The organism is Planosporangium spinosum (assembly GCF_049999945.1).
In the GTDB taxonomy this organism is placed as follows: Bacteria; Actinomycetota; Actinomycetes; order Mycobacteriales; family Micromonosporaceae; genus Planosporangium; species Planosporangium spinosum.
In genome coordinates this window covers 1-115,343 of record NZ_JBLYUB010000013.1, presented here as the reverse complement: position 1 = coordinate 115,343, position 115,343 = coordinate 1, and the positions used below count along the sequence as shown (strand labels likewise).

At 71.3% G+C, this 115,343-nt stretch carries 99 protein-coding genes, 1 tRNA gene and 3 pseudogenes (1 of these 103 running past the window's edge); 31 read left to right on the top strand and 72 right to left on the bottom strand.

Features of this window, described 5'->3' with window-relative positions; translation table 11 throughout:
* From yajC to pgsA, 14 genes and pseudogenes are all read right to left on the bottom strand, one after another.
* On the bottom strand, nt 1–108 hold the 5' end (the start) of the coding sequence (gene yajC, locus ACNTMW_RS18620; protein WP_426634929.1) for a preprotein translocase subunit YajC. The gene continues 237 nt to the left of window position 1, outside the view; 108 of the gene's 345 nt are visible here — the first part of the coding sequence; its start codon is at nt 106–108; its stop codon lies beyond the left edge, outside the window.
* Between the two features lie 233 nt (nt 109–341).
* The gene (gene ruvB / locus ACNTMW_RS18615; RefSeq protein WP_426634928.1) at nt 342–1,376 is read right to left on the bottom strand and encodes a Holliday junction branch migration DNA helicase RuvB; all 1,035 of its coding nucleotides are present in this window, start codon (nt 1,374–1,376) and stop codon (nt 342–344) included.
* Nucleotides 1,373–1,972, bottom strand: coding sequence for a Holliday junction branch migration protein RuvA (ruvA, locus tag ACNTMW_RS18610; RefSeq protein ID WP_426634927.1), 600 nt, complete (start codon nt 1,970–1,972; stop codon nt 1,373–1,375). Before ruvA ends, ruvB begins: the two co-directional genes overlap by 4 nt.
* 83 nt (nt 1,973–2,055) lie before the next feature.
* Nucleotides 2,056–2,589 (bottom strand): annotated as a pseudogene (ruvC, locus tag ACNTMW_RS18605) (crossover junction endodeoxyribonuclease RuvC); the annotation flags it as partial.
* A 191-nt stretch (nt 2,590–2,780) separates the two neighbouring features.
* A complete protein-coding gene (locus tag ACNTMW_RS18600) occupies nt 2,781–3,404 on the bottom strand; it encodes a TetR/AcrR family transcriptional regulator (RefSeq protein ID WP_426634926.1) in 624 nt (207 codons plus the stop codon).
* Between the two features lie 18 nt (nt 3,405–3,422).
* Nucleotides 3,423–4,997, bottom strand: a complete 1,575-nt coding sequence (locus ACNTMW_RS18595; RefSeq protein WP_426634925.1) for an MFS transporter — start codon at nt 4,995–4,997, stop codon at nt 3,423–3,425.
* Between the two features lie 185 nt (nt 4,998–5,182).
* Nucleotides 5,183–6,217 (bottom strand): aminotransferase class V-fold PLP-dependent enzyme, encoded by a 1,035-nt coding sequence (locus ACNTMW_RS18590; protein ID WP_426634924.1) that lies wholly within the window; start codon nt 6,215–6,217, stop codon nt 5,183–5,185.
* A gap of 120 nt (nt 6,218–6,337) precedes the next feature.
* Nucleotides 6,338–7,090 (bottom strand): YebC/PmpR family DNA-binding transcriptional regulator, encoded by a 753-nt coding sequence (locus ACNTMW_RS18585; RefSeq protein ID WP_426634923.1) that lies wholly within the window; start codon nt 7,088–7,090, stop codon nt 6,338–6,340.
* Nucleotides 7,090–7,698 carry a pyridoxal 5'-phosphate synthase glutaminase subunit PdxT gene (pdxT, locus tag ACNTMW_RS18580; RefSeq protein ID WP_426634922.1) on the bottom strand — a complete coding sequence of 203 codons (609 nt, stop codon included), beginning with the start codon at nt 7,696–7,698 and terminating at the stop codon, nt 7,090–7,092. The genes ACNTMW_RS18585 and pdxT overlap by 1 nt, the downstream gene beginning before the upstream one ends.
* Before the next feature lie 124 nt (nt 7,699–7,822).
* Nucleotides 7,823–8,743 (bottom strand): pyridoxal 5'-phosphate synthase lyase subunit PdxS, encoded by a 921-nt coding sequence (pdxS, locus tag ACNTMW_RS18575; RefSeq protein WP_426634921.1) that lies wholly within the window; start codon nt 8,741–8,743, stop codon nt 7,823–7,825.
* Nucleotides 8,744–9,041: 298 nt separating this feature from the next.
* Nucleotides 9,042–9,554 carry a hypothetical protein gene (locus tag ACNTMW_RS18570; protein ID WP_426634920.1) on the bottom strand — a complete coding sequence of 171 codons (513 nt, stop codon included), beginning with the start codon at nt 9,552–9,554 and terminating at the stop codon, nt 9,042–9,044.
* Nucleotides 9,555–9,577: 23 nt separating this feature from the next.
* A complete protein-coding gene (locus ACNTMW_RS18565; RefSeq protein ID WP_426634919.1) occupies nt 9,578–10,723 on the bottom strand; it encodes a glycosyltransferase family 4 protein in 1,146 nt (381 codons plus the stop codon).
* A gap of 15 nt (nt 10,724–10,738) precedes the next feature.
* Nucleotides 10,739–11,716 carry a phosphatidylinositol mannoside acyltransferase gene (locus ACNTMW_RS18560; protein ID WP_426634918.1) on the bottom strand — a complete coding sequence of 326 codons (978 nt, stop codon included), beginning with the start codon at nt 11,714–11,716 and terminating at the stop codon, nt 10,739–10,741.
* A 124-nt stretch (nt 11,717–11,840) separates the two neighbouring features.
* Nucleotides 11,841–12,452: a phosphatidylinositol phosphate synthase gene (gene pgsA / locus ACNTMW_RS18555; RefSeq protein ID WP_426634917.1), complete on the bottom strand. Its 612-nt coding sequence runs from the start codon at nt 12,450–12,452 to the stop codon at nt 11,841–11,843.
* Between the two features lie 192 nt (nt 12,453–12,644).
* On the opposite strand from pgsA, the gene ACNTMW_RS18550 reads away from it, so the two are divergent.
* Complete coding sequence (locus tag ACNTMW_RS18550) at nt 12,645–14,801, top strand: elongation factor G-like protein EF-G2 (protein WP_426634916.1); 2,157 nt, start codon at nt 12,645–12,647, stop codon at nt 14,799–14,801.
* Between the two features lie 106 nt (nt 14,802–14,907).
* Here ACNTMW_RS18550 and ACNTMW_RS18545 read toward each other — a convergent pair whose 3' ends face one another.
* The 4 genes from ACNTMW_RS18545 to thrS all read right to left on the bottom strand — a co-directional run bounded on the left by ACNTMW_RS18545 (nt 14,908) and on the right by thrS (nt 19,786).
* Nucleotides 14,908–15,717: a polysaccharide deacetylase family protein gene (locus ACNTMW_RS18545; RefSeq protein ID WP_426634915.1), complete on the bottom strand. Its 810-nt coding sequence runs from the start codon at nt 15,715–15,717 to the stop codon at nt 14,908–14,910.
* Between the two features lie 266 nt (nt 15,718–15,983).
* A complete protein-coding gene (locus tag ACNTMW_RS18540; protein ID WP_426635005.1) occupies nt 15,984–16,484 on the bottom strand; it encodes an HIT family protein in 501 nt (166 codons plus the stop codon).
* 153 nt (nt 16,485–16,637) lie between these two features.
* Nucleotides 16,638–17,693 (bottom strand): pectinesterase family protein, encoded by a 1,056-nt coding sequence (locus ACNTMW_RS18535; RefSeq protein WP_426634914.1) that lies wholly within the window; start codon nt 17,691–17,693, stop codon nt 16,638–16,640.
* Between the two features lie 95 nt (nt 17,694–17,788).
* The gene (gene thrS, locus ACNTMW_RS18530; RefSeq protein ID WP_426634913.1) at nt 17,789–19,786 is read right to left on the bottom strand and encodes a threonine--tRNA ligase; all 1,998 of its coding nucleotides are present in this window, start codon (nt 19,784–19,786) and stop codon (nt 17,789–17,791) included.
* Between the two features lie 120 nt (nt 19,787–19,906).
* On the opposite strand from thrS, the gene ACNTMW_RS18525 reads away from it, so the two are divergent.
* The gene (locus tag ACNTMW_RS18525; protein WP_426634912.1) at nt 19,907–21,925 is read left to right on the top strand and encodes a diguanylate cyclase domain-containing protein; all 2,019 of its coding nucleotides are present in this window, start codon (nt 19,907–19,909) and stop codon (nt 21,923–21,925) included.
* Nucleotides 21,926–21,956: 31 nt separating this feature from the next.
* Here ACNTMW_RS18525 and ACNTMW_RS18520 read toward each other — a convergent pair whose 3' ends face one another.
* Both ACNTMW_RS18520 and ACNTMW_RS18515 read right to left on the bottom strand, forming a co-directional pair.
* Nucleotides 21,957–24,536: a VIT domain-containing protein gene (locus ACNTMW_RS18520; protein WP_426634911.1), complete on the bottom strand. Its 2,580-nt coding sequence runs from the start codon at nt 24,534–24,536 to the stop codon at nt 21,957–21,959.
* Between the two features lie 9 nt (nt 24,537–24,545).
* Nucleotides 24,546–25,232, bottom strand: coding sequence for a MerR family transcriptional regulator (locus ACNTMW_RS18515; RefSeq protein ID WP_426634910.1), 687 nt, complete (start codon nt 25,230–25,232; stop codon nt 24,546–24,548).
* Nucleotides 25,233–25,371: 139 nt separating this feature from the next.
* Here ACNTMW_RS18515 and ACNTMW_RS18510 point away from each other — a divergent pair, with 139 nt between their 5' ends.
* The gene (locus ACNTMW_RS18510) at nt 25,372–26,502 is read left to right on the top strand and encodes a LolA family protein (RefSeq protein ID WP_426634909.1); all 1,131 of its coding nucleotides are present in this window, start codon (nt 25,372–25,374) and stop codon (nt 26,500–26,502) included.
* A 132-nt stretch (nt 26,503–26,634) separates the two neighbouring features.
* On the opposite strand, the gene ACNTMW_RS18505 is transcribed toward ACNTMW_RS18510, so the two are convergent.
* Both ACNTMW_RS18505 and ACNTMW_RS18500 read right to left on the bottom strand, forming a co-directional pair.
* Entirely contained in the window at nt 26,635–27,969 is a 1,335-nt protein-coding gene (locus ACNTMW_RS18505; RefSeq protein WP_426635004.1) for a sensor histidine kinase, read from the bottom strand.
* A gap of 53 nt (nt 27,970–28,022) precedes the next feature.
* Complete coding sequence (locus ACNTMW_RS18500) at nt 28,023–28,682, bottom strand: response regulator transcription factor (RefSeq protein WP_426634908.1); 660 nt, start codon at nt 28,680–28,682, stop codon at nt 28,023–28,025.
* 161 nt (nt 28,683–28,843) lie between these two features.
* Here ACNTMW_RS18500 and ACNTMW_RS18495 point away from each other — a divergent pair, with 161 nt between their 5' ends.
* The 3 genes from ACNTMW_RS18495 to ACNTMW_RS18485 are packed head-to-tail and all read left to right on the top strand — an operon-like array spanning nt 28,844 to nt 32,161.
* Nucleotides 28,844–30,277 carry a LolA family protein gene (locus ACNTMW_RS18495; protein WP_426634907.1) on the top strand — a complete coding sequence of 478 codons (1,434 nt, stop codon included), beginning with the start codon at nt 28,844–28,846 and terminating at the stop codon, nt 30,275–30,277.
* Nucleotides 30,274–31,263, top strand: coding sequence for an ABC transporter ATP-binding protein (locus tag ACNTMW_RS18490; RefSeq protein WP_426634906.1), 990 nt, complete (start codon nt 30,274–30,276; stop codon nt 31,261–31,263). The genes ACNTMW_RS18495 and ACNTMW_RS18490 overlap by 4 nt, the downstream gene beginning before the upstream one ends.
* Nucleotides 31,250–32,161 (top strand): ABC transporter permease, encoded by a 912-nt coding sequence (locus ACNTMW_RS18485; protein WP_426634905.1) that lies wholly within the window; start codon nt 31,250–31,252, stop codon nt 32,159–32,161. Before ACNTMW_RS18490 ends, ACNTMW_RS18485 begins: the two co-directional genes overlap by 14 nt.
* Nucleotides 32,162–32,226: 65 nt before the next feature.
* On the opposite strand, the gene ACNTMW_RS18480 is transcribed toward ACNTMW_RS18485, so the two are convergent.
* Nucleotides 32,227–33,219 carry an MHYT domain-containing protein gene (locus ACNTMW_RS18480; RefSeq protein ID WP_426634904.1) on the bottom strand — a complete coding sequence of 331 codons (993 nt, stop codon included), beginning with the start codon at nt 33,217–33,219 and terminating at the stop codon, nt 32,227–32,229.
* A 321-nt stretch (nt 33,220–33,540) separates the two neighbouring features.
* Between ACNTMW_RS18480 and ACNTMW_RS18475 the strand changes: the two genes are divergently transcribed.
* Nucleotides 33,541–34,002 (top strand): SRPBCC family protein, encoded by a 462-nt coding sequence (locus ACNTMW_RS18475; protein WP_426634903.1) that lies wholly within the window; start codon nt 33,541–33,543, stop codon nt 34,000–34,002.
* On the opposite strand, the gene ACNTMW_RS18470 is transcribed toward ACNTMW_RS18475, so the two are convergent.
* From ACNTMW_RS18470 to ACNTMW_RS18460, 3 genes are all read right to left on the bottom strand, one after another.
* Nucleotides 33,936–35,702: a CocE/NonD family hydrolase gene (locus tag ACNTMW_RS18470; protein WP_426634902.1), complete on the bottom strand. Its 1,767-nt coding sequence runs from the start codon at nt 35,700–35,702 to the stop codon at nt 33,936–33,938. The two genes, ACNTMW_RS18475 and ACNTMW_RS18470, sit on opposite strands and share 67 nt — an antisense overlap.
* Nucleotides 35,703–35,753: 51 nt before the next feature.
* Entirely contained in the window at nt 35,754–36,563 is an 810-nt protein-coding gene (locus ACNTMW_RS18465; protein ID WP_426634901.1) for an SDR family oxidoreductase, read from the bottom strand.
* Between the two features lie 140 nt (nt 36,564–36,703).
* On the bottom strand, nt 36,704–37,135 hold the full coding sequence (locus ACNTMW_RS18460) for an SsgA family sporulation/cell division regulator (RefSeq protein WP_426634900.1): 432 nt from the start codon (nt 37,133–37,135) through the stop codon (nt 36,704–36,706).
* Between the two features lie 279 nt (nt 37,136–37,414).
* Here ACNTMW_RS18460 and ACNTMW_RS18455 point away from each other — a divergent pair, with 279 nt between their 5' ends.
* On the top strand, nt 37,415–37,882 hold the full coding sequence (locus tag ACNTMW_RS18455) for a TIGR02611 family protein (RefSeq protein WP_426634899.1): 468 nt from the start codon (nt 37,415–37,417) through the stop codon (nt 37,880–37,882).
* A 94-nt stretch (nt 37,883–37,976) separates the two neighbouring features.
* A tRNA-Val gene (locus ACNTMW_RS18450) sits at nt 37,977–38,051 on the top strand.
* A gap of 172 nt (nt 38,052–38,223) precedes the next feature.
* Here the strand turns inward: ACNTMW_RS18450 and ACNTMW_RS18445 are convergent.
* The 6 genes and pseudogenes from ACNTMW_RS18445 to ACNTMW_RS18420 all read right to left on the bottom strand — a co-directional run bounded on the left by ACNTMW_RS18445 (nt 38,224) and on the right by ACNTMW_RS18420 (nt 44,283).
* Entirely contained in the window at nt 38,224–39,375 is a 1,152-nt protein-coding gene (locus ACNTMW_RS18445) for a tyrosine-type recombinase/integrase (RefSeq protein WP_426634898.1), read from the bottom strand.
* Nucleotides 39,363–39,782 carry a helix-turn-helix domain-containing protein gene (locus ACNTMW_RS18440; protein ID WP_426634897.1) on the bottom strand — a complete coding sequence of 140 codons (420 nt, stop codon included), beginning with the start codon at nt 39,780–39,782 and terminating at the stop codon, nt 39,363–39,365. Before ACNTMW_RS18440 ends, ACNTMW_RS18445 begins: the two co-directional genes overlap by 13 nt.
* A 143-nt stretch (nt 39,783–39,925) precedes the next feature.
* Nucleotides 39,926–40,267, bottom strand: coding sequence for a transposase (locus ACNTMW_RS18435; RefSeq protein WP_426634896.1), 342 nt, complete (start codon nt 40,265–40,267; stop codon nt 39,926–39,928).
* A 142-nt stretch (nt 40,268–40,409) separates the two neighbouring features.
* A pseudogene (locus tag ACNTMW_RS18430) lies at nt 40,410–40,529 on the bottom strand (transposase family protein); the annotation flags it as partial.
* Nucleotides 40,530–40,921: 392 nt separating this feature from the next.
* On the bottom strand, nt 40,922–42,571 hold the full coding sequence (locus ACNTMW_RS18425) for a UvrD-helicase domain-containing protein (RefSeq protein ID WP_426634895.1): 1,650 nt from the start codon (nt 42,569–42,571) through the stop codon (nt 40,922–40,924).
* Entirely contained in the window at nt 42,568–44,283 is a 1,716-nt protein-coding gene (locus ACNTMW_RS18420; RefSeq protein WP_426634894.1) for an OLD family protein, read from the bottom strand. The genes ACNTMW_RS18425 and ACNTMW_RS18420 overlap by 4 nt, the downstream gene beginning before the upstream one ends.
* A 441-nt stretch (nt 44,284–44,724) precedes the next feature.
* Between ACNTMW_RS18420 and ACNTMW_RS18415 the strand changes: the two genes are divergently transcribed.
* Nucleotides 44,725–46,536, top strand: a complete 1,812-nt coding sequence (locus ACNTMW_RS18415; protein ID WP_426634893.1) for a hypothetical protein — start codon at nt 44,725–44,727, stop codon at nt 46,534–46,536.
* Nucleotides 46,537–46,587: 51 nt separating this feature from the next.
* Here the strand turns inward: ACNTMW_RS18415 and ACNTMW_RS18410 are convergent, their stop codons facing one another.
* Nucleotides 46,588–47,070, bottom strand: coding sequence for a hypothetical protein (locus ACNTMW_RS18410; protein WP_426634892.1), 483 nt, complete (start codon nt 47,068–47,070; stop codon nt 46,588–46,590).
* Nucleotides 47,071–47,147: 77 nt separating this feature from the next.
* On the bottom strand, nt 47,148–47,837 hold the full coding sequence (locus ACNTMW_RS18405) for an IS6 family transposase (RefSeq protein ID WP_426635003.1): 690 nt from the start codon (nt 47,835–47,837) through the stop codon (nt 47,148–47,150).
* A 503-nt stretch (nt 47,838–48,340) separates the two neighbouring features.
* Between ACNTMW_RS18405 and ACNTMW_RS18400 the strand changes: the two genes are divergently transcribed.
* From ACNTMW_RS18400 to ACNTMW_RS18350, 11 genes are all read left to right on the top strand, one after another.
* Complete coding sequence (locus tag ACNTMW_RS18400) at nt 48,341–49,585, top strand: hypothetical protein (RefSeq protein ID WP_426634891.1); 1,245 nt, start codon at nt 48,341–48,343, stop codon at nt 49,583–49,585.
* Nucleotides 49,582–51,042, top strand: coding sequence for a hypothetical protein (locus ACNTMW_RS18395; protein WP_426634890.1), 1,461 nt, complete (start codon nt 49,582–49,584; stop codon nt 51,040–51,042). The genes ACNTMW_RS18400 and ACNTMW_RS18395 overlap by 4 nt, the downstream gene beginning before the upstream one ends.
* Entirely contained in the window at nt 51,039–52,928 is a 1,890-nt protein-coding gene (locus ACNTMW_RS18390) for a DEAD/DEAH box helicase (RefSeq protein ID WP_426634889.1), read from the top strand. Before ACNTMW_RS18395 ends, ACNTMW_RS18390 begins: the two co-directional genes overlap by 4 nt.
* A gap of 6 nt (nt 52,929–52,934) precedes the next feature.
* On the top strand, nt 52,935–53,882 hold the full coding sequence (locus ACNTMW_RS18385; protein ID WP_426634888.1) for a protein NO VEIN domain-containing protein: 948 nt from the start codon (nt 52,935–52,937) through the stop codon (nt 53,880–53,882).
* Between the two features lie 138 nt (nt 53,883–54,020).
* On the top strand, nt 54,021–56,063 hold the full coding sequence (locus ACNTMW_RS18380; RefSeq protein ID WP_426634887.1) for a hypothetical protein: 2,043 nt from the start codon (nt 54,021–54,023) through the stop codon (nt 56,061–56,063).
* Nucleotides 56,064–56,201: 138 nt separating this feature from the next.
* The gene (locus ACNTMW_RS18375; RefSeq protein ID WP_426634886.1) at nt 56,202–56,708 is read left to right on the top strand and encodes a helix-turn-helix domain-containing protein; all 507 of its coding nucleotides are present in this window, start codon (nt 56,202–56,204) and stop codon (nt 56,706–56,708) included.
* On the top strand, nt 56,693–57,592 hold the full coding sequence (locus ACNTMW_RS18370; RefSeq protein WP_426634885.1) for an integrase core domain-containing protein: 900 nt from the start codon (nt 56,693–56,695) through the stop codon (nt 57,590–57,592). Before ACNTMW_RS18375 ends, ACNTMW_RS18370 begins: the two co-directional genes overlap by 16 nt.
* A gap of 260 nt (nt 57,593–57,852) precedes the next feature.
* Nucleotides 57,853–59,775, top strand: coding sequence for an Hsp70 family protein (locus ACNTMW_RS18365; RefSeq protein WP_426634884.1), 1,923 nt, complete (start codon nt 57,853–57,855; stop codon nt 59,773–59,775).
* A 220-nt stretch (nt 59,776–59,995) separates the two neighbouring features.
* On the top strand, nt 59,996–62,203 hold the full coding sequence (locus ACNTMW_RS18360) for an AfsR/SARP family transcriptional regulator (RefSeq protein ID WP_426634883.1): 2,208 nt from the start codon (nt 59,996–59,998) through the stop codon (nt 62,201–62,203).
* A gap of 363 nt (nt 62,204–62,566) precedes the next feature.
* Nucleotides 62,567–65,818, top strand: a complete 3,252-nt coding sequence (locus ACNTMW_RS18355) for a BTAD domain-containing putative transcriptional regulator (RefSeq protein WP_426634882.1) — start codon at nt 62,567–62,569, stop codon at nt 65,816–65,818.
* Entirely contained in the window at nt 65,815–66,756 is a 942-nt protein-coding gene (locus ACNTMW_RS18350) for a DUF2637 domain-containing protein (protein WP_426634881.1), read from the top strand. Before ACNTMW_RS18355 ends, ACNTMW_RS18350 begins: the two co-directional genes overlap by 4 nt.
* Before the next feature lie 266 nt (nt 66,757–67,022).
* Here ACNTMW_RS18350 and ACNTMW_RS18345 read toward each other — a convergent pair.
* The 4 genes from ACNTMW_RS18345 to ACNTMW_RS18330 all read right to left on the bottom strand — a co-directional run bounded on the left by ACNTMW_RS18345 (nt 67,023) and on the right by ACNTMW_RS18330 (nt 69,538).
* Nucleotides 67,023–67,834, bottom strand: a protein-coding gene (locus ACNTMW_RS18345) for an IS5 family transposase (protein WP_426635002.1) whose coding sequence is annotated in 2 segments (ribosomal slippage) — nt 67,023–67,507 and nt 67,507–67,834 — 813 coding nt in all. Because the reading frame shifts where the segments join, the coding sequence is not laid out codon by codon here.
* Nucleotides 67,835–67,855: 21 nt separating this feature from the next.
* Nucleotides 67,856–68,128 carry a hypothetical protein gene (locus ACNTMW_RS18340; RefSeq protein WP_426634880.1) on the bottom strand — a complete coding sequence of 91 codons (273 nt, stop codon included), beginning with the start codon at nt 68,126–68,128 and terminating at the stop codon, nt 67,856–67,858.
* A gap of 22 nt (nt 68,129–68,150) precedes the next feature.
* A complete protein-coding gene (locus tag ACNTMW_RS18335) occupies nt 68,151–68,540 on the bottom strand; it encodes a transposase (protein ID WP_426634879.1) in 390 nt (129 codons plus the stop codon).
* 50 nt (nt 68,541–68,590) lie between these two features.
* A complete protein-coding gene (locus ACNTMW_RS18330; RefSeq protein WP_426634878.1) occupies nt 68,591–69,538 on the bottom strand; it encodes a hypothetical protein in 948 nt (315 codons plus the stop codon).
* 342 nt (nt 69,539–69,880) lie between these two features.
* Between ACNTMW_RS18330 and ACNTMW_RS18325 the strand changes: the two genes are divergently transcribed.
* Complete coding sequence (locus ACNTMW_RS18325; protein ID WP_426634877.1) at nt 69,881–71,887, top strand: LPXTG cell wall anchor domain-containing protein; 2,007 nt, start codon at nt 69,881–69,883, stop codon at nt 71,885–71,887.
* Between the two features lie 293 nt (nt 71,888–72,180).
* Here ACNTMW_RS18325 and ACNTMW_RS18320 read toward each other — a convergent pair whose 3' ends face one another.
* Entirely contained in the window at nt 72,181–72,345 is a 165-nt protein-coding gene (locus tag ACNTMW_RS18320; RefSeq protein WP_426634876.1) for a hypothetical protein, read from the bottom strand.
* A gap of 493 nt (nt 72,346–72,838) precedes the next feature.
* Between ACNTMW_RS18320 and ACNTMW_RS18315 the strand changes: the two genes are divergently transcribed.
* On the top strand, nt 72,839–73,183 hold the full coding sequence (locus ACNTMW_RS18315) for a hypothetical protein (protein ID WP_426634875.1): 345 nt from the start codon (nt 72,839–72,841) through the stop codon (nt 73,181–73,183).
* Nucleotides 73,184–73,311: 128 nt separating this feature from the next.
* Entirely contained in the window at nt 73,312–73,842 is a 531-nt protein-coding gene (locus ACNTMW_RS18310) for a hypothetical protein (protein ID WP_426634874.1), read from the top strand.
* Between the two features lie 37 nt (nt 73,843–73,879).
* Here the strand turns inward: ACNTMW_RS18310 and ACNTMW_RS18305 are convergent, their stop codons facing one another.
* From ACNTMW_RS18305 to ACNTMW_RS18255, 11 genes and pseudogenes are all read right to left on the bottom strand, one after another.
* Entirely contained in the window at nt 73,880–75,484 is a 1,605-nt protein-coding gene (locus tag ACNTMW_RS18305) for a vWA domain-containing protein (RefSeq protein ID WP_426634873.1), read from the bottom strand.
* A 17-nt stretch (nt 75,485–75,501) separates the two neighbouring features.
* Nucleotides 75,502–76,638 (bottom strand): AAA family ATPase, encoded by a 1,137-nt coding sequence (locus tag ACNTMW_RS18300; protein ID WP_426634871.1) that lies wholly within the window; start codon nt 76,636–76,638, stop codon nt 75,502–75,504.
* Nucleotides 76,639–76,917: 279 nt separating this feature from the next.
* On the bottom strand, nt 76,918–77,313 hold the full coding sequence (locus ACNTMW_RS18295; protein ID WP_426634870.1) for a hypothetical protein: 396 nt from the start codon (nt 77,311–77,313) through the stop codon (nt 76,918–76,920).
* A gap of 24 nt (nt 77,314–77,337) precedes the next feature.
* On the bottom strand, nt 77,338–77,649 hold the full coding sequence (locus tag ACNTMW_RS18290; protein ID WP_426634869.1) for a hypothetical protein: 312 nt from the start codon (nt 77,647–77,649) through the stop codon (nt 77,338–77,340).
* 563 nt (nt 77,650–78,212) lie between these two features.
* A pseudogene (locus tag ACNTMW_RS18285) lies at nt 78,213–79,301 on the bottom strand (DUF4314 domain-containing protein); the annotation flags it as partial.
* 80 nt (nt 79,302–79,381) lie between these two features.
* Entirely contained in the window at nt 79,382–80,035 is a 654-nt protein-coding gene (locus ACNTMW_RS18280; protein ID WP_426634868.1) for a hypothetical protein, read from the bottom strand.
* Between the two features lie 1,432 nt (nt 80,036–81,467).
* Nucleotides 81,468–82,538: a M23 family metallopeptidase gene (locus ACNTMW_RS18275; RefSeq protein ID WP_426634867.1), complete on the bottom strand. Its 1,071-nt coding sequence runs from the start codon at nt 82,536–82,538 to the stop codon at nt 81,468–81,470.
* A 185-nt stretch (nt 82,539–82,723) separates the two neighbouring features.
* A complete protein-coding gene (locus ACNTMW_RS18270) occupies nt 82,724–82,993 on the bottom strand; it encodes a hypothetical protein (protein WP_426634866.1) in 270 nt (89 codons plus the stop codon).
* 164 nt (nt 82,994–83,157) lie between these two features.
* Nucleotides 83,158–83,586 (bottom strand): hypothetical protein, encoded by a 429-nt coding sequence (locus ACNTMW_RS18265; RefSeq protein WP_426634865.1) that lies wholly within the window; start codon nt 83,584–83,586, stop codon nt 83,158–83,160.
* A gap of 196 nt (nt 83,587–83,782) precedes the next feature.
* The gene (locus tag ACNTMW_RS18260; RefSeq protein WP_426634864.1) at nt 83,783–84,430 is read right to left on the bottom strand and encodes a GGDEF domain-containing protein; all 648 of its coding nucleotides are present in this window, start codon (nt 84,428–84,430) and stop codon (nt 83,783–83,785) included.
* 93 nt (nt 84,431–84,523) lie between these two features.
* Nucleotides 84,524–85,519: a MarR family transcriptional regulator gene (locus ACNTMW_RS18255; RefSeq protein WP_426634863.1), complete on the bottom strand. Its 996-nt coding sequence runs from the start codon at nt 85,517–85,519 to the stop codon at nt 84,524–84,526.
* A gap of 350 nt (nt 85,520–85,869) precedes the next feature.
* Between ACNTMW_RS18255 and ACNTMW_RS18250 the strand changes: the two genes are divergently transcribed.
* Entirely contained in the window at nt 85,870–86,256 is a 387-nt protein-coding gene (locus tag ACNTMW_RS18250; protein ID WP_426634862.1) for a hypothetical protein, read from the top strand.
* A gap of 62 nt (nt 86,257–86,318) precedes the next feature.
* Here ACNTMW_RS18250 and ACNTMW_RS18245 read toward each other — a convergent pair whose 3' ends face one another.
* The 3 genes from ACNTMW_RS18245 to ACNTMW_RS18235 all read right to left on the bottom strand — a co-directional run bounded on the left by ACNTMW_RS18245 (nt 86,319) and on the right by ACNTMW_RS18235 (nt 87,739).
* A complete protein-coding gene (locus ACNTMW_RS18245) occupies nt 86,319–86,747 on the bottom strand; it encodes a hypothetical protein (RefSeq protein ID WP_426634861.1) in 429 nt (142 codons plus the stop codon).
* Between the two features lie 417 nt (nt 86,748–87,164).
* Nucleotides 87,165–87,470, bottom strand: a complete 306-nt coding sequence (locus tag ACNTMW_RS18240) for a hypothetical protein (protein ID WP_426634860.1) — start codon at nt 87,468–87,470, stop codon at nt 87,165–87,167.
* A complete protein-coding gene (locus ACNTMW_RS18235; RefSeq protein WP_426634859.1) occupies nt 87,467–87,739 on the bottom strand; it encodes a hypothetical protein in 273 nt (90 codons plus the stop codon). Before ACNTMW_RS18235 ends, ACNTMW_RS18240 begins: the two co-directional genes overlap by 4 nt.
* A gap of 439 nt (nt 87,740–88,178) precedes the next feature.
* Between ACNTMW_RS18235 and ACNTMW_RS18230 the strand changes: the two genes are divergently transcribed.
* Nucleotides 88,179–88,685 (top strand): NUDIX hydrolase, encoded by a 507-nt coding sequence (locus ACNTMW_RS18230; RefSeq protein ID WP_426634858.1) that lies wholly within the window; start codon nt 88,179–88,181, stop codon nt 88,683–88,685.
* Nucleotides 88,686–88,688: 3 nt separating this feature from the next.
* Here ACNTMW_RS18230 and ACNTMW_RS18225 read toward each other — a convergent pair whose 3' ends face one another.
* The 13 genes from ACNTMW_RS18225 to ACNTMW_RS18165 all read right to left on the bottom strand — a co-directional run bounded on the left by ACNTMW_RS18225 (nt 88,689) and on the right by ACNTMW_RS18165 (nt 103,518).
* Nucleotides 88,689–89,588, bottom strand: coding sequence for a phosphotransferase family protein (locus tag ACNTMW_RS18225; RefSeq protein WP_426634857.1), 900 nt, complete (start codon nt 89,586–89,588; stop codon nt 88,689–88,691).
* Between the two features lie 356 nt (nt 89,589–89,944).
* Complete coding sequence (locus tag ACNTMW_RS18220; RefSeq protein ID WP_426634856.1) at nt 89,945–90,301, bottom strand: histone-like nucleoid-structuring protein Lsr2; 357 nt, start codon at nt 90,299–90,301, stop codon at nt 89,945–89,947.
* A gap of 171 nt (nt 90,302–90,472) precedes the next feature.
* Entirely contained in the window at nt 90,473–90,844 is a 372-nt protein-coding gene (locus ACNTMW_RS18215; RefSeq protein ID WP_426634855.1) for a hypothetical protein, read from the bottom strand.
* Nucleotides 90,841–91,662: a hypothetical protein gene (locus ACNTMW_RS18210; protein ID WP_426634854.1), complete on the bottom strand. Its 822-nt coding sequence runs from the start codon at nt 91,660–91,662 to the stop codon at nt 90,841–90,843. Before ACNTMW_RS18210 ends, ACNTMW_RS18215 begins: the two co-directional genes overlap by 4 nt.
* A 430-nt stretch (nt 91,663–92,092) precedes the next feature.
* Complete coding sequence (locus ACNTMW_RS18205; RefSeq protein WP_426634853.1) at nt 92,093–92,800, bottom strand: hypothetical protein; 708 nt, start codon at nt 92,798–92,800, stop codon at nt 92,093–92,095.
* 465 nt (nt 92,801–93,265) lie between these two features.
* Nucleotides 93,266–94,195 (bottom strand): replication-relaxation family protein, encoded by a 930-nt coding sequence (locus ACNTMW_RS18200; protein ID WP_426634852.1) that lies wholly within the window; start codon nt 94,193–94,195, stop codon nt 93,266–93,268.
* Nucleotides 94,196–94,435: 240 nt separating this feature from the next.
* A complete protein-coding gene (locus tag ACNTMW_RS18195; protein ID WP_426634851.1) occupies nt 94,436–96,955 on the bottom strand; it encodes a helicase HerA domain-containing protein in 2,520 nt (839 codons plus the stop codon).
* On the bottom strand, nt 96,952–98,712 hold the full coding sequence (locus tag ACNTMW_RS18190) for a VirB4 family type IV secretion system protein (RefSeq protein ID WP_426635001.1): 1,761 nt from the start codon (nt 98,710–98,712) through the stop codon (nt 96,952–96,954). Before ACNTMW_RS18190 ends, ACNTMW_RS18195 begins: the two co-directional genes overlap by 4 nt.
* 79 nt (nt 98,713–98,791) lie before the next feature.
* A complete protein-coding gene (locus tag ACNTMW_RS18185; protein WP_426634850.1) occupies nt 98,792–99,724 on the bottom strand; it encodes a PrgI family protein in 933 nt (310 codons plus the stop codon).
* Nucleotides 99,721–100,632 (bottom strand): TrbL/VirB6 family protein, encoded by a 912-nt coding sequence (locus ACNTMW_RS18180; protein WP_426634849.1) that lies wholly within the window; start codon nt 100,630–100,632, stop codon nt 99,721–99,723. The genes ACNTMW_RS18185 and ACNTMW_RS18180 overlap by 4 nt, the downstream gene beginning before the upstream one ends.
* Nucleotides 100,633–100,638: 6 nt before the next feature.
* Complete coding sequence (locus ACNTMW_RS18175; protein WP_426634848.1) at nt 100,639–101,040, bottom strand: pilin; 402 nt, start codon at nt 101,038–101,040, stop codon at nt 100,639–100,641.
* Nucleotides 101,041–101,866: 826 nt separating this feature from the next.
* Entirely contained in the window at nt 101,867–102,397 is a 531-nt protein-coding gene (locus ACNTMW_RS18170) for a hypothetical protein (protein WP_426634847.1), read from the bottom strand.
* A gap of 233 nt (nt 102,398–102,630) precedes the next feature.
* Nucleotides 102,631–103,518: a hypothetical protein gene (locus tag ACNTMW_RS18165; RefSeq protein WP_426634846.1), complete on the bottom strand. Its 888-nt coding sequence runs from the start codon at nt 103,516–103,518 to the stop codon at nt 102,631–102,633.
* A gap of 430 nt (nt 103,519–103,948) precedes the next feature.
* Between ACNTMW_RS18165 and ACNTMW_RS18160 the strand changes: the two genes are divergently transcribed.
* Together ACNTMW_RS18160 and ACNTMW_RS18155 are read left to right on the top strand one after the other, a co-directional pair.
* Complete coding sequence (locus ACNTMW_RS18160) at nt 103,949–104,143, top strand: hypothetical protein (protein WP_426634845.1); 195 nt, start codon at nt 103,949–103,951, stop codon at nt 104,141–104,143.
* A gap of 230 nt (nt 104,144–104,373) precedes the next feature.
* Complete coding sequence (locus ACNTMW_RS18155) at nt 104,374–105,330, top strand: hypothetical protein (protein ID WP_426634843.1); 957 nt, start codon at nt 104,374–104,376, stop codon at nt 105,328–105,330.
* Here the strand turns inward: ACNTMW_RS18155 and ACNTMW_RS18150 are convergent.
* The 3 genes from ACNTMW_RS18150 to ACNTMW_RS18140 form a co-directional block, all read right to left on the bottom strand.
* Nucleotides 105,267–106,790, bottom strand: a complete 1,524-nt coding sequence (locus tag ACNTMW_RS18150) for an integrase (protein ID WP_426634842.1) — start codon at nt 106,788–106,790, stop codon at nt 105,267–105,269. The two genes, ACNTMW_RS18155 and ACNTMW_RS18150, sit on opposite strands and share 64 nt — an antisense overlap.
* Before the next feature lie 165 nt (nt 106,791–106,955).
* Nucleotides 106,956–107,282: a helix-turn-helix domain-containing protein gene (locus ACNTMW_RS18145; protein ID WP_426634841.1), complete on the bottom strand. Its 327-nt coding sequence runs from the start codon at nt 107,280–107,282 to the stop codon at nt 106,956–106,958.
* Entirely contained in the window at nt 107,283–108,380 is a 1,098-nt protein-coding gene (locus ACNTMW_RS18140; RefSeq protein WP_426634840.1) for a tyrosine-type recombinase/integrase, read from the bottom strand.
* Nucleotides 108,381–108,633: 253 nt separating this feature from the next.
* Here ACNTMW_RS18140 and ACNTMW_RS18135 point away from each other — a divergent pair, with 253 nt between their 5' ends.
* The 3 genes from ACNTMW_RS18135 (at nt 108,634) to ACNTMW_RS18125 (ending at nt 110,928) form a co-directional block, all read left to right on the top strand.
* Nucleotides 108,634–109,581 carry a TRM11 family SAM-dependent methyltransferase gene (locus tag ACNTMW_RS18135; RefSeq protein WP_426635000.1) on the top strand — a complete coding sequence of 316 codons (948 nt, stop codon included), beginning with the start codon at nt 108,634–108,636 and terminating at the stop codon, nt 109,579–109,581.
* A gap of 104 nt (nt 109,582–109,685) precedes the next feature.
* Nucleotides 109,686–109,979, top strand: coding sequence for a hypothetical protein (locus tag ACNTMW_RS18130; RefSeq protein ID WP_426634839.1), 294 nt, complete (start codon nt 109,686–109,688; stop codon nt 109,977–109,979).
* 361 nt (nt 109,980–110,340) lie between these two features.
* Nucleotides 110,341–110,928, top strand: coding sequence for a hypothetical protein (locus tag ACNTMW_RS18125; protein WP_426634838.1), 588 nt, complete (start codon nt 110,341–110,343; stop codon nt 110,926–110,928).
* Between the two features lie 768 nt (nt 110,929–111,696).
* On the opposite strand, the gene ACNTMW_RS18120 is transcribed toward ACNTMW_RS18125, so the two are convergent.
* The 3 genes from ACNTMW_RS18120 to ACNTMW_RS18110 are packed head-to-tail and all read right to left on the bottom strand — an operon-like array spanning nt 111,697 to nt 114,779.
* Nucleotides 111,697–112,371 (bottom strand): GOLPH3/VPS74 family protein, encoded by a 675-nt coding sequence (locus ACNTMW_RS18120; protein WP_426634837.1) that lies wholly within the window; start codon nt 112,369–112,371, stop codon nt 111,697–111,699.
* A 6-nt stretch (nt 112,372–112,377) separates the two neighbouring features.
* Nucleotides 112,378–113,385 (bottom strand): acetamidase/formamidase family protein, encoded by a 1,008-nt coding sequence (locus ACNTMW_RS18115; protein WP_426634836.1) that lies wholly within the window; start codon nt 113,383–113,385, stop codon nt 112,378–112,380.
* The gene (locus ACNTMW_RS18110) at nt 113,382–114,779 is read right to left on the bottom strand and encodes an APC family permease (RefSeq protein ID WP_426634835.1); all 1,398 of its coding nucleotides are present in this window, start codon (nt 114,777–114,779) and stop codon (nt 113,382–113,384) included. The genes ACNTMW_RS18115 and ACNTMW_RS18110 overlap by 4 nt, the downstream gene beginning before the upstream one ends.
* Nucleotides 114,780–115,343 lie beyond the last annotated feature (564 nt).

Below are 115,343 nucleotides of genomic sequence, written 5' to 3'. Positions count from 1 at the left end.
GCGCTGCTGCGGTCGGATGATCAAAAAGTAGGCGGCCAGGATGAACAGCGCCAACAGGATCCACATCCCGAGGGAGCTGCCGCCCTGGTTCGTCGCGGCGAGGGGCACGGTTGCTGCCTTCCAATCGGCTCATTTCGGGCGACAAGCCGCCCGACACGAGGTAATGCGTCCAGTACGGACCGCGGCGAGTCTAGTCGGTGTGTGCCATACCACTGGACCCGGCATCGATCACGGTCCGGTCACGGCCACACCGAAAGTCGGGTCCGGACTCGGGCACCCGAGGGACCGGGCTCCGGCCACGGCCCGGACGCCGGTACGGCCACGGCCCGGCCCACGAAGTACTAAACGCTGAACAAGTCCGGTGTAGTCCCCGCCGTTCCCGGCGGCGGCGTGCGGCCCAGGTGGTGCCAGGCCCCGGCGGTGGCGACCCGGCCGCGCGGGGTACGTGCGATCAGGCCTTCCCGCAGCAGGAACGGCTCGCACACCTCCTCAACGGTATCCGGTTGTTCACCGACCGCCACGGCAAGCGTCGATAGACCGACCGGCCCGCCGCCGAACGACAGCACGAGCGCCTTGAGCACCGCCCGGTCCAGCCGGTCGAGCCCCCGCTCGTCGACGTCGTACACGCGCAGCGCCGCCCGCGCGGCATCCCCGGTCACCACCCCGTCGCCGCGGACCTCCGCGTAGTCGCGCACCCGGCGCAGCAGCCGGTTGGCGATCCGGGGGGTGCCCCGCGACCGGCCGGCCACCTCGGCCGCCCCGTCGTCGGTGATCGGCACCCCGAGGATCCGCGCCGAACGGCGCACGATGCGCTCCAGCTCCGCCGGCTCGTAGAACTCCAGATGCCCCACGAACCCGAACCGGTCGCGCATCGGCCCGGTCAGCAGGCCCGCCCGGGTGGTCGCCCCGACCAGCGTGAACGGCTCCAGGTCGATCGGGATCGCGGTCGCCCCCGGCCCCTTGCCGACCACCACGTCGACCCGGAAGTCCTCCATCGCGCTGTAGAGCAGCTCCTCGGCCGGCCGGGCCATCCGGTGGATCTCGTCGATGAACAGCACGTCGCCGGGGCCGATGCTGGTCAGCACGGCCGCGAGGTCGCCGGCCCGCTCGATCGCCGGACCGCTGGTGATCCGCAGCCCCACCCCCAGCTCGGCGGCCACGATCATCGCCATCGTGGTCTTGCCCAGCCCCGGCGAGCCGGACAGCAGGATGTGGTCGGGCGGGCTGCCCCGGCGCAGGGCGCTGCGCAGCAGCAGCTCGAGCTGCTCGCGTACCCGGTCCTGGCCGACCAGCTCGTCCAGGCTGCGGGGGCGCACACTCGACTCGGCCTCCCGCTCCTCCGGCGAGGCGTACGCGGAGGTGAGCGAATCGGTCACCGGGTCCGCCCGAGCATCCGGATCGCCTGCTTGAGCAGCTCAGGAACGGGCGGGATCTGCTGGCCGTCGAGGCTGTCGGCCAGGGCCGCGACCGCCTGGTCGGCCTGCCCGGCCGTCCAGCCCAGGCCGACGAGCGCCTGCCGTACCTGGTCGGCCCAGGCCGCGCCGGCCACCGGCAGCGCACCCTCGCCGGGGATCAGGCCGACCTTGTCGCGCAGCTCCAGTACCAGCCGCTCGGCGCCCTTCTTGCCGATGCCCGGCACCCGGGTGAGGGTGGCCGTGTCGCCGCCGGCGATGGCCCGGCGCACGGTGTCGGGCGAGTGGACGGCAAGAACGGCCTGGGCCAGCCGCGGCCCGACCCCGCTGGCCGTCTGCAACAGCTCGAACAGTTCCCGCGCGTCGTCGTCGGCGAATCCGTACAGGGTGAGCGAGTCCTCCCGGACGACCAGCGTGGTGGCCAGCCGGGCCTCGGCACCGACCCGCAGCGTCGCGAGGGTGTTGGGGGTGCACGACACCGCCAGGCCGACGCCGCCCACCTCGATCACGGCGCCGTCCGGACCGACCGCGGCCACCCGGCCATGGACACTGGCGATCACAGTTGACCTCCCTCGACCAGCCCGGACCGGTTCGCCGCGCCCGCCGGCCGACTCCCGGTCCGGTTCACCGTACCGATCGCCCGGTTACCCGAACCCGTCCGGCTTCCTGACCCACCCGCCGCCGCGGCGGCCAACTTGGCCCGGATACCGCCGCGCCAGACGTGGCAGATCGCGAGCGCGAGGGCGTCGGCGGCGTCGGCCGGCCGGGGTGGGGCGTCGAGCCGCAGGATCCGGGTCACCATCGCGGTGACCTGCGCCTTGTCCGCGGTACCGGACCCGCTCACGGCAGCCTTCACCTCACTCGGCGTATAGGTCTGCACCGGCAGCCCGGCCCGCGCGCCGGCGAGGATGGCCACGGCGCTGGCCTGGGCGGTACCCATGACGGTGCGGACGTTGTGCTGGCTGAACACGCGCTCGACGGCCACAGCGTCCGGGCGGTGCCGTGCGACCAGCCCGGCGAGCGCCATGTCGAGGTTGAGCAGGCGGTCGGCCAGGTCGGTGTCGGGGTCGCTGCGCACGACCGTGTAGTCGACGAGGGTGCAGGCACGCCCCGGCACGCCCTCGACCACGCCGACTCCGCAGCGGGTCAGCCCCGGATCGATGCCGAGCACGCGCACACAGTCCTCCCGCGCCAACGCCGTACGTTTGTTCGACACCCTACCCGCGCGGACCCGCCGCGCCAGGTGCGACACGGGCGAACCCACCGCCTCAAGATCCGTGCAATGCCGCACACCGTGCGGCTTCGGGACGCCCGGAGGCCGCAATGTCGCACACATTGCGCGGATCTTGGGTGGGGTGCCGGGGACGGTCAGCGGGCGTTCGGGCCGGCGATGCCGCGCAGCACCGCGTCGACGACGCGGGTCGCCAGGTCCTCGTCGGGAGGTTCGGCGTCAGGGCGCATCATCGAGTGCACCAGCACCGGTCCGGCCAGCAGGTTGAGCGCCAACTCGACGTCGAGATCGGGGCGCAGCTCCCCGGTCCGCATGCCGCGCCGCAGCACCTCACGCATCATCTGCCGGCGCGGCTCGACGACCTCCCGGTAGCAGCCCTGCAGGGTACTGCTGCGCTGGACCTCCGACAGCAGGCAGGACATGATCTTTACGGCGCGGTCATCCTTCTGCTGGCTGACCCGGGCCAGCAGGGCGACCAGGTCGTCGCGGACCGACTCGCCCCGGACGGCGGGCACCGGGCCCTTCATCGACGCGACCGCCTCGACGATCACCGCTTCCTTGTTGGGCCAGCGCCGGTAGATGGTCGCCTTGCCGACGCCGGCCCGGGCCGCGATCGCCTCGACCGAGATGGCCTCGGCGGAGTGACCCTCGACGAACAGGTCGAGGACCGCAGCGATGATCGCTTCGTCGGCGCGGGCACTGCGCGGCCGACCGGGGGCCCTGCGGTCGGAGTCGGCCGGCGCCGTGCCTGCGGTGCTCATGCCCGCCATTGTCCGCGATCAGACCACTTCGGCCAACTCCCGGTCCTCGGGTGTCTCGTCAGCCACCAGCGGCGCCGGCCCGGCGCCGTGCCGGGGCAGCCAGACGAACACGACCACCAGCCCGGCCAGCGCGATCACCGCCGCACCGACCGCCGAGTAGTGCATGGCGTGCACGAACGCGTCGTTGACATGGTCGACCAGGGTACGGCCGGCGGCACCGAGCCGGGCGGCCACGGCGTACCCGCCGCTGACCGACTCCTGCGCCGCGTCCCGGGCGGGCACCGGCAACCGCGTCACGTGCGGCGCCATGCCGCTGCGGTACGTGGCCGACAGCACCGAGCCGAGGACCGCGACACCGAGGGCCCCGCCGACCTGGCGGATGGTGTTACCGACCGCGGAGCCGACACCCGCCTTCTCCCGCGGCAGGCTCGCCATGATCGACTCGGTCGCCGGCGGCATCACGTTGGCCATCCCGACGCCCTGCACGAATGCCAGCGCCGCGATCACCCAGGCCGGCGTGTCGACGGCCACGAACCCGAACGCGCCGAGCCCCGCCATGGTCAGCGCGGTACCGCCCACCATCACGGCCCGGGAACCGTAGCGGCGCACGAGCGCGGCGCTGCGCGGGGCGAAGACCAGCTGCGCCACGGCGAACGGGACCATCAGCAGGCCCGACTCCAGTGGGCTGTAACCGCGTACCAGCTGCAGGTAGAACGCGGTGAAGAACATCGAACCCATCGCCGCGAAGAAGACCAGGCCGACCGACGCCACGGCGGCCGAGAAGCGCGGGTTGGCGAACAGCCGCACGTCCAGCGACGGGTACGGGATGCGCCGCTCGTACGCCACGAAGGCCGCCAGGATCGCCACGCCCACCAGGATCGGACCCCAGGCCTGCGGCCGGCCGAAGCCGTGATCACCCCCGTTGACCACGCCATAGACCAGTGCCACCAGACCCGCGATCGACAGCAGCACGCCGACCACGTCCACCCGGCCGGGCTTCGGGTCGCGCGACTCCGGCACGATCAGCAGCGCGGCGACGACGCCGGCGGCCACGATCGGCACATTGATCAGGAAGACCGAGCCCCACCAGTACCGCTCGAGCAGCAGGCCGCCGACGACCGGACCGATCGCCACGGCCAGGCCGACCGCGCCGGCCCACACGCCGATGGCGCGCGCCCGCTCCCGCGGGTCGAACACGTTGGAGATGATCGACAGGGTCGCCGGCAGCACGGCGGCTCCACCGATGCCCATGAGTGCCCGGGCGGCGATCAGCTGGGCCGGATCCTGCGCGTACGCGGAGACCAGCGACGCCAACCCGAACAGGACGAGGCCGACGAGCAGGGTGGCGCGCCGGCCGTACCGGTCGCCGAGCACGCCGGCGGTGAACAGCAGGCCCGCGAAGACCAGGGTGTACGAGTTGATCGCCCACTCCAACTCGCTCTGGGTGGCACCCAGGCCGTGGACCGGGTCAGCGATGGTGCGCAGCGCGACGTTGAGCACGGTGTTGTCGAGTACGACCACGAGCAGGCTGACGACCAGTACGCCGAGGATCGTCCATCGGCGTGGATGGCCGGTTTGGGACTCGATGTCCATGAATCCTTCCCCGTTTCAATACGGAACAGTCTCGTATTCGAACCTCACACTAGTCACGCGAGATGCGATACGGAACAGTCTCGTATCTGATGTGGCCGTCGACACACCGCGAACGGGTTCGCCGGACCCGCAGCCGGCGGGCGGGTGTCGGCCTTCCGGCCCGGCGTCAGCCCTCCGGCCCGGCGTCAGGCCCCCGTCAGGGCGTCCAGCGCCAGATCGACGTCGGCCTCCGTGGAGTAGACGTGGAAGGACGCCCGGACCCGGCCGGCGCGGACCGCCGCCCGGACCCCGGCGCGCGCCAGCCGCTGCTCGGCGCCCGGGACGTCCACGGTCACGATCGCGCTGTCGCCCGGCGGCCGGCCCAGCCCGGCAAGGAACCGGTTGGCCAGCGCCACGTTGTGCGCGCCGATCGTGGCGACACCGATCCCCTCGACCAGTTCCAGCGCCGGGGCAGCGCCGACGTAGGAGAACCAGGCCGGCGAGATGTCGAAGCGCCGTGCCGAGGACGCCAGCCGCATCTGCGGCCCGTAATAGGAGCCGGGCACGTCCTCGCCGGCGAACCAGCCGGCCGCGTACGGCGTCAGGCGGCCGGCCAGCGCCGGCGACAGGTACGCGAACGCCGAACCGCGCGGCGCCATCAGCCACTTGTACGCGGCGACGACCACCGCGTCGGCCCGGCCGGCGTCGAACGGCAACCAGCCGCAGGCCTGGCTGGCGTCGACGACGACGAGCGCACCGTGAGCCCGGGCGGCGGCGACCACCGCGTCGTAGTCGGCGACCGCGCCGGTGGCCGACTGCACGAGGCTGAACGCGACCAGGTCGGTACGGGCGTCGACGCTGTCAGCGAGCCGGTCGGCCGGCACGGTGCGGACCTCGACGCCGGGCGAGACCATCCACGGGAACAGATTCGAGGTGAACTCGATCTCCGGGACCACCACCCGGGTACCGGCGGGCAGCGCGGCGGCGATCGGCGACAGCAACTGCGATGCCGCACTGCCGATCGCCACGTCGTCGGGGTGCACGCCGACGAGCCGGGCGAAGGCGGCCCGGGCCGCAACGGTCGTCTCGCCCCAGGCATCCCAGGAGGCGCGGCCGACCCGCCAGTCGTCGAGCGCGGCCCGTACCGCCTCGAAGGCCGGCCGGGGCGGCAGGCCGTAACTGGCGGTGTTGAGCCAACCCGGCTCGGGATCCCACAGTTTCTGCGCCGACCAGACATCCACGATTCGACGCTATGGGGACACGCAACAGATTTACGACCCCACACGCGTGATCACCGAGAGTTTGCGGGTCTTAACCCCGCAGACTCTCGGTGATCACGAAAGAGAGGCGGAAGGGGAGGGTCAGCCGACCGCCGCCATCACGTCGTCGGAGACGTCAAAGTTGGCGTACACGTTCTGCACGTCGTCGCAGTCCTCGATCGCGTCGATGAGCTTGAAGACCTTGCGCGCACCCTCCTCGTCGAGCGGCACGGTCACGCTCGGCACGAAGGACGACTCGGCCGACTCGTACTCGATGCCGGCCGACTGCAGCGCGTTGCGTACGTCCAGCAGGACGCTCGGCTCGGAGACCACCTCGAAGGACTCACCCAGGTCGTTGACCTCCTCCGCGCCCGCGTCCAGCACGGCCAGCAGCAGGTCGTCCTCGGTCAGCCCGTCGGTCTTGGGCACGATGACGACGCCCTTGCGGGAGAACATGTACGACACGCTGCCGGCGTCGGCGAGGTTGCCGCCGTTGCGGGTCAACGCGGTGCGCACCTCGGTCGACGCCCGATTCTTGTTGTCGGTCAGGCACTCGATCAGGATGGCGACGCCGTTCGGGCCGTACCCCTCGTACATCGCGGTCTGCCAGTCGGCGCCGCCGGCGACCAGGCCCGCGCCCCGCTTGACGGCGTTGTTGATGTTGTCGTTGGGTACGGAGTTCTTCTTCGCCTTCTGGATGGCGTCGAAGAGGGTGGGGTTGCCGGCCGGGTCACCACCGCCGGTACGGGCCGCCACCTCGACGTTCTTGATGAGCCGGGCGAACAGCTTGCCGCGCTTGGCGTCGATGACCGCTTTCTTGTGCTTGGTCGTCGCCCACTTTGAGTGGCCGGACATTACCCCTCCGTCGTCTCTGCCGCCCGCGCCATCTCCACGAAGTACCGGTGGACCCGAAGGTCCCCGGTCAACTCCGGGTGGAAGGCGGTCGCGAGCAGGTTCCGCTGCCGAACCGCGACAATCCTACCGGCGGCCGGCCCTTCCGTGACCCGCCCCAGCACTTCGACCTCGTCGCCGACCGATTCGACCCATGGTGCCCGGATGAAAACCGCATGGAAAGGTCCGCCGTCGATGCCCTCGATCGCGACCGGCCGCTCGAACGAGTCGACCTGCCGACCGAACGCGTTGCGCCGGACGGCCATGTCGATGCCGCCCAGGGTCTGCTGGTCGGGCCGGCCGTCCAGGACCTCCGTGGCCAGCATGATCATGCCGGCACAGGAGCCGTAGACCGGCATGCCGCCGGCCACCCGCTTGCGCAGCGGCTCGAGGACGCCGAAGTCGACGGCGAGCTTGCTCATCGCGGTCGACTCCCCGCCCGGGATGACGAGCGCGTCGACCGAGTCCAGCTCGTCGGGGCGGCGTACCGGCCGGGCGACCACGTCGCACTCCGCCAACGCGTGCAGGTGCTCGCGGACGTCGCCCTGGAGGGCGAGAACACCGATGATCACAGTTCCCCCTCAACCATGCGATCGTGGACACTCGTCGACCGGTCTGGCCCGCCCAGCGAAGCGCGCGGGCCAGACCGGTCGCCGCCCACGGGCGGCCCAGGTGTCCGGGATCGAGAAAACGTGCTTACCAGCCGCGCTCGGCGAGGCGGTGCGGGACCGGAATGTCATCGACGTTGATGCCGACCATCGCCTCACCGAGGCCGCGCGACACCTTCGCGAGGACGTCGGGGTCGTCGTAGAACGTGGTCGCCTTGACGATCGCCGCCGCCCGCTGCGCCGGGTTGCCGGACTTGAAGATGCCCGAGCCCACGAACACACCCTCGGCGCCGAGCTGCATCATCATCGCGGCGTCCGCCGGGGTGGCGATGCCGCCCGCGGTGAACAGCACGACCGGTAGCTTGCCGGTCGCCGCCACCTCGCGCACCAGCTCGTACGGCGCCTGCAGTTCCTTGGCCGCCACATACAGCTCGTCCTCGGGCAGCGAGGTCAGCCGCCGGATCTCCTGCCGGATCTTGCGCATGTGGGTGGTGGCGTTGGACACGTCGCCGGTGCCCGCCTCACCCTTCGACCGGATCATCGCCGCGCCCTCGGTGATGCGGCGCAGCGCCTCACCCAGGTTGGTGGCGCCGCACACGAAGGGGACGGTGAACGCCCACTTGTCGATGTGGTTGGCGTAGTCGGCCGGGGTGAGCACCTCCGACTCGTCGATGTAGTCGACGCCCAGCGCCTGCAGCACCTGCGCCTCGACGAAGTGGCCGATGCGGGCCTTCGCCATCACCGGGATCGACACCGCGTTGATGATGCCGTCGATCATGTCGGGGTCACTCATGCGCGACACGCCGCCCTGCGCCCGGATGTCGGCCGGCACGCGCTCCAGCGCCATGACCGCCACGGCACCGGAGTCCTCGGCGATCTTCGCCTGCTCCGGTGTGACGACATCCATGATCACGCCGCCCTTGAGCATCTCGGCCATACCGCGCTTGACCCGGGCGGTTCCGGTCACGGGCGCGTCGCTACTGGTGGGCGCGGAGGTCTGTTCGGACACGGCGGTACGGACTCCTTGCAGGAGGGGAAAGATCTTTGCCTAATCGTACGCCGGGCGCACCGCACCTCCCGACGGCCAATTCGCAGGTCGCGGCCTGCTGTGACGCGGCTGACTCCGAATCGCCGACGGGACGGGGTCGCCGACGGGCGCAGGGCCGCGGCGCACACGGGGCCGCGGCGCACACGGGGCCGCGGCAGCCTCCCCAAGATCCGCACAGTGTGGGCGACCTTGCGGTCTCCGAGACCGCGGAGACCGCAAGGTTCGCGACATTGCGCGGATCTTGGGGAGGCGGGGGCCGTCAGGCCTGGACGGCCGGCGGGGTCACCCTCGTCGCCGGCGTCGACTCCAGCGTCGGGTCGTCGACGTCGAAGTACGCCGGCCTGGGATGCTTGCGGGCCAGGCGCAGGGCGCGTATCAGCGGGCGGCGCCGGACGGCGAGCGCGTCGCGCACCACGTCGTTGTGCACCTGCCGGGCCAGCGCCACCCGACGACTGACCGCGACAAGATCCGTGAACGCCACCGTCTCGGACTCGATGACGACCTCACGCAACTGGCGGGTCAGGTCGTTCTCGGCCACCTCGCGCTCGTCGGGACGGGCATCGAGGGCAATGCGGGCGGCGTACATCAGATCGGGCATCTGTGCCGCCTCGGCCACCCCCGCCGCGGCCACGGCCCGGCGCACCAGGTGGGCATCGAGCGCCGCGTACGCGGCGGCCGCCCGGCCGTGCAGCCGATCCACCCGCGCCGCCGTCCACGTGAGATAGGTGGCAACAAGCATCACGACAGCCACGACGGCGACGACCCACCACATGCCGCGAATCGTAATGCCCGTCCCTAGAGAAAGGGGTCCACCGTTTCGTCTATGACAATTCCCGCGGTGGCTTCGATGGCGGTCGTGTAGACCTCCAGGACACGGGCGGCCACGACCGGCCAGTCGTACCCCGCGACCACCTCGGCGGCCCGGGTGACCAGCGCGTCCCGGGTGGCCGGGTCGTCGAGCAGGCGGCCGAGCAGTTCGGCCAGTGCCTTGCCGTCCCCATTGGGGAACAGCGCACCGGCCCGGCCGTTGTCCAGAACCCGACGGAAGGCGTCCAGGTCACTGGCGGCCACCGCGGTCCCGGCGGCCATCGCCTCGGTCAGGATCATGCCGAACGACTCTCCCCCGGTGTTCGGCGCCACGTACACATCGACGCTTCGCAGCATGCGGGCCTTCTCGTCGTCGGAGACCATGCCCAGAAACACGATCCGCTCACGTACCTCGGCGGGCAGATCCGCGACCACGTCGTCGGGCTCGCCCCGACCGGCGACCAGCAGCCGCAGCCCCGGGCGCACCGGCGCGAGCAGTGCGAACGCGTCGCGCAGCACCGAGAAGCCCTTGCGCGGCTCGGTGTAGCGGCCCAGGAACCCGATCGCACCCCCCGGTCCGGGCCAGCCCGGCAGGGGCGCTGCCGCGGTGAACCGGGCGACGTCCACTCCGTTGGGGATCTCCCACGCGCTGTTGCCCAGGTGCTCCACCTGCACCTTGCGGGCCAGTTCGCTGACCGCGATCCGGCCGGTGATCTTCTCCGAGACCAACTGGAGCACGCCCTGGGCCGCGGCCATGGCGCGAGACCGGGTCATGGCCGTGTGGAAGGTGGCCACGACCGGCCCGCGGGCCGCCAGTACCGCCAGCATCGACAGGCTCGGCGTGAACGGCTCGTGCACGTGCAGGACGTCGAACCGGCCGGCGGTCAGCCAGCGGCGCACCCGGGCGGCCGACAGCGGCCCGAACGTCAGCCGCGCCACCGACCCGTTGTACGGCACGGGCACCGCCCGGCCGGCCGAGACCACGTACGGCGGCAGTTGCGCGTCCTCGTCGGCCGGCCCCAGCACGCTGACCTCGTGGCCGAGCCGGATGAGGGCCTCGGCGAGGTCCCGGACGTGGTTCTGCACGCCACCGGGTACGTCGAAGGAGTACGGGCAGACGATGCCGATGCGCACGCCCTCCTCCCTCCTCTATGCCCGACCCGGACCACTACCGGCCGAGCCGATAGGCGAGGCCGGGCCACCGCTCGAGCCGTCAGGCGAGCGCGAACCGCTACCGGCCGAGCCGTCAGGCGAGAGCGAACCCCACATGCGTTGCAACATGTGCCAGTCCTCAGGATGCTCCGCGATGCCTCTGGCCAGGCCATCGGCCACCCGCTGGGTGAGCTCGCGGACCCGCCGGTCGAGCGGCCCGGGCGGAGGCGGCGGGATCGGCTCGGACAGGCGGGCGCAGGCCCGGTCGGCGTCGAACCACATCGTGACGGTGTACAGCGGCGCGCCGGTACGCAGCGCGAGCAGCGCCGGGCCGGGCGGCATCCGGGTCCGGGCGCCGAAGAACTCCACCTCCACGCCCCGGGCGGACAGATCCCGGTCGGCCAGCAGCGGCACGATCGCACCGGCGCGTACCCGCTCCTCCAGCACGTCGATGGCCGGTCGCTCGCCACCGGTCAGCGGGAGGATCTCCATGCCGAGGTCGCGGCGGAAGGCCAGGAAGCGCTCGTAGAGGCTCTCCGGCTTGAGCCGCTCGGCGACCGTGGTGATCGGCCAGCCCTTGGCGGCGACCCACGCCCCGGCCAGGTCGTAGTTTCCGGCGTGCGGCAGCGCCACGATCACGCCGCGTCCGGCGGCGACGGCATCGGCGAGGACCTCCTCGCCGTCGAGGTGGAACGCGCGCAGGATGTCGTCGCGGCCGAGCGCCGGCAGCCGGAACGCCTCCTGCCAGTACCGGGCGTACGAGCGCATGCCGGCGCGGACCAGGGCGTCGAGCTCGGCGTCGGACACCTGCGGGCCGACCACCCGGCGCAGGTTGCCGGCCAGCCGCGTCACCCCCCGGCCGCGCCGACGGGTGGCCAGGTCGGCACCGGCGGCGAAGACCGGCCACGTGGCGCCCGCGGGCAGCGCGCGGACCAGTCGCCAGCCGGCCGCGTACCCCGCTTCGGCGAGGTTCATGACGTGACCTCGCTCCGCTCGGTCACACCGTGATCCTCAACGGTGCCGAGCTCCGTGGTTCGCTCGCCACGCGCTGCGCGCGGTCTGGCTCGCGCGGCTGCGCGAGACGACCCGTACCACCCGCTCATGACGCCCGAGCCTGCCGGTAGACGTGCGTCATCCGCTGCGCCACGGTGATCACCGAGAGCACGGCGAGCAGCCACAGGGCGACGTCCAGCGCGAACGGGATCTTCAGCCCCCAGGCCAGCCCGCCCACGCCGATGATGAGCAGCCGCTCGGTCCGCTCCGCGATACCGACGTTGGCGTCGAAGCCCAGCCCTTCGGCGCGGGCCTTCACGTACGACACGATCTGTCCGCTGACCAGGCAGACCAGCGCCGCGGCGAGGGTGGCGTACAGGTCCTGGGTGGCCAGCCAGTACGCCAGTGAAGCGAAGATCGCGCCGTCGGCGATCCGGTCCATCGTCGAGTCCAGCAGGGCACCGAAGCGGCTGGTGGTGCCGCGGGCGCGGGCCATCGCCCCGTCGAGCATGTCGGTCAGCGCGCACGCCGCGATCACGAAGGCCGCGATCACGAGGTGACCACGGGCGGCGAGCCCCACCGAAGCGGCCACCACGCCGACCGTGCCGACGACGGTCACCACGTTCGGCGAGACACCGGCATGCAGCAGCGCGCGGGCCACCGGGTCGACGACGCGGAGGAGGCTCGCTTTGGTAACGACACTGAGGATCTTCGCCATGGCGCTCTCACCATATCGGCGCCTGCGCCAACTCGGCAGACCGCCACCCCGTGACCGGCGGATACCGCCACCCCGCCGTACCCCTGCCGGGGTTGTGCGGGCATGGTTTCGGGTGTGGGATCAATGAAGAGGCCCTCGACGTGAGCTGAATCACAAGGAAACTGACGGTTGCCCGCTGACGGGAGGCGCGTGATGGCACAGAGGAGCCAGGAGAAAGGGGTCACCGGCCCGGCGCCGGTGGTGGAAGAGCCCGGGAGGGTCCGCAACGTGGTGCTCGTCGGGCACTCCGGTGCGGGCAAGACGACCCTGGTCGAGGCGCTGCTGGCAGCGACCGGCACGATCAACCGGGCGGGGTCGGTCACCGACGGGACCACGGTCTGCGACCACGACCCCGCTGCGGTCAAGCAGCAACGGTCGGTGGCGCTCGCCTGCGCCCCGCTCATGCACGACGGCATCAAGATAAATCTGTTGGACACGCCCGGCTACGCCGACTTCGTCGGTGAGCTGCGGGCCGGCCTGCGGGCCGCCGACGCGGCCCTGTTCGTGGTACCGGCTGCCGACGGCATGGACGCCGCCACGGCGACGCTGTGGGAGGAGTGCGCCGCGGTCGGCATGCCCCGCGCCGTGGCCGTGACCCGACTGGACCACCAGCGCGCCGACTTCGACGAGACCGTCGCGCTCTGCCAGCGGGTGTTCGGCGACAACGTGATGCCGCTCTACCTGCCGATGCTCGGCGACGACGGACACAGCGTCGCGGGGCTGATGGGGCTGATCACCCAGCGCGTCTTCGACTACTCCGCCGGCTACCCGCCGGCCGTGCGCGAGCCGGACGCCGAGCACCTGCCGGCGATCGAGGAGTACCGCAACGCGCTGCTCGAAGGCATCATCGCCGAGAGCGAGGACGAGACCCTCATGGACCGGTACCTGTCCGGCGAGGAGATCGAAACCTCGGTCATCATCGACGACCTGGAGAAGGCGGTCGCCCGTGGCCACTTCTACCCGGTCGTCCCGGTCTGCTCGGAGACCGCCCTCGGCCTGGACGCGCTGCTGGAGGTCCTCACCAAGGGCTTCCCGTCGCCGCTGGAACACCCCCTGCCGACGGTCGCCGGGGTTGACGGCTCCCCGCGCGAGCCGCTGACCTGCGACGCGGCCGGCCCGCTCGTGGCCGAGGTGGTCAAGACCACCATCGATCCGTACGTGGGTCGGGTGTCCCTGGTGCGGGTGTTCTCCGGCACGCTGACCGCCGACCAGTCGGTGCACATCGCCGGGCACGGCATGAGCGAGCGCGGCCACCCCGACCACGACGCCGACGAGCGGTTCACCCACCTGTACTCGCCGCTCGGCTCCACGTTGCGCGAGGTGCCGAGCGCTATCGCCGGTGACATCGTGGCGGTGACCAAGTCGACGAGCGCGGAGACCGGCGACACCATCTCGGCCAAGGACAACCCGCTGCTGATGGAGCCGTGGGTGATGCCCGAGCCGCTGCTGCCCGTCGCGATCGTCGCCAAGTCCCGCTCCGACGAGGACGCCCTGGCCAAGAACCTCGGCCGGCTGGTCGCCGGTGACCCGACGATGCGGCTGGAGCGCAACCCCGAGACCCACCAGCTCGTGCTGTGGTGCATGGGCGAGGCGCACGCCGACGTGGTGCTCGACCGGTTGCGCACCGGCGGGGTCGAGTTGGAGACCGAGCCGGTACGGGTGGCGCTGCGCGAGACATTCGGCGCGACCGGCCGGGGCCACGGCCGCCACGTCAAGCAGTCCGGTGGCCACGGCCAGTACGCGGTCTGCGACATCGACGTGGAGCCGCTGCCGCGCGGAGCCGGGTTCGAGTTCGTCGACAAGGTCGTCGGCGGGGCGGTGCCGAACAACTACATCCCGAGCGTGGAGAAGGGTGTGCGGGCCCAGATGGAGCGCGGGCTCGCGGCCGGGTACCCGGTCGTGGACCTGCGGGTGACGCTGTTCGACGGCAAGGCGCACTCGGTCGACTCCTCCGACGCGGCGTTCCAGACCGCCGGCGCGCTGGCGCTGCGGGACGCCGCCGACACGAGCCAGGTCATCCTGCTGGAGCCGGTCGACAACGTCACGATCTGGGTGCCCGACCAGTTCGTCGGCGCGGTGATGAGCGATCTGTCCGGCCGCCGCGGCCGGGTCCTGGGGACCGAGACCGACACCGGCCGGTCGGTGGTACGGGCCGAGGTGCCCGCGACCGAGCTGCTCCGCTACGCGGTGGAGCTGCGGTCGATGACCTCCGGCGCGGGTACGTTCAAACGCTCCTTCGCCCGGTACGAGCCGATGCCGACCCACCTGGCCGAGCAGGTGAAGAAGGAGGCCACCGCCCGGCACGGCTGAGGCCCGAACCGCCGTTCGGCACGGCTGCCGTTCGGCACGGCTGCGACCGGCCCCGCCGTCCGGTACGGCCGAGGCCGGGCAGCAACGTCGCTCCGGAAGCCGGTCGTCAGGTGTGCGCCTGCGGCACCTCGGCCGGCTTCCCCGTCGCCATCAGCTCGGGGACGGTGACGAACCGGAACCCGCGGGCCCGCAAACCGGTGATCATCTCGCCGAGGTGGCGGAGCGAGACCAGACGGTTACTGGTGCCGACGTCGTGGGCGAGCACGATCGAGCCCGGCCGGACGTGATCGACGATGTCGGCCACCTGGGCCGCCGGGTTGGACCGGTACATCGCCTCGTGCATCGTGTGCGACCAGAGCACCAGGTCGTAGCCGAGCGAGGCCGCCGCCAGCAGGGTCGACCCGCCGAGGTGCCCGTACGGCGGGCGCATCAGGTTGATCTCCCTGCCGGTGACGGCGCGGATCATGTCGTGGGTACGGGTCAGCTCCCGGCGCACCCCGGCCAGGTCGAGCCGGGCGAGGTCGGGGTGCGACCACGAGTGGTTGCCGATCTCGTGCCGGTCGAGCCTGCCGCGGACCACCTCGCGATGCGCGTCGAGGTTGCGGCCGACCATGAAGAAGGTCGCCGGCACCCGGTACTCGTCCAGGGTGTCGAGCACCATCCTGGTCCAGTCCGGAGCCGGACCGTCATCGAAGGTGAACGCCACCACCGGCTCGTCGGTCTGCACGTAGTACGTGACCGACGTGCCCGGATGCCGCACGGCGGCCAGCTTGTCGGCGGCCGGTGCGTACCCTCCGTCGAGCGGTAGCCGGTCGGGCCCCAGCCAACCCTTCACCCGCGTGGCCGCGGCACCCACCACGGCTCCGCCACCCACCAGCAGACCGCCCCGCAGAATGCCGCGTCTGGTCACCCTCATCCGTCACTCCCCCGCTCCGCCCGGAGTATAGGTCCGGACAACAACTGAAGATCATCACATAACGGACATAGAGCGCGTGTCATCCAACCAGCCGGATGTCACACCGGGGTCGGTGACCGGGGCGCGGGCCGGCCCGACGGACGGTCGGGACGCGGGCCGGCCGGCCCCGGTCGTCGGACGGCGGGTCATGTCAGGAGCCGGTCAGACGGCGGGTCACATCGGGAGGCGGTCAGACGGCGGTGACGGCGGAGGCGATCAGACAGCGGTCACGAGGCGGGCGGGTACTCCGCCTCCACCCGCGGCCACCACTCGGCGAACAGCCGCCGGGTGTCCCCGAGCAACTGCGGAAGCACCTTCGTACGCCCGATCACCGGCATGAAGTTGGTGTCGCCACCCCACCGGGGCACCACGTGCTGGTGCAGGTGGGCGGCGATACCGGCGCCGGCCACCGCGCCCTGGTTCATGCCCAGGTTGAACCCGTGGGCACCGCTGACCCGGCGCACCACCCGCATGGCGGTCTGGGTGAAGCGGGCCAGCTCGACCGTCTCCGTCTCGTCCAGGTCGGTGTAGTCGGCGACGTGCCGGTACGGGCAGATCATCAGGTGTCCCGGGTTGTACGGGTACAGGTTGAGCACCGCGAACACGGTCTTGCCCCGGGCGACGACCAGCCCGTCGGCGTCCTCCCGCCCCGGTGCCCGGCAGAACGGGCAGCCGGACGGCTGGTCGTAGTTGTCGTCGCGCCGGTCGTCGTCCTTGATGTAGGCCATCCGGTGCGGCGTCCACAGCCGGTCCAACTCGTCGGGCACGCCCGCTGTCACCTGTACAACCTCCCGCCGTCCCGGCTGGGCGCCGCGTAGCGGCCCGCCGACCCCGCGATCGTACCGGCATCTGACCAGGCACCACGGGCGCGGGGAGGGCGTTCAGGACACCGGGTTCCAGCCGTCGCCGCCGGCCAGGTAGCGCTGCGGCGTGTAGTTCGGGGCCTGCGCGTCGGACAGTTGTGGCCGGTTGGCGTTGGCGCCGGCCCCGGCGCCCGTGTTGTGGTACTCGCTGAACCGGGCGTCCCGCCAGGAGAATCCAGACATGTCGGTCCATGGCGCGCTCTTGATGTGGGCGCCGAGGGCGGAGTCGCGTACGAGCACCTGGCCGATCGCGTTCGGATCGCCGCTCGGGTGCCAGGGCCGCCCGAGGTAGCCGGTCTGGGCGGGCGCGTTGCTGGTGAACGTGCACTGGCTGAACAGGAAGCCGTACGGGTTGGTGTTGGCCGTGGCCGCCGCGGTGACGTACCCGTTGTTGGACGTCGATCCGCGAGACAGCGACTTGATCGTGCAGCGGTCGAAGACCGCGGTGCCCCGGCCGAAGATGAAGTCCACGTCCCCCTCGACGTAGCAGGAGCGGAAGTAGGCCCGGGCCACCGTGCCTGCGCTGGCCGACCACGCGAGCAGCGTGTCCTGGTTGCCGAGGAACCGCACGTTGTCGAAGACCGCCCGGTCGGCCTGGGTGTTGACGGCGACCGCCTGCTGACTGGCGATCTCCGGATGGGCTGCCTCGTTGAAGGTGTTGGCGAAGGTCACGTTCCTCGCCCCGAAGTCGTGCCCGGAGATGGTCACCGATGCGCTGCCCGAGGTGCCGTAGGTGCCGCCGCCGGGCTTCGCGGTGCCGCTGGCGTTGTCGTACTCGATCACCACGTCGGCCGCGTTGCCGGTGGAGCCGACCAGCATCACGTACGGCTTGTTCGACGGGATGTTGACGATCTCGTGGTAGGTGCCGGGCTTGATGGTGATGGTGAACCGGCTGCCATTACCTGCCGGTACCGCGTCGACCGCCGCCTGGACGGTGCGGTAGGTGCCGGTGCCGTCCCTGGCGACGGTGACCGAGGTGGCCGCCGCCGCCGGGCCGGCACCGGCCACGGCGAGCGTCGTGGCGCCGAGGAGGGCCGCGGCGCCGACTGCGGGGACGATCCGGTTCCGGTGCACGGTGCCCTCCCGTGAACGAGGGGAAGCAGCGAGGAAAGCGTTTTCCACGCACCGTACGGGGACGTCCCAACAATGTCAAGGTTGTCGATGTATTGCTACGCCGCGCTCGGCCCGGCGTTCGTGCGCGAGCGCACCACCTCGACGACGTGCGCGACCGCCTCCTCGATCGGCACGCCGTTGCGCTGCGAGCCGTCGCGGTACCGGAAGGACACCGTCCCGCCGGACACGTCGTCGTCGCCGGCGATGGCCATGAACGGGATCTTCTGCTGCTGGGCGTTGCGGATCTTCTTCTGCATCCGCTCGTCGGAGTCGTCGACGTCGACCCGGATCCCCTCCCGGCGCAGCCGATCGGCGAAGTCACGCAGGTATCCGACGTGGTCGGACCGGATCGGGATCCCGATCACCTGCACCGGCGCCAGCCAGGCCGGGAACGCGCCCGCGTAGTGCTCGGTCAGCACGCCGAAGAACCGCTCGATCGAGCCGAACAGCGCCCGGTGGATCATGACCGGCCGCTGCCGGGTGCCGTCCGGCGCCTGGTACTCCAGTTCGAACCGCTCAGGCAGGTTGAAGTCGAGCTGGATGGTCGACATCTGCCAGGTGCGGCCGATGGCGTCCCGGGCCTGCACCGAGATCTTCGGCCCGTAGAACGCCGCGCCACCCGGGTCGGGCACCAGCTCGAGCCCGGACTCGGTGGCGACCCGGCGCAGGGTCTCGGTCGCGACCTCCCACACCTCGTCCGAACCGACGTACTTGTCCGGGTTCTTGGTTGACAGCTCCAGGTAGAAGTCGGTCAGCCCGTAGTCCTTCAGCAGATCCAGCACGAACTGCAGCAGCGAGGCCAGCTCGCTCTCGACCTGCTCCGGGGTGCAGAAGATGTGCGCGTCGTCCTGGGTCATGCCCCGGACCCGGGTCAGGCCGTGCACCACGCCGGACTTCTCGTACCGGTACACGGTGCCGAACTCGAACATGCGCAGCGGCAGCTCGCGGTAGGACCGCCCGCGCGACCGGAAGATCAGGTCGTGCATCGGGCAGTTCATCGGCTTGAGGTAGTAGTTCGCGCCCTCGACCTCCATGGGCGGGAACATGCCGTCGGCGTACCAGTCCAGGTGACCGGAGACCTCGTACAGGTGGCCCTTGGTGATGTGCGGGGTGTTGACGAACGAGTACCCGGCCTCCTCGTGCCGCCGCCGGGAGTAGTTCTCCATCTCCCGCCGGATGATGCCGCCCTTCGGGTGGAACACCGGCAGCCCCGAGCCCAGCTCGTCCGGGAAGGAGAACAGGTCGAGGTCGACGCCGAGCTTGCGGTGGTCACGGCGGGCGGCCTCCTCCAGCATCCGGAGGTAGTCCTTGAGCTGGTCGCGGGTCGGCCACGCGGTGCCATAGACGCGCTGCAGCTGCGGGTTCTTCTCCGACCCGCGCCAGTACGCCGCGCCGCTGCGCATCAGCTTGAACGCGCCGATCAGCCGGGTCGACGGCAGGTGCGGCCCCCGGCACAGGTCGCCCCAGCAGCGCTCGCCGGTCTTAGGGTCGACATTGTCGTAGATGGTCAGCTCGCCGCCGCCGACCTCCATCACCTCGGACGCATCCACGTCGCCCTTGATGTCGACCAACTCCAGCTTGTACGGCTCATCCGCCAGTTCGGCCTTGGCCTGTTCGAGGGAGTCGAAGCGCCGGCGCCGGAACCGCTGGCCGGACTTGACGATCTCCTGCATCCGCTTCTCGAGCTTGTCGAGATCCTCGGGGTTGAACGGGCGGGTGACGTCGAAGTCGTAGTAGAAGCCGTTCTCGATGGGCGGGCCGATGCCGAGCTTGGCCTCCGGGAACACGTCCTGGACCGCCTGCGCGAGCACGTGCGCGGTCGAGTGGCGCAGCACGTTCAGCCCGTCGGGGGACGACATCGCCACCGGCTCCACGGTGGTGTCGGCCTCGGGCACCCAGTCAAGGTCGCGGAGCCGGCCCTCGGGGTCACGGACCACCACGATCGCGTGGGGGCCCGCCGCGGGTAGGCCGGCCGCGGCCACCGCGTCGGTGGCCGTCGTACCCGCCGGCACGAGGACGGGCTCGGTAACGGCGGCGGTACGAGGTGCGGACACGGCTCACTCCCTGAAGGTCATGCGGTTACCCGACGATGCTATCCGCCGCACCGACGCCGACCGCGCGCATCTCCTCAGGACCACACCGGCGCTGCCGATAATGACGGCCGGAGGGCGGCCATGGACTCGATACGGCAGACGTCCGGCGTGACGATACGCGCCATCCTCCGGCATGTCCGCGCCACCGGCGGACCGGAGGCCGTCGCCCGTACGCTGGCGCTGGCCGGCGCGACCGAAGACCCGGAAAGCTACGACGACGCGCGGCGCTGGTGGTCGTGGGATTTCAAGATCCGGTTGTTCGAGTCGGCGGCGACCGCCCTCAACGACCCCGACGTCGCCCGCAAGGTCGGGCTGACCATCCTCGAGCACACCGTCGGCACCCCGTTGATCCTCGCGCTGTCCGTGGTCGGCGGCCCGACCCAGCTGATGCGCCTGATCTCCACCGCCAACGTCCGGTTCTCCACCTGTGCGGACATGTCCGCGGTACGGGTCCGGCGCGGCGCGGCGACCATCCGCTACCAGCTCCGCCCGCAGTTCCGGCCACACCGCCACGACTGCGAGTACAACCAGGGCCTGCTCACCCAGGTCCCGACCGCCTTCGGATACCCGTTGGGCGTCGTCACCCACCGCGAGTGCCAGGTACGCGGGGCCGAGGCCTGCGTGTACGAGGTGCGCTGGCGCCAGGGCGGCCTGTTCGCCGGCCGCCGCGCCGCCAGCAACCAGCTGCGGGGCACGATGCTCGACCAACTCGCCCAATTGCAGCACACGGTGTCCGAACTGGTAACCGCCCAGACACCGGACCGGATCCTGGCCACGGTCGCCGAGCGGGCCGGGTTCGCCGTCGGCGCCCACGCGTTCCTGCTCGTCGCGCAGCCGTCGGCCGACCAGCCGGTCCAGGTGCACGGCTTCGGGCTGCCGCAGGCGGAGATCGACCGGCTGACCGCCGACGGCGGCCGGGTACCGCCCGGCGCCGACCGGCTGATCGCCGAGATCGCCTCGCCGACCCGGCGCTACGGCCACCTGGTCGCGTTCAGCGACGCTTTCCTGGACGCGGAGCGGACCCTGCTCGACTCGTACGCCAACCTCGCCGCGGTCACGCTCGACGCGCTGACCGCGGTCGAGGCGGCCGCCGAGCGGGAGCGCACCGCCGAGAGCCTGCTGGGCCTGGCGCGGGCACTCACCCATGCCCGCAACCCCGCCGACGTCGCCCGGGTCACGACCGAGGCCGCACACGCCGTTCTGCACGCCGACCAGGCGGCGATGCTGCTGATGGACGCCGCCGGCGGGCTGCACGTGGCCGGCCACGTCGGCTGGCGGTCGGAGTTCCACGACACGATCGAGGGACTCGCCCTGGAGGCCGAGCAGAGTCCGGGGCTGTTCGAGATGCGCCGCGGCCATCCCGACGCCACCACGATCTACGACCACACCAGCACCGACCCGCTGATCCGGCGGATCCTGGCCGGCGGTGGCATGGACGTGCTCGCCGTCGTCGGCATCGCCCTGCCGGATCGCCTGTACGGGCTGCTCGTGGCCGGTTTCATCGGCCCGCACGGCGCCGCGCGGGCCCAGCGGTTCGCCGCCCGCATGCCGGGCGTGGCCAACCAGGCCGCCACCGTCCTGCGTACCTGTGAACTGCTCGACCAGACCTGGCGGCTGGCACACCTGGACGCGCTGACCGGCCTGCCCAACCGCCGGGCGTTCATGGCCGAACTGGCCGCCGCGGTGCGCGCCGGCTCCGGCGCGCTGCTCTTCATCGACCTTGACGGGTTCAAGGGGATCAACGACTCGCTCGGCCACGCCGCCGGTGACGACCTGCTGGCCGCGGTCGCGGGCCGGCTACAGGGGTGCAGTCGCTCCGGCGACCTGGTCGCGCGGCTGGGCGGCGACGAGTTCGTGGTGCTGGCCCGCCCGGTGGACGGCGAGCCGGAGATGCGCCGCATCGCGCAGCGCATCCGCGAGGCGTTCACCGAGCCGGTCGCGGTGTCCGGCGGTACCGTCCGGGTCCGCCTCAGCGTCGACGGCACCCGCTATACGGCGGGCGAGTCGGCGGAGGACGTGCTGAACCGGGCGGACAGCGCGATGTACCGGGTGAAGCGGGCGCGGCGGCCGGTGTCGGACGCCTACCGCGCGGCGGGCTGAGCCGCCGCCCGGTACCACGTCCAGCGGTGCGTCACCGCTTCCAGAAGTCGCGGCGCCGGTCGGGCTCGGCCGCCGCGGCCTGCGGGTCGGCCGCCGTCGCCTGCGGACCGGCCGCCGCGAACGCGTCCAGTACCCGCAGTGCCTCGGCCCACCGCGCCTCCAGCTCGCCGCCGGGCTGCGCCAGTTCGTCGGCGAGCCGCCGCAGCGGCGCGTACACCTCTTCGGCCACCCCGATCCCGGCGAGGTGACCGACCAGCGCTGTGAGCCGGCTGGCCAGGTCGGCGAGGAGTTCGCGCCGCTCGTACCCGGGCAGCCCGGCGGACCCGCGTAGCCGGCGCGCCTCGACCACGGCGACCTCGCGGACCGCGCGGACCTGCGGCCGCGCGCCGGCCCCGACCCCGGTCGCCCCGGCGGCCACCGCCCCCGTTGCCGCACCGACCACCGCGTCGGCTGCCGCCCCCACCGCTCCGGTGACCCGGGCCGCCGCCGACTGGACCGCGCCGCGCAGGCCGCCGGGGGCGGCCGGCGCCGGACCGCGCTCCGGCGCTCCGGCCGCCGTCAGGAACCCCCGGCCCGGCCCCGAGCCGCCCATCGCCATCAGGCGCATCGCCGGGGCGGGCGCCCGGTCGGGCAGTTCCCAGCCCGACGGCGGCTCCACCGGCTGGACCACGCGGTGCGGCTCGCCGCCCTCGGTCACCACCCGGGTGTCGACGGCCACGTACGCGGTGAACCGGCACAGCACGCCGAAGCGCAGCGAGGTGTCGACCGCGGCGCGCTCCACGTCGGCGCCGCCGGAGCCGGCCGCGTACCGGTCCTCCAGGTCGCGCAGCCGTGCCCGGGCCCACAGCGCGGCGAGCGCCGGGGCGTCCGCCTGCCGCGCGGCCACCGTGGTCCGCCACGGCCGGCCGTCTCGGGTACGCCCGGTGACGGTGAGCGAACCGGCCGCCGGACCCCGGTACCGGCCGGAGACGACCAGCGGCACCCCCGGATAGAGCGCGGGCAACCGGGCCGGGGTACGGGTGTCGTCGACGAGCGTGAGCCCGTCCGCGGTGACCGTCAGGTCGGTCACCAGCGGCGCCCCGATACGCCGGTGGATGTGCTCCATCGCCTCGTCGAGCCGGTCCTCGCTCTCGACCAGTTCGCACCGGCCCCCGCCGAGGGCGGCCAGCCGGCCCAGGAACCCGGCGTTGACCGCGCGGTCGACGCCGACGGTGTGGATGCGGACCCGGCCGGGGCTGATCTCGCGCAGGATCTGGTCCTCGTTGCCGACCTGACCGTCGGTCACGAGGACGAGCACGGCGTCGCGCGGCGAGTCGGCGTCGCGCGGCGAGTCGGCGTCGCGCGGCGAGTCGGCAGACAGCATCGCCACCGCCTGGCGCAGCGGCGCCAGCAGTTCGGTGCCGCCGCGGGCGTCCGCCCGGGCGAGGTGCTCGACGGCCCGGTACCGGTGACGGTCGGTGGCCTCGACCAGGCCGGGTGGCAGGTCGGCCGGGTACCCGATCTCGTGGTCGAAGGTGATGACGGCGAAACGGTCGCCGGCGGTGAGCGTGTCGACGATGCGGGCGGCGGCCCGGCGGGCGGCGACCATCTTCCAGCCGCGCATGCTCCCGGACCGGTCCAGCAGCAGGACCACGTCCCGGCCCCGGGGCGAGCCGCCGTCCCGCGGCGGCAGGACGGTCAGCTGGTACGTGCCCTCGACGGTGCCGGGCGGCGTGTCGGGCGTGTCGGGCGCGTTGCGCGTGTCGGGCGTGTCGGCTGAGGTACGCGTGTCGGGCGTGTCGGCCGCGTCCGGGGCGCAGACCAGCGTGGCGGTCTCCTCGGCGGCCCCGTACGCCAGGCGCAGCACGAAGTCCCGGTCGGCCCGCTCCCCCGGCCGGAGGCTGACCCGATCGCCCTCGGTCACCACGGCGTGCAGACTGGAGCGCACCTCGCCCAGCGGCAGGCCGGCGGGGTCGATGTCGACGTCGAGCGACAGCCGCAGCGGGTTGGGAAAGCCCGGCAGCAGCACCGGCGGCGTGATGCGGGAGGCGTCGGGCACCGCGTCGGTGTCGAGGGCGTACCCGTCGCCGACGCTCGGCCCCGGCAACGGCGCGCCGGGAACGTACCGCGGCGCCACGACCAATGGGAACCGGAACGTCGCCGCGCCGTCCTCGTACGGCAGGGAAGTGACCATGGCCAATGCGACGCTGACCCGTTCGCCGGGCAGGATGTTGCCGACCCGCACGGTGAACACGTCGGGCCGCTCCTGCTCGGTGATCGAGGCCCGGTGACCGGACGCGACGGCCCGGTCGTACCGCTCGCGGGCCTCCCCGCGCTCGCGCAGCTCGGCCGCCACGACCCGGCCGTCCGCGGTCATCGTCATGCCGGTGACGGCGGCCCGGTCGGGAAGCGGGAACACGTACGTCGCCTCCAACGCGACGTCGTGGGCGTTGACGAACTCGCTGGTGAGCTGGACCCGGCCGACCAGACCGGTGACCTGTGCCCGGACCTCGAGCCGGTCCAGCGGCAGGTTGCCGCGCTCGGTACGCAGGGCGCCGAGCCCGGCGTCGGAGACCGGCGCGGCGACCCGGGCCGCCTCGGCCGGGCTCATCGGGGTGACGGAGAGGGTCATGGCGCGCTCCTAGGGGTGCGGTTGTCGCAGTAGGCCGCGGTCGGCGAGCAGGTCGAGCAAGGGTTGTGCGGCAGCGGCGATCGCGGCGAGGTCGTGGGGTCCCGGGTGGACCGGCAGAAGCAGCACCACCCCGCCGCCCAGTGGCACTCCGGCCAGGGTGGCTGCCGCGCCGTCGGGCGCACTCGGGCCGGCGTCGACCACCGGGGCGGCGTCGACAACCGGCGGAACAGCGTCAACGACCGGGGCGGCGTCGACAACCGGCGGAACAGCGTCAACGACCGGGGCGGCGTCGACAGTCTGCGCAGCGGCGTCGGCAGCCGGCGTAGCGGTCCAGAAACGGGCCCGCCGGGGTGCCGCCGGTGGCGCGGCGGCACCGTCCCTGAACAGGTCCTCGGGTACCCGGGCGATGGCGGCGAGGGTGTCGTCGGTGGCTCCGGCCAGCTCGGCCTGGATCCGCGCGAGCGAGTGCCCCTCGGCCTGCCGACGTTTGACGGCGACGAGCTGGAGCAGGTGTCGCTGCCCGTACAGCGCGTGCCGCCCGCGCATCGCGGCGGGACGGTCGACGAGACCGGTCGTTGCGTACCACCGCACGGCGCGGCGGTCGGGCACGTCGCGGACCCGGCCGTTGGGCGCCCCCGGGTACTCCGCCGCCAACGCGGCGCGGACCCGGTCCAGCAACTCGTCGAGCGTCCACACCCGTCCACCATGACACTGTCATCGTGACAGTGTCAATGTTTCCGAGGTCGCCCCTGCGGTACCGCCCAGGCCCGCTCCCGCGCGTCTCAGCCGGCTCTCAGCAGTCGGCCGGCAGCATCAGGGGACAGGAGGTGCAACCATGTCGATCACTTTGTCCAGACCGGCGCTGCGTTGGGCAGTTCCGGTCGCCGTACTCGCGGCCGTGATCGGTGGCGGCGCAGCGGCGCGCACCCTCACGGCCTCAGCCGATCCCAGCCTGCCGCCGAGGACCGCGGCGCAGCTACTCGTGGACCTGCAGACCGCCCGGCTCGACGGCGGCTCGGGCACGATCGTGCAACAGGCCGACCTCGGCCTGCCGGCCCTGCCCGGTCTCGGTGGTCAGGACGGGAAGGGCAGCACCGACCTGCTGTCACTGGCCAGCGGGTCGCACACCATGCGGGTCTGGTACGCCGGGCCCGACCGGGCCCGGGTGGCGCTGATCGGCACTCTCGGCGAGTCCGACGTCATCCGCGACGGGCGGGACGTCTGGACGTGGGACAGCCAGCGCAACACCGCCAACCACGCGGTACTCCCCGCCGCCGACGGCGCCGCTCCGCACCCGGCAGTCAGCCCCACCAACCTGCCCCGGACACCGCAGGAGGCCGCGGACGCCGCACTGGCCGCGATCGACCCGACCACCAAGGTCACCGCGAGCGGCTCGGCGCGGGTCGCCGGCCGGGCGGCGTACGAACTGGTCCTCGTCCCGCGCGACACCGGCTCGCTGATCGGCCGCGTCACCCTCGCCATCGACGCCGAACGGCACGTGCCCCTGCGGGTGGCGGTCTACCCCGCCGGTTCGGACAGCACGGCGTTCAAAGTCGAGTTCACCCAGGTCAGCTTCACCCGTCCGGACGCGGCACAGTTCCGCTTCACCCCGCCGCCCGGCGCGCGGGTGACCGAGCAGACCGCGACCGAACCGGCGCGCGAACCGTCCGGCGCAGCCCGGCAGCCGACCGGGGCGCCGGGGCAGCCGACCGTCGTCGGCACGGGCTGGACGAGCGTGCTCGTGGCCGCGCTGCCGGCGGACACGGCGAAGGCGCTGTCCCCGACCGGGCAGGGCGACCGCGGCGGTACCGGCTTCTCCCTCGCCAGCCTGCCCAGGGTCAGCGGCGCCTGGGGCAGCGGGCGCCTCCTCACCGGCCGACTGTTCAGCGTACTGATCACCGACGATGGCCGGCTCCTGGCCGGCGCGGTACGCCCCGAGCAGCTCTACGCGGCGGCGACCCGGTAGGTCCCGGAACGGCGCCCCGCCACCCGCACGGCACGGGTGGCGGGGCGCCCTCCCCCACGCCCACACGGGCATCGCTTCGGAATGTCGGGCGGCGAGTTCCCACAGCCGCCGCTTCCCGCAGCCGCCGCGCACTCAACGGGAGACAGCTTCTGACGGCAGTACCGGTAGCCGTACCCGGGCCCGTACCCCCGGCTTGGCGTCGGCGAGGGTGACGGTCCCGCCGTGCCGGCGTACCAGTTCCTGCACGATGGCCAGGCCGAGCCCGGCGCCGCCGGCGTCGCGGGCGCGGGCGTCGTCGAGCCGGGTGAACCGTTCGAAGACGCGTTCCCGGTCGGCGGGCGCGATGCCGGGGCCGTCGTCGATCACGGTGAACCCACCCGGTACGACGGCCAGCGTCACCCGGGACGTGGCGTGCCGGACGCCGTTGTCGACCAGGTTGCGGACCACATGCCCCAGCGCCTGCGGATCACCGGCGACCCACTGTGGCGGCCCGCCGGCCACCGCCACCGGCACCCGCGCCGTGTCGTACTGCGCGGCGGTCTCCCGCAGCAGCGCTCCCAGTTCGACGGGCTCGGTACGGGCCGGCCGCGGCGCGTCGTCGGCGCGCGCCAGCAGCAGCAGGTCGTCCACGAGCCGGGTGAGCCGTTCGATGTCGACCAGCAGGTCGTCGACGCGTGCCGGGTCGCCGATGCGCTGGGCCACCTCCAGCTCGGTCCGCATGTTCGCCAGCGGGCTGCGCAGCTCGTGCGCGGCGTCGGCGACGAACGCGCGTTGGCGGGCCCGGGCCCGGGCCAGCCGGTCGAGCATGTCGTTGAGGGTCACCGCGAGCCGGTGGATCTCGTCGTGCGAGTCGGGTACCGGCAGCCGGTCGGCGGCGGGGCCGGACCCGTCGCCGCTGTCCCCACCGGTGATCTGCTCCGCACCGGCCCGCAGCTCCTCCACCGGGCGCAGCGCGGCGCCGACGACCCGCCAGGCGAACAGCGCCAGGACGGCGATGAGCAGCGGGTACGTGATGAGCAGCGCGGTGCGGACCACGTCGACGCTCTGGCGCGCGGCCGCCACCGGCCGGGCCACGATCACCGACTGCGGGTCGTCGGGCGGGCCGGCCGGCACCACCACGACCCGCAACCGGCCGTCCATGCCGGCGCGGGCGCCGTCGACGTACCGGCCGTTACCCGACGACCGCGCATCGGCGAGTTCCTCCGGGCGGAGCAGCGGTACCAGCCGGTCGGCGCCGATGGACGCCGACCGTACCCGGTGCCTGGAGTCGACGACCTGCACGATCTGGTCGCCGGAGACCGGTACCTGCTGCGGCAGTTCCCGGACGTTGACCAGGTCGGCCACGCCGCGGGCGGTGCTGAACGCGTCGGCGTCGACGCTGCGCTGCAGGGCGTACTCGAGCGCGGCGACCAGCACGATCCCGCCGAGTGCGAACCCGACGGCGAGACCGCCCGCGCCGATGATCAGGAGCCGGGCGCGCAGGCTCAGCCGGTTCCAGAACGTCAGCCACGAGCGCGGCCTCAAGCGTGTACCACCCGGTACCCGGCCCCGCGGACCGTCTCGACCACGTCGCGGCCGACCTTACGGCGCAGGTATCCGATATAGACCTCGACGACGTTCGGTGCGCTGTCGGCGCCGGCGTCCCAGACGTGGTCGAGCAGCTCGACCTTGGACACCACCCGGCCGGCCCGGCGCATCAGGTACTCCAGCAGCGCGTACTCGCGCGTGGTCAGCACGATCTCGGAACCGCCGCGGCGGACCTGCCGGGCGGCCGGGTCGAGGACGAGGTCCCCGACGGTGAGCACGGTCGGCCGCGCCGGAGCGCCCCGGCGCAGCAGCGCGCGCAGCCGCGCCAGCAGTACGACGTACGAGAAGGGCTTGGTGAGGTAGTCGTCGGCACCGCAGTCCAGCCCGTCGGCCTGGTCGTACTCTCCGTCCTTGGCCGACAGCATCAGCACCGGGAGCCAGTTGCGCTCGGCGCGCAGCACCCGGACGAGCTGGTAGCCCGACAGGCCGGGCAGCATCACGTCGAGGATCATCGCGTCGTACTCGCCGTGCCGGGCGAGTTCCAGACCGTGCGGACCGTCGGCCGCGACGTCGACGGCGAAGCCCTCCGCCGCGAGACCCCGTTGCAGCGCGTTGGCCAGGCGCGCTTCGTCTTCCACGACGAGTACCCGCATCGCCTCAGGGTGTCATGTCGCCACCAGGCGGCTCGCAACGGCTCTCAGTCAGCTCTCAGCGGACTCCAAGGTGTCTTCTCAGCCGGCGCTCAGCGCCGTCCCGCGGTCTCAGCGATCTCTCAGCGAATTCCGAGCAGCATGGGCCGTAGGAGGTGTAACTGATGTCGATCTTCACGTCCCGACCGGTACTGCGCTGGGGGGTTCCGGTTGCCGTGCTCGTGGCGTTGATCGGTGGTGGTGCGTCCGCCGGTACCCTCGCCGCTTCCGCCGCCACTCCCAGCAGCCCGCCCGGACCCACGCCGGCGCAGCTCCTGACCGATCTCCAGAACGCCCGCAACCAGCCGGTCTCCGGCACGGTCGTCGAACGCGCCGACCTCGGCCTACCGGCGATCGCGACCGGAGGCGGCAACGGTTCGAACCTGCGGTCGCTGCTCAGCGGCTCGCACACGCTGCGGGTCTGGTACGCCGGACCCACCAGGACGCGGGTGGCCGTGATCAGCACGCTGGGCGAAACCGACGTGATCCGCAACGGTCGTGACATGTGGGTGTGGGACAGCCAGAAGAACACCGTGACGCACTCGACGCTTTACGGCCACGGGCAGCAGGGCGGGGCCGGGGCGACTGCGTCGCCGGGCGCCACCCAGACGCCCACCCCGACGTCGACGCCGGCGCCGACCCAGACGCCCGGTCCGGGCACCCCGACCACCATGGGCGGCGTCAACCTCGACAAGACCAAGACACCGAAGCCCACCCATACCGCCTCGGCATCCACCACCATGGGCGGCGTCAACCTCGACAAGACCAAGACGCCGAAGCCCACCCACACCGCCACGGCATCCGCCACCGCGCTCGGCGCCGCGCTGCTCCAGACGCCGAGCCCGACCGGGCCCGGCACCGGAGGCACGATGCCGTCCGAGAGCACCATGCCGTCCGAGAGCACCATGCCGTCCGAGAGCACGATGCCGTCCGAGACCGCCACTCCCGTGCCGCCGCAGGAGATCTCCAACCGGATCGTCGCCAAGCTCGAGCCGTACACGGTCCTTACCACCAGGAGCGGCGTCAAGGTCGCCGGCCGGACGACCGACGAACTACTCATGACGCCGCGCGACACCAGGTCGCTGGTGGCCCGGGTGACGCTGGCCCTGGACGCCCAGCGGCACGTGCCACTGCGGATGCAGGTCTTCGCCCGTGACTACACCAACCCGGCTCTGGAGATGGCGTTCACCCAGGTCAACTTCGCCCAGCCGAACCCGGCGCAGTTCAACTTCACCCCGCCGCCCGGCGCGACGGTGCGGGAGGCCCAGCCCCGCCAGCACCCGCAGCAGACACAGCAGCCGATGGTCATCGGCAAGGGCTGGACGAGCGTGGTCGTCTCGAAACTGCCGCCGCAGGCGATGCAGCAGCCGCAGCCGAGCCCGAGCGGCAGGGGCGGCTGGTCGATCCAGAACCTGCCCGCGGTCAGCGGCACCTGGGGCAGCGGTCACCTGCTGACCAGCCGGCTGTTCAGTGTGCTGTTCACCGACGACGGCCGGATGCTGGCCGGCGCGGTACCGCCGCAGATGCTCTACGCCGCGGCACAGGCAGGTAGCAGGTGAGCGCCGCGTCGGCGGCGACCGCCACGACAATCATCGGGGGACCCGGCCGGCCGGCCGGGTCCCCGGCGGTCGAGTCGAGCGGGCTGACCAAGCGGTTCCGGCGGCAGGTCGCCGTCGACGGCGTCGACCTGGCCGTGCCCCGCGGCGCGATCTACGGCTTCCTCGGCCCCAACGGCTCGGGCAAGACCACGACGATCCGGATGCTGCTCGGCCTGATCCGGCCCACCGCGGGTTCGCACCGGCTGCTCGGGCAGCCGATGCCGCAGGCGTGGGCGCGGGTACTGCCCCGGGTCGGCGCGCTCGTCGAGGGACCGGCCTTCCACCCGTACCTGTCCGGCCGGGCCAACCTGCGGCGACTGGACGCCGCCGACCGCACCGCCGACCCGCGTACTGCCCGGCGCCGCGTCGACGCCGCCCTCGACCGGGTGGGGCTGCTCGCCGCGGCGACCAAGCGCTACCGGGTGTACTCGCTGGGCATGCGTCAGCGGCTGGCGCTCGCAAGTGCCCTGCTCGCCCCGCGCGATCTGCTCATCCTCGATGAGCCGACCAACGGGCTGGACCCGCAGGGCACCCGCGAGGTCCGCACCCTGATCACCCAGCTGGCCGCCGAGGGCACGACGGTCCTGCTCTCCACGCACCTGCTCAGCGAGGTGGAGCAGATCTGCACCCATGTCGGGGTCATGCACCTGGGCCGCCTCGTCGCCCAGGCGCCACTGGCCGAACTGCGCGCCGGTACGGTCCCGCGAGTACGGGTGGAGACCGCCCGGCCCGACGACGCCGCCCGGGTACTGCGGGAGCTCGGCCTGCCCGGGGTGGACACCGCCGCCGGCACGGCCACGGCGCTCCTCGGCCGGGACGAGCCGGAGCAGGTGGTCGCCGCACTGGTGCGCCGGGACGTTCCGGTACGCGGGTTCGCCGTGGTCGCTCCGGACCTGGAGGAGCTGTTCGTGTCCCTGACCGGGGAGGGCTTCGATGTCAGTGGCTGAACCATTTACGACCGGATCGCCGGAGCGCCCACCGGCCCCGCCGGTCGCCTCGGCGGCGCCGGAGACGGCCGCCCGTACCCGGCCGGTGAGCAGCCGGCTGCTGCGGTCGGAGCTGTGGCTGATCTTCGGCCGGCGCCGTAACTGGGCCGGCCTGGCGGTGCTCGCGGCGGTACCGACCCTGATCGCGATCGCGGTCAAGGTCTCGCCGCCGGGCGGTGGCGGGGGCGGGCCGAACTTCTTCGCCTCCATCACCAGCAACGGCCTGTTCGTGGCGCTCGCCGCGCTGACCGTGGAGCTGCCGCTGTTCCTGCCGCTAGCCGTGGCGGCGATCTCGGCCGACGCGATCGCCGGCGAGGCCAACCTGGGTACGCTGCGGTACCTGCTCACCGTCCCGGTCGGCCGGACCCGGATGCTGGTGGTCAAGTACGCCGCGATCGTGATCTTCGCCGTGGCCGCGACCGTGCTGGTGGCCGCGGTCGGCGCGATACTGGGTCTGGTGCTGTTCGGCGGTGGCCCGGTGACGACGCTGTCGGGTACCCAGGTGCCGTTCGCCCCGGCTGTGCTGCGGCTGCTCGGCGTGTGCGGCTACATCGCGGTCGGGCTGTCGGCGCTCGGGGCGATCGGGCTGTTCGTGTCGACGCTGACCGAGCAGCCGATCGGGGCCACCGTAGCGATCGTGACCGTCAACGTGCTGAGCTTCATCCTGGACTCGATTCCCCAGGTGGACTGGCTGCACCCGTACCTGTTGACGCACTACTGGATGAATTACGGCGACCTGCTGCGCGACCCGGTGTCGTGGTCGGGGATCGCCGACGGCCTGCTGGCCGCCGCCGCGTACGCGCTGGTCTTCTGGGCGGCGGCCTGGGCCCGCTTCTCGGGCCGCGACGTGACCGGCTGACCGCCGTCGAACCGGTCCCGGCACGCCGGGTGGTCGAGGCGGCGCGGGCCGCCCCGACCATCCGGTCAGCCGTTACGCGTGGGGCGGGGCCGGATGAGTGCGGCGCCGCCGCGCCGGCTGTCGGCGAGCCGCTCGGCGAGCGACCCCGGGCGCTGGCCGGGGACGGTGACCGGACCCGCGCCACCCGCCCCGTCGCTGTCCGTGGAACCCGGACCGGCGCCACCCGCGCGGCCCGCGCCGGCACGCGCGTCGTCGGCACGCCCCGTACCCGCGCCCGGGGTACCGACGGGACCGTCACCGCCGGCACCGGCGCGCTCGGTCTCGCGCCGCGTCTCCCGCCGCGCCGTGAAGCCCACGGTCGCGTAGGCGAGCGCGGTGATGACGACACACGCCAGGATGCTGATCGGCAGGAGCAGCACGAAGGGGTTCACGCCGTCGATCGTGGCGGCCTCCGGGGCGAGCCGGACCCGCACCGCCGACATGCCGACGTAGTGCATGCTGGTGACCGCCGCGGCCATCAGCAGGGCGGCCGCGACGGTCACCGAAATGTCCCGGATGACCAGCGCGAACCACAGCGCGACGGTGGCCGCGACGACCGCGATGACCACCGACAGGGCGACCCTGCCGGAGTCGAACGAGACGACCCCGCCCAGGTGGATCGCGTACATGCCGGTGTAGTGCATGGCCGCGACCCCGAGGCCGGTGAGCGGACCGCCGACGAGTAGCTTCCACGCCCTGGGCCGGCCCATGCCCACGACCAACAGTCCGATGGCGACGATCACGATGGCGATGACCACGCTGGCCAGCGTCATCAGGACGTCGTAGCGCACGACCGTCGCCGGCACGTCGAACCCCACCATGGCCATGAAGTGCATGAGCCAGATGCCGGTGCCGCCGATGGCGACGGCCGCGAGGACCAGCCAGCGCGCCCGCTGCCCGCCGTCCACCTCGCGGGCGCGACCGGCAAGCACGAGGCCGAGCAGCGAGCCCAGGAACGACATGACGTACGCGAGGGTGGGGTTGATCCACCCGAACGCGAAGTGATGTACCTCCGCCACGAAAGCCCCTTTCGTATCCCGCCGCGAACGCGGGTCATATCATCGATATTTTTCTATGCATGAGGTCGGATTCAGTCCGCGGGGTACCCGCAACGTCTCGACCACGACCCCACCGCGCGGCACATACGCAGCGCTGAGGCAGTCGTCACTACTGGTTCGCAATGGACCCGACGAAATCCGGCGAATGGGGTTCAAGTCGCACCCCCACGGCAGCCTAGGCGCGGCCACCACCCGCGGACAAGAGCGTCGATTCCGCCAGTTTGCGCAGCCGGTAACCGGGGTAGCGAATTGAGTAGAAGCAGACGGCAGGGAGGAGTAGGCATGAGTACGGTCGTCGAATCTGTCGACGTCGCGGTGCCGGTGCGTACCGCCTACAACCAGTGGACACAGTTCGAACAGTTCCCCCAGTTCATGGAGGGGGTCACGGAGGTACGCCAGCTCGGCGACACCCGGCTGCACTGGGTCGTCGACATCGCGGGCGTCCACCGTGAGTTCGACGCCGAGATCACCGAACAGCACCCGGACGAGCGAATCGCCTGGACCTCGATCGGCGGACCGCGCCACGCCGGCGTGGTGACGTTCCACCGCCTCGACCCGGACCACACCCGGGTCACCGCGCAGATGGAGATCGACCCCGAGGGCTTCGTCGAACAGGTCGGCGACAAGACCGGCCTCGTCGACAAGCGGGTCAAGGGCGACATGAAGCGGTTCCGCGACTACATCGAGGCCCGCGGGCGCGAGACGGGCGCCTGGCGCGGCGACGTCGACCGGCCCACGCCGTAACGACACCGGTACGGCAGCTCCGTCAGGTGCAGCGCCGACGGGTACCGGGCGTCGGTGCGTACCTCGATGTCCACCGGCCGCAGCCGGGTGGCGGTGGCCAGCGGCTCACCGGTACCGGTGTTGCGAGCGAACCTCGGGTGCGCTCCCCCGCTGACCTGGACCCGTACCCGGTGTCCGGCAAGGAACCGGTGGGCCGTCGGCCACAGGTCGACGTGGACCGCCCGCACCCCGTCGCCGTCGGGCGGGAACCGGTCGGGCGTTACCCGGACCAGGCCGTCACACACGTTCCACGACCGGCCGTCCGGAGTGACGTCACACAGCCGCACGAACACGTCGAAGTGCTCACCGCCGGCTCGTACGTGGACGGTGGCCGCCACCGGCCCGACAGCCGTCACCGGCCGGTCCAACGGCGCGCTGGTGAACGTCACGACGTCCGGGCGCGCCTCCAGCGCACGGTTGTCCCGACGGCCCGCCACGTTCGCGGCCAGGCGCGGTCCGCCGACCGCCGGGGTCGGGTCGGCCGGGTCGTAGCGGAACCGGGTCGGCGGCCCCGCCGGTCCGGGCGGAGCCGCCCCCAGCCCCGCGTCGGGCCACAGGTACCAGTCCCGGGTCCGCGCGCCGGCGGGCGGCCAGTCGTCGAACTCCCACCATTCGTCGGCACCACCCAGGTGTACCCGCACCACGGCCTCGCGGGGCCGTGCCGGGGCCGCACGCCGCCGCCCCCGGCCGTTGCCACGCGCGTCGCCGTCCGCCCCGGCGGCGCCCGCGTCGCCGGTGAATTCGTGGAACCAGGCGACCGACTCGACGATCGAGTGACGGGCCAGGCCGAAGCTGCCGTGCGTCCACGGCCCGATCGTCAGCCGCGGCCGCGCCCCGGCGTCGCGCAGCGCCGCGTAGTCGTCGAGCTGCCACGGCAGGAAGATGTCCTGCCAGCCGCCGACCATGAGGACCGGTGCGGTGACGTCGGCGCGGCGCATCGCGTGGCCCCGGTGGCCCCAGTACTCGGCGCCGGGCTCCGACAGCCAGTCGCGCAGGAAGCCGATCTCCTCGCCGGTGGCGACCAGGTCGGCCTCACGCAGCGGCAGGTGCGCCAGCCCCCGGTGCAGCCGGGGCTGCCCCCGACGCAGCTCGACGAAGTTGGCCAGCCGCGGTCCACGCTGCGCGCTGAGCAGGGCGGCCCAGGTGAGGACCGTGTCGAGGGAGAACGATCCGCCGGCGTACGTCGGCTCGCGGAAGTCGGCGGCCGTCACGATCGTCGCCATCGCCTTGAGGTCCGGGCCGGCCTCCGCCGCGAGCGCCCACTGGACGAAGCCGACGTAGCTGGGCCCGTACGTGCACAGCTCGCCGGAGTACCACGGCTGCCGGCGCAGCCACGCGACGGTGTCGAGCCCGTCGTCGCGCTCGTGGCGCATCGGCTCGAACACCCCGCCGGAGTCGTGGGTACCCCGACACGACTGGGTCACCACGTGGAACCCTTGCCCCGCAATGGTTCTAGCGAGTACGCCGAGCGTGAATCCGCGACCGTACGGGGTGCGGATCAGGACGGTCGGCGCCGCCGGCAGGTCCGGCGCGAAGTGGTCGGCGATCAGCTCGACCCCGTCGCGCATGGGTACCCGCAGGCGCCGGTGGGCGCGTACCCGCCGGGCGCGCGGCGCGGGCAGGCCGAGCACCCGGCGGGCGATCGCGCTCGCGACGCTCATCGGCGGGTACGAACCGGTACGGTCACGCCGGCACGGTATCCCGCCGGCGGCTCAGCCGTCACGCCAGTCGTCGCCGCGCAGGTGCGAGCCGGCCTGCGGGCCCATCAGCAGCATCCCGCCGTCGACGACGTACGACGCCCCGGTGACGTAGGCGGCGGTCGGGCTGGCGAGCATCGCCACGACGGTGGCGACCTCGTTGGCGTCACCGGGGCGCCCGACCGGCACGCCGGGACGGCCGATGGTGTACGGGTCGACGTCCTCGTTGCCGGTCATCGGCGTGGCGATCTCGCCCGGCGCGACGGCGTTCACGGTGATCCCATCTGCGCCCAACTCCTGGGCCATCACCTTGGTCAGCAGCCCGAGGCCGCCCTTGGCCGCGCAGTAGGCGCCCGATCCCACCCGGGGAGCGTGCTCGTGGACGCTGGTGATGTTGACGATGCGCCCGCCGCGCCCGGCGGCGATCATCCGGCGGGCGGCCCGCTGGGCGTACAGGAAGGGGCCGTCGAGGTCCACCGACAGCACCTGGCGCCACTGGTCGTAGCCGGTGTCGACGACCTTCGTACTGATGCCGGTACCGGCACAGTTGACCAGTACGCCGAGGCCGCCCAGCGCGTCGGCCAGCTCATCGACCACGGCCGCGGCGTCCGGCAGCCGGGTCAGGTCCAGCCGGCGTACCTCGCACTTGCGGCCGGCCGCGCGCACCTTCTCGGCGGTGTCACGCGCGCCCGCCTCGTCGGTGTGCCAGGTGACACCGACGTCGAACCCGTCATGGGCCAGCGCAACGGCGATGGCCTCGCCGATCCCGGAGTCCGAGCCGGTGACCACCGCCACGCGGTCGTAGTTGCCGAATCGCTTGGGCATACCCGATGGGTTACCCGTCGATCCGCCCGCGACACGTACCGTATCGCGGGCGGATCAGCGGTATCGGCTCTGATCGCGTTGGATCTTGCCGTGTCGGACCCTGACGCGTTCTCGACGCGTCGGATCGTGTCGCGTCGGGGTCAGCGCTCGGCCAGCAGCCGGGTGACGGCCGCATCCACGTCGAGGTGCTCGCTCTCGCGGCCACGCGGGACGGCGACGTAGGTGCGGCGCAGGAACCGGACGAGGACGCTGCGCGGCACCTCGAACAGGGCGTTACCGTCGGGCGAGGACAGCGCCAGCGCGACGAAGTCGCCCCGGGTGCTGGCCCACGGCCAGACCCGCACGTCGCCGATGCCGGCCGGCTCATCGAGCCCGGTCACCAGCAGCTCACGCGCGAACGACCAGCCGACCGGGTCGCCACCCGCGGGCTCGGCGTGGAAGAGCACGTGAACCGCGTACGGGTCCTCCGGGTCGTAGCGCAGGCTGGCCCGAACGGACAGCGCGGTCGCATCCGGCGCGACCAACCTCAAAGACGTCTCCACCTCGACACTGGTCGGTCGAATGGCACTCATTCCTACTCCCCCCGGCACCGTTGCGGAGCGTTCCCGCCCCGCACTTCCCCTGTCGGCCGCTCGCTGTAGTTACTTCGCGTCATACGCTGATCTCACCCAGTAGTGGGATGTGGCGAAGCCGTTTAACCCCTGAAATTCACGGAATGAAGTACGATGTCTTGTTCGGTTCAGGTGTTAATCAGATCCGCTCGGCGCCGGGCTTGTTCAGACGTCGACTCGCTCTGGTAACGGACGGCGGAGGCCGGCGGTGACGGGTACTTTCGGACAGGGAGCACGGGAATGACGGAGGGCTTTCCCGACGAACGGCCCTCCTCAGGTAAACCTCCCACCAAGGGGACAATCGGCTCAAAGGTCAGCCTGATCCGCACCCGGTTCCATGCCCTGCCGGGCGGGCGGATGCTGTTCCGGACCATGATCGGCACGCTCGGGCTCGTCCTCGTGACGCTTGGCCTGGCCCTCGTCCCACTCCCCGGCCCCGGCTGGCTGATCGTGCTCGCCGGCATCGCCATCTGGGCCGTCGAGTTCGTGTGGGCCCAGCAGTTGCTGCGGTTCACCAACGACCAGCTGCGCCGCTGGAATACCTGGCAGCGCGACCAGTCCTGGCTGGTACGGGGACTCCTGCTGCTGGCCCTGGCCGCGGTCGTCGGCGCAACCCTGTGGCTGTCGATCAAGCACGGCCTCGACGTCGACCCGATCAAGCTCATGGTCGGGCTGGCCGCCGGTAGGAGCCTCGACCCGGCGGGCTGACCGCGCCTGGCCAGCCGTTCCAGCCCGGCGGCCCGACACGCGGACCCCGGGAATGCGGACCACCGGAGGGATCAGGTACAGTTCTACCTCGCCCGGGCGATTAGCTCAGCGGGAGAGCGCTTCGTTCACACCGAAGAGGTCACTGGTTCGATCCCAGTATCGCCCACCAGCGTTTACGCAGGTCAAACGCCCGTTACCGAAGCCACGGTAACGGGCGTTTCCCGTAGTGCTCATTACGTTGGGAGCAAACGGGGAGCACATGATCATCCTGCGCTCGTGTGTGGAGCGTGCGGGCGGACCCCGGCGATCAATCCCCGCCCGAGTCTTGCGAGCCGTGGCCGTCAGTCCGCCGACCGCTCCCCCGCTGTGGCAGCCATGCCTTCGTCGGCGGCCGACGCGGCTGGCTGGAGGGATTCCCACCGGCGCTGCAGCGCCTCGACCAGATGCTGGCGCATGAGCGGAGTCACATGGCTGTAGATGCCGCGGACCCCGCCGAGGCGGTGGCCCAGCCGGCGGGCCTGGACGATCTCGGGAATGCCGTCCTCGATCAGCCAGGTCTTGTGGGTGTGCCGAAGGTCATGGAAGTGCATGCCGGCCAGGATCGGCGGGGCGCCGGCGACGGGGTCGCCGGCCACCGCCGGGGTCCAGGCACGGCGGTTGAAGTTGGAACGGCGTTGGAAGCCGCCCCGGGCGCCGGGGAACACCATCGGATGGTCGTGGCTGGTCAGGCTGGCGCGGAGCCGGTCGACCAGAAATGGCGGCAGGTCGATGTCGCGGACCGAGTCGGCGGTCTTGGGCGGGCCGAGGAACAGGCTGCTGCCGACCTCGTGCAGCGCACCCACCTCGGGGTGCACGGAGATGACGCCGGTATCGAGGTCGACATTGGCGCGGTCCAGCCCGGCGAGTTCGCCCCAGCGCATGCCGGTGTAGGCAGCCGTAACGACCATGAGTGCGTCGATCGGTCGGCGCATCCGGGCCGCGATCGCGGCGACCTGCTCGGTGCTGGCGTGCGGGCGCTCGGGGCGGCCAGTGGTGGTCACCCGTACCCCGCGGCAAGGGTTGAACGGGATCCGGCGGTCCTCGACCGCTTCCTGCAGCACCATGGATAGCACGGTGACCACGTCGGCGGTCGAGCGTGGCGCCAGCCTCTTGCGCAGCTCGAGCACGAGCGTCTTGACGTGGTGGCGGCGGATCGCCACCAGCTGCAGCCGGCCGAGTCTGGGCAGGATGTGCAGCCGCAGGTGACTGCGATAGGCCGACCACGTGGCTGGTCCGGCCTGGTGGCTGGCCGCCCACAGCTCGACCCACTCGGCCAGGCTGATCCGGCCGTCGCGCGGGTCGACGAACGTCTCGCGGGCCAGTTCGATGTCGATCTCCTGAGCGCGTAGCTGCGCCTCGATTTTCTTCTCGTACACCGAGTCGGTGATCACGGTGCCGTCCGGCAGCCGCAGCCGGACCCGAAACGCGCTGCTGCGCCGCTCTACCCATGCCATGCGCTGCTCCCCTCGTCGCGGTTGTGGTCATCGCGGTCGGGTGGATCCACGCTTGGCATCGGCCCGGTGGGCAAGTCGCGATCCCGGACGGTGGGCCGGGATCCGCGACGTCGCGGTCGGCGGCCGGTCGGGGCCTGGCCGTGCTGGGCGACGATCGCGGTCAGGTCGGCGCCGGAGAACCGCAGGTGCTTGCCGAGGAACGTGCACGGGACCTGGCGGGCAGCGGCCTTCCGCCGCAGCCACGACTCGCGGATGCGCAGCTGCGCGGCGGCCTCTGCCGGCGTGAACAGCAGCTGGCCGCCCTCCCCAAAAGGCAGCGACGCGCTCGAGGTAGGGGCGTTAACGTGCTGCCGCGGGGCTGCGGGACGGGGTAGGCCACGGTAAGGGTTGGACTGGGCGATAGACACAAGGGACTCCTTGGCGAAAGCTCGGCCGATGCAGCCGGAAAATGGGGTTGAAACAAGCAAGCCCGGCACCCGCTAGAAGCAGGTACCGGGCGTGAGAGCCGGTTTCGGGCTCTGGCACACATTCGGTGGTCACACAGCGTTTCCTACGCAAGCAGAATGCGCTGGCATAGGAACGCGAAGCCCGCGCGGCCGTACATCTGCCGTTTCAGCAGCTTGACCTTCGTGTTCGCGCCCTCGATCGGCCCGTTGCTGTAGGGCAGGGTCAGGCCGGCGGTCACGGCGGGTAGATCCTTGCGCAGGCCGCGGGTGAAGCTGTGGAGGGCGGGCAGGTCGTCGGCGTCAACGGCGGCCAGCCAGTCGTCGAGATCCTGTCCGCCACGCTTGGTCAGCAGTCGGGCGAAGTCGCGGATCCGCGCGGCCAGTACCGCCAGGTAGGGCAGGTGGCGAGCAGTTCGTCGAGGTGGTCGCGGTGCGGGGCGGGCCAAGCAGCGCCGCGCCCGCGCGACCGGCGACGGCCACGTCAGCCACCAGAGCCGCGAGACTGCCGGTCCGCCGCGCGTACCGGACGGCCAGGCCGGGCAGCTGCTCTCGGAACGTCCACCGCCGACAGCCACGGGTCTGGCAACGCAGCCGCCGCACCCGCACTACCAGCTGCAGCCCCCGGCCGGCAATCGGTAGATCCGCCAGCCGCCGCAGGTGGTAGCCGTGAACCCGGGCCGCCGGCTCGCCGCAATCGGGGCACGGCACTGGCGCTGCAGCTGTCCGTGCCCGGATCACCAGCCGGCCACCGTCATCGACCACCTGCTCAACGAAGAGCTTCGCCAACTGCGGAAAAACTGTCCGAACTAGACGCCTATCTGGATTACCCTACGCGAACGACCGTCGCTCATCGTGACCACCGAATGTGTGCCAGAGCCCTTGATCGGACAGTCCCGAGCAGACGTCCGGCGCTCGCAGCAGTTGATGCGATCGGTTTTGCCGACGTGTCGCGGCATCGTTGACCGGGCAGAAGCGAACGGCGGTCATCTTCGATACGAACGAGGGATCCCGAATGAGTGACGCCAGCCCACTGGTCGAGCCGGTCTGGTCGGGCAATCCAGCCGGACCGGTTTCGCTCGATCGGTGGGCGTGGACGCGGCTCAGCGGGCCAACTTGACCAGTGGGGCCACGAGCGGCTTTGGGTCGTCGCCGAAGAGCAGCACGATGGTCTTGTGGCGGGCGCGGGTCAGCACCACGTACAGCAGGCGGGAGCCGGTTTCGAAGGGCTCGTGGCGTTCCGGTCCGTAGAAGTCGTTGCTGCGCAGGACGACGACGGTGGCGTCGGCTTCCCGTCCCTTGGTCTGGTACAGGCCCATGAGCTGCACCGGTGCGGCCGGCTCACCGGTGGCATAGGTGAACAGGTCGGTGCGGTACGCGGCGATGGCGGCGTCGAGGGCTTCCAACGCCTCGGCCGGGTCGCTGTGCCAACGTAGGTGACGTACGACTTGCGGCTGCAGCAGCTGAGCGGCGCGTTGCCAGTGACGGCCGCCGCGGGACAGCCCAAGAGTGTCGTGCGCCTCGGCGGCGAGGGCCACAGCGGCGGACGGCTCAGCACCGTGCAAGTGTTGGCGGAGGTCGTTCAGACGCCGCTCAAGGGTCGTGGGCACGGGGAGCTGGCCGAGGAGCATCCGAGCCAGGTCCGGGACCTGTTTGCCACGCACCGAGCTGGTCACGAAGACTGCGAGACGCTGCAGCACCCGCCGCCAGGAGGCGACACCGCCTGCGAACTGGACCATAGCGTGCTGCGCGTCAAGGGCGGAGCCGAGGCATTCTGGCAGGCCGATGGTCTCGTGAGCGATGTCGAGTCCGGTGAGCTGGTCGGACAGGCCGGTGGTGGCGTCGATGTGATGGCTGAACACCCCGACGGTGTGACCTTCGGCCCGCAGCTGCTGCACGACGTCAGCGACGACCTCCGCCTCGCGGTCGGTCGGCAGGCCCGCGCGGATGTGCAGTCGTCCGGTGTCCAAGGCGGCGGTGACGGCGTCATGGTCGAACTCGCGGCGGCGGATCGCGGCTGCCGCGGCCGGCAGGATGTTGCTGGGGTCGCGGTGGGACACGTCGGGTAGGTCGATGCGCCGCGCACCGGGCAGGTCGAGGGTGGTGTCGAGCCGTTCCGGCCCCACGCCGACGGCGTCGGGCAGATCGCTGTAGATGCACTGGTTGGGGTCGCCGAGCAGCAGCAGCCGGGCGTTGCCGCGGATGGCGGTCAACAGGCCGAACTGCCGGTCATCAGTGTCCTGGAACTCGTCGCAGACGATGATCGACCAGCGGGCCTGGAGGTGTTCGCGGACGGCCGGCACAGCGCACAGCTGCAGCGCGCGGGGCAGCATGTCCCGGTAGCGGATCGTGTCGCGGACGCGGAACAGCTTGGCTTCGGTCTCGCTGAGCATCCTCGGTTCGGCCAGCCCGACGACCCCACCCCAGCGAATGAGCAGGCGCCAAGCGAAGGCGTGGAAGGTGGTGATCTCCACTCGCGACTGGTACGGGCCGAGGACCTCGGCGGTGCGGTCGAGGATCTGCGCCACCGACGAACGGGAGAACGACAGGAACAGCGCCCGAGCCGCCGGCGGACGGGTGCGCCGGCGCGGGACGGCCGTGGCGGCGTAGTGGTCGTCGATGCGTTGCAGGTGCGCTCGGACAGCTGCCGCGGCCGTTGTGGTCTTGCCGGTGCCGGCACCGCCGCACACCAGCAGGACGGGATCGTCGGCGTCGATTACCTGCCGCTGCGTCGGGTCAGGCTGATAGGTCACGGCAGCTTCATCTCCACCAGGTTGACCTCGCCGACCGGCTTACACAGCGTGCTGAGGACCTTCCTGGCCAGTTGCGGAAGCTGACCTGGCGGCAGCGCCTCCACGAACGGCTGGTGCAGCCCACCCTTCTGCTTCAACTGCTTGATGATCTTGCCTTCGAGATCCTTGTCATCGATCGTGTCAACGTCGACGCCGGTCAAGTCGTAGTCGTCAACGAGCTGGCGCAGCGATGTCCGCAGCCGGGCCGGTTCGACGGCGTGGGTCAGTGCCCGTTCTACCGAGGTGCGTTCGGGCAGCTGGATAACCTGCTCGACCACCCCGGTGAGTTCGGCGATGAGGGCGGCGTCGGCGCCGGGCTTGTCGTTGTCGAGCACCACCCGCACGTGGAAGCCGAGGTCACTGGCGAGGCGGGCCAACTTGGGCAGTTCATCCTTGCCACCGTCGCCGTTGGCCGGGGCGACCATCCGCACACCGGACGCGGCCGGCGGTGCCACGCCAAACCGACGCAGCCGCTGGTCGGCGACGGCGGTGTAGCCGTCCAAGTCGTGCGCGCCTTCCAGCAGCGCCACGGTGCGGGCAGTCATCGCCGGTAGCAACAGCAGGTGCAGTTGGCGGCGGGCCGAGCGTTCCTTGCGGTCAGTGGTGGGCGCCAGCTGATGGACCTGACGGTGACCGTGGCTGCGGGTGAGCCGGATCATCTCCTCAGGTGTAAAGGCCCGAACCACGTCCGGGCGGCGGGTGGACAGCCACACCTGCCCGGCCTTGCGCCGCAGCAAGCAGGCCAGATACTCCGCAGAAGCCGCGTCAAGGTCATCGCCGAAGTCGTCAGCGAGCACAATCGCGCCAGGTGCCGACGCGGATACCACCGCCTCGGCAGTGGCCAGCACCCCAGTTGTGGTGGAACCGTGCGCCGTGAGCGGCAGTGGGCCGGCGGCATCGAGGGCCAGCGTGGGTTGTAGAGCCCGCAGAATCGCCGAGACGGAGCCGTCATCGGCGGCGAAGCCGATGTCGTCGGCCGGGCCGGTGCCGGTCATCTGCAGCAGCTGTGCCGCGCCGGCACCGAGGACCTCCTCGATCGTCTTGCGGATGCTGGTGCTGCCGGTCAGCCGGTCGGTCGCGTCGGCCAGATCCGTGTTCAACGCCGCCAGCGCCGCGAGTAGGTCCGGCTCGTCGGCGTCGAAGGCCAAGCGCCGGAACGTCCCCTCCGGGCGCAGTTGCAGCGGAGCACGCCGGTCCAGCACGATCGCCGCAACGAGGTCCCGCTCGGGGCGAGGTGCCCGCAGGCCGGTCTTCGGGTACTCCACCCAGTGCTCGGCGGTCTCGCTGGCCTGGTCAACGCGCAGCCGGTAGCACAACCGTAGCCCCATGACCGCCTCGGCGGCACGGGTCTCCTCCGCAGGCAGACCGGTATCCGGATCGACCAGCTCCAGCCGGTCGTCGAGCTCCTGCGCAACCGCCTCGTCGAGCTCGACCAACGTGACCTCGACCTCGGTCAGCTCATCCTCCGCGTCCAGCATCGGGACCGGTCGGTGCACGTCGAGCAGGTTGGGGCGGGCGTTGGTGCTACGCGGGTCGAGCACCCGACGCAACGCAGTGATCAGGTCGGTGCGACCGGCCCTCGGTTCACCGACCACCACGGCGTGCTCGGCCGGGAACAGCTCCAGGTCAGCGAAGCCACGGAATCGCTGCAAGCGAACCCTGAGTGCGCGCACGACGCCCTCCACCTCTCGAACTGATGCTCTCTGTCGGATCGGTCGAGTTGTTCCGATCGCAGCTCGGCCGGTGTATTGCCTCGCTCAACAGGACGTGTGTGTGGTCCGCCTAGAGCCGCTCTATCTTGCCGCACTTACCCCGGGTGCCGCCGCTGACTTTCTGGCGCGGACACCTCCAACCCGTCGCTGGCGCCACCGGCATTCCCGCAGCGCACCGCCATGAGCGCCGCCGCTCGGCCCATCGACAGCAACGTGCGGACGCCGTCGGCCCGAGCCGGTGTTCACCCGATCCGGTGAAGCGCCGCCCACCGATAAGTCCCCCCACCTACGAGGAAGGTCTTCGGCCGCTCATGCGGCGGCTGTCAGTGGCGCGCTTGCCTGCAGCGCGGTGCTACCCGCGTCGCCGCAGGAGCTGCCGCACCTGTGCCGGATGATGGTGCGGTGGCATACGACCTGACCCGGCTCGACGAGCGGCGATTCGAGGACCTCTGCCGGGCGTTGGCGGTGCATGTGCTCGGGCCTGGCCTGCAGGTATTCGGTCCCGGGCCGGACGGCGGTCGGGAGGCCGCGTTCGACGGCCCGGTGCCGTACCCGACCAGCAGCGACGGCTGGGACGGCTACGGCGTGCTGCAGGCCAAGTGTCGCCAGCACGACCTGGGGCGCAACGACACTGATTGGCTGAGCCGCACCATCACCCGCGAGCTGGACCTCTGGGCCGACCCCGCCCGCAAGCGGGTCAGCGATGGCCGGACCCCGCAGTACCTGATCGTCGTGACGAACGTGCGGCTGACCAGCGTCGCGCGACGCGGCGGCATCGACCGGGTCCGGACCCTGCTCGCCGGCTACGCCGACCGGCTCGGCCTGAAGGGTTGGGATCTGTGGGACGCCAACAAGCTCTCCGCGCTCCTCGACGCCTACCCTGACGTCGCGGAACGCTTCGCCGAGTTCATCACGCCGGGCCAGGTGCTGGTCAAGGCGATCGGCACGCTCGATGAGGTCCACACCGCCCTGACCGGCGGCCGGTTCACGATTGGCCAGGGCCAGCCTGGCTGCCGGCGGGCGTTCGAGGCTGCGCACCGCGCCGCCGGTGGCGCGGCCGTACTCGGCGAGCCGAGCAGCGAGGTGTACGACGACGGACCGGGCTGGGTCCAGCACTTCACCGCCCCATCCAGCGCGACAGCTGACGGACCGGTCGGCAGCGAGGCGGTGATCTGCGCCGGGCTCGGCCAGCCGGCGGTCGCGGTCACCGCCGAGCTGTGGGACACCATCCGCGCCGCTGGCGGCGCCGGGCAGCTGGCCGCGGTGGGCTACCCGGTCGTCACCGCCGACACTGCGCCGCTGCTGTCCACCGACACGGACGAGGTGCTCCTCGATGGCGGTGACTGGAAGGCCGGCCGCCTGGTCCGTGACGTCGGCGGCTGGCGGTGGAAGCCGCAGCTGGCGTCCAGTTTCGACGTCGGCATGACCCGCGACTGGCACACCGCCGGCGGCGACACGATGGACCTGCGGCTGCGCTGCGCCGCCACCATGCGCTGGGCCGACATCGCAGCGTTCGCGATCGACGGCGACGGACGGCGGCGCCTAGGCGCCGCGCTGCGCGAAGGACCGCTCAACGAGGTCATCGCCGCGCTCGCCGCCCGGTTCGGGCTTGACGTCGTCGGTGACTGGGAACGGACCCCCGAGGCCGAGGGCTACAACGACCGCCGCTTCGCCAGCTACCGGCGGCTGGTACCCGGCACCGAAGGCCGTCCGGCGCTCGGAGTGTGGGCGCGGTTTCAGCTGCCCGACGGGCTGCGTGACACCGTCGTGAGCATCGTCGACCTGCGCATCGACTTCACCGCCTTGCCCGAGCACGCCACCGGCCCGGATGCCCCGCCGGTCGACCCGGGTCATCGGCTGGACACGGCCTGGCTGCACCGCTACCTGGCCGCCGCGTGGCTGGCCGCGTCCCGGTCGCTGCCGCTCGCCGCCACCCCACATCCCGACGCCGTCACACCAGCCGGGCCGAGCCGCGTTGAAGTGCACCTGAGTACCGAACGGCCGTGGGCGTCGCCGCCTGGCGGACGGGTCGTCAGGCTGCTCGACATGCTCGATCTCGCCGACTGGGGTAGCCCACCCGAGCAACTCGGGCCGTGGATGTCGGCGACGGTGACCACGCCGTTGGACCTCACCGTCGCCGAGGTCGATGACCACGTCAAGCACACACTGCGGTACCTGGCATCCGGGTTCGGGTTCCTCGAACCCGACGACTGACAGCGGTTCCGACCGGTCTGGCGGGTTCCGTCGCAGCTCCCGGGCCGCCGTTCAGGTTTCCCGACCCGAGGGCGACGTTGTGGTGGCGGGCAGGTGCAGCAGGTCGGCATTCACGGCGGCGAGGACGCCGGCGTCGGTGTTGTCCTGGCCGTGTTGTTCGCCGCACGGGCAGAACGTCCACGCGCCGTCCTGGAGTTGGTCGCGCAGGACCTCCAGGGTCTCGTGGGACCAGGCGGCGACGTCGGCGCCGACGATGACGAACGATGTGCCGGGCGGAGAGTCGCGGATGGCCAGCCTGAGACCGGACACGGCTTCGCTGGCCCGGCGGAGGTCCAGCACGGGCTGGGGCCGCTGCTGGTCGCCGTTGATCGCGGCGTAGATGACCGCCTGGCCGAGCCCGGCGAGCAGCCGGGCGGCGACCCGCACCGCGAGATGCTCCGGCGGCCCGGTGGGCGCTGCACGTTGCTGTACATCGGCCATCATCGCCGTCGCGGTGGCCCGCCCCCAGCCCTCGTCGATGTAGCTGCGCAGCACCGTCTGCGGGGTGATCCGCAGGGCACCGTTGCGTTGTGGGATCGGCGGACGCGTTTAACTTGGGCGTGGGCTCGAGGTCAGATGGTTCGGGCGAGTCCACTGAACGCCGTAGCGACCCGCAGAGCGGGCGGGGCGTCGATACCGAGTTCGTAGTGTCCACGTCGAAGGTTCTGCATGAAGGCGTGCGCGGCGATGATCACGTGTGCTGTCTCGTCCGTTCGTAGTCCGCGCATCGGTCTCAGCCGGTGTTTGAGCCGACCGTGGCCAGCCTCGATCGAATTATTGGCGTACTGCTCGACGTGATGCCACGCCTGCGGGATCAGCTCGTCGAGCACGCCGGGGTAGACCGCGGCGTCGTCGGTGACCACCTCACTGGGTATCACCTTCAACGCCGAGAGCGCTCGTCGGAAGAACCTGCGTGCCGCGTCGGCGTCGCGGCAAGCCGACACCAGCACGTCGATGATCTGCCCGTACTGGTCGACCGCCCGGTAGACGTAGCGCCAGACTCCGTTGACCTTCACGTAGGTCTCGTCGACGAACCACCTGTCGCCCGGTGAATGGCGGGCGAACCGGGCGGCGTCGGCCAGCAGCGGGGTGAACCGCTGCACCCACCGGTACACGGTGACGTGGTCGACCTCCACACCGCGCTCGACCAGTAGCTCCTCAACGTCGCGATAGGACAAATCGAACCGTAGATACCACCGCACCGCGACGACGATCACCTCGGCTGGGAACCGGAAGCCAGCGAACGCCGACTTCGAAGGCAGCCACGGGCGAGGACGGCTCGACAGCTTCACCGCTCAAGCCTGCCTCGATCATGCCAACGCCCAACGCAACGGAGCCCTCCGCGGCGCCCTTGGGGCGTAGCTACAGGCCGAGTCCGAGCCCGCCGGGAAGGAACCGCAGGGTGCGTTCGTCGGCGCGCTGAAGTTCTTCGAGGGACTTGATCAGCATCCCGCACGTTTCCTTCCAGGAGCGAGGGCAGCCGGCCAGGATAAGGCATGTCGACCTAATCGACATGCCGTGAATAGCAATGGTGGTGTTCGAGTCGGGTTTCTGATAGATGGCAGGTCGACACTGTCGGCCGCTATGCCCCTGCTTCGTCAGGATGTGCTGCTGATCGGATGCGGTCCACCTTTCGGTGGGAGACGTATTCATCGTCGTGCGGCAGAATCGGAAGGTCGGCCGCCATGTCGACCATCGTCGGCGATCACGGTGCATGGTGGGTCGGCTACCTGGTGTTCGTCTCGTGCGTTCGGAAGGATCAAGGTTGGAGCTGCAAGACGCCGAGGCGTACGTCAGGCAAGTCACCCGGAGAACGTCGACCAAGGATGCGCTGGCGTGGCTCAGCGAGGAGCGGGCGGTCGCTCGGCCTATCGATCTGCCGGACCTGTTGGCCTCGTTACTGACGATCGAGGATCAGGCGGCGGCCGATGTCCAAGGGCTGGCTAGCCGGGTGATCCGGCAGGTCTGCCGGGCCGAGGTGGTGTCGGAGCTGGATCCGAGCCAGGAGCTTCTCGCACTGGATGAGGTGTTGCGGCCGGCGCAGTACAGGGCGGCCCTCGACGCGCTGGCCGCCAGGACTGCGACTCGGAGCCTGGCGAGCGTGACCTTGGCCGCTGTCATTGCTGCTCAACAGGACGACCGCAACGTCGTGACCGCACTCTGTGCAGCAGCGGGCCTGTCCTACCGCGATCTGCGCGCCAGAGTTCGCGATGCGTCGGTTCCCACCGACCTACGTGGCAAGTGGAAGAACGACCAACTGAAGGCGGTGTTCGACGTCATCGACGCGGTTATCACCGGCCGGGTGACGGCGAGTAGTCCGACTGCCCAACCGGCCCGGCCGGTTGAACACCTGCTGCCTGACATCGACGACGAGCCTGGGCGGCAGCGCGGATGGGCGCTGGTTGAGGAAATGCGAGTCAACGGCGTCCCGTATGAGCTTCTGCTGACCCAGCGAGCAGTCGGCAGTGCATGGGTCGCCCACAGGAGCAGCACGGGCAAGAAGGTACAGGCTGCGGTAACGACGTCCCTGTGCGAGCTGCTTGACGAGCGGGCGGTGCCATATCACCGGCTTGCGATGAACGCGGCATCACGTGAGTTGTTGACGCGAGTGGGAGCCAACCCGGCTGCTGCTGCAGAAGATGGACGAAACGAGGGCGGACAACTCGCAGTCCTGGTAACTACGTCGACGCTGACGCACGCGGTCGCCGTCTCGGTCGCACGGGACGGCGGAACAGCAAGGAAGAGTGGAGCGAGGTTGAGCACGCTTCCGGCACGCCTCGGCATTGCCTGCAGTGTGGTGTTGGTAGGGCCGGGATGGGCGGAGCGGAACACCACCGCCGAGCTTGCCCGCCCCTTTTCCGGGCGAATCTACACGGAGCGGACAGTCCGCGAGCTGGCGGACGCGCTCAGCGCGATGGTGACGCAGGGCGAAGGTGTCATACCGGCCGGGCAGAATGGCGGCGCACAGCCCGCCGAGCCAGCTGACGATCCACGAGAGGCCCGCCCATGAGTTCGCTGACCCAGCACGCCCGGCGCGAGATCATCGCGGCAGCCAAGGCAGCCGTCACCGAACAGAACGAACGCAGACCGTTCGAATGGCGCGGCGAGCACATCATGCTGCCCGTGGTCACCATCCCGGTAGGTGACGTCCTGCTTAACCACCGCACGCACCGCGTACGCGCCCAGGTCGACAGCCTCGGAGCTGCCGGCACCATCATCGAGACCAACCCGCACAGCGACGAGGCGCAGCGACTACTAGCCGAGCTCATTCGGCAGACCAGCGGCTACGCCGAGGTCAAGGCGACCATGCGACACCAGAAGCAACAGGAGCCAGGGCTCATCACCCACGAGGGAGTGCTGGTCAACGCGAACACCAGGGCGGTCGCGCTGCGAGACCTGTATGAAGAGCTTCCGCACGAGAGGGCCTTCGCATTCATTAAGGTACAGGTTCTGCCGGAGAACGCCGACAGCACCGAGATCATGCAGCTCGAGTTCAACTTCCAGATGCGGCGGAACTACCAGCAGCCGTACTCGTTCACGAATCAGTTGCTGTTCATCAAGGACTTACTCGACTCCGGACTGAAACCGGAGGAGATCGGCGTGCAGATGAAGCCGCACTACGATCCGACATCGCCGAAGGATCGGCGCGCAGCCGCCGAGGAAGTAGAGGTCGAGGACCGGCTTCGGCAGATCATCGAGGAACTGATCACCGCAAGCGGTGGAGCGCTGCGCTGGCCGGACTTCGACGACGACCGACAGAATCTGATCGAGATCGATGAGTCCTACCGCAGGATGGCCGCGCGCAAAACCCCTGATGCAGCGCGCCGCGTCAAACAAGCGAAACTCGTCGGCCTCCTCGCCGGGATGGACTACCGGCGGGTCCGGCAAATCGATGAGTCGTACCTGGATAGCTATGTACTCCAGGCGATGGAGGAAGAACCGAACTTGCGGCCAGCCGCAAGAGCCCTGGCCATCGGACGAAAGGAGACGCCCCGCGCGGACCTGGGCGGGCTTTCCATCCTCGACGATCTCGACGAGGATTCGCCTGTTGATCAACTCGGCGAGGTCACTCTTCAGCCGCTGTTCGACGTGCTCGTCCGGCACGGCAAGGTCGACGGTGACACGGACTGGGATGCCGAGGTCGAGGTGCCGACCGACGACGGCATGACGATCTTGCCGAAGAACACATTTTTCGACGCGGTCAAGGCCGCGATGCAAACGGCGGCGGACAGCAAGGCGCAGGACGATCAGGGCCAGGACGCCCTCGACATTCCACGGCGACAGCTGAACGCTGCTGGTGCCGCATGTGACCGTGTGCGCCGGGCGTACGACGAGTTGGAGGACGACGGCGACCGGCCGAATCCGGCAGCGCTTGAGCAGGCCCTCGAAGCGTATCTGCGCTCGCACGACGAACTGTTGCACTACCTGGCCGAGCGCGGGTTCGCCGCCGCAGAGGATCGACTGTGACCGACGGCCCGGCCATCTCGCTTGACTTTGACCCCACGGCGAATGTGGTCCTCGCCCAGAAGGTCGGTGCCGTCCCTGACGTGTTCTGGGGCCAGTTGCGTGTCGAGTGGGGCTACGACGGCGACCCGGCGCGCTCCGTCCGGGTGCCGCTCGAACGGTTCCGCGAGAATATCGGCTGGCTAGGCCCGGCCTGTAACCGCTACAACGTCGACATCGCCTGGAAGCCAGCCGCCGAAGCGATTATCACGACGATCAAGCTTGAACGCCGACAGCTGGAACACGCACGCCGTCAGGCCAGCACACCGATGACGGCCGACGACGTGCAGCGCCGGCTCGATGGCAGCCGTTTCGCCAGGCCGCTCAAGCCGTTCCAGCTTCGCGATGCTGCCAAACTGCTCGGGCTGGCGCACGGCGCAAACTTCTCGGTACCCGGCGCTGGCAAGACAACCGTGGCTTACGCCGTCTATGAGGCGGAGCACCACGCTGGGAAGGTCGACCAGCTCCTAGTCGTTGCGCCGCTGTCGGCGTTCGACGCGTGGCAGACCGAGGTCGAAGAGTGCTTCAAGCCGGGGATGGCACCGGTCGTCAAGGTGTTCGGGACGCCGGGCAGCCAGGACGCCGAGATCCTGCTGGTCAACTATCACCGCCTGGCGGCGAACCTCAGCGGGCTCACGAAGTGGGTCCGCAGACGGCGGACGCTGGTGCTGCTCGATGAGGCGCACCGGATGAAGGCGGGCCGTGTCGGCCAACATGGCAGCGCGTGCCTCGACCTTGCGTTTTCCGCCTCGCGGCGAGACATTCTGACGGGTACGCCTGCCCCGCAATCGGTGCAGGATTTTGTCGCCCTGTACGAGTTTCTGTGGCCGGGGCAGGCACGACGGATCCTCCCGGCCGAGGCGTTGACGACGAAGCCTCAGCCGGATGCGCTCCACGCAATCAACCGGGCTATCGAGCCGCTCTTCGTGCGTACGACGAAGAAGGAACTGGAGCTTCCTGCGCCTTCCCTGCGGCCGGTCGTCGTCCCACTCACTGGGCTACAGCGCGAGATCTATTCGAGCCTCCGCGATCGCTACGCCGGTATGCTGCGCGTGTCGATGAACGACCGAGTCGAACTGGCGCGCATGGGCACGATCGTCATGTACCTGCTCGAGGCGGCGAGCAATCCCCAACTCCTCGCCGTCGGCTCACGCGACCTGCCCGGTGAATTCGCCCATCCACCGTTGCCCGTCGAGCCCGGCAGCCGGTTGTGGGAGATGATCGTCGGCTACGGCCGTTATGAGACACCACCGAAGTTCACCCGATTGCGGGAGATCATCGCGCAGAACGTCGCTGATCCAGCTGGTCCTCGCAAGACGCTGGTGTGGTCGAACTTCGTCTCGAACCTCGAAGGGCTGAGACGGTGGCTGGCGGAATACCAGCCGGCCATGATCCACGGCGGAGTTCCGTCGATCACCAGTGCGCCCAGCGCAACGATCACCCGAGAATCGGAACTGCGCCGCTTCCGGAAGGACGATGACTGCAAGGTACTGCTGGCCAACCCGGCGGCGATGAGCGAGGGCGTCAGCCTCCACCACGACTGTCATGACGCTGTCTACTTCGACAGGACCTTCAACGCTGGGCACTACCTGCAGAGCATCGATCGCATCCACCGGCTCGGGATGGACCCTGAACAGCGCACGACGCTACTTTTCATGATGACGGATGACACCGTCGATCAGGTCGTCGACACCCGTATCCGGGACAAGGCCACGAACCTTGCCCGCGCCTTGGACGACAAGGAGCTCGTACGGATGTCCCTGCCCGATGACGAAGACTACGGACCGCCGATCGAGACCGATGCGGATATGGCTGCGCTGCTTGCCCACATCTACGGCCAGGACCAGTGAACAACGGTGTTGCCCGAGCCGCTGCCATTCCATCCGAATCACCGCCATCTCCAGGCAGCCTTTTACGTTGCCCGGCTACTCAAGCCTGACGGGGAGCCTCGGCACGCCCTCGATCGGAGTTACCGGAGCCTCCCGACCGGTGCGCTGCACGATCACCGCAGCCTCGCCGAGGGCGAACGTCTGCTCGCCCGCGCTGGCCTACTCGCGACACGGCAACACCTCGTCGTCCCGTCCGAAGACCTACTGACCATGGCGCGATTGCCGGTGGACACATTCGTTGAGGCATTGCTCTTCAAGATCCTGACCGAGCAACGCGAGGTGTGGCTGGCACAGATGGCGACGACCGACGAGGTCCGCTGGGAACTCGTGCCGTACGACGTGGCCACGGCGCTAGCCTCGACCTTCGAAGACGTGCGCGAACGCGACGCGTGGCTGCTGGCCGCCGCCCGGAAAGTCGACCTCCAAGTGCTGCAGGAGTTCGGGGACGAGGGCGAGCAGGCGGTGCTCGAGGCATGTCGGACCCATTTGCGCAGCGCCGGCATGCAGCACATGCTGCCCGATGTGGCCCAGGTCAGCCTGATCGACGACACCTTGGGCTACGACGTCGCCAGCCCCGATGCCACCGGCCAGCGTCACCGGATCGAGGTCAAAGCGACCTCGGCGCCACCAGGCTGGGTGGAGTTCTTCATCAGCCGCAACGAGGCCACCGTGGCCGAACGCGATCCGCGCTGGTCGCTGGTGGTCACCCGGCGGGAGCACGATCCCACCATCAACGGAGCGGTCATGCAGGTCGCCGGATGGCTCACCCACAGCGATTTCGCCGCGGCTCTACCTGCGGACCCGCCACTCGACGAAGGCCGGCTCCGAGGCCGCTGGGCGTCATGTCGGATCACGATCAGTGCCCAGTGTCTACGTCCCGGTCTCCCGCTTAGAAAGCCAGACGAACTAGGCTGAACCGGCAGTCCGGCAGGTCGACTCCCGATCCGGCAAACAGCGCCGTAACATGATCGGTCGTTCGGGTGTACGACACGCACCTCCGCGCATACGTGACACGAACGCCTCGACAGTTCAGTGAGCGACTATAGGATAACTATGACTGCGATGACGGCCCCAACGACCGACCTGCCACCGTCGGTCCCGTCGTCCCCGCAGCACGAGCCACTTCGCAGTCCCCTCGGCGACCTCGACTACCTGCAGGTCAGTGCGGAAGCTCGAGCCGAGAGCCGCAACCGGGAGATCCACCTCCCGCCAATCAGCACCTACCGTTGGTGGGCACGAAGGACCAGCGCCGTCAACGGTGCGGTGATCGACGCGTTCAACGCGATGACACCTGGTCGGCTCCTCGTGGCTGACATGTTCGCTGGAGGCGGTGTCATACCCCTCGCAGCCGTCGCGAGGGGCCATCAGGTCTACGCCCAGGATCTCAACCCTTGGCCAGCCGCCGGACTCACCGCCATGCTCGGCCTTCCCGCACCCGACAAGCTCCGTGAGGCGGCGTCGACGATCGAGCAGTGGATCCACACCGAGGTCGAAACCGCCTACGGCACGACGCTCACCGACGGCACCAGAGGCGTCGTCTCCCACACGATCCGAGTGGCAACCGGTGAATGTACCGGCTGCGGTCGGCGTGCGCGCATGTTCCCACACGCACTCGTGTCGCTGCGTGTCCGCAAAGAGAGCGGAAACCCCCAAGCGTGGATGGCGTGTCGGCGCGGCCACCTTTTTTCGGCCAAGTCTGACAAACGTCGACGCTGCCCAACCTGCCACGTCCTGGTCGAGCCGACAGCCGTCTACACGCCGATGCGGACGATTACCTGCGAATGCGGTAAGACTGACCGCCTTGCCGATCGCGCCAAGACCTGGGGATGGGATATCGTCCTCGTCGATCGGTCCAGTCGGACCGCCCGCGAGGTCGACATCCCCACCGAGGCCGAAAGCGAGAAGGCTGACTCCAGTAGGTGGCGACCGGTCCACGACCTAGGGGCGATTCCACCTGGCCAGGAGACAAGTGTTCTCACCCGCCATGGCTTCAAGCGCTGGCAGGATCTGTATCCGGACCGGCAGCGTCACATGCTTGAGCGCTTGCTCGACCTAGCGAGCCGCTGTTCAGAAGATCCCGCGGTCATCCGCGCGGCGGAATTGGCCGTCGTCGGCAGTGCCGAAATGGCCGGACACCTGTCTCGATGGGACCGGTTCTACCTTAAGAGCTTCGAGTCGATGGCGGGCCATCGATTCAACCTCACGACCCTCGCCGTCGAGCCTAACGTCTGGGGAGGTGCGGGCCGCGGACGCGGAACCGTACTACGCCGCCTCAATCTGCTCGTCAAATCTGCAACGTGGCTACAGGGGAAGACCGGCCGGGAACTGCTGGTCCAAGGCCCGCTCACCAGCAGCACACCGGCAACGGCCATGAACGACTGGGACGTGCGCGTTGTCGAAGGCAGCAGCGAGCAGATGGTCCTGCCGCCCAACTCCGTGCACCTGGCCCTGACCGATCCGCCCTATCACGATGACGTCCAATACGCAGAACTGTCCGGTCCCTTGCGCGCGTGGGCTCGCCTCGCGAACGAAAGGCTCACCAACGAGGCACTGACCGGCGAAGCCGTGGTCAACAGCACCACGGGTCAACTGGTTGACGACGGCGCTTACGAGGCACTGTTGGGACGCATCTTCAAAGAGGTTCGCCGGACGCTCCGGCCAGACGGGCACCTCATCTTCAGCTACGCCAACCGAAGCCCACGCGCCTGGACCGCCGTCTTCGGCGCGCTGCAGAGCGCCGGTCTGCGCGCCGTGGGCTGCGAGATGGTGCACAGCGAGAACGAAACCGACCACGCGAAGCGGGGGGTGCGAGCATGCACCCTAGACCTCATGCTCGACCTCGTTCCGGATGGACCGTCTGCCATCGAGCAGCACCGGCCGCAGCCCGCCCCGGACATCCCACAAACTGACGAACGACGGTTCCTCAGCGCCGTTGCCGACATTTTCCTGCAAGTTGGCGACCTCAAGGACGGATGGAGGCTTGAGGTCCAGAAGACGCTGTCGGAGCATCCCTTCATCACGTCACCGGCCGACCAAACCGCTATGGTGACCACGGGCACAGCAGAGAGGGACGCCACATCGGCGAACCGTACTTGATTTCTGGGGAATGTCACTCAAGGCCCTGATCTACCGCGGTCATGCCATGGGCTTGTGGGGCTCGAATACTCGGTTCGGCCGTCCTGAAGTGCAGTTCTGTGCAAGCTCGAGCCCTGCGCAGCCGTCATGCTCGTGGCCATGAGCGCATCGCTGGTGTACCTGCTCCTGCGCCAGATCCTGCAAATGTTGACCCAGCTTGCCCGGGACGGCGGCGCCAAGGATGCCGAGATCCTGGTGTTCCGCCACCAGGTGGCGGTGCTGCGCCGCCAGGTGCACCGCCCCTGCCTCCAACCCGCCGACCGAGTGGTGCTGGCAGTGCTGTCACAGCTACTGCCCCGCCCACGCTGGTCGGTATTCTTCGTGACTCCGGCGACGCTTCTTCGTTGGCATCGTGTGCTGCTTACCCGACACTGGACGTACCCGCATACACGACCCGGCCGGCCACCGGTCGACAAGCAGGTCCGTGACCTGGAGCTGCGCCTCGCGGCGGAGAACCCCTCGTGGGGGCACCGACGGATACAGGGTGAGCTGGTCGGGCTGGGCTACCGGTTGGCGGCCAGCACGGTGTGGAAGATCCTCAACCAGGCCGGGGTCGACCCGGCGTCCCGGCGGTCTGGGTCGACCGAGCGGTGCTCGCCGCCCTGATCAACCTCCTGCCTCGGGCGCTGAAGGCCCACCGGCTCGTCACCCCGGCCACGGTCCTTGCCTGGCATCGGCGGCTGGTCGCCCGGCACTGGACGTATCCCCACCGGCAAGGACGCCCGCCCATCGATCCGGCCATCGCCGCCTTGGTCGAGCAGATGGCCCGAGACAACCCCGGCTGGGGCTACCAGCGCGTCCAAGGCGAACTACTCGGCCTCGGTCACCGCGTGGGCGCGTCCGCGATCCGCCGGATCCTCAAACGTCTGGGCATACCACCAGCGCGGGTGCGCCGCGACCTCACCACCTGGCGGCGGTTCCTCCGCACGCAGGCGTCGACCATGCTGGCCTGCGACTTCTTCCACGTGGACTGCGCGCTCACCCTCCAGCGCCTGTATATCTTCTTCGCAATAGAGGTCGGCAGCCGCTACGTGCGCATCCTCGGCATCACCACCAACCCCGACGGGCTCTGGACCAGTCAGCAAGCCAGGAATCTACTCATGGACCTCGGCGACCGGGCCGGGCAGTTCAGATTTTTGATCCGGAACCGGGCCGGGCAGTTCACGGCCGCCTTCGACACCGTCCTGGCCGATGCCGGCATCACCGTCTGCAAGATCCCACCCCGAAGCCCTCGGGCGAACGCCTACGCCGAAAGATTCGTTCTCACCGCCCGTACCGAGGTCACCGACCGCGTGCTCATCCTCGGCGAACGACATTTACGCCGAACACTTGGCGACTACGCCCGCCACTACAACGCCCGACGTCCGCACCGGGCACTGGCGATGCAGCCGCCACGATCCGACCGTCCACCCGCTGACTCGGCCCACCAGCGAATCAAGCGCCGACCCATCCTCGGAGGGCTCATCACCGAGTACGACCGGGCCGCATAGAAGTCCCATTCACCGCCGGTGGCAGGTTTTTGGAACCCCACAGGGCACAGCAGGCTGGGCAGTAGCTACCCGGAGCCAGCCAGCGGCGCCCACGCTGCGAGGGTTTCCTGCGCAGTGCTCGCGGGCGGTGCCCGCCGTGCGCAACGAGCGTTGATCACAGCCTCACTCGTCTGACGCAGGACCATCGACCGCCTCCATTTAAGCCGAGCGATTAGATTGGGGTCACCGGCCGGTTGCTCATAGTGGTAAGAGTGGATGCCATGGGGCCTGCTGGGGAGGTTCGGCTCGGCATCGACTGCGGCGACATCAGCACGGTCGCGGTGCTGGCGTGGCCGGATGGGCGCTGGCAGCGGCTGCTGTTCGACGGCGCGCCGCGGCTGCCCGGCGCGGTGTATGTCGAGGCTGACGGCTCGCTGCGGGCCGGTGCCCCGGCGTGGCAGCACGCTACGGCCGTCCCGGAGCGTTTCGTGGTAGCCCCGGTTCGCCGTCTGCGCGAGGGTCGGATCGTCGCGGGATCGGTCGCGGTCGAGGCGGTGGACCTGGTCGCGGCGCTGCTGCGGCGCGTGGGTGAGGAGGCGGCCCGGGTCGCCGGTGGCCCGGTGGGTGAGGTGCGGCTGGTGGTGCCGGCCGGGTGGGGGCCGCGGCGGCGCACCCTGCTGCGGCAGGCGGCCCACCGTGCCGGGTTGGGCCAGCCGAGCCTGGTGGAGGCGCCGGTCGCCGCGGCCCAGTACGTGTTGGCGGCCGGGTCCCGGATGCTGGTCGGGGAGTTCGTCGCGGTGTGTGAGTTCGGCGGCGGCTGCGAGGCCACGGTGCTGCGACGCGCGCCGGACGGTTTCGAGGTGCTGGCCACCATCGGCGACGCCGACGCCGGTGGGCTGCGGGTCGATGAGCTGCTGGTGGATCGGGTGGCCGCGCTCGCGGCCGGGTCGCTCGGTGAGCCTGCGGCCGCGGGGCCGTTGACCGGGGGTGAGCGGCTGGCGTTGTTGGCCAGCGTGCGCACCGCCCGGCAGGCCCTGGCGCGCAGTCCGTCGGTGGTGGTCGCGTTGCCGCCGCCGCGTCCGGCGGTCGTGCTGGACGCCGTGCAGGTGGAGGCGGTCGCCCGGCCGGTGCTGGGGCGGGCGGGCCGGGCGGTGCGGCAGGCGGTGGAGGCCGCCGAGATCGACCCCGACCGGTTGGCCGGGCTGTACTGCGTGGGTGCGGGTGGCGGCGAACCCCTAGCGGTGCGGGTGCTGGCCGAGGAGACGGGGCTGTCGCCGGTGGTGGTCGACGAGCCGGAGCTGGCCGCGACGCTGGGCGCCGTGCGCGCCGGTGGCCCGGCCGGTGCCGGGGAGGCGGTGGCGGAGCCGCCGTTGCCGCCGGTGCGGCGGGCGGTTGCGATGCTGGTGCCGGGGTTGGCGTCGCTGGTGTTGGTCAGTCATTTCGTGCTGACCGCCCATCCGTACAACCACTCGGGGCTGTCGTTCGACCCGGCTGATTTCGTGGTCGGCAACTGGGGCGAGTTGGCGATCGGTGCCGTCTGCGCGCTGCTGGCCTGCCTGACCGGGGCAACGTTGATCGCGTCCAGCCTGCGCCGCTACGACCCGGCGCCGCGGCGGTCGGACCCGTCGGCCGACAGCGGGCAGATCGGCACCGGACTGCTGGCCGCGGTCGCGTTCGGCCTGTCGATCGCGGGGCTGTACGCCGTCGGCGCGTCGGCGTATTTCGGTGCACCCACCGGCCCGTTCCTGCGGTGGGCGTTGCTGCCGCTGGTACCGATCGCGGTGGTCGTGGCGGTGACCGCGGCCCTGGTGTCGCGGTGGGGCAAGACTCCGGCGGCCGGCTGGCACAGTTGGTTGACCTTTCCGGCCGGGTCGGTGGCCTGCGCCGCGGTCGGCATGCTGGGCGTGCAGATGGCGATGACCGCGCAGGTGCCGCGCTGGCTGCCGCTGGGGTATGGCTTGGTCGGCCGCGTCGGTGGCCTGCTGCTCGGTATCGGGATGACCCTGGCGGTGGTGGCCCGGCCGCTGCACCGGGTCATCCTGGCCGCGCCGTTGGCGGTGTTCACCGCGGCGATCGTGAGTTGGACGGCCGTCGGTCTGCTCGGCCTGGCCTACGTCGCCGCGGCGACGGTGTGGTGGCTGCGGCGGATCTGGCACCTCTTCCGCGGCCCCGGGGCGGCCACGGCACCCGACCGATGGACGTGAGGCCGGGCGCCGGGCCCGGCCCGGATGCGGACACCGGCGCGGCCTAGCGCGAGGGCCGGCCGAGGAGCGGACCGGCCGGACCCGCTCGGGCGGGCGAGATCGAGGGAGGGTTGATGCGGCGGCACGCACGGCAGGCACCACCGGCCGCCTCCCGCGGCCCGCACCTGCCTGTCCGGCCTTCCGGCCGTGACCCGGCCCGGCGGACACCGGTCGTACCCAGGTGGCGGACGCCGCCGCGGCCCGGGTGGGGGCGGCGGTGATGCGCCGACTGGCCGGGCTGTTGTGGGCGGGGTTCTGGCTGTTCGTGCTGCTGGTGGGGCTGCCCGCGGTGTTGGTGCGCTACGTGGGCTGGCCGCTGCCCGAGCACTGGCCTACCGGGGCGGACTGGGAGCGGTGGGCGGCGCGGCCGCTGACCCGCACCACCGTGGTCGGCGCCGGGGCGGTGCTCGGCTGGCTGCTGTGGGCGCTGCTGGTCTACGCCGTGCTCGTCGAACTCCTGACCCGGCTCCGGCGGGCGGTGGGGTGGTCCGGTCGACTGCGGCTGCCGGCGCTGCCCACCCCGATGCAGGCCACCGCCAGCGGCATGCTCGGCGCCGCCGTGTTCGGCCTACCGGCCGGCACCGGCCAGACCCCCGCCGAACCGGTCGCCGCCCAGCCGACGGCGGCGCCGGCGCTGCCGGCCGTCGACGGAGTGCCGGCCGCTGTCCCCGCGCAGCCACCCGCCGGGCCCGCACCCGGGGACCTGTCCCCCACCCCGGGCCTCGCGCACGGTCACCCGGCGCCACGAGGTGGGGTGGAGCTCGCCGACGGTAGCTGGGTCGCCGACGACACCGCCACCGCGACCGTGGCCGCCGCCGCCCTGGTATGGCTGCGCCGCCGCCGCCGCTACCGGCCCCGCCCACCGACCGGCGCCGTCCGCGACGACCCGGACCTGGCGCCGCTGCCGGCGACCGTCGCCGCCATCCACGACGGGCTGCACCGCCACCAGGCCGGCGACGACACCGACGACGAACCAGAACAGCCAACCGCCGAACCGGCCGGAACCGGTCCCGACGCCACGAGCGGGCAGCCGGCCCGGCAGCCGCTGCGGCCCCACCAGCTGCCCGCCGGCGGGCTCGGGCTGACCGGCGCCGGCGCGGCCGCGGCCGCCCGCGGCCTGCTGGCCGCGATCCTGCTCACCGGCGCCGGCGGCCGCCCCGGTGCCGGCCCGCGGGTCGTCGCCACCGCCGCCGACCTGGCCGCCCTGCTCGGCCCCGCCCCCGGTGCCGTGCCGGGGCTGACCGTGGTCGACAGCCTCGACGAGGCGCTCGGCCACCTGGAACGCGCGGTCCTCGACCGCACCCAGTCCGCGGCCACCCGCCGCGATCACCGCCCGGCCGACCCGGCCGGCCGGCCGACGCCGGCGGGCGCGCCCGCGCCGCTGGTGCTGCTGGCCGGCTGCCCCACCGATCCGGCCGCGGCGCGCCGGCTGGCCGTGCTCCTCACCCTGGCCGCGCCGCTGGGTATCACCGGCGTGCTGCTGGGCGCCTGGCCGCACGGTCACACCTGGCTGGTCGATACCGACGGCACCACCCACCCCACCGACACGCCCGAAGGCCGCGGGCCCCGCCTGTCGGTGTTGACCGTCACCGCCACCGTCGACCTGCTCGCCCTGCTCCGCGAGGCCCACCCGGTCACCGTCGACGCGCCGACCCTACCGGCGGCCGATCACCGCCCCGCACCGGCGCCCGTCGCAACGGCTAGCCGCAGCGCCTCCCCCGCCACCGGCGCGGCGCCGGGCGGCGGCGTCGCGCCGGCCCGGCCGCCGCTACGACTGACGGTGCTCGGCGCGCCCGCCATTCACCGCACCATCGGCGATACCGCGGCGGTGCCGGTGCGGCGCCGCGCCGCCTGGCAGGTCCTGGTCTTTCTGGCCGTCCGCCGCGACGGGGCGACCAGCGGCGAGCTGGCCGGCGCGCTGTGGCCGGGACTACGCCCGCACGCCGCCACCGGCCGGCTCTACACCCCGATCAGCGACCTGCGCACAGCGCTGCGCGAGACAGCCGGCGCCGACGTAATCGTGCGCGACGGCGGGCACTACCGCCTCGACGACCGGTACGTAGACGTGGACCTGTGGCGGCTGCACGCCGCAGTCGAAGACGCCGCCACGGCGCTGGACCCGGCCGCCCGGCAGCGGGCACTGCGGACCGTGGCCGACGCCTACACCGGTGAGCTGGCCGCCGGCCAGCACTGGCCCTGGCTGGCGATGTACCGGGAGGCGGTACGCCGGCATGTCATCGACGCCTACGTCGCCCTGGCCACCGCCGAACCCGACCCGGACCTGGCCGCGGCGTTCCTGCAGGGCGCGCTCCGCACCGACCCGTTCAACGAAGACCTGCAACGGCGGGTGCGTGGCCGTGCCTCTGCAGGCGATCCCTCATCTCGATAGCCCCAACACCAACCGACAACATGGGCCGCCCGCTCGCTCAGCAGGAGGTCCGGATAGCACCTCGTCGCGACCTCGATCCACACTGCGTGATGCCGCTCGCCTTCTGACCGTCGCTGTCTTTCAGGCGCAGCCCGGGCTGACATCGAGCACGTCGTCCCGGTAGCACCGGCAGCGAACTATCTGTTATCGGACGACTATGCGGTCGTGTTAGACGCTGTTAAATCCCGGTAGAGGGCGCGAGTCGCTGAGAGGCCTGTACACGCCGCCGCCGGCAATACCGTCAATCCCGCTGACGAGGGCGCACCCGCACTTCATGTCAAGTGGCCATCGTCTTCGACGGGCAGGCGCGGAGGGGCGACGGCGATGCGACGATTCACACGCACCCTGATCTCGCTGGGGTGGACCAGCCTCCTGCTGGTCGGGATGCCGGTCGGGCTGATCGGCGTGGTCGGCTGGCCGATACCGACACGGTTGCCCTCCGGCGAGGAGTTGGCGCGGTGGGTGTCGCAGCCGCTGGCCCCTAACGCCGTCATCACGGCAGCAGCGGGTGTGGGGTGGCTGATGTGGGCCGCCCTGCTGGCCGCCGTACTGTGCCAGGCCTATGGGCGGATAGCCCGGGTGTGGCGCCGTCTACCCCGTTTCCACCCGCCCGGACCGCTGCAGGGCCTGTCGGCGGTCGTGCTCGGCACCGTCACGGTCGGTACCGCCGCAACGGCCACCGCACCGGCTGCCGCGCACGCCGCCGTGGCCACCGACGCCCGGGCTACTCCTTTGTCGCTGCCGGTTCGGGCCAACCAGGAAACCCTTCGCCCGGCTGTCGGCGTGGCGCCACCGTCGGCCGCACCACACGCCAACGCGCGCGCCGCTACGCCAGCCGAAGGGGATTTGGACACCGTCACGGTGCGGGCCGGCGACACCCTGTCCGCGATCGCCGCAGACCGGTTCGGCGACGCCAACCGATGGCCGGAGATCTTCGCCCTCAACCGCAGCACCTTCTTTCCCGACGTCGGCGGCACCCTGACCGACCCGGACCTGATCTACCCCGGCTGGACCCTGCGACTGCCCGGCCCCGCCGCTCCGGCGACCGGCACTCGACCGGACTCCCCCACACCGTCGGCCGCGCCCGGTCTGCCGGCACCACCGGCCACCTCCACGGTGCCGACCACACCGCTGCCCCCACGCCAAACCACCAGTCCCGACGCCGCCGCGTCACGGTCGCCCTCCACTCCCGCGACAGCCAGTCCGGCGCCAGGCGACGGCAGGATGACCACCCCGGCCCCGACCGGTACCTGTGTCACCGCGAACGCGACCAACACGGCCACCCCAAGCCCGGTCGACGACGGCCACCGGCCCGACCGACACCCGACCCGCCCGGGCGGCATGCCATTGCCCAGCGGCAGCTGGATCGACCTCGGGCTGGCCCTGGCCGTCGCCGCCGCGGCGTCGCTCGTGTGGGCGCACCGCCGCCACCGCTACACCCGCCCACCCTTGGCCGGGCTACGGCTGACCGACCCCGACCTCACGCCGCTACCACCCGTGGTGACCCAGATCCGCCATCGCCTGCGCCGAACCGCGGTCCCGACAACCGGACACGAGGAACAGCCCGACAACGACCAGCCCGACGACGACGAGCTCGTCAACATGCGACAGCCACACGACGGCGGCCCTGCCGACGCCCTCGACCGCGACGACCTGGGCACCAGCGTCCTCCACCCAGACGGGAATCTCGACGGCGAGGACAGATCGCAGCGGACGGCGGCTCCGCACGACGGCGACAACCTGACTGCCCCGGTCTGGTTCGCAGCGCCACGCCCGGCGATACCGTCGCTGGCGCACCCCTTGTCCGCAGTCTGGCCACCGGCGGGCCTCCGACTGACCGGCCCCGGCGCCGAGGCGGCCGCGCGCGGGTTCCTCGCGGCCGGCCTCGCCGCAGGCGGGCTCGACGATCCGGACGCGCGCAGTTGGGTGGTGATGCCGGCAACGACCGCGACGACACTGCTCGGCGCCGCCGCGGGCACGCTGCCCACCACGCCCCGACTGACCGTCACCGCCGGCCTGGACGAGGCCCTCGACCTGCTCGAAGCGCAGACGCTGCACCGCAGCCGCATCGTCTACGCCCACGAGGTCGACACGGTCGCCGAACTGCGCCGCGTGGACCCGACCGAAGAGCCGCTGCCGCCGATCCTGCTGCTGGCCGACCCGGCCACCCGCCACCAGCGCACCCGGATCGCCGCCCTGCTCGCCCAGGGCCAGCGCCTCGACATCCACGGGGTCCTGCTCGGCGCCTGGCCGGACGGCAACACCGTGGCCGTGGCCGCCGACGGCACGACAAGGCCGGCCGACGGCGACGACGCCCGGCACGGCCACCACCCCGCCGACATTGGCCGGCTCGCCATCCTCACCCCGGCCGAGACCGCCGACCTGCTGGCCACCCTGGCCGAGTCGCACACCGGCCAGCCACAGGCACCCGCTCCCGTCGAACCCGCGCCCTCGCGGACAGCATCAGTGCCGCCCGCCGCCGGAACACCACAGCGTCCGCACGACGTCGATGTCACCGATCCCACCGCTGCCGAGCCGCTCGCGGCGCCCGCGTCCGCCCCACCGGCCGCACAAGACGGCGACCGCGAGCAGTGGACGCCACCCGGAGCTGCCGGCTCCGACGACGTCAGCGTGCCGCCCGACGGCAGCGCGCGGCAGACGCGCGCCGCCGGTCCGGACCGGGCCGACGCCCAGCGCGACACGTCCCGCACCACCGAGGCCAGCGCCGGCCACCAGCCGGGCGGCGCCGACACCGGGACGGCTCCCGCTGACGGCGGTCCGCCACGGCCCGGCCGGGTGACGGTAACCGTGCTGGGCACCCCCGGCATCGTCGACGCCGACTCCCGGCGTCCGCTGCGCAAAAAGTCCCTCGAACTGCTGGTGTACTTGGCGGTGCACGACGGTGACGCCGCCGCCGAGGCGATCCTCGACGACCTGCTGCCCGACGCCCCGACCAGCAAGGCCGCCGGCCGGCTGTACACCTACGTGTCCGACCTGCGCACTGTCCTGCGCCACACCGGCGGACCGGGCAGCTACCTCACCCACCCCGACCACCGGTACGTGCTCAACCCCGACGCCGTCGACGTCGACCTGCGGCGGATGCGCGCCGCCATCCGCGACGCGCAAGCCGCCACCGACGCGCAGGCACGGGTCGCCGCGCTGCGCCGCGCCGTGGACACCTACCGCGGCCACCTCGCCGCCGGCTGCGACTACGAGTGGATCGAGCCCTACCGGGAGGCGGTGCGCCAGCAGGCCCTCGACGCCTACCTGGCCCTCGCCGACGCCCTGGCCGGCTCCCCCGCCGAGCAGGTCACCGTGCTCGACACCGCGATCCGCCACAACCCGTACGCCGAGGAGCTGTACCAGCAGGCCATGCGGGCCCGGGCGGCGCTGGGCCACCTCGACGCGGTCCGCACCCTGCGCCGCACCCTGACCCGCGCGCTGGCCGAGATCGACGCCGAACCCAGCGACGACACCATCACCCTGGCCGACCAGCTCGTCGCCCAGATGCAACGACCCGGTCGCCGCCCCGACCTGCGGCCGGCGCCCCGACCCGGTGACGGAGCCGCCGCATGACCGATATGGCTTCCGTTCTCGTGCGGGCCTCGGCGATGCCGGTCGCGCGGCTGCGCCGGCTGCGCTGGGCCGTACGCGCCACCCTCACGCTCGGCGTGGCCGCCTCGGTCGCGGCGAACATCCTGCACGCCCAGCCGAACCCGGTCAGCAAGGTGATCGCCGCCTGGCCGCCGCTGGCGTTACTGCTCACCGTTGAGCTGATCTCCCGGGTGCCGGTGCACCGCCGTGCTCTCGCCGGGGTACGCCTCGCCGCGACCGCGACGATCGCCAGCATCGCCGCCTGGGTGTCGTACTGGCACATGGTCGGCGTCGCCGCCCGCTACGGCGAGACCGGCCCGTCACCGTACCTGCTGCCGCTGTCGGTGGACGGGCTCGTCATCGTCGCCAGCGTGAGCCTGGTCGAGATCGCCGGCCGCATCCGCGCCGCGACCGACCACGACACCGCCGCCCCGCGCACGGTGGATGCCGTGCCGGCAACGCGCGGCGACTCCCCGGTTGCGCCGGCACCTCAGGTCAAGGAATCGGTTTTCATCCAGGCACAGACCCCGACCGGTGACGGTATCGACGGCTCCGCCGCGCAGGAGACGACGCGAGACGACCCAGACCCGGCCCGGATGCGGCCACAATCGGCGAGATCCGTCCACGGCCGGGCCACGCCGCGGTCCCCACATGACGGCGACGAGCCCGCACGCGCGCCACAGTCGCAGCAGACCTGTTCGCCAGCGTTCGACGACGAGCCGGTCCCCTCGGACACGCCAGCCGCCGTCGCCTACTGGTACCGGCGCGACCCGAACCTGCACCCCGCCGAGATCGGCGCGAAAATCGGCCGGTCCGAACGTACGGTCCGCCGATACTGGCCCGGCCCGCTGCGACGAGGACCGGCCACGGGCAACGGCGAGGCCGTCGACCAACTGGCCGGCACCGTACGGGCACGTTGACGTCGTGCCTTCGACAGCGGGCGTTACGCCGTCGAGACGACGTCGACCAACGCAAAAGGCACCTGAGGCGGTGTCTCACTTGGTGACCTTGACCCAGCGGCGGTAGCCTCGCAGCACGCAGGCGAGGTCGGCGAAGGCTTGAAAGTGGTCGGCTTTGCGTTCGTAGCGGCGGATCAGTCAGCGGTTGTTGAGCAGCCAGGACAGGCATGCCTCGACAATCCAGCGGTGCCGGCCGAGCCGCTGGTTGGCCTCGATGCTCTTAGGGCTCATCCCAGATGGCGTTTGGTGAGTCGTTGGTAGGCCAAGATGGCGCAGCCGAGGTCGGCGAAGGCCTGGAAGTGCTCGGCCTTGCGCTCGTAGCGGCGTACCAGTCGGCGGTTGCGCAGCAGCCAGGACAAGCAGGCCTCGACGACCCAGCGGTGGCGGCCGAGCCGCTCGGAGGACTCCACGCCCTTGCGGGCGATGCGGACGGCGATGCCGCGCCGGCGTACCTCGGCTCGCAGTTCGCGCACGTCGTAGGCCTTATCTGCGTGCAACTTGGCCGGCCGTTGGCGAGGACGACCATGACGACCGCGGATCGGGGCCAGGGAGTCCAGTAGCGGGACCAGCACCTGCGAGTCGTGGGTGTTCGCCGCCGAGATCAGCACGGTCAGCGGGAGGCCCGTCCGGTCGCACAGGACATGGATCTTCGACCCCGGTTTGCCGCGGTCGGTCGGATTTGGGCCTGTCTCGTCGCCCCTTTTTCGGCTCGCACGCTGATGGAGTCCACGATCGCCCGCGACCAGTCGATCTCACTGACCACGCCGAGACGGTGCAGGAACTGCTGGTGCAGCCGCTCCCACAGTCCGGAGCGGGTCCACTCGGTGAACCGGCGGTGCACAGTGGAGCGGCTGACGCCGAACATCGCCGCCGGCAGCTTGTTCCACGAGCAGCCGGCCTGCACCAGGTACACGATCGCAGCCAGCACCGCCCGGTCGTCGGCTCTCCGTTTGCCGCCGCCCTGCGGACGGCGGGCCGGGATCGGGATCAACGGCTGGGCGGCCTGCCAGAAGTCGTCCGGCGCCCAGGTCCTGACCATGTTGACAACGACGTCCGTCACTCAATCAGGATCGCAGGGCAGGCCGTGGCACAACCATCTGGGATGAGCCCTTACGGGCGATCCGGACGGTGCTGCCGCGTCGGCGGACCTCGGCCCGCAGCGCTGGTATTTCGTAGGCCTTGTCTGCGTGCAGCTTGTCGGGGCGGGCGCGGGGCCGGCCACGGGCGGCGCGGACCGGGCGAGTGAGTCCAGCAGCGGGACCAGGAGCTGGGAGTCGTGGACGTTGGCCGCGGAAATCAGCACGGTCAGCGGCAGGCCGGTCCGGTCGCACATGACATGGATCTTCGATCCTGGTTTACCGCGGTCGACCGGGTTGGCCCGGTGGCATCCCCCTTTTCTCCGCCCGGACCGCGATCGAGTCCACCACCGCCCGCGACCAGTCGAACTCGCTGACCACGTTGAGCCGGTGCAGGAACTGCTGGTGCAGCCGCTGCCACAGCCCCATTCGGGTCCACTCGGTGAACCGGCGGTGCACCGTCGGCCGGCTGACCCCGAACAGGCTCGCAGGCAGCTTGCGCCACGAACAGCCAACCTGCGCCAGGTACACGATCGCGGCCAGCACCGCCCGGTCATCCGCCCGCCGTTTACCGCCGCCCTGCGGCCGGGGTACGGGGACCGGGTTCAACGGCTGCGCGACCTGCCAGAAGTCGTCCGGCGCCCAGGTACGGATCATGTCCTCGCTCACGAAACGAAGATCATGCCCCAGGCCACCGACCCGTCCATCCGAGACGCTCCCTAATCGAGGCGGTCGTACGCGACGATGAGCCAACTGGGTTCGTGGTCTTCGATGAGGACGAGTTCGAGGGTGGTGCTGGGTATCCAGCGGTTGAGGCCGGGGCCGTCCTGATCGATGAAGGGGCGTCCGACGAGCGGGTTGCGTTCCGGGGGGCCGAGGATGGCGATGGTGTCTGCGTCGGCGGGGTTGTAGCGCCATTGGGTGCGGGCTTTGTTGCGGCGGGCGACCTCGCCGCAGTACCAGACGGCTCCGTCGACGAATGCCCGGCTCTCGGGGCGGGTGAGGTCGTCGCGGGACTGAAAACGCTTCTTGATCACCGCGTCGAGGGTGGTCAGGGTGGCGGGCGAAAAGTCCCAGCGTTCGGGGGCGATGCCGGTGTCGGCGGCCCAGGCGTCGAAGTTCGCTGCTCTTCCGGCCAGCCATTGGTCGAGCCACGGCGGAGCGGGTACCGGGCCGAGGTGGGTGATCTCGTCGACGCCCGGGGTGTGCTGCTTGGTCGGCGTCCAGCCGGGGTGGTTGGCCGTGTGGGCGTGGACCGCGTCGAGCAGCGCGGCGTGGGCGGTGGCGAGTTCGGTGCCGGTGTGGCGATGCGCGGCGGCGGCAACGAGTTGGGCTGGTGACAGGGGCGCGAGGTCGAGGGCCGGGTCGGGGCGCACGATCGGTAGGTCGGCGTGGGAATCCCAGTCCCAGTGCCCGCCCGCGGCGCGTAGGAGCACCTCGCCAACGTAGGCGGTGGCGGCTTCGTGGAACGGGAAGACGACGCGCCCATCGGGCCAGCGTTCGCTGGCAAAGGCTTCCAGTTGCGCGAGGGAGCCCGGGGTGTAGTCGAGCTCGATGCCGGCCGGTCGGGTGAAGAATTCGAGGCGGGCGAGGACGGGGTTCATTCCCTCGAGCCACTCGTCGAGTTTGTCCTGGGCGGTGGCGGGCCCGGCAGGTTCGTCGCGCATAAGCATGAGCGTAGGCGCCAGGCCGGCGCTGCATCTGCCCGGCGGCCGGCCGGCAGGGTCTGCCCCGGTTGAGATTTTCTCCGTTAGGTGCACGTACCCACCACACGGACAGCAGAAAACGTCAACTGTCGATACCGTGTCGGGCCGTTGCGGACTTCACGGGAGGAACTTGTGGCACGGAAACGTTTCGCGCAGTGCATGGCGCGTGCTGTCACCGTTGGGTTAGTGGCCGGTCTGGTCGGCTGGGCGCCGATCGCGGCGTCGGCCGCCCCGGTGGGGCAGTTATGCCGGGACTCGTACACCATCACGAAGCCGACACCTGCACGCGGTGAACTGCCAGGCATGAACGGCCGAGTCGAAACACCCGACCCGTCGGGCGGCCTGCGCCCCTACGAGTACGACAACCCTGGCGAGAACGCCCGAGGTCTGCCTGCACCCGACGCCACGACCCGCGATCGGTACGGCAACAAGCCCGGCGACGCGCAGCCGGGAACACCCGAGCACGTCTACCCGACGTGGTTCGCCTACCAGGACCGCAAGGAACGCGATCTCGCGGAGTGGAACCGCACCCATACAGGGCGCAAGCCCAGCGCCGCTCTCGGCTGGGATACCTGGTTAGGCCGCTACATCGCGAACATGGGCTGGGACCCGCGCGGGAAGGCCTACGAGAAGAGGGTCGTCGAGGAGATCGGCCTCGGCGGCGACCACTGGATCTGCCAGGGCGACGTCGACGTTGACGGCAAGGTCCGCCGCTACGACGCGGTCAACCACAAGGAAGGCATCGCCTACGAGTTCAAGTCCGGCCGCACCATCGACGCGGGCGAGCTGGCCAAGGACTCGGCGATCGCCAAGAGCGGCCGGTACAAGGTCGTCTACGTCTTCGGTGACCAGCCCACCAAGGCCACCATCGGCAAGCTTCGCGCCGCGGGCGTCGACTACCACGTCATGCGCGCGACGCCGGTCGCGACCAACCCGTTCAAGCCCGACAACAGCCCCAGCTCGCGGATCATGAACCCCGACCCCGCCGTACCGTCCCGGGGCGCGTTCAACGACACCGTCCGCAGCTCCGGCCGCACCCTCGACGAGGCCCGCGAGGTCGCCGCGGTCGACGACGAGATGACCACCAACCCGAAGGCGCGAGCCGCGCAGATGCGCCGCCCCGGCGGGATCGACTTCTCCACCATGCAGCTTCGCTACGTCTCCGACAGCGGTGGCCTGCAGTACTCGTTCGAGGCCAACGACATCGAAGACGCCACGACCGAGCCGTCGTTCGGGGGCATGCAAGCAGCCCAGCTGTCGTCCGACGCCCTGTTCACCTGGCTGGCGCTGCCGTCGTCGAGCTTCTGGGTCAACCTCAACCCCGACACCCCCGACCAGATCATCGACCCCGTGTTCGCCACGACCGACGCCGGCCGTGTGCTGCTGCAGGCCGACCTCGCGTTGAAGACCACCCACGTACAGCTCCTCAACCCCGACACTGCGCTCGGCGCACAGTTCTGGGACGCGGTGCACTTCAACACGCCCACGGTGCCGTGCCTTCCGCTGCGGCTGTGGATCACCGCCGGGCCCGCCTCGGTGCGCGACGACAACGGCCAGCTCTACATCCTCGACGCCCCGCTGAAGGTCAACGCCGAGTTCTTCAAGGTCCAGAACTGGCCCGACGGCACCGCCAAGTGCGAACAAACCGACGCCCAGTCGGCCGAGAACGTCGCCACCTACCAGAAGATCATCCTGCCGGCGATGGAACAGGCCGTGAACACCCGACCCGAGTACGCCGACCTACGCCGCGTCTACATGAGCCGCGTCGCCGCCGAATGGCTACGCCAACGCGCGGCCCAGCACCCCAACGCGGTCTCGGCGATCATCGGCAGCGGTGACGTCAGCCGCTGGCCCGTCCGCACCCCGTGGAAGCCCAGCGACGTCTACAACCAGTACATTCAGTCGATCAAGGACGGCATCGCCACCTACCACCGCACCGTCAAAGACGGCACCGAGACCATCGACGTGACCCTGGTCTTCGGCGGGGTCGACTTCGACAAGGCACCCCAACAACCCGTCAGCGGCACTGTGTTCAAGCAACAGGCCCCGATGTTGCCCGCCACCGTCACCAGCTCCACCAGCACGCCAGTTGGCTACACCACCACCAACCGAACCCTGACCCTGCTCGGTGGCGGAAACCTCACCCAGCCGACAACACCCAAACCGACCGCACCACCGCCCGGAGGGTCCGCACCGACCCTCCCCATCACCGGCACACCGGTGGTGACCATTACCGGAATTGGGCTGTTCCTCCTCATCGGCGGAGCATTCCTGGTCTGGCGACAACGCCGGATCACCTTCCGAGCGTGACCGGCCAGCTCGGGGCGGTGGTCGGCGGTCAAGAAAGTCCACCGGCCACCGCCCCGCAGCCCGGAAGCCAGAAAACACCGACCCGGATCCTCTCCTCGTCGGAGTCACCGAGTCGGGCACCGGGCTAGCCCTCAAGCCGCCGTCCCCCGGTCGGCCCGCCGCTGAGCAGGCCCGTGACAGTGAACAGGAAGTCGTTCGTGGCGTGAGCTGATGCGATCGCCACACCATTGGTCGGGTGGCCGGGAAGGATCTCACCTCCCGGCTCCCACAGGTCCGGGCGTGACAGTCTCCCGTCACCCGGCTCTTGTCACCCCTGGGATCCCGTCCCAGCACGCCTTGGCCTTCTTGAACCCGCGTAGCCGTTTGTACTTCTTGCGGATCCAGCGCATCAGGTAGGCGTTGATGCGTTGCAGGAGGGGGCACTTCCCGGGTTTCGCCGAGCGTCGGCGACGAGTCACCCGGCACTCGGTCGTCGTGGCCGGGGCACGCCTGGTCGTAGGTGGCGCCACGGCCGGTGAACACATCCGGTGGCGGTGAGGTAGAAGCGCTTGCCGGGACACGGGACCGGCCAATGGCCCGAACGACCGGCGGGAACTCAGGCTGTCCGTAGCCCGCAGGATTCGCGCTCCGCTCATCGCCGACAGTCATGTCGGGGTGGCAAGGCGGCGGGGGCGGGAAATACTCGTAGAGCACACCGGGTGAGCCGCCCCACCCGGCCACGGCATCCCCGCCCAGGCTTCGTCGGTGCAGTGGCTGTGACAGTGTTCGGTGGCCCCACCGGGACGGGGCGGATTCTGGGGATCGTCGCAACACGCCCTGGTCAACGACTGCTGAAGGCAGTCTAACGAAAGCTGGGTGGAGGCTCTTCCTAGCATGGTGGGCGCCGACCCGCGCCCGGATCGCGGCAATAGCGGATGCTCACCCCCATCGCCCAGTGAGACGATCATCGGCATGGACGCAAGGCCGCTGACTCAGCGAGAGCGAGCGATGCTTGAGGCGCTACTGGCCGTCGACTTCCGGGGCGTCGAAGCCCTGCGACGCCAGGTGGCGGAGATCGTCGTCGTCGGCACGTGCGGCTGCGGGTGCCCGTCCATTGACTTTCAGCGTGATCGCGGCCTCGGGATGTCCATACGAGTCAATGCGAGCGTTCCGGGCTCCGGTGACGGCCTATTCCTTTACACGATCGAAGAGCCTCAGCGTGGGGAGGTCCTCGGCGGCATCGAGTGGGTCGGCGTCGGAGAGATGGATCCAGATGAGTTTCCACCGCCCGACCTGCTTGACATCCGGCCAGCTTGATCCGACAGCCCGCCCACCGCTCGCTCATCGACATGAGCGGATGGGTCACGTCCCGTGGGAGGGACTGTCCCCGGTTCGGTTGACTCCTGACCTGTGAGGATGCGTTCCTCGCTGGAAGGATGTCTGCCATGCCGACGTCGGCCGAGTCCGTGATCCCCACAGACGATGGCGTGTTCCTGCTGCGTGACGTCAGCGCCGACACCATGGAAGCTATGGGGGCGGCTTTTGACGCCGCGCGTATCCCGGGACGCCGTGGCGGGCGCCTGTTCGGCGCCGCCGGCGCTGTCCTCCTTGTCCGCTGCGCCCACCAGTACAGCCGACCCTGGATCCGCGTTGAAGTCCTCGACGCCCCGCCTGCCGACGAACCCCCGTGGCACTGGGAGACACGCACCACGCTGGCCCTTCCCACCGGCCACATCCGCATCGATACGGGCGCCTACAAGACCCCAGCCGATCTTGTTGACATCGACACCGGCGCCGGCCCAAACACGTACAAACTCGCCCTCGGTCACACCGGCCGCACCGAGATGCAGGACGCGGCGCAGCGCGTAGACGAACAGACTCTGCATGCCTCCGCCGATGACACCCACGCCGCGTGGCGAGCACTCGACGGCATCGAGCGGTACCTCATCAGGCTGTGGCCAGACCCGCAAGCATGACGATCGTCGTGCGGACACGTCCATGCCGACGTGCAAGTCAGGCGTTGGCGAGGGCGGTGATCGCCGCGCCGGCGATGTGTTCGATCGCCTCCAAGGGATCCGCGATGGTGATCGTGGTGGTGTCGGCGAAGGTGTGGCACTCCAAGCCGGCTGGTTGCAGCCATAGCACCGGACAGCCGGCGCGGTGCAGGGTGGTGACGAGTTTCTGGGCGGCGGGGATCGGAATGTCGACGAACTGGCCGTCGGAGACCACGGCGAGCATCCGCAGACTGCGGCGGTGACGCAGGTCGAGTAGTCGGTCGGCGAGCTTGACCGCGGCGGTGAACTCCTCGCTGCCGTCGTGGGCGGTCATCTCCAGTACCTGAGTGGGCCGCTGTTTCGGTGGGACGAGGAGGGTGACCTGGTCGCCGAACGCGATGGTGGTGGTGACGGCCTGGTTGCGGTGGGCGGCGTGGGCGAGGATCCAGCCGGCCGACGACATCGGCTTGGCGTAGGAGTGCATGGATCCGGAGACGTCGACCAGGACCGCCAGGTGCAGGGTGGGCTTGTCCGGCGGCAGCGGGGTGCGGCGTTGCCACGGCGCGGCGGTGGGGATGCCACCGGCGGCGCGTTGCGCCTCGGCGGTGATCGCCGCGCGGGTGCGCAGCCGGCCGGGTGGCAGCGTCGAGGGTTGCCGGGCCGGTTCGGGATGCGCGGTGCGCGCCTGCCGCAGCCGGGCGGCCAGGCGCCGGGCGGCGGCCTGTTCGGCGGTGGTGGGGTCGCGGCGGGTCCAGTGCGCCGGGGCGGAATGCCGGCCGGTGATTCGCCGGGCGGTGTACTCGGCGGTGCTGACCCCGAGGCTGGCGGCGAGGTAGTCGGTCAGGGCTGCGGCGAGCCGTCCGGCGAACACCCCCGGGTCCGGCTGCGGCGGATGGGGCTGGCCGTGGGGGTCGATACCGAGGATGTGGCACCACCGCCAGGCTAGCTCGATCATGGTGTCGGCGTCGGTGTCGTCGACCGCGTGCGCCTGCCGCCAGATGTCACGCAGCTGCCGCAGCCGTGTGCGGCCGAGGACCCCGGTGACGGCGGCGCGGACGGCGCGGACGTCTTTGCCGGTGAGGATGCGGGCGTCGACGCGGGCCAGCAGCAGCCCGGCGAGTTGGCCGGCGTGCCACGGGTCGTCGACCGGTGTCTCGTCGCCGGTGATGAGGGTGGTGACGGTGTGGCGCAGCCAACGCCGGTCGCCGCGGCGGCGGGTGCGGTGGCGGTGTTCGATGCGGGATTCCTCGAGGAGGTCTGCGACCTCGGCCACGACGGGCGGGGTGCCGGCGGGTGTGCGCCAACGGCTGTGGGTGGCGTGGGCGGCCTCGTGGACCAGTAGCCCGTAGGCGGTGGGCGCGAGGTTCTTGTGGCCGGCCCGACGCGGGTCGGCCACCGTCGGGGCGCCGATGTGGACGGCGTCGACCTCGATGCGGCCGGTGTCGGGGTAGAAGCAGGCCGGTGCCCCTCCCCCGGCGCCGGGGGCGACGGTGACGGTCAGGTCGCTGCGGCCGGTGAGGGTGGGGATGTGGCGGGTCCAGGCACGGCTCCACTCATCCCAGGCGGGGTCGGTCGTCCCAGTGGTCGGGGTGCCGGCGTGCAGGTGGCTACTCGGGTGCGGCATCGTCTTCACTCCCCCGTTCAGCGCTGCTTGCCGAGGCGCAGGGCGGCGATGTCGGTGCCGAAGTGTTTGGCCAGCGCCGCGGTCACCTCGGCCCGGTCGTCTTCGGGCGCCCGGCCGGCCAGGTTGCCGACCGCGGCCGACAGGCCGAGGGTTTTGCGGACGCGGGTGAAGCCGAGCAGCTCGCGCAGTTGCGGCGCCCAGGACACCCGGCCGGCGGCGACCTCGTTGTTGAGGTCGATCGCCGCCGCCACCGCCGGGGCGGGCACGCCGAGATGTTTGGCCAGGTCCCAGTCGGTGGTGACCTCGATGTGCACGTCGAACCGGCTCGCGAGGGCCTCGGTGAGGATCGCACCGTGGACGCCGGGGTTGTGGCCGGCGATGACGTAGAACCCGTCGACGGCTTCGACGCGTTCGTTGCGGTTGCCGGGGATGGTGATCACGCGGCGGCCGTCCATCGCCGGGTACAGCACCGACAGGACCTTGGGTGGGATGAGGGTGGCGTCGTCGACCAGCAGCGCCCGGCCCTCCCGCATCGCGACGACGAGCGGTCCGTAGACGAACTCGTAGCCGCCGTCCGGCAGCGGGATGAAGCTGCCGAGGAAGTCGTCGACGATGGTGTCGCCGGTGCCCGCGATAGTGAGCAGGTCACCGAAGGCGGCCTCGACCAGGGCGGTCTTGCCGGTGCCGGGCGGCCCGTACAGCAGCACGGGGATGTGCTTGTCGCGCAGCCGGCGCAGCACGTCCACGTCGGTGCCGCCCGCCAGCCGGCGGGGGAAGTACAGCTCACCGTTGGGGCGGGTCACCGGGGTGCGCCGCCCGCCGCGACCGGTGCCGCCCGCGGTGGGCGTGGTGCGGGGTGCTGGGGGTGGCAGGGTGCCGGCGGCGTCGATGCCGGCCTGGGTGACGGCGAAGCGGTGCGGGTTGGTGTGGTGGGTGGCGTAGCCGGCGGCGGCCATGCGCTTGAGCGCTTCGAACACCGCCCCCGAGGAGGGGGCGCCGATCGCGCGGGTGATCTCGCCGACCTTGACGACCTCGCCGGGGCGGCTGGCCAGGAAGGCGGCGACCTGCGGGTACAGGTGCCCGGAACGACGGGCACCGGACGCGGTGGTCGCGTCCGCGGACGGGTCGTGGCCGGTGGTGCTGGTCGGATGCATGCGGGTGACTCCTGTTCTCACGACAGGCCCGCGCACCCGTCTTCCGGGCGCGCGGGCGGCGGTGGTGATCCGCGCAACGGAAGGCGGGTGGGCCGACCGGCCCGTCAACGGGCCGGTCGGTGCACCCGGGTCAGGTGCGGGTGGTGCGTGCGGTGGTCGTCTGGTGCGGGCCGGTGCCTACCGGGCGCCGACGGGGTCGGCGACGACGATAAACGCACCCGTCGCCCAGGCGATCAAGTCGAATCGGCCTCGGACGGGTTCCGCGATGAGCCGGGGCGGTCAGTGGCCGTCGAGGGCGGAGTGGCCGCCGGGGGCGGTGTCGGGCAGGGCGTGCCAGAGCCGCACGAGCCGGCGCAGGTGCGTGATGCGCTCCTCGCGCACCGCGATCAGCAGGTCGAAGCGGGGTCCGTGGGCCTGTAGTTCGCCGAGCGGGTTGACGGTGCGTACCCGCTGGTCCGGCTCGGCGTTGATGGCGGCTGTCACCTTGCTGGTGCTGTCGGCGATCCACGCCATGATCTGGGCCAGTTCGATCTCGGCCCGTCCGATCGCGTCGGCGGCCTGCCAGATCTCTTCGGCCAGCCGGCCCGCCAGGTCGCCGGCGTGCTGGCCGGCCATCAGCGTGTCGAGCGTGATGGGCTGGCCGGTGTACTTGGCGATGATTCGGTTGCCGTCCACGATGGTGTCCTTTCGTCCGGATGGTTAAGAGCGGTTCGTCGGTGGCTGCGGCCGGTTCGGGTCGCCGCCGGCGAGGAGCCGGCCCAGGCACAGGCCCTCGTCGGCGGTCAGCGTCGGCAGGCCGTCGATGGGCAGGCCGTCGCGTCGTGCCCGGTCGCGGTTGTGGGCGCGGATGGCCGCGCGGATCCGCGTGTCGCTCGCCCGCCCGGCGAGCGGGATGCCATGTCGGGCTGCGCAGGTGATGAGGTCGTCGCGGGTGAACCTGTCCAGCAGTGCGTCGGCGACGACGAAGGCGAGCACCCGCATCGGATCGGTCTCGCCGGGGGCGCCGGTCATTCGGCAGTCCGGGTGCTCTCCGGCGGCAGCTGCGGCAGCGGGTACCAGGAGCCGCCGGTCCAGATCAGCCACTCGTGGCCGCGCGAATCGGCGGCGGTCGCGGCGATCTGGCCGGCCAGGTGCCGCAGCCCGTCCCCGCCCCGCGGCGCCGGTTTCACCTCGCGGATGGCGAGGGTGAACCCCGCCGCGTCGAGCAGCCGCGCCACGGTGCCACCGCCGGCCTGCGCCCGGGCGACGGTGCGGGCCAGGTCGTACTCGTCGACGAGAGCATCCAGCAGCCGTTCCTCGCCGACGGATTCGCCACGGTAGCGGCAGCCGGCGAGGTAGGCGCGCATGCCGCGCCAGCCGAACAGAGAGTTCGGCGAGTACAGCTCGGTGGTTCCGCCGTTGCCGTCGTTGCGGATGGTGCCGACCGGCTGGCCGTCGAGGGTCAGGGTGGCGGTGAACGCCACCCCGTCGGCGGTGGGCAGCTGCTCAAGCGAGGTGACCTGAAACCGGTCGTGCGGTACCCGCATGCCCGGGGTGTGGGTCAGCGCGACGAACCGCTGCTGCTGCCCTGCTGCGGGCAGGTCGCCTGCGATGCGGTCGCAGTCGGCCGGGTCGACCGCCTCCCAGCACCAGGACCGGCCCATCACCACGTACCGGCCATCTGGGTCCGGGGTGATGTATTCGATCGCGTCCGGGTCGCCCGAGACGCCGCGCTGGTCGGCGACGATGGTGGCGCCGTCGAAGACCAGCGACACCATCGCCTGGTTGAGCCGGCGGTCGAGTTCCTCCCCCGCTACCCCTTGGGCGCCCAGCTGCTCGCGGTAGGCGGCGCGGCTGCGCTGCTGGTCGGCGACGATCTCCTCGGCGACGGCGCGGGTACAGCTGAACACCGCCCAGCCGTTCCAGGTGTCGATCAGGGTGCCGACGAACCCGACCGGGATCCGCATCGCCCCGTCCGATGCGGGGGTCCAGGCCCAGTCGCCGGCGAACACCCCGACACCGCCGACGCGCAGCCGGTCGGGGTGCAGATGGCTGAGGTCACGGCCGTCTCCGGTCGGGCTGGCCGCGACGCGGCACAGCTCGGCGACCCGCTCGATCACGGCGGTGTCGAAGCCGTCGCGGGACGCCTCGAGCGTTTCCGCCCGTTGGCGGTCGGTGAGCTGCGCCCAGTCCGGCAGGCCGTCCGCTGCGGCCTCGGTGTAGCGGACCTCGGCGCTGTCCCGCTCGCCCCACCGCCGCGGTGGGGTGAAGGTCGGCAACGTGTCGAGCACGGCCGGGTCGCCGTCGTCGATGCCCGCGAGGATCCGCCGGGCGGTGGCGCGCACGTCGCCCGTGGCGCGAGCGCCGATGGTGTCTTGGGCCCACCATTGCGCGACACCGCGGCCGGCTTCCGCGCCGGCCGCGCGCAACCGCGCCAACGTCGCCGCCCAGCGGTCGGCATGGCTCGCCGGTTCGTCCGCGGCGGGTGCGGCCTCGGCGAGGACTTCGATGCGGTCACCGGCGTCCAGGCACATCGACAGATGGGAGCCGTTGTCCCAGTCGACGTCGACGGTGCGCAGGTCGGCGCGGTAGCCGCGGACGGTGCCGGTGTCGCCGGGGCGCAGCAGGGTGTACGGGTCGCTGGTGTACTCGAGCGCGACGCGCTGGCCGGGCAGGTAGGTCATCCTGGTCCCCATGGGGTGTCGAGGGTCGGTGGACGCGGCGCCGCGGACGGGCGCCGACGGGGTGGGATCGCTGGGCGCGGTCATCGCGCCGTCTCCGGCGGTGTGGCGGACGGCCAGGGCTTGCGGGTGACGTGCGCGCCGAACATCGGGTCGGTTACCACCGACGAGCCGCAGCGGATGCAGGCGGTGCTGGTGTCGTGGCCGTAGCCGGCCATCGACGGCAGCTCGCGGTAGTCGATCTCGTCGACCGCGCCGCAGACGGTGCACACCGTCATCTCGGTGCCGTCGCCCGCCGTGCCGGGTGCGGTGACGAACAGGTCGTCGACCGGGTCGAGGAAGTGCACGCTGTGGCGCAACCACCGGCTGTGGCGGGTGGCCTCGTACACGACGACGCTGTCGATGGCGACGTCGACCAGGTACAGCCACTCCAGGTCGGCGCCGACCGCTTCGGCGAGCCGGCCGTGGCGCGGGCCTCCGCTGCCGCCACGGGTTTCGTGGCCGACGCCGGCCACCACCAGCGCGGGGAACGTGTCGCCGGACGGCTGCGGGTCCAGGGTCGACCAGTCACGGGCCAGCAGCGCGGCCGCCAGGGCCGCGGTGTCGGCGGCGAACGTGTCGCGCCAGATCCGGCGCAAGATGGGGACCAGCTGGTCGGGCTGGTCGCCCCAGTGCAGCCAGCGGGCGGTGTAGGCGCCCCCGGGGGCGGTGGCGCCGATGAGGGTTCGACAACCCATGACGGTGACCTCCTTGCAGGTCGGATCGGATGGGGACGCGTCGGGCGCCTGGCGGGTGGCCGGACGCCTGGTTTCGGGTGTGGCGGGGGCGGTGCGGGCATAGACCCACGCTCGGGTTGGGCCCGGGCGGTCGCGGGCAGACGCCGTTTTCGGGGCCCGCGCTATGCGGAATGCCGGCAAAACATCTGCAGGCGCCGGGAGTCAGGTCGCGGCTGTGCACGTGGTGATTCACCCGCTGCGGCGGGTGGCGGCGAGCTGCCACCATGGGCCCATGACACGGTGGCGTCGCATCGAAAGATCACCTGCCCGGTACGGCAGGAGCCGAGGCCCGAAGCTGCCGCGTCGGACCGGACGAACTCGGCGTTGGTACCGCAAGGCGCATGTGCATTGGTGGCTGCACCTTGTGGGCTGGCTCGCCTTCGCGGTCGTGGCGGGTGTCGTTGTCGGGCCGTGGGCGTCGCTGCTCGGCATCGTCGTCTTTGAAGCCGCGCTGGCGGCGCTGGTGCTGCGTCGCAGCCGGCACGCCGACGGCCCGTCCGGCAGGCGAGGGCCCGGCGGCAGTATGGGCGGTGTTCGTGAGCCTCGGCGGCCTCTGCCCACCAGCGGTGCGGGTGCGGCGGCGATCCCACACTGACGGGTCGACGAACCGTGTGGTCAGGCGCCAGGCTCACTGTGCTGAGAGACCGCGATATTCGAACCGTGCGGCATGCGATCAGTCGCGCCGACCTACGGCATGCGGTAGCGGCGTCGACGGCCAGCGCACCTCGCGGAGAATTCCGCCGTTGTCCGCTCAACCGGGTTGGCGTTCGACGCATCACCTGAGCGCCGAGCGCTCGTCACGGTTGCGCGGCGATGCCACGATCAGTTCATGGTTGACGATGCCAGCCGTGAGGCGCCCTCAAACGGCGTGGTGTACAAGTGGTCACTGTGGCGATCCGCCGCAGCGGCGGTAGTAAATGGTTTGTCTGGCGCGATCGTCGGAGCCATCGCGGTTACAGGATTGTTCTCCGCCCTGGGCAGGCACGGCTGGCCCCAAGACATCGGTGATGGATTGCTCTTCGTTGTTGTTTACGGGCTCGTTTTCGCCGGAACTTCGGTACTCTTTGCCCGTCAGCTGCCCCCGTGGGTTCGATTTACCGCGGACGGCATTGATTTCGCTAGGGAGCGCCGCGACGCGGTTTTCGTGCCTTGGTCTGCCGTCTCTACGGCCCGCGTGCGGTGGGCATGGCCGATGACAATGCTGGAGGTGGCCGTTGCCTCCTCTGACGCTTCGCGGGTAGTGCGTACGTTTCGCGGGGGCCGGTCACCGGCGCAAAGGCGTAGGGGCGACCTGCTTCGCTTCTCGATGCCCTTATCCGGCCTGACGGTATCGTCAGCGACAATCCGGGACGAGTTCCGTCTTCGAGGTTTCCCTGGGAATTGATCTGATGCGTCACCGCCCGTTTTGGCCCAAGGGCGCGCCGACGGAGGCCATGAACCCGACCGGGTCGACGGCGGTGGCCGAGGTGTGGTCGCCGAGATGGACCTCGAAGTGCAGGTGCGGGCCCGACGAGTCGCCGGAGCTGCCGGACAGGCCGATGACGTCACCGGCCGCCACGTGTTGGCCCTCGGCGACGGCGGGGTGGGCGATCAGGTGGCAGTAGCGGGTGACGATCCCGCCGGGGTGTTCGACGTCGACATACCAGCCGCAGCCGCGGGTGAGGTTCGCGTCGCCGTCGCGGTCGCAGCCCCAGTCGCCGCCGGTGCGCACGTCGACGGCGTTGCAGCGCACGGTGGTGACGACTCCGGCGGACGCGGCGTGGACCGGGGTGCCCTTGCCAACGATGAGGTCGACCCCGTCGTGGCCGGGCCGGTCGGCGGTACGGAACCCGGAACCGACCGTGGCGTGCACGGGTTGGGCCCATCCCCGCGCGCTGACGGTGACCGCGCACGCTGCCAGGCCGGCGGTGACGCCGGTGAGCGCGCCGACGACCTGGGTGGCGTCGGGTTCCCATGTGGCGTAGGCGTCGGGGTAGGCCGAGCGCTGGACCTTCTGGGCTGCCTCGGTAAGCGGCATCGCCTGCCAGCCGTCGATGGCCTGCAGCTTGTCGTAGAACCTGCCGGCGGCGTAGTCGGGGTCGTGCAGCTGGGCCGGGGTGCCCCAGCCCTGGGAGGGGCGCTGCTGGAACAGGCCGATCGAGTCGCGGTCCCCGCCGGCCAGGTTGATCAGGGACGATTCCTGCATCGCGGTGGCCACCGCGATGACCCAGCCGCGCGGCGGTACTCCCCTGCGCATGCCGACGGTGACGATGGTCGCGGCGTTGCCGACCTGTTCGCTGGTCCACTGCCCGACCGGGCCGGCGGGCGATGCACGGTGCGCGGCTGCCGGCGATGCGATGGCGGGCGGGTAGCAGCTGGCCGACGCGCCGCCGCCTGCGACGAGCACGGTGGTGACCAGCCCGGAGCACAGCAGGATGGCGCTGGTGACCGCGACGGCGATCCAGGACAGCGCTCGGATGGTCATGGCCGGTCACTCCTCGAGGGGTTGGCGCGACGGCCGTGGACGCGTCGCGGTGGCAGATGCGCGAGCTGTGGCGGTGCCGGGCCGGTCCGGGCGGGCAGCGGGCATCCTGGCCGAGTACTGGCCTTGGGATGAGGTCGCGGGTACGGGTGGGACGCGGGCCGAGCCGGCGACATCGCCGGGAGGTGTCAGGGCAGATGGACGACGTGGATGGCGCCGTCCGGGGCGACGACGTGCACGGTGCCGTCGGGGTGGGCCAGACGCAGCAGTACGGCGGTGATGCGTAGGGCGGCGTTGATGGCGTCGGTGCGGTTGTCCGCGGACGCGGCGGTGAGGATGTTCAGCGCGGTCGTGGCACGCGGGGTCAGGTTGACCGTCACGCGGGTCAGCGCGTTCGACGGGGCCTCGGCGGCGTCGCCGCCGGCCGGCGGGGGCCCGTCGGGGGCAGGGTGGGTCATTGGTGTTCGGCTCCTTGTCCGGGTGAGTCGTCGGTGGACAGGGCGAGCCGCGCGGCGCCGTGGGCTACGCGCGGCCTCGTGGTCTGTGGTTGGCGGGGTCAGTTAGCAGGGACGGCGCGCGGCTCGCCCGACCGCAGCCGTGGTCGGCGGCGGGCCGGCATGGTTCAGGCGGCGAGGGTCGGTGCCGGCGCGCGGCGGCCGTCGGTGGGGTCGGCCGGTGGGGTGCGGGTCGGGGTGAACCAGCCGGTGAACCGGTCGGGTGCCGTCGGCACGGCCGCACGTGCGCGGACGGTGCGGCCGTGGCGGCGGGGCACCGGCTGATCCACCAGTGCACGCACCGCGGGGCCGGCGGGCGGCGCCGTGGCGGACGGCGCGAGGTCGGTGCGTGGTCGGCGGGCGAGGGCCGCGGCGCGTTGGGCGGCGCGGAGGGCGTGGCAGGGGCCGCGCAGTCCGCGGCACTGCGGGTTGCCGCAGGCGCCGTCGGGGTCGGGTTGGTGGGCGGCGGTGACGTCGACCGCGAGGGCCCACAGCAGCGGGTCGGTGACGTCGGCGGGGCGTACGGCGTGGTCGCTGGGGTGCGGGTGGTTTGGCACGGCGGGGTGACCCTTCCTGGGATGGGCGTGGGCGCACGTGGTCGCCGTCCGGGCCGCGCGGGGCGTGGGTGCACTGTCGGCGCGGCGGGTCGGACGACCAACCAGTGCAGATCGACGCTCATCTCTTGATGGAGGTCAAGTCGCCGGTGGGCGGCGCGAGGATCGCGCCGCCCACCGGGGTGTGGTGTTCGCCGGGTCAGTGGCGGGGCAGGTCACGGTAGCGGGTGCGTGGCGGCAGGTCGGTGTGCGCGGTGGACACCGCCGCCGCGCGGACTTCGCCGCCGGCCTGTTTCGCGGCGTACATGGCCACGTCCGCGTGGTGCAGCAGAAGCCGGGGGCTGACGCCGACGGCGGCGGCGGCGTGCCCGACGCTGGCGCGTACCGCCACCTCCTGGTCGCCGAGCGGCACGGGGTGGTCGCCGACGGTGTGCCAGGCGGAGTGGGCGGCGGCGACGACGTCGTCAGGGCCGCCGGCTACCAGGAGGGCGAACTCGTCGCCGGACAGCCGGGCGGCGAGCGTGACCGGCGGGCCGAGCACGGTGAGCCGGTGGCCGATCTCGGCAAGTAGGTCGTTGCCGGCCTCGTGGCCGAAGGTGTCGTTGACGGTCTTGAACTGGTCGAGGTCGAGTAGGACCACGCCGACCGGGTCGCCGCGGCGCAGCGCACGATGCAGCGCCGCGAGCAGCGCCCGCCGGTTGGGCAGGCCGGTGGTGTCGTCGTGCTCGGCGGCGTACCGGGCGCGGGTGAGCGCCTGCTGTTGGCGCCACAGCAGCGCACCGGCGGCGGCGAGCCCGGCGAGCATCCCGCCGAGGGCGGTGCCGATCGAGGACAGGATGGGAGACACTTCAAGACGCTCCTTGTGTGCGAAGGAGCACCGGGGGCGGGCGTGGAGCCGGCAAGTTCGACGCCCGCCCTCCGGGCTGCCGCGGGTCGGGGGTCAGGCGTCGCTTTGGGCGAGGGCGAACGTGACCGGCTTCTCGACCGCGAGGATCGCGGTGCCGGTCTCGACGAGCTTCATGGCGGCGTTGTGCACCGCGCCGGCGCTGGCCTTCTTCGCGCCGGTGCCCTCGTTGGCGCGGTCGATCAGCTTGCACAGTTCGCTGACCCTGTACTGCTGGTCGGGGTGGGCCTCGAGGATGTCTAGGATCGCGCCGCGCAGCGATCCGGCCACCCGCCGGTTCGTCGCCGCCGCCGTGGTGGCCGCGATGGTGTCGTCCATGGCTGTCGTGCCGGCGGCGGTGTCGCGGCCGCTGACGGCGGGCGGCGACACGACTCGGTCGGCGGTGTCGGTGGGTGCCGGCGGTTGCGCCGCGCCGGTCGGCAGGTCGTCACCCGAAGCGCCGGTGGCCGGCGCCACCTCGCCGTGCGGCGAGCCGTTCGACTCGTCACCCGGTTCCCCCTCCGGCGGCTCGACTGCGGTCGCGTCGGGTTCGGGCTCGGGCCGCTGCCCGTCGCCGACGCGGTGAGCAGCCTCGTCGCCGGGCTGGCCGTCGGTGGTGGTGTGCTCGTGGGCTGCCGCGGCGTCGGTGTCCGGATCGCCGTCGGGCGCGGCGGTGTCGGGGTCGAGTGGTGCGGCGAGATCGTCGAGGACCTGGCCGGGCGCGACGGTCACGGGGTCGGGATCCGTCTCGTTGGCAGGCGCCGCCGCTGGTGCCTGCTCGGCCGGCGTGGCGCTGGCCGCGGGAGCGGCGGCCTGGGCGGCGGCGTCGCGGCCGGCGCCGGTGAGCCGCCACAGGGTGGGGCCGTCCCCGCCCCGGGTCGGCTCGGCCAGGCCGGCGTTTTCCAGGGTGCGCAGTTTCGGTGTGGTGGTGGAGTAGCCGAGTCCGGCTTCGGCGGCGGTCGCGGCGGCGGTGGCCTCGCCGAGCCGGTGCAGGGCGGTAAGGACTCTCGCCACGCTCGGGGCGAGTTCGGTGTGGGTGGGCGTGTCAGTCATGGGCGTGTGGCCCCCTTTCTTCTGCCCGCGGCAGGGTGGATGAAGGCGCGTGCACTGATGGACGCTTCAGCACCAGGCATTGATCAAGTCGGTTGCCCAGAGCGCGGGATCGTCGTCCGTCGACGCCCGTGTGATTGCCAGCGATAGATGGCGGATGCCAGCGATAGATGGCGGATGCCAGCGATAGATGGCGGGACGGCGCTGCCGGCACCTCGCCGGACCGGCAGGTCTCGCACTCGCTGCTCACGTGGAGTTATCGGGCCAGCGCGGCCATCGCTCGAACGCGGCATGAGCGGACGTCCACGGGGCGGCGATGGACTTGTCCTGCCCGTTCACCGATCATGAATCTCATGCAGGACCAGCAGACGCCGCAGTCGGCCAGCAGCGAGGCGAAGGTCATCACACTCTGCGGCTCGACCAAGTTTGAGGCTGAGTTCGCGGAGGTCAACCAGCGACTCACGATGGAGGGTTGCGTCGTGATCAGCCTCGGAGTGTTCAGCCTCCCCGAACTGCCGGACTACGACTGGACAGTGGACAGCTCGAACCTGAAGGGCCGGCTCGGCAGCGTGCACTTCCAGAAGATTCGCATGGCTGACGAGGTGTATATCGTGGATCCGGGCGGCTACTTGGGTGAGTCAACCCGACGGGAGATTGCCTACGCGGAGTCGCTCGGCAAGCCGGTTCGGTATCTGAGTCGAGAGCGCTTGGCGCGAACCGGAGACGGTCGCCAAGAGTGAGTCGGCTCAGGCTCCCAGCCGTCTCGTTAGCTGACGGCTCCGATCGAGGGGCTCAGGCTGCGTTACTGTGCGACGCCTGGAGGGTTGTCGATGTGGGTGCCGAGTTTTCGGATGAACGGATCGAGGCGGTCGCGGAGTTGGCGGAAGTGGCGGTAGGGCGAGGGGCGTAGGAGGTGTTGCCAGCGGGTGTGGACGTAGTGGACGTCTTCGCCTCCGGGCCGGGTGGCGTGGAGATCGGGGCGGACGGCGGGGGCGTAGATGTGATCGCCGTGAGTCAGTTCGGTCCAGGCCCAGGTGCTGGCGAGTCGGCGTTTGCCGTCGCCCCAGTGCGTCTGCGGCACGAGGCGGTTCTTGATCATTTGGCCGGGCAGCCCGTCGATGAGTTCCTGCCACTGGCCGGGAGGGATCTCCCAGGTGCGTAGTGCGTCGCGACGTCGGCCGTAGTCGGTCAAGCTCGCGGTGGTGTCGAGGTGTTCGATGAGGCGGATCAAGTGCTTGAAGTTCGGCTATCTTCGCCAGCCGCCGCGCGGTCAACGTCGTGGCGTCCGGGTCGTAGCCCGAACGGGGCTCACCCGGGGCCGGCCGCAACGGATCACCACCACGGAAACCGGTCTCCACCTCCAGCACATGCGCCAGCCGCAGCAGCGCCAACTCCCGCTGATCCCGCGTCAGGCCGGCCAGCGTCACCGGTTGCCGGGACCCCGCGTGCGTCCCCGGAGTCTCGCCCACCGGCGCGCCGCGTGCCGGGCCGGTCAGCAGGGCCCGCACCGTGGTCTGCATCGTCGTACCGTCACCACGGCGCAGCTGGATGTGCCCGTACTGCGGGGCGAACGACTCGACCAGCCACTCGACGCCATCGACCACGACGACGGCACCGGGCGACAGGTCCAGCATGCCGACGTGCCGGCTCATCGGGCAGCGCCGGCCAGTGAGGCCCACACCTTCGTGGCGTCCTTGATCGGGGCCGCCAGGTCGATCCCGAGTCGCCGGTGCCAGATCAGGTGCAGGGCGTGCGCTCGTGCCACCGCGGGTAGCCGGGTGGCCGCCACGAGATCGCCGAACGATCGCGGACCTGACGCGACCGCCGTGAACAACTCCGGCTGCAGGCCCAACGGGTCGCGCAGCGGGCGGCGCTGCGCGGAGAGCGTGTCCAGGCCGGTGTGCACGTGTTTCCGCCAGCCGGTGACGACCAGATACCGCCAGCCGGCCGTCAACGCCGTTTCCCTCGCTGCGGCGAAGCACACCCGGTCGTCGTCGCCGATCCGCTCGCCCGGCCCACATCGATCAACAGGCCACCTTCGGCCGTCACCGCCAGGAAGTCCGGGATGTGCTCCCGCCAGCCCGACGCGGTCGCGAACCGTAACCGGAACGGCCGGCCCAACACGTCGCTCACGCCACCCGCGAAGTCCAACGCCAACAGCAGCCGCTGCTCGGCGATGCTCTCGAAGCCGTGGTGACGGCCGGTGGACACCATGAACTGCAAGCCCGGACGGTGCCGCTGTCCCCGATGCCAAGAGAACCGGCGTACCGGCTCGCACCGCGACGTCGGGATCGACGCCAGGTCACGGACCGCGCAGAGCACCGGGGCGCCCGAGGCCCGCCACTGCGCCCGCCACCTCCCGGTCCACCCGTCGGTCAGAGCCAGTGACCCTCGCGCCTCGTCGAAGTCGGCCCACGGCGTGCACAGATCCGCGAGCCCGCACCAGTCAGACCGCAGTCCACCGACGCTGATCGCACCATCCGACGACACCTATCCATCTAACAAGACCGATTGATGCCCGGGACTTGGTTCCCGATTCGCACAGTTTGCGGCGAGTCGAGTAGGAACGACGAGCACCGTCGAGAGGGTCGGGCCGGCTGAGGCGTTACCCTGCGTCTCACGTCGATCATTGCGGTAGCGCGCACGGGATCAGGAGTCTGCCATGCCGCTGAACCTTCGAACCTCCGCCCGCGCGATCATCCTCGACGAGGATGACCACGTCCTGCTCTGCCGATTCGTCGCGCCCCACCCGGCGGTCCCGAACGGCGCACCGGCCGTCTGGGCTGCTCCAGGCGGCGGCATAGAACCAGGCGAGGACCGACTGTCCGCACTGCGCCGTGAGCTGCGAGAAGAAACCGGCTTGGCCACCGCCACCGATCCGCCGCACGTTTGGCATCAAGTAGTCGCTGCCGCAGATCTTCCACCGGGCCTCGACGGCCTCGTCAACGACTACTTCCTCATCCGCGCCACCCGCTTCGAGCCTCAAGGCGAGTTCACCGACGACCAACTCGCCGTTGATGAGCACCTCGCCGGCTTTCGCTGGTGGCAGCTCTCTGAGATCACCGACTACGCCGGACCTGACTTGTTTTCGCCCCGTGACCTCTCCACACCGCTGACCGATTTGCTCACGTCCGGGATACCCTCCGGCCCGGTCACGCTGGGCTTATAAAGATCAGCGGCCCACTGAAAGTTCGGCGATCAGACGGGTCACCAGCGGGCGCAACGCAGCTGATCTCGCGCGGCGCCAGATGGAAATACTCGGATTGAAGGTGTCCGGGACCGTCGCGGCCCGAATACACCACATCCCGGCCAACCCCACAACGAAGCGAGATGCCTCAGCGGGCAGCGAACACAACAGCCGATACGCGCGTTCCGTTGCCGCCTGCTGACCGACGGCGTGTCCGGTGGCGACCACGTCCGCGGCCATCTGCGCGAGATCGATCCACGGGGCACCGGCCGCCGCATACGCCCAGTCGAGCAGCACCGCCGACGTTCCTTGCTCGTCGACCGTCGTGTTGTCAAGGCGAAGGTCGCGGTGGACCAACGCGTCGCCTGCCGTCCAGCGGTCCCACCCGGCCACCACCTCCGCCGCCGGCTCCGCGTAGGCCGCCTCCCAATCGTCGCGCGTACCGATCTCGAGCAAGCGCGTCCAGCCGTCGAAGTCGAAGATGCGCTGGGCCACCGGCGGCAGCATGCCCGGCGCCTGATGCCCGTTCGCCACTCGGCATGCCTCCGTGACGGCCTCGATGGACGCATCGGTCCAAGACGCCTTCGTCGCACCAGGAGCCCAGGTAGTGGCCAGCGCGACCCAGGACCCATGTTCGACGGTCGCGAGGCGTCGAGGCGCCGGCACCGAATTCGGCAGGATGTCCAGGATTCCAGCTTCCTGCAGAATCATCTTGTGGTTGTGCGCCCGAACCTCGGCGGACACTGCCTTAACGAAGACCTGTCGCCCGTCGGCCAGCCGCAAGCCCACAGCCGGCCCGGGTGACATGCCGCCGTGCAGATCCTTGTGAGCGACGATCGTTGAGCCGAGGGCCTCGGCGACCGCCGTTCGTATCGGCTCTGGCATGTCAGCCCACGCCGCCCGAGGTGTAAACGTCACGCCGCATCATAATCCGGGCACGCACGCCGCCCCTTGAGCATCGTCACCGGCGCGAGCCGCCACCTACACCTGGCAAACGCCGCCAACTATCGCTGGGAACTGAGCCGACGTCCCTGGATATGGCGACTCGAGCCGCCATCTATCGGTGGTAGTCACAGCCCGCTGAGGTCGGCGTCGAAGGGCCGGGTGCGCCGGCTTGCCGGCGTCGACAAGCAATGCCGGTGATGGCGATCTATCAGCCCGGCTGTTCACGTGGTGTCGCTGAACAGCGGCGGCCAGCCGCACCTGTGGTGCGGTCCGGCCGGCCGCCGAGGTGAGAAGGATCAGCGGGAGGCCCGTGGGTTGGCCTGCCGGTAGGCGTCGGCGACCCGCGTGGGGACGGGGCCGTTGGCGCGGTGCGGTGGCAGGTCGAGCCGCTCAGCGTTGTCGGCCCACCAGGCGCGGACCCGCTGCGCGTCGGGGTTCTTGGTCGTGGCACGGCGCCGGGTGGCCGGCTTGTGCCTGGGCAGACGGCGCCCGGCGACGGTGAACGGGGCGAGCGCGGCGCGCAGCCGTTGCAGGTTGAGTTCGGACAAGTCGATCTCGTACTCGACGCCCTCCAACGCGAAGCGGTAGGTGCCGACGCCGTCGGTGCTGGCGTCGAGGTCGTCGACGACGATCTGCTGGATGCGGGTGACCATCGGGGGTTCCTCCTTCATGGGATAGGTGGGCAGCGGAAAGCCCCGCGGCGGGATGGGCGGCGGGGCGTCGGCGGTGACGGACGGGGCCGGGCGATGCCGGCCAGCCGATGCGCTCGGGCATGCAGACCGAGAGAGGTCAGAACATGGCGTTGGCGCGGACGCCGGGATGCCTCACCGGTCGGCGGGTGCGGCAGCCGGCGACGGCGTCGACGGCGGTGGGTTGAGGATGCGCCGGGCGCGGCGTAGCAGGTCATCGGCGACTGATGTCAGCGGCGCCGCGTCGGCGGTCGCCGACGGGGTGGTGTGGTGCCACTGCGTCCACGGGGCGGTGGCCACGACGGCCCAGGTGTGCTGCGGGGTGAGGACTTCCGCGACGGCGTGGCTCTGGAAGTCGTAGAAGTCGCGGTAGATCCACACGCGCAGCACGTGGCCGTCGACGTGGTACACCCGGGTCAGCTCGTAGCAGCCGTACCGCTTCGGGTGGAACGTCTCGTCCACCGGTACCGGCGGCCGGCCGGCTGGGGTGCGGGGTGTGCGGGTCATACGGCGCCCGCCAACCGCCACGGCCAGGTGTAGGCACCCAGGGCGTAACGGCCCTCAGCGTCCGGGTGGACCCTGTCGGCCTCGGCGTAGGTGCTGCGTTCGCCGTCGTCGTGCTCCTCGAGCACGACCAGGATGTCGCCGGCCAGCCGCAGGTGCGGGTACTCGCCGGGCATCGCGTCGCTGCGCATATCGGGGTTGGCGTGCACCGCGTCGAGGTCGGCGATCATCTGCTCGAGGGTGGCGCGGTCGAAGCGGGGCAGCGCGTGGCCGGCGTCGCTGGTGTAGCCGTCGGCGACCAGCGCCGGGTAGACGGCGCCGGCGACCACGGTCGACGTGACCGTGGCGGGTACCCACTGCCCGTCGGCCGGGATGAGCTCGGCGCGGTGCTCGACGACCCGCACCCGGTCGGGCCGGATAAGGTGCCCGTCGCCGGGGTCGATGTCAACGGTGACCCAGTGCCGGCCGGTGTGCCGCGCGTCGCGCAGCATGCTGATCACCGGCCCGAGGTGTGACCCCGCCTGCAGCGGCAGGAACGCCTGGAAGTAGTCGGGCCGGCCGGCGATGCCGTACCGCTCGGTGGCAACCTGCCGCCAGGTGCACGCGTCGGCGGTGTGAACGTCGCCCGACTCGCTGTACCAGCCGGGCACGCCGTTGGAGACGAGCACGTCACGCCTGCTGGTGCCGGTCCAGATAAGACCAGGGCGTAGCGGTGCGAGCCCGAGAGCTTGCGCGCCGGTGATGCGGTGGGTAGGGCAGGCCATGGCGTGCTCGGCCAGGGGCAGGACGTCGTCGAGTCGGAACCACAGTCGATGAGACATAGCAAGACCTCCGCAGGTTCGGTGGTGGGAAGAGGGAAAGGGCGGCCGTATCGCTGGCCGGGCCTGTGCGGGCACCCCAGCCCGGGGCGCCGGGCGGTGCCGCGGGCAGCGGCGCCGCGGCAGGGGCGAGGAGGACTCAGCCCGCCACGGGAGCAGGCTCGCGCCGGCTGACGCCGACGCAGACGTGGCTTGAGGTGCAGGTGGATGGTGAAGGTGTCGGCGCCGGGAGTGGTGGCGCTGCGCAGGAGCGCGCGGCGTACACCGGTCGGGGTGGTCAACGGTTGCGTGCATCCGCGCCGGCCGAGGTGACGGCACGGGTGGCGGGTAGCCGCATTCGGCAAGGCGAGGATGGAGCCGGTCGGGCCGCCGCCGGTCCCCGCCGGATGTGGGGATGGGTGGCTTGGCCCGACCGGTTCGGAGTCCGGTGGTGTCAGAGGGCGACAACGAGCAGCCGCTGGCTGGGCTCGACGGTGTCGAGGTAGCGGCCGGCCTGTTCGAGGTAGGTCACCCGGTGGCAGAGGGCGTCGCTGGCCGGGGCGAGCTTGTGCCCGTCGGGGGTCAGCAGGGCGTCACCGCACACGGCGGTGGTGGCGCTGTAGTGCTGGTAGGCGATCGCGCCTGCCTGGAACATCTCCAGCTCGTCGACCGGCAGGTGGGCGGCGCCGTAGCCGACGGCGTTGTGCATGCGCATCGCGTTGACGCGGGGTTGGTGGTGGAAGTCCGCCTCGGCCCGGTCAAGGGGGTACTTGGCGGGGTCGGCCAGGTGGCGGGCCAGGTAGGTCGGCCAAGGGCTGGCCGGTCGGGTGCCGTGCACGACCCGCTGCCACACCGCGAACCGGATGCCGGCACCGACGCCGGCGGCGTGGCGCATCCCGGCGAGGTCGAGCAGCTTGACCGGTCCGCCGGCGCAGTAGGCCGGGCGGCCCTTGCGCAGGGCGAACAGCTGGCTTCGCTGCCACGGCCACATGGTGGGTGAGGCCCAGAACCGTGGCGACAGGGTGCCGGACACCCCGAATTGCCGGTCGAGCTGGGAAGCGGTGAGCGCCTGCGACGGCAGGCCCTCGGGCAGGCAGACGATCATGGTGCGGATCGTCGCGGTCGGCGTCAGCGACATAGCGGCGCCGTTCGTAGCGGTCATGTGCGGGTCCTCCTTCGACACGGGCGCGCGTTGGGCGCGCGGACGTGACCGGCCCACCGGGTGCATGGGTCGGGTCACGGATGAACGGGGAGAGAAGAGAGGTGGTGCTGGGTGGTGCCGGGTGGTGCGGTGCGACCGTCGGGGTCGCCGCGCGGCGCGGTGCCGACCGGCCCGAACAGGGCGGGTGGGCGGAGCGCACCGGGTGGTGCGGCGGTGGTTCCCGAGGGTGGGACCGGACCAGGTGGAGCGATATATGAGGAGAAGGTGGTGTGCGAAGAAGGTAGCTGCCTGACCTGTCAGACCCGACCGTCGTCATGATCGTCAGAAGTGCCGTTGACCTGCGCTGTCAGAGGTGCAGGCGCCTGCCGTGAGCTGTCGGAGTGGAGGCTGTGAGATCCGGCCGATCTCACAAAGGATCTTGGTTTGTGGCAGAACTGCCCCTGACCTGGCTTGTGGGGTCAGGAGCTACAGATCCAGATCGGCGAAGCCGTCGTCGGGGAAGCGGTGCGGGTTGGTGGCCGGGTTGTCCGGCCCGTGGTCGCTGGGTAGCTCGTGCAGCCAGCGCCGCAGGCCCGGGTGGGAGGCGAGGGTCCAGGCGGGGCCGGCGGCATGCTCGGCGTGGATGCCGGTGGCGACCGGCATGGCGGTGGGCACGCCGGCGAGGGCGTCGAGCAGGTGCCGCTCGCGGCGGCGGCCGGGCACGCGCAGCAGCACCGGATAGCGGGGCCCGTAGGCGGCGAGCTGCTCGTAGCCGCGCAGCTTGCGCAGCACAACGCCGAGGGGTTCGGTGCCGTTGTCGTGCTCGAGGAAGAACCCGACCTCCCGGCCGCCGGCGATCCAGACGCCGTGCCCGTCGGGCTGGATACCGGAGCGGGCGAACACCGCGGTGGCGTGCTGCTCCGACCACCACCGGGCGAGGGCAGCGTTGCCGTCGGTGCGGGCGTACGCGATGAGGTCGACAAACAGCTGGTTGGTGCCCCGCAGGTGGGCGAGTTTGCGGCTACCGATGATGCGTTCGGTGCGCTCGACGCTGCTGCGCGGCGCGCGGACGTCGGGCCGGTTGGGGTCGTTGAACGCGGTCGGGTAGACCACGACGCCGAGCGGGCCGAGGGTGTAGAGGTACTGCCGGTCGCCGGTGGTGACGTCGACGAACCGGCTGACCGCCTCCAGCGAGTGCAGCACGGCCAGGCGCAGCCGCGCCGCGCGACGCGACGGGAACAGGGCCGCCGCGATCTGGTCAGTCGACAGCACATAGTGCTCGGCCAGCCAGCGCAGCAGCTTGTGGTCGCGGGCGGTGAGGCGACGCAGCCGGTCGAGCCGAGCCAGGCGAGTCGACGAGCGGCGAGGAGACGACGAGGAGGACGGGGAACCGGAAGAGGACTGGTTGCGAGACACGATGGGTGCTCCAAGCGGAAGAGAGTCCCTCCGAGGGGAGGGTGTCGGGAATGGGCGAGGCGGTCACCGTCCGAGGTGACCGCCGGTGTGCAGCACTGACAGGACCCCACGGTGGGATCTGTCAGTGCCGCATGGTGATCAGTGGTGAAGGGCTGGTGAAGCCCTGACGGAAAGGGCGACGGAAGCCCCGGGATGGCCTCTGACAGGTCTGTCGATGTCGGTCATCGACAGTGCGGCGACTCAGGCTTTGACCTTCGGGCCGCCCTTGCCGCGCGCCCGGCGGCCGTCGTCGGGTCGGGACGAGAATCGCTCGACGAGGTCGTCGATCGCGCTGGTGTCCTGCGGTGGGACCGCCTTCGCGGCGGCCTGCCGAATCACCGTCGCCTCGCCTACGACCGGCTTCGGCGGTCGGGTGCGCATCGTGAACGCCGGCGTCTGCCGGCCGGCCACGACGAGGCGGCTGGCGGCGGTGTAGGCGTCCAGGTGGGTCAGGTCGTGCTCGTCGAGTTCGGGCAGGGTGTGCCGGGCCAGGACCCGGGCGTCCTCGGGGGCAACGGCAAAGTACAGCTTGTTTCGGGCGTTGGCCGACGTGGCGGCGAGCAGATCCTTCGGGAACTGGGCCAGATCCTGGTGGGCCAGGACCATCGACAGCCGGTACTTACGGGCCTCGGCCAGCATCGAGTCAAGGCTGTTGGCCAGGGTCAGGAAGTTCTGACACTCGTCGATGATCAGGGTGGCGTCGCGGCGTTTGTCCGCGGGCACGGTGGCGCGGGCGGTGGCGGCCTGCCACACCTGCGCCAGCACGAGGGACCCGAGCAGCTTGCTGGTGTCCTCCCCCAGCTGTCCCTTCGGGATCCGCACCAACAACGCGCCGCCGTCGAGGATCTTCCCCAGGTCGAAGCTGGACTTCGGGTAGCGCATGGTGCGCTTGACGAAGTCCCGCAGCAGGAACGCCCGCAGCCGCGCCAGGACCGGGCCGATGACCTGGGAGCGCAGGGCCGGGTTGAGCTCGTCGTACCACTGCCAGAACCCGAACAGGCCGGCCGGGTCGTCGAGACCGACGGTCATCGCCGACCGGAACTGCGCCGAGTTGAGCAGGGGTGGGATGTGCTGCAGGGTGACGTTGGCGTGCCGCAGCAGGGTCAGACAGGCCACCCGCATGACGTCGTCCATCCGGGGTCCCCACGCCTTGGCGAAGATGTTCCCGAAGATGGACACGAGGTTGTCTACGACCAGGTCCGGGTCGTCCCCGGACAGCGGATTCAATGTGGGCGGGTTGGGCTGGTCGGGGTCGAATAGCACCACCCGGTCGGCGACCGATGCGGGCAGCCGGTCGAGGATGTCGAGCACCATGTCCCCGTGCGGGTCGATCACGACTGTGCCGCGGCCGGCCTTGATGTCATCGACGGCCATGTTGACCAGCAGCGTGGTCTTGCCGGAGCCTGTCGATCCGACCACGTGCAGGTGATACCTCGCGTCCGGCACGGACAGCGCCACGGAGTGCCCGCCGACTTCGGCGTCGCCGAGCACTTTCACGCCGCGGCCGCCGGTCGGGACAGCGACCGGGGCCGGCATGGACTTGGCCCGCGCCCGGTCCAGCCCCGGGACGGCCAGGTCCCGGGGCAGTGCCGCCACCGCGGCCAGTTCGGGTGTGGAGGCCAGGAACCCCGATCCGAGTCGCCGGGTGGCGAGGACAGCCACCGGCGCGGCCATCCGCGCCCGGTGGGCCAGCCGGTTGCGGCCGGCGTACACCGCGAACGACGAGGCGACCGCGTCCGCGATCCCCCGCAGCCGCCCCTCCGGGGAGGATCCCCCGCGGTGGGTGTTCTTGGCGATGCAGTACCGGATGCCGATCGTCCACAGCGGGTGGGCGGTCTTGTCGAGAATCGCCCTCACGTCCCGTTCGATGCCGGGGTCCCGGCGGCCGGCCGGCTGGGTACTGCGGCCGGTGGTGGTGCGGCCGGGCAGGAACGCCTCCAGCAGCCACCTCAGCGGCGCGGCCGGGATGATGATCGGTACGGCAGTCTTGCCGTCGCGCAGCCTGCCGGCGGCCCGCCGTGCCCGGGCGGCGCGCCGTGGGCTGGCGGGGCGGGCGAGGACCTGCACGCAGGCGTACTCGTCAGGCTTGAGCTGGGAGCCGGCCGACATCAGCGCCCGGAGCGGGTCGTTGTCGTGGTCGGTGTTAAACGGCAGCCACTCCGCCGCCGTCGGCAGCAGATGCCCGCCCACCGCGGCCGGTACCTCGAGCGGGATCGGCGGTGGCGCCGTGTCCTCGGTGGTGCAGGCCGCGCCGGGCCAGGCGGCCCGCACCGCGGCCTCGACCGCGCCGGCCGGGACGGTGCCCGGCACCCAGATGCTGATCAGCAGCTGCCGGCCGGTCCAGGTGTACTGCCAGACCACGTGCGGGCTGCCGTAAATCAGCCTGCGCCAGCGGGACGGGGTGAGGGTGCCGTGCAGGTTCGCCCACAGCGCCGCGGCACTGTGCGGGTCGACCTCCGGCGGCGGTGCGATGGTGACCAGCCGAGCGCCCTCGGCGTGGCGGCGGTGCCGCCACCCGTCGAGCAGGTTGCGCCCGGCGACGTACGCCACCAGCAGCGCGGCGGCGACGCCGAGTAGCCACGGCCGGTGCCCGGCCCACGCGGCGGCATGCAGGACCCACCGCGTGGGCGCGCTGGGCGGGGGAAGGAAACCGGCGCCCGACCCGGAGGGGCTGGGCGCCGGCGTGGGCGACGGGAACAGCAGAATCGAGGGTGGTCTCACAGCTCGTCCCCCTCGCCGTCGTCGAGGTCGACCAGGTCGGACGGCTTCGTCGTGGCCAGCAGGTGCTCGGCCTGCGAGGAGATCGACTCGAACGCGGTCCGGTTGGTGCCGGAGATCAGCAGGCCATGCCCGACCCGGGCGGCCAGCAGCAGCCGCCGCTCCCCCACGGTCAGGCCGAAGGCGTCGGCGACCGCGTCGATGGCCTGCGGGGCGTGCTTGAGCAGCACCTGCGTCGCCGCGTTGGATACGACGGCCTGGCCGAGGTCGGTGCCGAGCACGTCGGCGACGTCCTGGGTGACCACGGTCAGGCCGGCGTTGCGCTTGCGGCCGGCCTTCGACATTTTGAACAGGAACCGCGCGCCCTCGCCGTCGCGCAGGAGCAGCCACGCCTCGTCCACCACGACCAGGCGGCGGGTGGCCAGCCGGGTCCGGCCCGGGGCGTCGATGCTGCGCCAGATCGAGTCGAGGGCCAGGAGGGTGCCGACGGTGCGCAGCTCGTCGGGCAGGTGCCGCAGCGACCAGACGACCATGTGTCCGTCCGGTCGGGTGGTGGTGGGCCCGTCGAATAGGTCGGAGAACGAGCCGGCCACCCAGGGGGCGAGACGGGCGGCCAGCTGGCTCGCGGCCGGGTCACCGTCGGCCTGCAGGGTGGCGGCGAGGTCGCGTAGCAGCGGGGCGGGCCGGTGGTGGGTGGCCGGGTCCGCGGTGATCCCCGCCGCCCGGTAGACCGCGAAGATCGCCCGGTCCAGGGCGGCGCGTTCGGCCGGCGGCGGCACCTGCCCCAGCAGGACCGAGATGAGGGTGTGCAGGAACAGGCCGCGGCGGGTGAGCACGTCCGGGCGACTGTCGCCGTGGGGCAGGTCCAGCGGGTTGATCTTCACGCCGGTGGCGCCGAGCCGCACGATGGTGCCGCCGACCGCGTCCGCGAGGCGCAGGTACTCGTCCTCGGGGTCCACGACGGACACCTGGACGCCGGAGTAGAGGTTGCGCAGCACGTCCAGCTTGACGAAGTACGACTTGCCGGCACCACTGCGGGCCAGGACGACGGCGTTGTAGTTCTCCTGCGTCCAGCGGTCCCACCAGACGATGCCCTGCGAGTCGGGGTTGACCCCGTACAGCACCCCGCCGGCCGCTGGCGGGTCACCGGGCAGCGGCGCGGGCAGGTCCGCAGACGCCAGCGGGAAGGCGGCGGCCAGGGCCTGGGTGTCCATGGTGCGGCGCATCTGCAGGCTGTCGGTGGCAAGCGGCAAGGTGGTGGTCCAGCCGGGCAGGTGCCGCCAGGTCGCCGGCTGGACCTCGATGAGCGTGGAGGCGGCGGCGGCCTTCACCTGCGCGCACGCCTCCAGCAGTTCGGCTTCGGTGCGGGCGTGCACGGTCAGGTACAGGCCGACGCGGAACAGCTTCGCCGCGCCGCGGGCGAGGCGTTCGGCGAGGTCGGCGGCGTCGTCGGCGGCGGCCTCCACGTAGGGGTCGGCGAGCTTGCCTTTCGCCGCGTCCGCGCGGCGGGAGGATTCGAACCTGGCCCGCTGGTTGCGCAGCCGGGAGGCGGCGACCGGGGCGGGGATCGGGTCGATGTGCAGGGCGAGGTCGAGCCGGCCCGGCCAGGACAGCAGCGGTTCCAGCCAGGCGGGGCCGACCTCGGCCGGGTAGCCGGTCACGACGAGGGTGGCGGCGTAGCCATCACCGACGCGCAGGAAGCGGGGGGTGACCTCCACGGAGGCGGGGGCGACGGTCGCTGCCAGTCCTGTCGACGGCAGGCTGCCGCTGGCGTTGTCGGTGTGCGCGGCGTGTCGGCGCCGAACGGAGATCACGATGTCCTCCTCGTGCGCGGCCTCCTCACCGGAGGCCGGTGATGACGGTGTCGGGGGCGGCCAGCCCGCCGGGGCGAGGCGGCCGGTAGGGGTCGGCGGCGGCGGCGAGCGCCGCGGTCGCGGCGTGGCCGTCCAGCGCCCGGGTGGTGACGCCGAGCCCGGACAGGCTGCGGACGGTGGCGTCGGCGCGGCGGCGGGCGGCGTGCTCGCCGCGCTCCCCCGGATTGGTGCGGGTGACGATGAGGACCTGCCGGCGCAGCGGGTCGCGGCGTTCGGCGAGGTCGTCGAGGAACCGGGCGTGGTCGGCCGCCGCGTCGGCCAGGGCCGGGTGCGGCAGCCGGTCGGCTGCTTGGGCCAGCTGTCGGGCGGCCGAGTGCAGGTCGACCGGCTGCGCCGACACGACGATCTGGGTCGGGGTGGACAGGCTGTTGAGCCAGCGGCCGAAGGTGTCGATCAGCGCGGCCTGCTCGTCGGCGGTGCGTAGCGCCAGGTTCACGCTGGTCGCGGCGACCATCGCCGCCTGGGCGCCGCCGAGGCTGATCTCGCCGCGTTCGTCGATGGCGTCGGCGGGCAGTTTCAGCGGTGCGGGCAGCATCATCGTCGACGCCGGGGCCTGGACCCAGTCGGGGATCGGCGCGGTGGTGTCGGTGGTGGACAGCGCCCGCGGGGCGCGGGAGTGCCGCACCGCGGCCAGCAGCCACACATCGAGGGGCAGTCCGTCGCGGCGGCCGACCGCCAGGCCGAACACCAGGCCGCCGAGAATGATGGCGGCGCCGAGCAGCACCGGCAGCGGCAGCAGGCGGTGCACGGCCTGCCAGCCGGCGTACAAGACGGCGGCGGCGACGGCCAGGATCGCCAGCTGCCGGAACGTCAGCCCGTAGAGCACCTTGTCCGGGGCGTCCACGTCGGCGGGCATCCGTGCCCGGACGATCTCTTCGTCGCGGCGGTCGCTGCTCATCGGGTCACCGCCCGGATGCCGGGGATGCGCAGGCCGCGGGTCAGTTGCTGCACCACCACGACCCGCACGACCGCGCCGAGGACGTTGCCGCCTCGGCCGCCGCCGCTGGTGGCGTAGCAGCGCATCAGCCCGGGCACCTTGACCGTGGTCCACAGCAGGACCATCACGACGAACAGGTTGAGCACGCCGCCGGGTTCGACGGGCAGGCCGAGCACGGGCAGCATGTGGTGGGGGTCGAGCAGCATCCACTGCCCGGCGAACAGCACGAACGCCTGCACCACCGGGACGGCGAGCATGCCGAGGTAGGATCGCCACCACAGCCGGGCCACGCCGTCGGTCTGCGGCAGCGCGTGGCAGGCGAGGGCGAGCGGCGCGACGGCGGTCAGCACCAGCGCGACCGCGAAGCGGACGATCACGCTGCAGGCGGTGGCCGCCAGCAGGAACACGATGATCGCCACGCAGACGACGAACAGCAGGCCGGCGGTGTGGTCGCGGGCCGCGGTCAGGTCGGTCTTGATCGCCGCGAGGGCGCCGTCGCCGTGGAAGTCCCGCGCGGTCAGCCCGGTGGTGACCGCGTTGGCCACCTCGATGAGCTTGCCGGCGATCAGCTGGGAGAAGTGGGCGGTGACGAACCCGACCACGCAGCGCGGCAGCAGGTCCTTGGCGGTGTAGCGGGCGCGTTCGTCGCCGCCGGCGGCCATGGTCAGCGCGCCGGCGGCGACGAACACCAGGACGAAGACGGTGTCGACGACCCAGATCGACCGGCCGGTCAGCGCCCGCACCTGCGGCAGGCCGGTGATGTCCGGGGTGATCAGCAGCGCGTGGGTGATCGCGCCGATCAGCCCGTCCAGGCAGTCGAGCAGCAGGCCGGCGAACCAGTCGAGGATCTGGTTTAGCAGCCATCCCATGACCGGTCAGCCCCCGACGATGCCCTTGACGACCTGCAGCAGGATCGGGGCGAGCACGGCCAGGCCGTAGCCGATCAGGGCGTTCTTCAGCGCGCCCTTGGCCCGTTCGACCTGGGCCGGGTCGCCGCCGGCGGTGGCCCAGTACACCCCGGCCAGCACGAGGAACAGGGTGGCGACGGCGGCCAGGATGCCCATCAGCCAGGTCTGCAGGTTGGCGATGACGGTGGGCAGGTCGTTGACGGCCAGGAGGACCGGCGCGCCGGCGTCGGCGTAGGCGGCCGTCGGGGCCGCCAGGGTCAGCGCGACCGTCGCGGTGGACGCGGCGACGCGGCCGATCCGGCGGCCGGCGATGGATGTGGACGGTGCGGTGGTCAGGGCACGCGGGCGTGCCCGCAGAGCGCGGAACATGGGTGAGTTCACCTCCCGCCCCGCACCCGCGCAGCGGCGGGTGCGGGGCGAACTCGAAACGGCGGACGGGGGCCGCCGCCGGGCGCGACAGGCGGGCGTCGAACGGAGTCCGGGGCAGGCCTCGGGAGGAGCTCGTCCTCCCGTTCGGGTTGGCGGTGATCGATGAGGTGTCAGCGCATCGTTGGCGCGGCACCCGAGGCGCCCGGCCCCGTCGGCCCTTGTCTCGGCCCGGCGGCGGGCGGAACCGGCCGTCCGGGTCGCACCGGTGGGCGTCGGAGGGGTTCCGCACCCTCAAACCGGCGTTTGTGAGCTGTGGCGAACACCTGCCCGTCTCACCGCCCTCTGACAAGACCCCACCGATGTCTGACGGTGCAGGTCAACGCACATTCTGACGATCATCACGACAATCCGAGCCACGGCGGGTCCGGGCGATGCGGACGTCTCACCGATGGCGTCGATCGCCTAATGGGGCACCATGTGGTCGCCAGTTCGGGCACCACATTGACCACCGAATCATGGTCGATGGTCGCGAGATATGACCGCACTTTCGACGACGACGTCGGCAAGTCGTTAGGTCCCGCGATCATGTGAGCGCGCGCGAGGAGCCCGGACGGACGGCCAGCGGTGAACGATCGCTAGCACGGTATCCGTGAGCGCGTGCGAGCCGCTGGCATGAAGGACGATGATGCCGCCAACGACTCAGTGACGACGTTAGATGGCAGCAGGGTGATCGCGGCGGCATCCGGATCTGCCGATGTGCGGATGCCATCGACATACCCTGCCAGGCCCGAGGCTGCGACGACGTCCCACACAATTTGCGGCGTTTTCACCCAGCCGCAGTCGGGACCGCGGTCCGGGCTTCGGGGCGGACCCACTCGCGGACAAGCGGCTCCTCGGCATCGGGTTCGTCAGCGACGAGGCCCATCGCGAACGGGAAGAACCGCAACTCGTACCGGCGGCCGTCGTGCTGTTCCGTTGCGGCCAACTCGTCGAGTACCTCGAGCAGCCGTCGGCGCTGCTCGTCGGACAGGTCATCAACGTAGGCGGCACTGCTCTCCTGAAGCTTTACCGCCACGTGCGAGTCGACCTCCTCGTCTTCGCAGGTGTCCAGCCACCACAACAGGTCGACGAACAGACCGGTGACGGTCTTCAACGCCGCCGGGTCCGGATCACCGGAAGCAAGTCGGTCGCGCTGCTCGGCTGGAAGCCGTTCGATCACCCAGTCGATGCTCTGCCGGATCGAGGCCACGGCGTTCGGGTCGACTTGATCGTCCGGATAATCGTCCAGCCATGTGAGCAGATCGGCCACGAGGCTATGAAGCAGACGTGCGAGTGCAGCATCACCATCGGCGCTCATGGTCCGCGACCATACCTGTATCGAGTTGTTCGGGCGGCACGCCGGAGGACGCCAAGTGTCCGGATCTGCCGCAATCCGGGTGTCCTGCGAGGATGCGGAAGGGCTCGCTCGGTTACCGCGCCGGAGTTGGTACGAGCGATTCGGCGTGCCTGCGGGTGTCTCAGGTTCGGCGCGTAGACGAACGCGGGCCCGACCACGTGGTCGGGTCCGCGTCGCGGTGGTCGGGGGTGTGTTCAGGCGGCTGCGAGTGCGACCTGCGGCGCCTCCGCTGGTCGGGCGCTGCCGCTGCGGCCGGCGCGGATGTGGCGGCGCCGTTGGGCCGCCCGGGCGAGGTCGGTCCGCACGCGCGGCGAGGTGACCTCCGTGAGCAAGCCGGCCGCGAGGGCGTCGGCGATGCGGGTGTCGATGCGTTCGACCCGCCGGCGAAGCGTGTCGACCTCGAGGCCGAGGCGGGCGGCGATGGGTTCGATGGCGCGGCGGCCCAGGCGCAGGTCGATGTAGGGCTGCTCGTCGCCGGGGTCGATGATGCCGAGCTTGACGGCCCGGCGGACCAGCAGGTCCGGGTGGCCGTAGGGGCGTTTCGGGGTGCGGGGGCCGGTGACGCGCTCAAGGTCATTGACGGGGATGGCCTCGGCGCCGTCGCGCTGGCGCAGTTCGTGGCCGGCGCGCCAGGCGGCCATGCACAGCGCCGCGTACGGCGCCGGCTGGGCCAGGTCCACCTCGTCGCGCAGGGCGGTCAGGAAGCCGGTGAGGATCTCGGCGTCGAGGTCGGCCGCGTCGCCGGCCCAGCCGGTGTGCAACTGCCCGGCGTAGCGGCGTAGCGCCGGCATGGCCAGGGCCGCGGCGGCGATCACCCAGGCGGGGCCGTCGAGGCGGGCGCGGCGGATCACCTCCCGCCACACGGCGTCACGCGCGGTGTACGCGCGGGGGCGCTGCAACAGCCACCTCTGCAGTGCCGGCAGGGCGATGACACCCCGCGGAAGGTCGGTGCCATCGCCGAGCGCGTCGGCCAACGGGGCGAGGTCGAGTGACAACGGATCGGGGTCGCAGGTCAGCGCGGTGAACGCGGTGTCCACGGCGTCCAGCGGCGAATCGGGCCAGTCGGTTACGGACACGGTCATGTCACGAACTCCCATGTCAGAGACGAATGCCGATGACGCGCCGGAGCGGCGAGACCGGCGCGCACGACCGCAATTGCGCCACGGCGGTCTCACCGACCTCTGACATCGCAGGTCACGCCGGGCGGGCGCCGGGGTGACAGCCGGACCGGCGGGGTCTGACAACGACCGATGTCCATCGGGGTTGGCGAGTGGCACAGTTCTGACAAAGGCGTGGTGAGCTGCGCGTTGACACGGCCGATGGGGCGTTGACGCCGCCGTCGGCCGATGACAGATGGCCGTGACATTGACGCGTCACGGCGGGTCCGGCGGGGCGGTCGGACGATCTCACCCCGCTCTGACAGCGCCTCACAGCGGCGCGCTGTCAGAGCGCGCCGATCTGACAACGAGGCGGCTTGTCACTCGGCGGGCGCCGTCCCGGACGGTCCCGCGTATGACGATCTTCGCGGCGATCGGTGTCACGTCGTCCGACAAGGCCACGATCGAAGGACATGCCGGACGGCGTCCGTCCGGTCGCCGGGCCGCCGCCCGCGATGTCACTCGCCACGCTGACAGTGCAGCGAGACACCACGAAATCATCGACGGACACCATCGTCATGGCAGAGTGTCCGTCACGCCGGGCGTCTGACAGGAGGCGGGCCAGCAGCTCGCGGTGGATCTCATAGAGGTGATCGACTCCCGCGGTGTCGGCGGTGCCGCAACGCGAACCAAGCGGGTGAAAACCGGATCGTGTGGGCGGACGGCCGGGCTGTCAGAGTCTTGTGAGACCGCGGTGAGATCGGCAGGTGTTCGCCACAGCTCACAAACACCGGTTTGAGGGTGTCAGCGCACCACGGCGCGGCGCGGAGCCGACACCACATGAGCGAGCACACGCCGCAGCACGACATCCACCATCCCGACTCCACCGTCGACCCCGGCGCGCACGTCCGGGTCGACCCGACCCAGACCGACCTGGTGGCCGGCGACCCGCCGGTGCCGCTCACCGTCTGGCGCACCGCCCGCACCCCGGCCGACACCGGGCGCGGCATCGGCGCCCGACTCGCGGCCCGCCTGATCAGCTCCTACAGCCGACCCGGCGAGGCCGTCGTCGACCTCACCGACAACCATGCCCTCACCCACGCGTGCGTGGCCGGTGGCCGCCGGCACCACCCGGCCTGGTTCACCGACGCCTCCAGCATCGTCATCGGCCCGGCCGCCACCGTCGACGGCAGCGCCACCGCCGGCAGGCTGGGTGAGGAGGACGACCCGCCGGAGCTGAGCGCCTGGTTCGGTGACGACCTCACCGACCCCGACCTCCCGCCGACCGGACCGGTGGCCGACCTACCGCCCGGCGGTTGCCTGCAGGGCGCGACGAGTCTCGTGGTCGCCCGCTGGCCGCTCGACGAGGTCGACGCCGCCAACCGGGTCCGCCTGGCGTGGCTGCTGGCCGCCTGCGCCCGGCTGCTGCGCCCCGGCGGCTGCCTGATCCTCGTCGTCGCCGTCCCCGCCGGTGTCACCGCCACCCCGCAAGACTTCTCCGGCGTGGTGCAGGCCGCCGCCGGCGTCGGGCTGGGCTACCTGCAGCACATCGTCGCGGTCACCGCCGACTCCGACGGGGACGCGTTCGTCTACCACGTCACCGACGAGGAACTGCTCGCCCTCGCCGGCACCGCCGGCCAGCAGTGGGCGGTGGCGCACCTGCGGGTGCACGCGGACCTGCTGGTCTTCAGCCACCCCCAGTTGTCCGCGGGTTCACGGCGACTGAAGGGTTCTCAGGACGAACCCAAGGGTCGGTCGGGTGGTTCCAGCGGGAGCCTACCCGGGGGTTCGTCGTGAACTCCGGTCTGCCGCTCCGCGCCGCTGTCGAGGAGTTGACGTGCGGCTGCGGCGTAGCGGACGGCGGTCTGCTCGCAGACGCCGAATACCTCCGCCACTTGCAGCGGGTCACCACCGCTGGTGAGTGCCTCGTCGAGCTGCCGGTCGATGCGCAGGCGCTCGAGGGTGGCCGGAAGTCCGCGCAGGATCCGGTTGATCCAGGGATGCGTGACCGGGCCCAGGCGCAGCGCGGTCTCTCTGCTGAGCAGCAGGTGCCCGTTGGCGGTGTTCGGCCAACGTCGCATCCGGTAGGCGAGCCAGTCAGCAAGCACGCGGTGGGTCAGGTCATCCATCGGGCGGGCGTGATCGGCAATGACCATCCGCCGGTTTGCGAGGTCCACGTCGGACATTTGCATGTTGATGATGTCGCCGTGGCGGGCGGCGTGGACCGCCGCCAGCACAATGGCGACCCGGGCGTGTGGGCTGCGGGCGGCCTGGATGGTCGGGCTGATCTCGTCCGCACTCAGCGGCAGCGCTATCGCGTACTCGACCCGTCCCACCCGAAGACGGCTGGTCGGGTTACCGAAGATGACCCCGGCCTTGCTCGCCCACCGAAACAGCGACCTGAGCGCGACCGCGGCCGTCTGCCTCTGGTGGCCGCGCAGGGCGGTCACCTGAGCCAGGACGTCGTCGCGGGTGATCTCGCGCAGATGCTCATGCCGGGTCGACCAGTCAAGCAGGACTGGCCGCAGCGCGGCGACGTAGTTTCGCGCGGTCTGGTAGTGGCGCGGCTTCGTGCGTGGGCCACCGTCGATCAGCGCCTGCGCCCAGGCGCGGACGTGTCGGGCGATGCCCGGAGCGATCCCGTGCAGCTTGCGGTCGAGCCAGCCGTCGATCGCCCGCGGCTGGTCGTCGTCCAGGACACCCATCAGCTCGAGGACGTGCGCGGCGTGGTGAGCGCTGTTTCCCCGTTTGCGCAGCACTCGGCGAATGTCGGAGAACCGGATCATCTCGCCGGCGCAATGGTCGGCCAGCAGCATGACCAACGCGCGGTTGAGCGCTTCGCGTACGACGGTGTCGAACCCGCGCGCCTCGGCGAAGGTGTGTGCGAGGTGCAGGGCCCAGGCCAGCCAGGGGTTGTTCAGCGCCGGGCCGGCGCGCAGGTCGATGCGGCGCCGGTAGTCGCGTGGCCCGGGCAGGAACAGCGGTGGCTGGATCCAGTCAACCTGGGGCCGTCCGGCGATCGGTGGTGGCGACTTGCGGGCAATGCCAGGAGCGCCGGGACCGACGCCGTGACGACGCTGGTGCGGTTTACCCACAAGGTCGCGGGGTGCGGGCAGGTCGGCCAGGAACAGCTGCTGGTGCCGGACGCGGCGCACGTGCGGCAGCAACAGGGTGTAGGTGCCGATCGCTCCGTCCAAGGCAGCCGAGCGGTCCAGCCGCGCCTGGCACCAGCACAGCCGGCAATGCTCCTTCTTCACCGGAAGCCAGCGTCGGCAGGTGCCGCACTGGCCGATCGTCCACCGGCGGGCGAACTCCCGACAGGGCCGGCACAGCCCGTTGTTGAACGATCGGCCCCACGCCAGGCAGGCCCGACAGCTGGCCAGCGGCCGGCCGGGAACACCACGGGGGCTCAACGACGCAACTCAGGATGGCGGCAACGACCGGCCGTCACGGCGGCGCGGCACCACCCGCATGCCGGCACCCCCGGCCGATGCGGCCTGCTGGTCGCTGGCGTGTCCGGGCCGGGTGACCTTGTCCGGCTCGGGGATGAGCAGTTCACCGACCGGGCAGTCCAGCACGGCGCAGATGACGTCCAGGTCGTCGAGCTTGATCGAGGCCGGCCGTCCCGACCACAACCCGGACATCTTGCCGGCGGAGATGACCAGGCCGTGCTCGGCCAGCATTCGCTGCAGCTCGGAGGCCTTCCAGATACCGCGGTTGGCCGCCGCCAGGCGCAGGTTCCACCGCATTCACATCAGCCCTTCCAGCCGCGCGGCGGCCCGCTGCTGCCCAGCCAACCACGCCTCCTCGATCCGGGTGCGGTGCACGTGGACGTACCGCATCGTGGTGGCCACCCAGGAGTGGCCCAGCAGCTCCTGAATCGAGATCAGATCTACTCCGGTCAAGTACAGCTGCGACGCGCAGTAGTGGCGCAGCACGTGCGGGGTCAACGTGTCCGCCCACTCCGGCAGGTGCACCGCAGCGGCGGCGGCCAGGCCCGCGCGCAGGGCGTCGTCCCCGGCCCGCCGGCAGGACCCGTCGGCGTGCTTGCGCTCCGACGGCAACAACGGCGCACCCGCACGGGTGTGGTCGTCGTCGAAGTGTCCCCACACGTCCTCGATGAACCAACGCAGCGTCCGGCCGGCGTGGTTGACCAGCGGCACCATCCGCTCCCGCGGCCCGGAACCACGCGAGCCCTTGCCGTAGCGCACATGCAGCTTGCCGAACCGTCCCAGCTCCCACTTGACGTCGGCGAGGTCTAGGTTGCGGGCCTCGTTGACCCGCAATCCCACCTCGGCCATCAACCGGGCCGCGGTGTAGTTGCGCGCGGTCGGCGCGAACTTGCGACACGTGGCCAGCTCGGCCGCCCAGCCGGTGAACAACTGCGCCACCTCGGCCTCGGTCGGCGGGACGCGCAACCGGGCGTCTTTGCGCCCCCGCGGCCGGTTCATCTCATCGATCGGGCACTCGACGACCCGGCCGGTCATCGCGTGGATCTCGACCTTGTGCCGCAGCTCCAGAAACGCGAAGTACGTCGTCAACGCCTGCGCCCGGGCCAGGCGGGTTCCGCTGGCCGCGTGGCGTAGCACCCGTCCGAAGTAGACGTCGGCGTCCGCCGGCTCCATCTCCCACAACGGGCGCCCGAACCAGGCCCGCACCTGTTCCAGCTGGCCGATGTCGCCGCGAACGGTCGAGTCGGCGAGCCCGGCCGATGCCCGCGCCAACACGAACCCGGCCAGCACGTCGGTCTCGAGCTCCTCCAGCTCGACCGCAGTGGCCGGCCCGCGGCGTTCCCGCAGATCCCGCACGGCCGCGAGCGCCAACCCGAGTACCCCACCTTCAGCCAATGCATTGAAAGGTCAACCGCGTTGAAAGCGCTTCAAGATTTCCGAAGTCTCATCGGAACGCCCCAGACCCTACCGCGGCTCCATAGTCAGTGGTCAATAGCATCGCCCCCGGCCAGCACCGGAGCGAACTCGCGGGATATCCCACAGGGCCAGCGCCGGGTACCGCCGCGGCGCTCCGGGCGCGGGGGCGGTGGTCGCCGTGGCTGAGCATCGCAGCAGCGTCGCGGCGGCCGCGCCCAACGAGCCGAATAGCGTGACCGGCGCCGCGGACACGACCCGCGACGGACACCACCACGCTGCTCCCGCCGCGGAGCGGCTGTCGGTGTGGGCGACCGCCCAAGCGACCGGCCCGGTCCAGCGGCGCGGGCGGTACGTGCCTGCCTCGGTCAAGCATCCGGCGCGAATGCTGCCGGCGATCGCCGCGCACGCCGTGCACGCCTACACCTCCCCTGGCGATCTCGTGCTCGATCCGATGTGCGGGATCGGCACCACCCTGGTCGAGGCGATCCACGCCGGCCGCGACGCGATCGGCGTCGAGTACGAGTCGCGCTGGTCGGACATCGCCGACGCCAACATCCGCCACGCCCACGCCCAGGGCGCGACCGGTCGGGCCGGAGTGATCCGCGGCGACGCCACCGGCCTCCTGTCCCTCGTACCCGCAGCCCTGGCCGGCCAGGTCGCGCTGGTGGTGACGTCGCCGCCGTACGGGCCGACCGTGCACGGCCTGGTCCGCCCCGGCGCCGACGGGGTGGCCAAGTTCGACAACGCCTACAACGACGGCACCGACAAGGGAAACCTCGCCTACCGCGACCTCACCGGCCTGGCCGACGGGTTCGCCCAGATCCTGGCCGGCTGCGCGACGCTACTACGGCCCGGCGGGATCGTCGTGGTGACCGCCCGGCCGTGGCGCAAGCACGGCGAACTGGTCGACCTGCCCAGCGCGGTGATCGGCGCCGGCGTCCGGGCCGGGCTCACGCCGGTGGACCGGTGCGTCGCGCTGCTGGCCGCGGTCCGCGACGGCGGGCTGGTGGCCCGGCCGTCGTTCTTCCAACTGCAGCAGGTGCGCCGGGCCCGCGCGGCCGGTACGCCGATGCACCTGATCGCGCATGAGGACGTCCTCGTGTTCGTCAAGAGCCTCAACTCCGTGAGTTCCAGCAAACCCACGTGCCCTCAAGCGAAACCACGGTCCGCTGCGCCGTAATCCTGCATGCAGACGCTTCGGTTCGTACGGAAGCCGAGGAGTCGGCGTCACGCGTGGTGGGCACGGGTGTACCCGATTCCACGGCATCTGATCACACTAGGGACATGCAAGACGAGACCCTAAGCCGCGCTGTCGTCGCCTACGTGTGGGGCATCCCGCCTCTCCCCTGGCCCTCGGCACGCCCGGGGGCCGTTCGAGAGCTACTCGGCGAGCAGGCTCCGGACGTCATTCCGCGCATCAAGAAGCTGGTGGATGAGGCGTTCGAAGTTCGACCGGAAGGCTGGGACCTCGTTGAGATAGGTGACCATGTCAAAGTTGTTCTACATCGGACACATCCGGAGCTGAGCGATGAAGCCGTCAGGGCCATCTGCGGTCTGTACACGTATTCGTGGAAGTAGAGTCGGCCGACCCGTAGGTGACCAGCCCGAGGAGCGGCGTAGGTATGCAGGTACTCGGGGAAGGTCAGGTAGCGGCAGCGGCCGGGCGAGCGGGTTGTCCTCAGCATGGCAGGTGCTCGCAGGAGAGCACGGGCGTTGTTCGCGTAGCGGATGTTGGGGCCTTCGGTGAGGTCGAACACGATGGCCAGGTGCAGCGGGTCGCCGTCGGTGGCCAGGTACTCGAAGATCGCCTTGGCCAGCTCGATGCGGGCCTTCCACAGGCACCGGTTGACAGCGCCATCACGCCGGTGCGCCGCTCTTTTAGCGGGGGCGGCGCCTCTCTGAGGGTGGCGCCGCCCACGTATCCCAGGAGGGTTGGACGATGACTGGGCAGATCCCCGACGAGGTGCGCTACCGGCATCGCCGGTACGCGATCACCGCCGTCGACGGGACAGGTCTTTTCCAGCCAGGCGACCACGGCATCAGGCCCGGACCGTTGGATACCGCCTGTTGGCGCGGATTCACCTGCGCCTACCTCATCCGGCGGGACCGGCTGATCCTTGACGCGGTGGACATCGGCCGGCCCGAAGACCCGACCGCGCCGCCTGAGCTGTTCGGCGTCGAGGCGAGTACCGCCAATACCGAGGCGTTCCGTTCAGGGGCGCTGCGGTACCGAGGCCTCGAGGCGCCGATCGCGTTCACCGGTCGCCTCCTGCTCGGCGCCGGCCCAGTCCATGTCGGGTACCTGAACATGGGCTTCCGACCCGCCTGGCTGTACCAGCGGGTGCACGAGGTGACCTTCGACGCCGGAGCGTTGACGTCGGCGCGCGACCGGTCCGCCGCCCTGGCCGAGGTACGCCGTCACCTGGGCGCGGATGGGCTGAAGCCGGCTCCTAACGAAGCGACCGGTGACTGGATCAAGCGGACGTTCTCGCTCACGTTCAGCTACAGCTGGCCGAGTATCGATTGATCTATCCCAACCGCTTCGGCCCAGCGCGACGAGCCGAGGACGGTGTTGACGCATCATCGACGGCCGGGTTAGCAGTAACGCGTGACGTAGTTGGCCCAGTTACGGTAAGGAGCTACGTCGGCGAGCGCGCGGTTGGCCGCGTCGGCCTGGAAGAGCGGTGTGGGATTGTAGTACAAGACGGCTGCGCCACGAGATTGGTTGTAGTGGACGGACTCGATTCGGTATTGCCATCCTCACGTCGCGAGGTCTTGTGTGCCGCAGTCGGATAGCTTGCCCCGGGGATAGCCGAAGCTGGGACGGTCATAGAAACAGAACCACCCGAAAGGACAATCGGCCGCGGCGAGGACACGCGGGGGCGGGTTGAGAGTGATGATGAGCGCGCCACCGCCATAGCCGGCGGCCGTGGCTGAGTAGCGCATCGGCCAGATGTGCGCCGATGAGCCCGGCGGCGCCGACGACTGGCGTCCGGTGACGCGGGTGTGGTTGCGATGTCACGGCGAAAAGGCTCCCGGTCGGGTGTGGTTGGCGGTGGTGGGGCGGCCCGGCGTTCGGGGTGTCGCCGGGCCGCCCCCTTTCTGGGAGGCATGCGCTCCGCCGGCTGGCATGGATGACGGCGGGCGCATGCCGGCCGGGTTGCCCGGCGGCGGGTGGGGTGAGAACCCCCGTCGGGGGTACCGGCCTGCGGACGTTGGTCCTGGTCGACAGGGAACGGCCACGACCGACGCCGTCTACTCGACCGGGGCGCTTGGCCCTGCGGTCAGCGTCTCGCTAGCGGTACACCGCGGTGGCGGTGTCGCCGACGAGGGTGTCGACGGTGTCGATGACCTCCTTGAGGTGGGGTCGTTGGCGGCCGAGCCGGTCGGCCATGGTGGTGATGCGCCGGTCGAGTTCGCCGGCGGGCAGGCTCAGGTACAGCTCGGAGCCCAGCCGCAGTACGCGTAGCAGCGCGGCGAGCGCGTCGGACTGTTCGGTGACCGCGTCCAGGCCCTGCACGGCGTAGCGGGCGCGGGCGCGGACCCGGGTGAGCACCGCCGGGTCGGTGACCCGGTAGCCGGTGGCTCGGATCAGGCCGAGGCGGCGGCGGTCGACGCGGGTGAGCAGCCCGGCGGCGTACAGGCCGGCCGCGACGTGGTCGTAGGCGCCGGCGGCGACCAGCCGGATCGCGTCGGGCAGCGGCCGGGGTCGGGGCATGGCCGCCAGCCCGGCGAGCGCCCAGTCGGCGACCGGGTCCCCACCGCCCGGGCCAGGATTGAGCCCGAGGTAGCCCTGGCCGAGCGCGACCCGGTCGGCCAGCCCGAGGTCGATCAGGATCGCCCCGGCCAGGCCGAGCGCCAGGCAGCGCCGGTGCAGCAGCGGCCGGCCGGCGTCGTCGTGGGCGAGCAGGAACAGCTCGTCGCGCAGCGGCAGCCGACCCATCCCGACCCCGGTCGTGGTGAACGACATGGCGTCTCACCGGTGGCGGTGGGCGATGTCGCGCAGCCGGGTGTGTACGCCGTCGTAGGCGACCGCCCGTTGCAGGTGGCGGGTGGCGATGGCGGCGAGCATGACGTAGTTGGGGTCGCAGACGTTGCCCACCGGCGCGCGGCCGGCCTGCGCGACGAGCTGGTAGGCGTCCAGCTGGTCCAGGCCGGTGAGGTCGGCGACCCAGCCGACCAGGTCGCGCTGGCTGATGCGGAACGCGTCTTCCAGCGGCCGGGCGCAGCCGACCGACAGCAGCTCGGTGTCGGATTCGATCCGCGGCCACGGCGTCGGCGTGTTCTTGATCAGGTCGACGACCAGCGTGGTGTCCATCGCGGCCTCCACGGCCACTCCGGACACCTCGCCGTCGCCTTGGCGGGCGTGCCCGTCGCCGAGGCTGAACAGCGCCCCGTCGACGTTGACCCCGAGATACAGGGTGGTGCCGGCGCGCAGCTGCGGGGTGTCGAGGTTGCCGCCGTGGGCGTCCGGCACGATCGTGGCGCGGGCTTCGCCGGCGGCCGGGGCGACGCCGACGGTGCCGTGCATCGGCGCCAGCGGCAGATCCACCGTGTAGTCGGAGTTTCGGGCGGAGTAGCGCACCAGCCCGGCGGCGCGATCGATGTCGTAGCGCCAGACCCGTTCGGCCAGCGGCGGCTGCAGGGTGGCGGTGTGCGCGGTGGAGGTCAACGCACCGAAGTGCGGGAACGTCGCCGACACCGCCCAGTCGCGGGCCGGGGTGATCGCGGCGAAGTGCAGGGCGAGGGTGTCGCCGGGTTGGGCGCCCTCGACGTGGAACGGGCCGGTGACCGGGTTGAGGTAGGGCATCCGGCACACCCGCGACGGCAGATCCTGCACGGTGCGCACGAGGCCGCCGAAGCAGTCCTCGGTGTACACCCGCAGCACGTCGCCGGGGCGCAGCCGCGCCAGCGGCTCAGCGTTGCCGCCGAAGGTGTAGGCCAGCTGGTCACGGGTCGGGCGGACGGTGATCACCTCGGTCATATCCGCACCTCCTCTCCGAGGGTGGGCAGGCCGGACAGCCGGGGGCGCCGCCCGGCCAGGGTCAGGCCGGCGAGCACGACGACGCCGAGGCCGAGCCAGACGAAGCCCAACTTCTGGGCGGCGACGTCGGCGTTGACCACCACATACGCCAGGACCGCGAAACCGGCAAGGGGCACGACCAGGTGCGCCCACAGGTTGCGGCTGCGGCGGCGGACCAGGTAGTGCCAGATCACCGACAGGTGCAGCATCAGGAACGCGGTCAACGCCCCGAAGTTGATCAGACTCGACATCAAGCCGATGCCGTCGGCGCGCGACGCCATATAGAGGCCGAGGCCCAGCGACACCGCGGCGGTGAGCGCCAGCGCGTTGACCGGTACGCCGTGGCGGGTCGACACCCTGGCCAGCATCGACGGCAACTGCCGGTCGCGGGCCATCGCGTACAGCAGCCGGGACGTGGCCACCTGCGCCACCAGCGAGTTCGCCACGCCCCAGGCGATCGCGGTCGCCACCGCGCACAGCGTGGCCAGCCAGCCGCCGGCGGCGTGCCGGGCGGCGTCGTAGAACGCCGTGCCGTCCGGGTCACCGTGCGCCAGCAGCCCGGCCGGGTCGGTCACCAGCAGCGACGCCACCCAGGTCTGCGCGATGAACAGCAGCCCGGCCAGGGCCAGCGCACCGATCATCGCCCGGCCGATCTGGCGGGCGCCGCCGCGGTTCTCCTCGGCCAACATGCTGATGCCGTCGAAGCCGAGAAACGACAGCACCGCCACCGACACCGCGCCGAAGACCACCTTCGCCGAGAGGGTGGCGGAGTTGACCAGCGGGTCCAGCGACAATCCCCGGCCACGGCCATGGGCGAGGGCCCAGCCCCCGACGGCCAGGAAGACCGCCAGCACGACCAGCTCGCCGACCAGCATCACCCGGGTCACCACCGCGGTCATGCGGATGCCGAAGTAGTTGACCACCGTGTTGAACGCCACGAACCCGACCAGCCAGGCCCACACCGGCACCGCCGGCACGGTGGCGTGCATCGCGACCGCGGCGACCAGGTACAGCAGCCCGGGCACCAGCACGTAGTCCAGCAGCACCGCCCAGCCGGCCAGAAAACCCACCGGCGCGGCGATCCCCCGCCCGGCGTAGTTGTAGACGCTGCCCGCCATCGGAAACGCCCGCACCATCTGCGCGTACGACGCGGCGGTCAGAACCAGCGCCAGCATCCCGATCAGGTAGGCCAGGGCCACCATGCCGCCCGACGCGGCGTACACCGACCCGAAGATCCCCATCGGCGCGATCGGCACCATGAAGATCAACCCGTAGACCAGCAGGTCCGTGAAGCCCAGCGTCCGGCGCAGCTCCTGCCGATAGCCGAACCGCTCCAGCTCGTCGTGGCGAACCATCACCGCTCCCCCTCCCCGCGCTGGCCGCCGCCGGCCTGCGCCCGCGACGACGCGGTCAAGACAGAGCGCGGTGCCGCGTCACGCCGGTACGGCACGCAGCCGCGAAGGCGGGAGCCCGCCCTGCGCCACACCGACCCGAACATCCGGCCGCGCCGACCGGCACGCCGCCGTCGCGGCCGTCGCCATCCACCGGCTCGCACGATGCCGGCCTGGCCAGGCACGCAATCGGGTTCGCCGGCGGCAGCCGACTCCGGGATCGCCTGATCGACCGGGTTTCGAGGAAAGGACCGGGTACAACCGGACATGGCCGAGGCGGGTCGATAGGGGCACGGCGACCACGTGGCCAGGTGCAGCCATCCCCGCTGCGGATCCCACAGAAGCGGGACCGCGCAGCCACAACGCGGCGCCGTAGTGATGTCCAAGGTGCCGTCGCCGGGGGCTGCGTCCACGGAGATGGTGTACGACGGGCTCGTTGATGAGCGTGTCGTGATGTAGGAGACGGCCACCGCGTAGATCCTTCGAGACGGCTAAGTCACAAACCGAAGGAGACGAACGCGATGGCCG

Coding starts and splice junctions, on each gene's coding strand:
- ACNTMW_RS18465 (WP_426634901.1), bottom strand. CDS start 36,563: ATGCCCAAGCGATTCGGCAACTACGACCGCGTGGCGGTGGTCACCGGC.
- ACNTMW_RS18470 (WP_426634902.1), bottom strand. CDS start 35,702: ATGAGCGTCGCGAGCGCGATCGCCCGCCGGGTGCTCGGCCTGCCCGCG.
- ACNTMW_RS18455 (WP_426634899.1), top strand. CDS start 37,415: ATGACGGAGGGCTTTCCCGACGAACGGCCCTCCTCAGGTAAACCTCCC.
- ACNTMW_RS18475 (WP_426634903.1), top strand. CDS start 33,541: ATGAGTACGGTCGTCGAATCTGTCGACGTCGCGGTGCCGGTGCGTACC.
- ACNTMW_RS18255 (WP_426634863.1), bottom strand. CDS start 85,519: ATGACTGACACGCCCACCCACACCGAACTCGCCCCGAGCGTGGCGAGA.
- ACNTMW_RS18110 (WP_426634835.1), bottom strand. CDS start 114,779: ATGGTTCGCCACGACGAGCTGGAGCGGTTCGGCTATCGGCAGGAGCTG.
- ACNTMW_RS18325 (WP_426634877.1), top strand. CDS start 69,881: ATGAACGGCCGAGTCGAAACACCCGACCCGTCGGGCGGCCTGCGCCCC.
- ACNTMW_RS18310 (WP_426634874.1), top strand. CDS start 73,312: ATGCCGACGTCGGCCGAGTCCGTGATCCCCACAGACGATGGCGTGTTC.
- ACNTMW_RS18540 (WP_426635005.1), bottom strand. CDS start 16,484: ATGGCCTACATCAAGGACGACGACCGGCGCGACGACAACTACGACCAG.
- ACNTMW_RS18445 (WP_426634898.1), bottom strand. CDS start 39,375: ATGGCATGGGTAGAGCGGCGCAGCAGCGCGTTTCGGGTCCGGCTGCGG.
- ACNTMW_RS18290 (WP_426634869.1), bottom strand. CDS start 77,649: ATGACCGGCGCCCCCGGCGAGACCGATCCGATGCGGGTGCTCGCCTTC.
- ACNTMW_RS18495 (WP_426634907.1), top strand. CDS start 28,844: ATGTCGATCTTCACGTCCCGACCGGTACTGCGCTGGGGGGTTCCGGTT.
- ACNTMW_RS18175 (WP_426634848.1), bottom strand. CDS start 101,040: ATGTTCCGCGCTCTGCGGGCACGCCCGCGTGCCCTGACCACCGCACCG.
- ACNTMW_RS18510 (WP_426634909.1), top strand. CDS start 25,372: ATGTCGATCACTTTGTCCAGACCGGCGCTGCGTTGGGCAGTTCCGGTC.
- ACNTMW_RS18165 (WP_426634846.1), bottom strand. CDS start 103,518: ATGACCGTGTCCGTAACCGACTGGCCCGATTCGCCGCTGGACGCCGTG.
- ACNTMW_RS18595 (WP_426634925.1), bottom strand. CDS start 4,997: ATGGACATCGAGTCCCAAACCGGCCATCCACGCCGATGGACGATCCTC.
- ACNTMW_RS18520 (WP_426634911.1), bottom strand. CDS start 24,536: ATGACCCTCTCCGTCACCCCGATGAGCCCGGCCGAGGCGGCCCGGGTC.
- ACNTMW_RS18585 (WP_426634923.1), bottom strand. CDS start 7,090: ATGTCCGGCCACTCAAAGTGGGCGACGACCAAGCACAAGAAAGCGGTC.
- ACNTMW_RS18205 (WP_426634853.1), bottom strand. CDS start 92,800: ATGACCGCTACGAACGGCGCCGCTATGTCGCTGACGCCGACCGCGACG.
- ACNTMW_RS18380 (WP_426634887.1), top strand. CDS start 54,021: ATGACTGCGATGACGGCCCCAACGACCGACCTGCCACCGTCGGTCCCG.
- ACNTMW_RS18395 (WP_426634890.1), top strand. CDS start 49,582: ATGAGTTCGCTGACCCAGCACGCCCGGCGCGAGATCATCGCGGCAGCC.
- ACNTMW_RS18485 (WP_426634905.1), top strand. CDS start 31,250: ATGTCAGTGGCTGAACCATTTACGACCGGATCGCCGGAGCGCCCACCG.
- ACNTMW_RS18130 (WP_426634839.1), top strand. CDS start 109,686: ATGCAAGACGAGACCCTAAGCCGCGCTGTCGTCGCCTACGTGTGGGGC.
- ACNTMW_RS18305 (WP_426634873.1), bottom strand. CDS start 75,484: ATGCCGCACCCGAGTAGCCACCTGCACGCCGGCACCCCGACCACTGGG.
- pgsA (WP_426634917.1), bottom strand. CDS start 12,452: ATGGCGAAGATCCTCAGTGTCGTTACCAAAGCGAGCCTCCTCCGCGTC.
- ACNTMW_RS18460 (WP_426634900.1), bottom strand. CDS start 37,135: ATGAGTGCCATTCGACCGACCAGTGTCGAGGTGGAGACGTCTTTGAGG.
- ACNTMW_RS18340 (WP_426634880.1), bottom strand. CDS start 68,128: ATGTGCGACCGGACCGGCCTGCCGCTGACCGTGCTGATTTCCGCGGCC.
- ACNTMW_RS18300 (WP_426634871.1), bottom strand. CDS start 76,638: ATGCATCCGACCAGCACCACCGGCCACGACCCGTCCGCGGACGCGACC.
- ACNTMW_RS18155 (WP_426634843.1), top strand. CDS start 104,374: ATGAGCGAGCACACGCCGCAGCACGACATCCACCATCCCGACTCCACC.
- ACNTMW_RS18365 (WP_426634884.1), top strand. CDS start 57,853: ATGGGGCCTGCTGGGGAGGTTCGGCTCGGCATCGACTGCGGCGACATC.
- ACNTMW_RS18315 (WP_426634875.1), top strand. CDS start 72,839: ATGGACGCAAGGCCGCTGACTCAGCGAGAGCGAGCGATGCTTGAGGCG.
- ACNTMW_RS18560 (WP_426634918.1), bottom strand. CDS start 11,716: ATGAACCTCGCCGAAGCGGGGTACGCGGCCGGCTGGCGACTGGTCCGC.
- ACNTMW_RS18550 (WP_426634916.1), top strand. CDS start 12,645: ATGGCACAGAGGAGCCAGGAGAAAGGGGTCACCGGCCCGGCGCCGGTG.
- ACNTMW_RS18350 (WP_426634881.1), top strand. CDS start 65,815: ATGACCGATATGGCTTCCGTTCTCGTGCGGGCCTCGGCGATGCCGGTC.
- ACNTMW_RS18125 (WP_426634838.1), top strand. CDS start 110,341: ATGACTGGGCAGATCCCCGACGAGGTGCGCTACCGGCATCGCCGGTAC.
- ACNTMW_RS18145 (WP_426634841.1), bottom strand. CDS start 107,282: ATGCGGTGGAACCTGCGCCTGGCGGCGGCCAACCGCGGTATCTGGAAG.
- ACNTMW_RS18500 (WP_426634908.1), bottom strand. CDS start 28,682: ATGCGGGTACTCGTCGTGGAAGACGAAGCGCGCCTGGCCAACGCGCTG.
- ACNTMW_RS18280 (WP_426634868.1), bottom strand. CDS start 80,035: ATGGGTTGTCGAACCCTCATCGGCGCCACCGCCCCCGGGGGCGCCTAC.
- ACNTMW_RS18270 (WP_426634866.1), bottom strand. CDS start 82,993: ATGACCCACCCTGCCCCCGACGGGCCCCCGCCGGCCGGCGGCGACGCC.
- ACNTMW_RS18215 (WP_426634855.1), bottom strand. CDS start 90,844: ATGACCCGCACACCCCGCACCCCAGCCGGCCGGCCGCCGGTACCGGTG.
- ACNTMW_RS18525 (WP_426634912.1), top strand. CDS start 19,907: ATGGACTCGATACGGCAGACGTCCGGCGTGACGATACGCGCCATCCTC.
- ACNTMW_RS18250 (WP_426634862.1), top strand. CDS start 85,870: ATGCAGGACCAGCAGACGCCGCAGTCGGCCAGCAGCGAGGCGAAGGTC.
- ACNTMW_RS18600 (WP_426634926.1), bottom strand. CDS start 3,404: ATGAGCACCGCAGGCACGGCGCCGGCCGACTCCGACCGCAGGGCCCCC.
- ACNTMW_RS18225 (WP_426634857.1), bottom strand. CDS start 89,588: ATGCCAGAGCCGATACGAACGGCGGTCGCCGAGGCCCTCGGCTCAACG.
- ACNTMW_RS18275 (WP_426634867.1), bottom strand. CDS start 82,538: ATGACCATCCGAGCGCTGTCCTGGATCGCCGTCGCGGTCACCAGCGCC.
- ACNTMW_RS18220 (WP_426634856.1), bottom strand. CDS start 90,301: ATGGTCACCCGCATCCAGCAGATCGTCGTCGACGACCTCGACGCCAGC.
- ACNTMW_RS18375 (WP_426634886.1), top strand. CDS start 56,202: ATGAGCGCATCGCTGGTGTACCTGCTCCTGCGCCAGATCCTGCAAATG.
- ACNTMW_RS18170 (WP_426634847.1), bottom strand. CDS start 102,397: ATGAGCGCCGATGGTGATGCTGCACTCGCACGTCTGCTTCATAGCCTC.
- ACNTMW_RS18355 (WP_426634882.1), top strand. CDS start 62,567: ATGCGACGATTCACACGCACCCTGATCTCGCTGGGGTGGACCAGCCTC.
- ACNTMW_RS18330 (WP_426634878.1), bottom strand. CDS start 69,538: ATGCGCGACGAACCTGCCGGGCCCGCCACCGCCCAGGACAAACTCGAC.
- ACNTMW_RS18210 (WP_426634854.1), bottom strand. CDS start 91,662: ATGTCTCATCGACTGTGGTTCCGACTCGACGACGTCCTGCCCCTGGCC.
- ACNTMW_RS18180 (WP_426634849.1), bottom strand. CDS start 100,632: ATGGGATGGCTGCTAAACCAGATCCTCGACTGGTTCGCCGGCCTGCTG.
- ACNTMW_RS18230 (WP_426634858.1), top strand. CDS start 88,179: ATGCCGCTGAACCTTCGAACCTCCGCCCGCGCGATCATCCTCGACGAG.
- ACNTMW_RS18545 (WP_426634915.1), bottom strand. CDS start 15,717: ATGAGGGTGACCAGACGCGGCATTCTGCGGGGCGGTCTGCTGGTGGGT.
- ACNTMW_RS18185 (WP_426634850.1), bottom strand. CDS start 99,724: ATGAGCAGCGACCGCCGCGACGAAGAGATCGTCCGGGCACGGATGCCC.
- ACNTMW_RS18160 (WP_426634845.1), top strand. CDS start 103,949: ATGACGATCTTCGCGGCGATCGGTGTCACGTCGTCCGACAAGGCCACG.
- ACNTMW_RS18570 (WP_426634920.1), bottom strand. CDS start 9,554: ATGTGGTGGGTCGTCGCCGTCGTGGCTGTCGTGATGCTTGTTGCCACC.
- ACNTMW_RS18115 (WP_426634836.1), bottom strand. CDS start 113,385: ATGACCGAGGTGATCACCGTCCGCCCGACCCGTGACCAGCTGGCCTAC.
- ACNTMW_RS18120 (WP_426634837.1), bottom strand. CDS start 112,371: ATGTCGTTCACCACGACCGGGGTCGGGATGGGTCGGCTGCCGCTGCGC.